This window comes from Actinomycetospora aeridis, assembly GCF_037400275.1.
GTDB lineage: Bacteria > Actinomycetota > Actinomycetes > Mycobacteriales > Pseudonocardiaceae > Actinomycetospora > Actinomycetospora aeridis.
Genome location: NZ_JBBEGL010000002.1, coordinates 613,926 through 725,982, shown reverse-complemented (window position 1 = coordinate 725,982; position 112,057 = coordinate 613,926). Strand labels below are relative to the sequence as shown.

At 74.7% G+C, this 112,057-nt stretch carries 105 protein-coding genes, 5 tRNA genes, 1 other RNA gene, 1 pseudogene and 1 riboswitch (2 of these 113 only partly in view); of the genes and pseudogenes, 60 read left to right on the top strand and 52 right to left on the bottom strand.

Features of this window, described 5'->3' with window-relative positions; genetic code table 11:
- Nucleotides 1–855, bottom strand: the 5' portion of a protein-coding gene (locus WCD41_RS09070; RefSeq protein ID WP_337713072.1) for an MFS transporter. The gene continues 477 nt to the left of window position 1, outside the view; 855 of the gene's 1,332 nt are visible here — the first part of the coding sequence; it begins with the start codon at nucleotides 853–855; its stop codon lies beyond the left edge, outside the window.
- Between the two features lie 436 nt (nucleotides 856–1,291).
- Here WCD41_RS09070 and WCD41_RS09065 point away from each other — a divergent pair, with 436 nt between their 5' ends.
- The 3 genes from WCD41_RS09065 (at nucleotide 1,292) to mscL (ending at nucleotide 2,534) form a co-directional block, all read left to right on the top strand.
- Nucleotides 1,292–1,597 (top strand): hypothetical protein, encoded by a 306-nt coding sequence (locus tag WCD41_RS09065; RefSeq protein ID WP_337713071.1) that lies wholly within the window; start codon nucleotides 1,292–1,294, stop codon nucleotides 1,595–1,597.
- A gap of 48 nt (nucleotides 1,598–1,645) precedes the next feature.
- On the top strand, nucleotides 1,646–1,966 hold the full coding sequence (locus tag WCD41_RS09060) for a hypothetical protein (RefSeq protein WP_337713070.1): 321 nt from the start codon (nucleotides 1,646–1,648) through the stop codon (nucleotides 1,964–1,966).
- Between the two features lie 118 nt (nucleotides 1,967–2,084).
- Complete coding sequence (mscL, locus tag WCD41_RS09055) at nucleotides 2,085–2,534, top strand: large conductance mechanosensitive channel protein MscL (protein WP_337713069.1); 450 nt, start codon at nucleotides 2,085–2,087, stop codon at nucleotides 2,532–2,534.
- Between the two features lie 262 nt (nucleotides 2,535–2,796).
- Here mscL and WCD41_RS09050 read toward each other — a convergent pair whose 3' ends face one another.
- Both WCD41_RS09050 and WCD41_RS09045 read right to left on the bottom strand, forming a co-directional pair.
- Nucleotides 2,797–3,354 carry a GNAT family N-acetyltransferase gene (locus tag WCD41_RS09050; RefSeq protein ID WP_337713068.1) on the bottom strand — a complete coding sequence of 186 codons (558 nt, stop codon included), beginning with the start codon at nucleotides 3,352–3,354 and terminating at the stop codon, nucleotides 2,797–2,799.
- Nucleotides 3,355–3,439: 85 nt separating this feature from the next.
- Complete coding sequence (locus WCD41_RS09045) at nucleotides 3,440–5,647, bottom strand: DUF8728 domain-containing protein (RefSeq protein WP_337713067.1); 2,208 nt, start codon at nucleotides 5,645–5,647, stop codon at nucleotides 3,440–3,442.
- Between the two features lie 362 nt (nucleotides 5,648–6,009).
- Here WCD41_RS09045 and WCD41_RS09040 point away from each other — a divergent pair, with 362 nt between their 5' ends.
- Nucleotides 6,010–7,494 (top strand): acyltransferase family protein, encoded by a 1,485-nt coding sequence (locus WCD41_RS09040; protein ID WP_337713066.1) that lies wholly within the window; start codon nucleotides 6,010–6,012, stop codon nucleotides 7,492–7,494.
- Nucleotides 7,495–7,810: 316 nt separating this feature from the next.
- On the opposite strand, the gene dprE2 is transcribed toward WCD41_RS09040, so the two are convergent.
- Genes dprE2 through WCD41_RS09020 form a run of 4 tightly spaced genes read right to left on the bottom strand, consistent with a single transcriptional unit; the run spans nucleotide 7,811 to nucleotide 16,200 of the window.
- Nucleotides 7,811–8,566, bottom strand: a complete 756-nt coding sequence (gene dprE2, locus WCD41_RS09035) for a decaprenylphospho-beta-D-erythro-pentofuranosid-2-ulose 2-reductase (protein WP_337713065.1) — start codon at nucleotides 8,564–8,566, stop codon at nucleotides 7,811–7,813.
- Nucleotides 8,567–8,580: 14 nt separating this feature from the next.
- The gene (gene dprE1, locus WCD41_RS09030) at nucleotides 8,581–9,951 is read right to left on the bottom strand and encodes a decaprenylphosphoryl-beta-D-ribose oxidase (RefSeq protein WP_337713064.1); all 1,371 of its coding nucleotides are present in this window, start codon (nucleotides 9,949–9,951) and stop codon (nucleotides 8,581–8,583) included.
- Between the two features lie 11 nt (nucleotides 9,952–9,962).
- Nucleotides 9,963–13,043, bottom strand: coding sequence for an arabinosyltransferase domain-containing protein (locus tag WCD41_RS09025; RefSeq protein ID WP_337713063.1), 3,081 nt, complete (start codon nucleotides 13,041–13,043; stop codon nucleotides 9,963–9,965).
- Nucleotides 13,027–16,200 (bottom strand): arabinosyltransferase domain-containing protein, encoded by a 3,174-nt coding sequence (locus tag WCD41_RS09020; RefSeq protein ID WP_337713062.1) that lies wholly within the window; start codon nucleotides 16,198–16,200, stop codon nucleotides 13,027–13,029. The genes WCD41_RS09025 and WCD41_RS09020 overlap by 17 nt, the downstream gene beginning before the upstream one ends.
- 74 nt (nucleotides 16,201–16,274) lie before the next feature.
- On the opposite strand from WCD41_RS09020, the gene WCD41_RS09015 reads away from it, so the two are divergent.
- The gene (locus WCD41_RS09015; RefSeq protein ID WP_337713061.1) at nucleotides 16,275–16,715 is read left to right on the top strand and encodes a GtrA family protein; all 441 of its coding nucleotides are present in this window, start codon (nucleotides 16,275–16,277) and stop codon (nucleotides 16,713–16,715) included.
- A gap of 245 nt (nucleotides 16,716–16,960) precedes the next feature.
- Here the strand turns inward: WCD41_RS09015 and WCD41_RS09010 are convergent, their stop codons facing one another.
- The 5 genes from WCD41_RS09010 to WCD41_RS08990 all read right to left on the bottom strand — a co-directional run bounded on the left by WCD41_RS09010 (nucleotide 16,961) and on the right by WCD41_RS08990 (nucleotide 23,896).
- Nucleotides 16,961–20,518, bottom strand: a complete 3,558-nt coding sequence (locus WCD41_RS09010; protein ID WP_337713060.1) for an arabinosyltransferase domain-containing protein — start codon at nucleotides 20,516–20,518, stop codon at nucleotides 16,961–16,963.
- A 56-nt stretch (nucleotides 20,519–20,574) separates the two neighbouring features.
- Nucleotides 20,575–21,480 (bottom strand): galactofuranosyltransferase GlfT1, encoded by a 906-nt coding sequence (gene glfT1, locus WCD41_RS09005; RefSeq protein WP_337713347.1) that lies wholly within the window; start codon nucleotides 21,478–21,480, stop codon nucleotides 20,575–20,577.
- Between the two features lie 11 nt (nucleotides 21,481–21,491).
- On the bottom strand, nucleotides 21,492–22,289 hold the full coding sequence (gene wzt / locus WCD41_RS09000; RefSeq protein ID WP_337713059.1) for a galactan export ABC transporter ATP-binding subunit Wzt/RfbE: 798 nt from the start codon (nucleotides 22,287–22,289) through the stop codon (nucleotides 21,492–21,494).
- 22 nt (nucleotides 22,290–22,311) lie between these two features.
- Nucleotides 22,312–23,250, bottom strand: a complete 939-nt coding sequence (wzm, locus tag WCD41_RS08995; RefSeq protein WP_337713058.1) for a galactan export ABC transporter permease subunit Wzm/RfbD — start codon at nucleotides 23,248–23,250, stop codon at nucleotides 22,312–22,314.
- Nucleotides 23,251–23,341: 91 nt separating this feature from the next.
- Nucleotides 23,342–23,896 carry a bacterial proteasome activator family protein gene (locus WCD41_RS08990; protein ID WP_373695089.1) on the bottom strand — a complete coding sequence of 185 codons (555 nt, stop codon included), beginning with the start codon at nucleotides 23,894–23,896 and terminating at the stop codon, nucleotides 23,342–23,344.
- A gap of 131 nt (nucleotides 23,897–24,027) precedes the next feature.
- On the opposite strand from WCD41_RS08990, the gene WCD41_RS08985 reads away from it, so the two are divergent.
- Entirely contained in the window at nucleotides 24,028–25,245 is a 1,218-nt protein-coding gene (locus WCD41_RS08985) for a cysteine desulfurase-like protein (protein WP_337713056.1), read from the top strand.
- A gap of 39 nt (nucleotides 25,246–25,284) precedes the next feature.
- Complete coding sequence (locus WCD41_RS08980; RefSeq protein WP_337713055.1) at nucleotides 25,285–25,584, top strand: hypothetical protein; 300 nt, start codon at nucleotides 25,285–25,287, stop codon at nucleotides 25,582–25,584.
- Here WCD41_RS08980 and WCD41_RS08975 read toward each other — a convergent pair.
- Nucleotides 25,581–26,591 (bottom strand): NAD(P)H-quinone oxidoreductase, encoded by a 1,011-nt coding sequence (locus tag WCD41_RS08975; RefSeq protein WP_337713054.1) that lies wholly within the window; start codon nucleotides 26,589–26,591, stop codon nucleotides 25,581–25,583. The two genes, WCD41_RS08980 and WCD41_RS08975, sit on opposite strands and share 4 nt — an antisense overlap.
- A gap of 79 nt (nucleotides 26,592–26,670) precedes the next feature.
- Between WCD41_RS08975 and WCD41_RS08970 the strand changes: the two genes are divergently transcribed.
- The 3 genes from WCD41_RS08970 (at nucleotide 26,671) to WCD41_RS08960 (ending at nucleotide 27,599) form a co-directional block, all read left to right on the top strand.
- Complete coding sequence (locus WCD41_RS08970; RefSeq protein ID WP_337713053.1) at nucleotides 26,671–27,138, top strand: MarR family winged helix-turn-helix transcriptional regulator; 468 nt, start codon at nucleotides 26,671–26,673, stop codon at nucleotides 27,136–27,138.
- A 19-nt stretch (nucleotides 27,139–27,157) separates the two neighbouring features.
- Nucleotides 27,158–27,242, top strand: a tRNA-Ser gene (locus WCD41_RS08965).
- A 192-nt stretch (nucleotides 27,243–27,434) separates the two neighbouring features.
- The gene (locus tag WCD41_RS08960; protein WP_337713052.1) at nucleotides 27,435–27,599 is read left to right on the top strand and encodes a hypothetical protein; all 165 of its coding nucleotides are present in this window, start codon (nucleotides 27,435–27,437) and stop codon (nucleotides 27,597–27,599) included.
- Nucleotides 27,600–28,141: 542 nt separating this feature from the next.
- Here the strand turns inward: WCD41_RS08960 and WCD41_RS08955 are convergent.
- Both WCD41_RS08955 and WCD41_RS08950 read right to left on the bottom strand, forming a co-directional pair.
- Nucleotides 28,142–28,363: a hypothetical protein gene (locus WCD41_RS08955; protein WP_337713051.1), complete on the bottom strand. Its 222-nt coding sequence runs from the start codon at nucleotides 28,361–28,363 to the stop codon at nucleotides 28,142–28,144.
- A 48-nt stretch (nucleotides 28,364–28,411) separates the two neighbouring features.
- Nucleotides 28,412–29,146, bottom strand: coding sequence for a DUF1990 family protein (locus WCD41_RS08950; protein WP_337713050.1), 735 nt, complete (start codon nucleotides 29,144–29,146; stop codon nucleotides 28,412–28,414).
- Nucleotides 29,147–29,238: 92 nt separating this feature from the next.
- On the opposite strand from WCD41_RS08950, the gene WCD41_RS08945 reads away from it, so the two are divergent.
- Complete coding sequence (locus tag WCD41_RS08945) at nucleotides 29,239–29,961, top strand: DUF1990 family protein (protein ID WP_337713049.1); 723 nt, start codon at nucleotides 29,239–29,241, stop codon at nucleotides 29,959–29,961.
- 64 nt (nucleotides 29,962–30,025) lie between these two features.
- Nucleotides 30,026–30,988 (top strand): annotated as a pseudogene (locus tag WCD41_RS08940) (acyltransferase family protein); the annotation flags it as partial.
- 65 nt (nucleotides 30,989–31,053) lie between these two features.
- Here the strand turns inward: WCD41_RS08940 and hisC are convergent.
- The gene (gene hisC / locus WCD41_RS08935; RefSeq protein WP_337713048.1) at nucleotides 31,054–32,106 is read right to left on the bottom strand and encodes a histidinol-phosphate transaminase; all 1,053 of its coding nucleotides are present in this window, start codon (nucleotides 32,104–32,106) and stop codon (nucleotides 31,054–31,056) included.
- Nucleotides 32,107–32,216: 110 nt separating this feature from the next.
- Here hisC and WCD41_RS08930 point away from each other — a divergent pair, with 110 nt between their 5' ends.
- A complete protein-coding gene (locus WCD41_RS08930) occupies nucleotides 32,217–32,969 on the top strand; it encodes a dienelactone hydrolase family protein (protein WP_337713047.1) in 753 nt (250 codons plus the stop codon).
- A 24-nt stretch (nucleotides 32,970–32,993) separates the two neighbouring features.
- Nucleotides 32,994–34,745 (top strand): phosphatidylglycerol lysyltransferase domain-containing protein, encoded by a 1,752-nt coding sequence (locus WCD41_RS08925; protein ID WP_337713045.1) that lies wholly within the window; start codon nucleotides 32,994–32,996, stop codon nucleotides 34,743–34,745.
- Between the two features lie 174 nt (nucleotides 34,746–34,919).
- Here the strand turns inward: WCD41_RS08925 and WCD41_RS08920 are convergent, their stop codons facing one another.
- Nucleotides 34,920–35,951, bottom strand: a complete 1,032-nt coding sequence (locus WCD41_RS08920; RefSeq protein ID WP_337713044.1) for a zinc-dependent alcohol dehydrogenase family protein — start codon at nucleotides 35,949–35,951, stop codon at nucleotides 34,920–34,922.
- Between the two features lie 157 nt (nucleotides 35,952–36,108).
- On the opposite strand from WCD41_RS08920, the gene WCD41_RS08915 reads away from it, so the two are divergent.
- The 3 genes from WCD41_RS08915 to WCD41_RS08905 all read left to right on the top strand — a co-directional run bounded on the left by WCD41_RS08915 (nucleotide 36,109) and on the right by WCD41_RS08905 (nucleotide 36,825).
- Nucleotides 36,109–36,198, top strand: a tRNA-Ser gene (locus WCD41_RS08915).
- A 42-nt stretch (nucleotides 36,199–36,240) separates the two neighbouring features.
- Nucleotides 36,241–36,313, top strand: a tRNA-Arg gene (locus WCD41_RS08910).
- 152 nt (nucleotides 36,314–36,465) lie between these two features.
- Nucleotides 36,466–36,825 carry a VOC family protein gene (locus WCD41_RS08905; protein ID WP_337713043.1) on the top strand — a complete coding sequence of 120 codons (360 nt, stop codon included), beginning with the start codon at nucleotides 36,466–36,468 and terminating at the stop codon, nucleotides 36,823–36,825.
- Nucleotides 36,826–36,893: 68 nt separating this feature from the next.
- Here the strand turns inward: WCD41_RS08905 and WCD41_RS08900 are convergent, their stop codons facing one another.
- Entirely contained in the window at nucleotides 36,894–37,241 is a 348-nt protein-coding gene (locus WCD41_RS08900) for a hypothetical protein (protein WP_337713042.1), read from the bottom strand.
- A 286-nt stretch (nucleotides 37,242–37,527) separates the two neighbouring features.
- On the opposite strand from WCD41_RS08900, the gene WCD41_RS08895 reads away from it, so the two are divergent.
- Complete coding sequence (locus WCD41_RS08895; protein ID WP_337713041.1) at nucleotides 37,528–37,773, top strand: hypothetical protein; 246 nt, start codon at nucleotides 37,528–37,530, stop codon at nucleotides 37,771–37,773.
- 83 nt (nucleotides 37,774–37,856) lie between these two features.
- Here the strand turns inward: WCD41_RS08895 and WCD41_RS08890 are convergent, their stop codons facing one another.
- On the bottom strand, nucleotides 37,857–38,030 hold the full coding sequence (locus WCD41_RS08890; RefSeq protein ID WP_337713040.1) for a CsbD family protein: 174 nt from the start codon (nucleotides 38,028–38,030) through the stop codon (nucleotides 37,857–37,859).
- 30 nt (nucleotides 38,031–38,060) lie between these two features.
- A complete protein-coding gene (locus tag WCD41_RS08885) occupies nucleotides 38,061–38,999 on the bottom strand; it encodes a DUF3048 domain-containing protein (RefSeq protein ID WP_337713039.1) in 939 nt (312 codons plus the stop codon).
- A gap of 58 nt (nucleotides 39,000–39,057) precedes the next feature.
- Here WCD41_RS08885 and WCD41_RS08880 point away from each other — a divergent pair, with 58 nt between their 5' ends.
- The 5 genes from WCD41_RS08880 to WCD41_RS08860 all read left to right on the top strand — a co-directional run bounded on the left by WCD41_RS08880 (nucleotide 39,058) and on the right by WCD41_RS08860 (nucleotide 43,926).
- Entirely contained in the window at nucleotides 39,058–39,708 is a 651-nt protein-coding gene (locus WCD41_RS08880; RefSeq protein WP_337713038.1) for a DUF1707 SHOCT-like domain-containing protein, read from the top strand.
- 86 nt (nucleotides 39,709–39,794) lie between these two features.
- The gene (locus tag WCD41_RS08875) at nucleotides 39,795–41,612 is read left to right on the top strand and encodes a serine/threonine-protein kinase (protein ID WP_337713037.1); all 1,818 of its coding nucleotides are present in this window, start codon (nucleotides 39,795–39,797) and stop codon (nucleotides 41,610–41,612) included.
- 122 nt (nucleotides 41,613–41,734) lie between these two features.
- Nucleotides 41,735–42,124, top strand: coding sequence for a hypothetical protein (locus WCD41_RS08870; protein ID WP_337713036.1), 390 nt, complete (start codon nucleotides 41,735–41,737; stop codon nucleotides 42,122–42,124).
- A 22-nt stretch (nucleotides 42,125–42,146) separates the two neighbouring features.
- Nucleotides 42,147–43,151, top strand: coding sequence for an acetamidase/formamidase family protein (locus WCD41_RS08865; protein ID WP_337713035.1), 1,005 nt, complete (start codon nucleotides 42,147–42,149; stop codon nucleotides 43,149–43,151).
- Nucleotides 43,152–43,167: 16 nt separating this feature from the next.
- Nucleotides 43,168–43,926: an SDR family NAD(P)-dependent oxidoreductase gene (locus WCD41_RS08860; protein ID WP_337713034.1), complete on the top strand. Its 759-nt coding sequence runs from the start codon at nucleotides 43,168–43,170 to the stop codon at nucleotides 43,924–43,926.
- Here WCD41_RS08860 and WCD41_RS08855 read toward each other — a convergent pair.
- Both WCD41_RS08855 and WCD41_RS08850 read right to left on the bottom strand, forming a co-directional pair.
- On the bottom strand, nucleotides 43,923–44,258 hold the full coding sequence (locus WCD41_RS08855; RefSeq protein WP_337713033.1) for a hypothetical protein: 336 nt from the start codon (nucleotides 44,256–44,258) through the stop codon (nucleotides 43,923–43,925). The two genes, WCD41_RS08860 and WCD41_RS08855, sit on opposite strands and share 4 nt — an antisense overlap.
- 499 nt (nucleotides 44,259–44,757) lie before the next feature.
- Complete coding sequence (locus WCD41_RS08850; protein WP_337713032.1) at nucleotides 44,758–44,928, bottom strand: hypothetical protein; 171 nt, start codon at nucleotides 44,926–44,928, stop codon at nucleotides 44,758–44,760.
- Nucleotides 44,929–45,775: 847 nt separating this feature from the next.
- Here WCD41_RS08850 and WCD41_RS08845 point away from each other — a divergent pair.
- Entirely contained in the window at nucleotides 45,776–48,403 is a 2,628-nt protein-coding gene (locus WCD41_RS08845; protein ID WP_337713031.1) for a transglycosylase domain-containing protein, read from the top strand.
- Nucleotides 48,404–48,414: 11 nt separating this feature from the next.
- On the opposite strand, the gene WCD41_RS08840 is transcribed toward WCD41_RS08845, so the two are convergent.
- From WCD41_RS08840 to mobA, 3 genes are read right to left on the bottom strand one after another with little or no spacing between them, the layout of a single operon-like run.
- Nucleotides 48,415–48,855: a cupin domain-containing protein gene (locus WCD41_RS08840; protein ID WP_337713030.1), complete on the bottom strand. Its 441-nt coding sequence runs from the start codon at nucleotides 48,853–48,855 to the stop codon at nucleotides 48,415–48,417.
- Nucleotides 48,852–49,277, bottom strand: coding sequence for a PPOX class F420-dependent oxidoreductase (locus tag WCD41_RS08835; protein WP_337713029.1), 426 nt, complete (start codon nucleotides 49,275–49,277; stop codon nucleotides 48,852–48,854). Before WCD41_RS08835 ends, WCD41_RS08840 begins: the two co-directional genes overlap by 4 nt.
- A 9-nt stretch (nucleotides 49,278–49,286) precedes the next feature.
- On the bottom strand, nucleotides 49,287–49,940 hold the full coding sequence (gene mobA, locus WCD41_RS08830) for a molybdenum cofactor guanylyltransferase (RefSeq protein ID WP_337713028.1): 654 nt from the start codon (nucleotides 49,938–49,940) through the stop codon (nucleotides 49,287–49,289).
- A gap of 86 nt (nucleotides 49,941–50,026) precedes the next feature.
- Between mobA and WCD41_RS08825 the strand changes: the two genes are divergently transcribed.
- Entirely contained in the window at nucleotides 50,027–50,260 is a 234-nt protein-coding gene (locus tag WCD41_RS08825) for a hypothetical protein (RefSeq protein ID WP_337713027.1), read from the top strand.
- 11 nt (nucleotides 50,261–50,271) lie between these two features.
- Here WCD41_RS08825 and WCD41_RS08820 read toward each other — a convergent pair whose 3' ends face one another.
- Nucleotides 50,272–51,228, bottom strand: coding sequence for an AEC family transporter (locus WCD41_RS08820; protein WP_337713026.1), 957 nt, complete (start codon nucleotides 51,226–51,228; stop codon nucleotides 50,272–50,274).
- Between the two features lie 31 nt (nucleotides 51,229–51,259).
- Nucleotides 51,260–52,048 carry a cutinase family protein gene (locus tag WCD41_RS08815; RefSeq protein WP_337713025.1) on the bottom strand — a complete coding sequence of 263 codons (789 nt, stop codon included), beginning with the start codon at nucleotides 52,046–52,048 and terminating at the stop codon, nucleotides 51,260–51,262.
- Nucleotides 52,049–52,225: 177 nt separating this feature from the next.
- On the opposite strand from WCD41_RS08815, the gene WCD41_RS08810 reads away from it, so the two are divergent.
- The 8 genes from WCD41_RS08810 (at nucleotide 52,226) to cobA (ending at nucleotide 60,858) form a co-directional block, all read left to right on the top strand.
- A complete protein-coding gene (locus WCD41_RS08810) occupies nucleotides 52,226–53,923 on the top strand; it encodes a formate--tetrahydrofolate ligase (RefSeq protein ID WP_337713024.1) in 1,698 nt (565 codons plus the stop codon).
- A 67-nt stretch (nucleotides 53,924–53,990) separates the two neighbouring features.
- The gene (locus WCD41_RS08805; protein ID WP_337713023.1) at nucleotides 53,991–54,542 is read left to right on the top strand and encodes a cyclodeaminase/cyclohydrolase family protein; all 552 of its coding nucleotides are present in this window, start codon (nucleotides 53,991–53,993) and stop codon (nucleotides 54,540–54,542) included.
- The gene (locus WCD41_RS08800; RefSeq protein WP_337713022.1) at nucleotides 54,539–55,492 is read left to right on the top strand and encodes an asparaginase; all 954 of its coding nucleotides are present in this window, start codon (nucleotides 54,539–54,541) and stop codon (nucleotides 55,490–55,492) included. The genes WCD41_RS08805 and WCD41_RS08800 overlap by 4 nt, the downstream gene beginning before the upstream one ends.
- A gap of 11 nt (nucleotides 55,493–55,503) precedes the next feature.
- Nucleotides 55,504–56,130, top strand: a complete 627-nt coding sequence (locus tag WCD41_RS08795; RefSeq protein WP_337713021.1) for a helix-turn-helix transcriptional regulator — start codon at nucleotides 55,504–55,506, stop codon at nucleotides 56,128–56,130.
- A gap of 187 nt (nucleotides 56,131–56,317) precedes the next feature.
- Nucleotides 56,318–56,441: riboswitch (cobalamin riboswitch) on the top strand.
- A gap of 65 nt (nucleotides 56,442–56,506) precedes the next feature.
- Nucleotides 56,507–56,872, top strand: coding sequence for a hypothetical protein (locus WCD41_RS08790; RefSeq protein ID WP_337713020.1), 366 nt, complete (start codon nucleotides 56,507–56,509; stop codon nucleotides 56,870–56,872).
- 13 nt (nucleotides 56,873–56,885) lie between these two features.
- A complete protein-coding gene (cobC, locus tag WCD41_RS08785; RefSeq protein WP_337713019.1) occupies nucleotides 56,886–57,914 on the top strand; it encodes an Rv2231c family histidinol phosphate aminotransferase CobC in 1,029 nt (342 codons plus the stop codon).
- Complete coding sequence (gene cobT, locus WCD41_RS08780; protein ID WP_337713018.1) at nucleotides 57,911–59,650, top strand: nicotinate-nucleotide--dimethylbenzimidazole phosphoribosyltransferase; 1,740 nt, start codon at nucleotides 57,911–57,913, stop codon at nucleotides 59,648–59,650. The genes cobC and cobT overlap by 4 nt, the downstream gene beginning before the upstream one ends.
- A complete protein-coding gene (gene cobA, locus WCD41_RS08775; RefSeq protein ID WP_337713017.1) occupies nucleotides 59,647–60,858 on the top strand; it encodes a uroporphyrinogen-III C-methyltransferase in 1,212 nt (403 codons plus the stop codon). Before cobT ends, cobA begins: the two co-directional genes overlap by 4 nt.
- A 12-nt stretch (nucleotides 60,859–60,870) precedes the next feature.
- On the opposite strand, the gene WCD41_RS08770 is transcribed toward cobA, so the two are convergent.
- From WCD41_RS08770 to WCD41_RS08745, 6 genes are all read right to left on the bottom strand, one after another.
- Entirely contained in the window at nucleotides 60,871–61,656 is a 786-nt protein-coding gene (locus tag WCD41_RS08770; protein ID WP_337713016.1) for an endonuclease/exonuclease/phosphatase family protein, read from the bottom strand.
- A complete protein-coding gene (locus WCD41_RS08765) occupies nucleotides 61,653–62,483 on the bottom strand; it encodes a DNA-formamidopyrimidine glycosylase family protein (protein WP_337713015.1) in 831 nt (276 codons plus the stop codon). The genes WCD41_RS08770 and WCD41_RS08765 overlap by 4 nt, the downstream gene beginning before the upstream one ends.
- 21 nt (nucleotides 62,484–62,504) lie before the next feature.
- Entirely contained in the window at nucleotides 62,505–63,650 is a 1,146-nt protein-coding gene (locus WCD41_RS08760) for an Hsp70 family protein (RefSeq protein ID WP_337713014.1), read from the bottom strand.
- A gap of 30 nt (nucleotides 63,651–63,680) precedes the next feature.
- A complete protein-coding gene (locus WCD41_RS08755) occupies nucleotides 63,681–64,910 on the bottom strand; it encodes a cytochrome P450 family protein (RefSeq protein WP_337713013.1) in 1,230 nt (409 codons plus the stop codon).
- Between the two features lie 79 nt (nucleotides 64,911–64,989).
- A complete protein-coding gene (locus tag WCD41_RS08750) occupies nucleotides 64,990–65,874 on the bottom strand; it encodes an SDR family oxidoreductase (protein WP_337713012.1) in 885 nt (294 codons plus the stop codon).
- A gap of 25 nt (nucleotides 65,875–65,899) precedes the next feature.
- Nucleotides 65,900–67,441, bottom strand: a complete 1,542-nt coding sequence (locus tag WCD41_RS08745) for a flavin-containing monooxygenase (RefSeq protein WP_337713011.1) — start codon at nucleotides 67,439–67,441, stop codon at nucleotides 65,900–65,902.
- A 116-nt stretch (nucleotides 67,442–67,557) separates the two neighbouring features.
- On the opposite strand from WCD41_RS08745, the gene WCD41_RS08740 reads away from it, so the two are divergent.
- Complete coding sequence (locus WCD41_RS08740; RefSeq protein ID WP_337713010.1) at nucleotides 67,558–68,250, top strand: TetR/AcrR family transcriptional regulator; 693 nt, start codon at nucleotides 67,558–67,560, stop codon at nucleotides 68,248–68,250.
- A 406-nt stretch (nucleotides 68,251–68,656) separates the two neighbouring features.
- Nucleotides 68,657–69,892 (top strand): LCP family protein, encoded by a 1,236-nt coding sequence (locus tag WCD41_RS08735; RefSeq protein ID WP_337713009.1) that lies wholly within the window; start codon nucleotides 68,657–68,659, stop codon nucleotides 69,890–69,892.
- A 25-nt stretch (nucleotides 69,893–69,917) separates the two neighbouring features.
- Here the strand turns inward: WCD41_RS08735 and WCD41_RS08730 are convergent, their stop codons facing one another.
- A complete protein-coding gene (locus WCD41_RS08730) occupies nucleotides 69,918–71,030 on the bottom strand; it encodes a YncE family protein (protein ID WP_337713008.1) in 1,113 nt (370 codons plus the stop codon).
- Nucleotides 71,031–71,136: 106 nt separating this feature from the next.
- Complete coding sequence (locus WCD41_RS08725; protein ID WP_337713007.1) at nucleotides 71,137–71,724, bottom strand: type 1 glutamine amidotransferase domain-containing protein; 588 nt, start codon at nucleotides 71,722–71,724, stop codon at nucleotides 71,137–71,139.
- 126 nt (nucleotides 71,725–71,850) lie between these two features.
- Here WCD41_RS08725 and WCD41_RS08720 point away from each other — a divergent pair, with 126 nt between their 5' ends.
- Nucleotides 71,851–72,072 carry a copper ion binding protein gene (locus tag WCD41_RS08720; RefSeq protein WP_337713006.1) on the top strand — a complete coding sequence of 74 codons (222 nt, stop codon included), beginning with the start codon at nucleotides 71,851–71,853 and terminating at the stop codon, nucleotides 72,070–72,072.
- 15 nt (nucleotides 72,073–72,087) lie between these two features.
- Here the strand turns inward: WCD41_RS08720 and ku are convergent, their stop codons facing one another.
- Nucleotides 72,088–73,131, bottom strand: coding sequence for a non-homologous end joining protein Ku (gene ku / locus WCD41_RS08715; protein WP_337713005.1), 1,044 nt, complete (start codon nucleotides 73,129–73,131; stop codon nucleotides 72,088–72,090).
- 152 nt (nucleotides 73,132–73,283) lie between these two features.
- On the opposite strand from ku, the gene WCD41_RS08710 reads away from it, so the two are divergent.
- A complete protein-coding gene (locus WCD41_RS08710) occupies nucleotides 73,284–73,994 on the top strand; it encodes an ATP-dependent DNA ligase (protein ID WP_337713004.1) in 711 nt (236 codons plus the stop codon).
- Nucleotides 73,995–74,046: 52 nt separating this feature from the next.
- Here WCD41_RS08710 and WCD41_RS08705 read toward each other — a convergent pair whose 3' ends face one another.
- From WCD41_RS08705 to WCD41_RS08695, 3 genes are all read right to left on the bottom strand, one after another.
- Entirely contained in the window at nucleotides 74,047–75,879 is a 1,833-nt protein-coding gene (locus WCD41_RS08705; protein WP_337713003.1) for an HNH endonuclease signature motif containing protein, read from the bottom strand.
- A 178-nt stretch (nucleotides 75,880–76,057) separates the two neighbouring features.
- Entirely contained in the window at nucleotides 76,058–77,086 is a 1,029-nt protein-coding gene (locus tag WCD41_RS08700; RefSeq protein ID WP_337713002.1) for a prephenate dehydrogenase, read from the bottom strand.
- Nucleotides 77,087–77,152: 66 nt separating this feature from the next.
- Complete coding sequence (locus tag WCD41_RS08695; protein WP_373695088.1) at nucleotides 77,153–78,406, bottom strand: M20 metallopeptidase family protein; 1,254 nt, start codon at nucleotides 78,404–78,406, stop codon at nucleotides 77,153–77,155.
- Between the two features lie 165 nt (nucleotides 78,407–78,571).
- On the opposite strand from WCD41_RS08695, the gene WCD41_RS08690 reads away from it, so the two are divergent.
- From WCD41_RS08690 to WCD41_RS08680, 3 genes are all read left to right on the top strand, one after another.
- Entirely contained in the window at nucleotides 78,572–79,111 is a 540-nt protein-coding gene (locus WCD41_RS08690; RefSeq protein ID WP_337713001.1) for a tRNA adenosine deaminase-associated protein, read from the top strand.
- Complete coding sequence (locus tag WCD41_RS08685) at nucleotides 79,101–79,571, top strand: nucleoside deaminase (protein ID WP_337713345.1); 471 nt, start codon at nucleotides 79,101–79,103, stop codon at nucleotides 79,569–79,571. The genes WCD41_RS08690 and WCD41_RS08685 overlap by 11 nt, the downstream gene beginning before the upstream one ends.
- Nucleotides 79,572–79,581: 10 nt before the next feature.
- A tRNA-Ser gene (locus tag WCD41_RS08680) sits at nucleotides 79,582–79,667 on the top strand.
- Nucleotides 79,668–79,752: 85 nt separating this feature from the next.
- Here WCD41_RS08680 and mftD read toward each other — a convergent pair.
- Both mftD and WCD41_RS08670 read right to left on the bottom strand, forming a co-directional pair.
- A complete protein-coding gene (gene mftD, locus WCD41_RS08675) occupies nucleotides 79,753–80,931 on the bottom strand; it encodes a pre-mycofactocin synthase MftD (protein ID WP_337713000.1) in 1,179 nt (392 codons plus the stop codon).
- Nucleotides 80,932–81,035: 104 nt separating this feature from the next.
- On the bottom strand, nucleotides 81,036–82,106 hold the full coding sequence (locus WCD41_RS08670; RefSeq protein ID WP_337712999.1) for a LacI family DNA-binding transcriptional regulator: 1,071 nt from the start codon (nucleotides 82,104–82,106) through the stop codon (nucleotides 81,036–81,038).
- A 149-nt stretch (nucleotides 82,107–82,255) separates the two neighbouring features.
- On the opposite strand from WCD41_RS08670, the gene WCD41_RS08665 reads away from it, so the two are divergent.
- The 4 genes from WCD41_RS08665 (at nucleotide 82,256) to WCD41_RS08650 (ending at nucleotide 86,094) form a co-directional block, all read left to right on the top strand.
- Nucleotides 82,256–82,519, top strand: coding sequence for a hypothetical protein (locus WCD41_RS08665; RefSeq protein WP_337712998.1), 264 nt, complete (start codon nucleotides 82,256–82,258; stop codon nucleotides 82,517–82,519).
- A 72-nt stretch (nucleotides 82,520–82,591) separates the two neighbouring features.
- Nucleotides 82,592–83,287, top strand: coding sequence for an RNA polymerase sigma factor (locus WCD41_RS08660; RefSeq protein WP_337712997.1), 696 nt, complete (start codon nucleotides 82,592–82,594; stop codon nucleotides 83,285–83,287).
- Nucleotides 83,284–84,129 carry an anti-sigma factor gene (locus WCD41_RS08655; protein ID WP_337712996.1) on the top strand — a complete coding sequence of 282 codons (846 nt, stop codon included), beginning with the start codon at nucleotides 83,284–83,286 and terminating at the stop codon, nucleotides 84,127–84,129. Before WCD41_RS08660 ends, WCD41_RS08655 begins: the two co-directional genes overlap by 4 nt.
- A gap of 183 nt (nucleotides 84,130–84,312) precedes the next feature.
- On the top strand, nucleotides 84,313–86,094 hold the full coding sequence (locus WCD41_RS08650; protein ID WP_337712995.1) for an ATP-dependent DNA ligase: 1,782 nt from the start codon (nucleotides 84,313–84,315) through the stop codon (nucleotides 86,092–86,094).
- 85 nt (nucleotides 86,095–86,179) lie between these two features.
- On the opposite strand, the gene WCD41_RS08645 is transcribed toward WCD41_RS08650, so the two are convergent.
- Nucleotides 86,180–86,461, bottom strand: a complete 282-nt coding sequence (locus WCD41_RS08645) for a hypothetical protein (RefSeq protein WP_337712994.1) — start codon at nucleotides 86,459–86,461, stop codon at nucleotides 86,180–86,182.
- Between the two features lie 232 nt (nucleotides 86,462–86,693).
- On the opposite strand from WCD41_RS08645, the gene WCD41_RS08640 reads away from it, so the two are divergent.
- The 3 genes from WCD41_RS08640 (at nucleotide 86,694) to WCD41_RS08630 (ending at nucleotide 89,801) form a co-directional block, all read left to right on the top strand.
- Entirely contained in the window at nucleotides 86,694–87,473 is a 780-nt protein-coding gene (locus WCD41_RS08640; RefSeq protein WP_337712993.1) for a hypothetical protein, read from the top strand.
- A 142-nt stretch (nucleotides 87,474–87,615) separates the two neighbouring features.
- The gene (locus tag WCD41_RS08635) at nucleotides 87,616–88,902 is read left to right on the top strand and encodes a Gfo/Idh/MocA family protein (RefSeq protein ID WP_337712992.1); all 1,287 of its coding nucleotides are present in this window, start codon (nucleotides 87,616–87,618) and stop codon (nucleotides 88,900–88,902) included.
- The gene (locus WCD41_RS08630; protein WP_337712991.1) at nucleotides 88,899–89,801 is read left to right on the top strand and encodes a TIGR03619 family F420-dependent LLM class oxidoreductase; all 903 of its coding nucleotides are present in this window, start codon (nucleotides 88,899–88,901) and stop codon (nucleotides 89,799–89,801) included. Before WCD41_RS08635 ends, WCD41_RS08630 begins: the two co-directional genes overlap by 4 nt.
- On the opposite strand, the gene WCD41_RS08625 is transcribed toward WCD41_RS08630, so the two are convergent.
- The 4 genes from WCD41_RS08625 to WCD41_RS08610 form a co-directional block, all read right to left on the bottom strand.
- Nucleotides 89,787–90,905, bottom strand: coding sequence for an ROK family transcriptional regulator (locus WCD41_RS08625; protein ID WP_337712990.1), 1,119 nt, complete (start codon nucleotides 90,903–90,905; stop codon nucleotides 89,787–89,789). The two genes, WCD41_RS08630 and WCD41_RS08625, sit on opposite strands and share 15 nt — an antisense overlap.
- Nucleotides 90,906–90,944: 39 nt before the next feature.
- Entirely contained in the window at nucleotides 90,945–91,949 is a 1,005-nt protein-coding gene (locus WCD41_RS08620) for a Gfo/Idh/MocA family protein (RefSeq protein WP_337712989.1), read from the bottom strand.
- Nucleotides 91,950–91,975: 26 nt separating this feature from the next.
- A complete protein-coding gene (locus WCD41_RS08615) occupies nucleotides 91,976–92,788 on the bottom strand; it encodes an LmeA family phospholipid-binding protein (RefSeq protein ID WP_337712988.1) in 813 nt (270 codons plus the stop codon).
- 72 nt (nucleotides 92,789–92,860) lie between these two features.
- Nucleotides 92,861–92,945 (bottom strand) — tRNA-Ser (locus WCD41_RS08610).
- 73 nt (nucleotides 92,946–93,018) lie between these two features.
- Between WCD41_RS08610 and ffs the strand changes: the two genes are divergently transcribed.
- Together ffs and WCD41_RS08600 are read left to right on the top strand one after the other, a co-directional pair.
- Nucleotides 93,019–93,115: signal recognition particle sRNA small type (gene ffs / locus WCD41_RS08605), an RNA gene on the top strand.
- 52 nt (nucleotides 93,116–93,167) lie between these two features.
- Nucleotides 93,168–95,288, top strand: a complete 2,121-nt coding sequence (locus tag WCD41_RS08600; RefSeq protein ID WP_337712987.1) for a DNA polymerase III subunit gamma and tau — start codon at nucleotides 93,168–93,170, stop codon at nucleotides 95,286–95,288.
- A gap of 79 nt (nucleotides 95,289–95,367) precedes the next feature.
- Here the strand turns inward: WCD41_RS08600 and WCD41_RS08595 are convergent, their stop codons facing one another.
- The 3 genes from WCD41_RS08595 to WCD41_RS08585 all read right to left on the bottom strand — a co-directional run bounded on the left by WCD41_RS08595 (nucleotide 95,368) and on the right by WCD41_RS08585 (nucleotide 99,295).
- Nucleotides 95,368–96,219 (bottom strand): DMT family protein, encoded by an 852-nt coding sequence (locus tag WCD41_RS08595; RefSeq protein WP_337712986.1) that lies wholly within the window; start codon nucleotides 96,217–96,219, stop codon nucleotides 95,368–95,370.
- Between the two features lie 2 nt (nucleotides 96,220–96,221).
- Nucleotides 96,222–97,316 (bottom strand): MGDG synthase family glycosyltransferase, encoded by a 1,095-nt coding sequence (locus WCD41_RS08590; protein ID WP_337712985.1) that lies wholly within the window; start codon nucleotides 97,314–97,316, stop codon nucleotides 96,222–96,224.
- 143 nt (nucleotides 97,317–97,459) lie between these two features.
- Nucleotides 97,460–99,295, bottom strand: coding sequence for a prolyl oligopeptidase family serine peptidase (locus tag WCD41_RS08585; RefSeq protein ID WP_337712984.1), 1,836 nt, complete (start codon nucleotides 99,293–99,295; stop codon nucleotides 97,460–97,462).
- A gap of 98 nt (nucleotides 99,296–99,393) precedes the next feature.
- Here WCD41_RS08585 and WCD41_RS08580 point away from each other — a divergent pair, with 98 nt between their 5' ends.
- Together WCD41_RS08580 and recR are read left to right on the top strand one after the other, a co-directional pair.
- Nucleotides 99,394–99,714: a YbaB/EbfC family nucleoid-associated protein gene (locus tag WCD41_RS08580; RefSeq protein WP_274283592.1), complete on the top strand. Its 321-nt coding sequence runs from the start codon at nucleotides 99,394–99,396 to the stop codon at nucleotides 99,712–99,714.
- A gap of 6 nt (nucleotides 99,715–99,720) precedes the next feature.
- Nucleotides 99,721–100,341 carry a recombination mediator RecR gene (recR, locus tag WCD41_RS08575; RefSeq protein ID WP_337712983.1) on the top strand — a complete coding sequence of 207 codons (621 nt, stop codon included), beginning with the start codon at nucleotides 99,721–99,723 and terminating at the stop codon, nucleotides 100,339–100,341.
- Nucleotides 100,342–100,347: 6 nt separating this feature from the next.
- Here the strand turns inward: recR and WCD41_RS08570 are convergent, their stop codons facing one another.
- Complete coding sequence (locus WCD41_RS08570; RefSeq protein WP_337712982.1) at nucleotides 100,348–100,533, bottom strand: hypothetical protein; 186 nt, start codon at nucleotides 100,531–100,533, stop codon at nucleotides 100,348–100,350.
- A 256-nt stretch (nucleotides 100,534–100,789) separates the two neighbouring features.
- Between WCD41_RS08570 and WCD41_RS08565 the strand changes: the two genes are divergently transcribed.
- Nucleotides 100,790–101,659: a helix-turn-helix domain-containing protein gene (locus WCD41_RS08565; protein WP_337712981.1), complete on the top strand. Its 870-nt coding sequence runs from the start codon at nucleotides 100,790–100,792 to the stop codon at nucleotides 101,657–101,659.
- Between the two features lie 82 nt (nucleotides 101,660–101,741).
- The gene (locus WCD41_RS08560; RefSeq protein WP_337712980.1) at nucleotides 101,742–101,918 is read left to right on the top strand and encodes a DUF397 domain-containing protein; all 177 of its coding nucleotides are present in this window, start codon (nucleotides 101,742–101,744) and stop codon (nucleotides 101,916–101,918) included.
- Nucleotides 101,919–102,199: 281 nt separating this feature from the next.
- Here the strand turns inward: WCD41_RS08560 and leuA are convergent, their stop codons facing one another.
- Nucleotides 102,200–104,008 (bottom strand): 2-isopropylmalate synthase, encoded by a 1,809-nt coding sequence (gene leuA / locus WCD41_RS08555; RefSeq protein WP_337712979.1) that lies wholly within the window; start codon nucleotides 104,006–104,008, stop codon nucleotides 102,200–102,202.
- Between the two features lie 303 nt (nucleotides 104,009–104,311).
- On the opposite strand from leuA, the gene WCD41_RS08550 reads away from it, so the two are divergent.
- From WCD41_RS08550 to WCD41_RS08525, 6 genes are all read left to right on the top strand, one after another.
- Nucleotides 104,312–104,671: a hypothetical protein gene (locus WCD41_RS08550; protein ID WP_337712978.1), complete on the top strand. Its 360-nt coding sequence runs from the start codon at nucleotides 104,312–104,314 to the stop codon at nucleotides 104,669–104,671.
- 81 nt (nucleotides 104,672–104,752) lie between these two features.
- Nucleotides 104,753–106,018 (top strand): aspartate kinase, encoded by a 1,266-nt coding sequence (locus WCD41_RS08545; RefSeq protein ID WP_337712977.1) that lies wholly within the window; start codon nucleotides 104,753–104,755, stop codon nucleotides 106,016–106,018.
- Nucleotides 106,019–106,021: 3 nt separating this feature from the next.
- Nucleotides 106,022–107,074, top strand: coding sequence for an aspartate-semialdehyde dehydrogenase (locus WCD41_RS08540; protein WP_337712976.1), 1,053 nt, complete (start codon nucleotides 106,022–106,024; stop codon nucleotides 107,072–107,074).
- Nucleotides 107,075–107,274: 200 nt separating this feature from the next.
- The gene (locus tag WCD41_RS08535; RefSeq protein WP_337713344.1) at nucleotides 107,275–107,742 is read left to right on the top strand and encodes a Fur family transcriptional regulator; all 468 of its coding nucleotides are present in this window, start codon (nucleotides 107,275–107,277) and stop codon (nucleotides 107,740–107,742) included.
- A 10-nt stretch (nucleotides 107,743–107,752) separates the two neighbouring features.
- The gene (locus WCD41_RS08530) at nucleotides 107,753–109,237 is read left to right on the top strand and encodes a catalase (protein WP_337712975.1); all 1,485 of its coding nucleotides are present in this window, start codon (nucleotides 107,753–107,755) and stop codon (nucleotides 109,235–109,237) included.
- A gap of 160 nt (nucleotides 109,238–109,397) precedes the next feature.
- Nucleotides 109,398–109,874, top strand: a complete 477-nt coding sequence (locus WCD41_RS08525) for a Dps family protein (RefSeq protein ID WP_337712974.1) — start codon at nucleotides 109,398–109,400, stop codon at nucleotides 109,872–109,874.
- Between the two features lie 86 nt (nucleotides 109,875–109,960).
- Here WCD41_RS08525 and WCD41_RS08520 read toward each other — a convergent pair whose 3' ends face one another.
- The gene (locus WCD41_RS08520) at nucleotides 109,961–111,814 is read right to left on the bottom strand and encodes a S9 family peptidase (protein ID WP_337712973.1); all 1,854 of its coding nucleotides are present in this window, start codon (nucleotides 111,812–111,814) and stop codon (nucleotides 109,961–109,963) included.
- 78 nt (nucleotides 111,815–111,892) lie between these two features.
- Between WCD41_RS08520 and WCD41_RS08515 the strand changes: the two genes are divergently transcribed.
- Nucleotides 111,893–112,057, top strand: partial view of an SAM-dependent methyltransferase gene (locus WCD41_RS08515; RefSeq protein ID WP_337712972.1) — the start only. Its footprint extends 669 nt past the window's final position; 165 of the gene's 834 nt are visible here — the first part of the coding sequence; its start codon is at nucleotides 111,893–111,895; its stop codon lies beyond the right edge, outside the window.

Below are 112,057 nucleotides of genomic sequence, written 5' to 3'. Positions count from 1 at the left end.
CGAGAGACCGAACGTCCCCGCCGCGAGCACGCCGCCGAACGTGAACACCGCGGTGAGCCCGTCGCGGTAGATCGCGCTCGAGACGAGGAAACCGAGCAGGTGCCGGTCGTCGCGGTAGAGCCGTGCGAGCCGGCGGAACAGCAGCTTGTACGACGCGGCCCAGCCGACGGCCGCCTCGGTGTCGCCGGGCGGGGGCGGGAACGGGAAGCGCATCCGCAGGACGGGGATCGTCGACACCGCGAACCAGACGGCGGCGACGATCACCACCACCCGCACGGCCATGCCCTCGCCCTCGAACGCGACGACCGGTGAGTCGGCGAGGAAGAGGACGAAGCAGATCAGCAGCAGGACGATGCCGCCGACGTACCCGGCCGCCCAGCCGATGCCCGACACGCGCCCGGTCCGTCCGGGCGGCGCGAGCCGGTAGATCATCGCGTTGTACTCGACCTGCGCGAGCTCGTAGGCGAAGGTGCCGACGCCGAGCAGCAGCAGGCCCCACCAGAGGTAGGACGGCGCCGGCGCGATGAGGGCCATGAGCGCCGTGCACGCGATGATCACGGCGGTCAGCCAGCCCAGCCGTCGCTGGCGGCCCGACTCGGCACCCGCGGCGTCGCTGCGCTGCCCGTAGACGGGCGCGACCAGCGCGACCAGGATCCCGGAGACGCTGATCGCGGTCGCGAGTGCCGACGAGCCGGTCGCCTCGTCCGCGGCGACCGAGCCGGTGAGGTACACGGTGAAGACGAACGTCGTGACGATGTGGTTGAACGCGGCGGAGCCCCAGTCCCACGCGGCCCAGGCCGCGAGCGGGCGCCCGATGCGGGCCGTCGACGCGGACGGCGCAGTCGAGGACGACACGGGCGAACGGTAGCGACACCGCGGCGCTCGTGCGCGCCCCCGGACGGGCGGGTGGGCGGTCCGTGCGTGTGAACCTCGGCGCGGCACGTGCCACCGAGCGCGGCCGACGCACCGTTCGGCGTTCGCCCGGATGGACGCAGGTTGGGTCGACCGGTGACGCCGAGTTCGGTCGAGCACCACTCAGTGGTGGGCGACCGATCGGTCTGTTTCACCCGCTGTCCGCTCACCGAAGCCGACTCTGGCTAATGATCACCTTCTCAGGGTCGGTACGGCCGTCCCGATCGGGTGACGACGACGGGGACGAGACGGATTTCCGCCCCCGGATCGACGCCCGAGTGATCGCTACTGTCCGCCGCGCGGCATTCCGGTGCCGCCGGTGAAGGCTTCCCGTCGTCCGTTCCGGCACGGGGAGGACCATGCGAAAGGACACATCACTGTGGGAATTCTCCGTAAGTCGGTGCTGGCCGCCACGCTGATCGGCGCGGGCCTCGCGAGCACGACCGGTTCGGCGCTCGCGCACGAGAACGCCGACCAGGACGGATTCGCGAACGTCGATTCCGTCCAGACCATCACGCCGGCCAACGCCTGCAGCAACGACGTGCCGGTGAACGCGCTGGGCGTCCAGGTCCCGGTCGAGGACGTCTCCGGTGCCGTCCCCGCTCTCTCGGGCGACTCGGACGGTGCGGCCGCCCAGCCCGAGTCCCAGTCGTGCGGCTCGTCGGTCGACGGCGACGCCAACTGAGTCCCAACCGGGCGGACCGCTCCCCGATCCGCCCGAGGAGGAGATGACATGAGCTTCCTGCGGCGCGCCGCGCTCGCCGGCGCCCTCGCCGGCACCGCGCTGGCGTCCACCGCCGGCTCGGCCCTCGCGGCCGAGGCCGGCACCGACGGTGACCAGCACGGACTGGTCAACGTCGGCGACGTGCAGACGATCACTCCGGTGAACGCCTGCAACAACGACGTCCCGGTCAACGCCGCCGGGGTCCAGGTCCCGGTCGAGGACGTGTCGGGCGTCCTCGACCTCGGCCTGCTCGGCGACGACCACGACACCGCTCCGGCCGCGCAGCCGGAGTCGCAGTCGTGCGGCACCGGGACCGACGCCGCCGCCTGAGCGACGACGTCGGCGGGCGGGTCCCGGCCCTCCCCGAGGGGACCGGGGCCCGTCCGCACCGGGCGGGTGGTCCTATCCTCGGCGGCGAAGATCGGTTCGCGAGCCGGAGGAAATGGACGTGCTCAAGGGTTTCAAGGACTTCCTGCTGCGCGGGAACGTCGTCGACCTCGCCGTTGCCGTCGTCGTCGGCGCGGCGTTCACGGCCGTTGTCACGGCGTTCACCAACGCCTTCCTCAAGCCGCTGATCCAGGTGTTCTCGGGCGGCGGCGAGTTCGCCGGCTCGTTCGTCGTGAGCGGCGTCGTGTTCGACTACGCGAGTTTCATCAACGCCGTGATCACGTTCATCATCACGGCCGCGGTCATCTATTTCCTCGTCGTCATGCCGCTGAAGTACGTCGAGGAGCGTCGCCGCCGGGGCGAGGAGGAGGGCCCGGCCGACCCGACCGACGTCGAGCTCCTCACCGAGATCCGCGACCTGCTGCGCGAGCAGGCGGCCCGCACCGACAACGGCCGCGGCCCCGGCGGCCCGAACGGCCCGACCGGGCGCATCCCGCAGCAGGACCGCTGACCGGTCCCTCGATCACGGGCCGTGCGAGGAATGCGGCTTTCCTGGCGTCCCACGCCGGGATCGCCACAGCCTCGATGCGCGACACGCCGATGGTGGGTCAGCCTGGCGGCCACGCTGACGTTCAACGTCAGTTTTTCCACCAGCTCGACCCCACCATGATCGTGGGTTGATTCCTGACGTCTGACGTCAGCGTGGCCGCCACGCTGACACGCCGGCCCCCCCCCGCCCGCGAGGGGGCAGGACGGCAGGGCGGCAGGAGACCTCAGGCGGCGGCCAGGACGTGCGGGTCGATCTCGAAGTGCACCGTCGACCACGGGTCGGGTCGCGCGTCGTGGACCAACACCGCGCCCGGGAAGCTCGTCCAGAACGAGAGCGCCCCGGGCACCGAGGCGTTGGTGTGCAGGCACACCGTGTCGTAGTCGTCCGCCAGCGCCCAGCGTGCCGCCTCGACCGCGAGCATCCGGCCGACGCCGAGGCGCCGGTGCTCCGGGTCCACCCAGACCCGGCAGATCTGGCCGACGCGTCGGCCCTCGTAGCGGCGCGCGAGCCACGACGGCACGAACTCGGGCTTCGGCCCGCCCGCCCGCACCGACGCGGTGCCCGCGAGGACCGGGCCGTCGGGGCCCTCGAGGTGGCACACGAACAGCCGCGTCCCCGCAGCGCCGAGGTAGGTCCCGGCGAGGTCGTCGACGTCGCCGTGCAGCCGCGCGTCGTAGCCCCCGAGCTCGCGCTCGAGCATCCCGCGCATGTGCAGCGACACCGCCGGGAGGTCCTCGCGTCGCGCGGTGCGGACGAGGGGAGGCGCGACGGCGAGGGTCATGACCGCACTGTTGCACAGGGCTGGCAACGAGGAAACATCGCCAACGGCCCAACCCTCCGAACGGGCAGGTGCTGGCAGTCGACTCCTACTGGCTCGCCCAGTACGAGAACGACCGGTAGTCGGGGTAGGGCTGCAGGTACGGCTGGCGCGGGCCGAGGGTCACCGTGACCTCGGAGCCGGTGATCATGTCGCCGGGCAGCACGAAGGAGTCCTCGGTGAACGCGCTGTCGTCGGTCGAGAACTCCCAGTCCCCGGCCGCGCGGCCGTCCACCCCGACCGCGACCACGCCGGCCTGGGTGTTGCGGTCCCCCTGCTTCTCCCGGGCCTCGATGCGCGCGGTCACCGTCACCGGGACCCCCGGCGTCAGCCCCCGCAGCGTGAAGTGCTCGCCACCGACGACCTCGCGTCCCGAGTCGACGACCCGCCGCCCGTCGGCGCGGTCCTCGCCGCGCAGGATCGTCGTGGGCACCAGACCGACGAGGGCGCGGTCCACGGCGTAGCCGTGCGCCCCTTCGTCGGCCAGGTCGCCCACGTTGACCCGGTCGACGATGCGGCCCGGGACCGGACGCTCGGGGAGGTCGCCGCTGCCGACGACCGACCAGTCCGCCGACCACACGTCGATCTCCGGACACCCGCCCGTGACCTGGCAGACCGTCCCGAAGTCCTCCGGACGCAGCGGCGAGCGGGAGCGGAAGCTCGTCAGTGGCTCCTCGGAGAGCAGGCCCGCCTCGGACATCGAGGTGTAGTCGATGCCCATGAACGCGGGGAACACCGAGAAGTAGGCCGGGCGCTGCGCCGCGGGCAGGCGGGCGAGCGTCTCGTAGAGCGCGCCGGTGCCCTCGGTCGCGGGCGCCGCGATCCCGTTCGTCGTGAGCCCGACGAGGTCGACCACGGGGCGGTCGGCGAAGTAGGCCGTGGCGCCCACGTCGTTGACGGCGACCACGGAACCGGGCGGGGTGTTGCCGCGCAGCCACTGGGCCACCGACACCGACGACTCGCGGATCCCGGCGCCCTGCTGGGCCGAGCGCAGCGCCCACGTCGGCACCGTCACCACCGACACCAGCACGATCACGCCCGTCACGGCGGCCGCCACCACGCGGCCGTGGCGGGGCACGGCGCGGGCGAGCGTCCGGATGCCGACCGCGACGAGCAGCAGGACCAGCGGCAGGAAGGGGGTCACGTACCGCCCGTTGTGCGTCAGCGTGCTCGTGAGGGTGGAGACGGCCACGACGAGGCCGCCGAGCCCGAGCGCGAGCACGCCGGCGAGGACCCGCCGGCGGGGCTCGCCGAGGGCGAGCGAGGCCAGGCCGACGGCGGCCAGCAGCAACGTGCCGGGCGCGACGAGGGGGACGCCGGTGAGCCCGCCGTAGGTCTCGACGACCTCGCGGGCGTGGGTGACGACGCGGTCGAGGACCTCGAGCGGCGCGTCCAGCGGCTGGTAGAGCCACGACTTCGCGACGACCCCGCTGTTCTCCGCCGACCCGGTCAGCGCCCGGTAGGCCAGCCGCTGACCGAGCGCGGCCAGCAGCGGCAGGCACAGCGGCACGGCGGCGACGACGAGGTCCCGGCGGCTCGCGAGCCCCCGGCGGCGTTGCTGCACGAGCGTCACGGCGGCGCCGAGGAGGACCGCGACGGTGAGCACGAGGCCCTCGGGGCGGGTCAGCGAGAGCAGCACGCCGAGCGCGGCCGTCCACGGGAACCGGCCCGCCGCCTGCTCGTGCACGAAGGCGAGCACCGTGCCCACCGCCAGCGCGGAGACGAGGCCCGCCTCCATCCCGCTCGTCGCCGCCCACAGCAGCGGGCCGCACAGCGCCGTGAGCAGCCCGGTGACGATCCCGGTCGCGCGCGACGCCACCGATCGTCCGAGGTGGTAGGCGAGCACGGTGGTCGCCACCGTGCACACCACCCCGAACCCGATCGCGGCGTAGAGCAGCAGGCCGCCCTGCGCGCCGAGCGCGAACGCGGCGCCGAGGACCAGGACGTAGAGCAGGCTGCTCGCGCCGGTGCTCGGCGGCATGCCGTCCTGGTACTGCAGGAACTGCCCGAGGCCGATCCCGCGGGCGTACTGCAGGTGGATGTAGACGTCGTCCAGGGGCGGCGCGAACCGCCCCTGGTTGTACGCGGCGTTGACCAGCAGGAACCCCAGCGCGACGACGAGGGCGAGCGCCCCGAGGCCCCACGCGGCGGGGTCGAGCCCCGACCACCACGGTCGTCGCGCGGCCGGTCGCGTCGCCGGCGCCCCGGTCGCTGCGTCCGGTTCGTCCCGGACCCGGTCGTCCTCCACCGTCGTCATGCGTCCCCCCTCGGCCGTGACGACGGGTGCGGCGTGCCGAGCACCCGACGCCAGACGTTCCGGTCGCAAGGTAGCCAGCGTCCTGACCAGGACCGACACCGGCTGCCCGGACCCGGTCCCCGGCCGCTCCCGAGGGCCCTCCTGCCGCCGACCCTCGACCCGGTGTAGCCGCCACTCGCCGGTGACTGCTCCGATCGTGGAACGGTGACGCAGTGCGACCGCGGCGGTCGTCACCGCCCCCGGATCGAACGGCACCCCACCCCAATCCACCGATCGGAGTATCAACGTGCGGCCACTCGGCGCCGTTGACCGGATCGAGGGTTGGCAGCGGCCGGCTCTGTCGGGGACGTCGGGGAGGCGCGGTGCGGACGGTGGTGGGGCAGAGCCACGGTGGGCCGGACGACCGTGTCGGGACGAGCATGCCGGGGATCCGTCCGATCCCCGTCCCGCGCGGCGTCGTCGCCCCTCACCCGGCGGCCCCGACCGTCGAGACGGACGTCCGGGCGTTCACGCCGACGGCCCTCCCGACGGCGACCCCGGCGACGGGTACCGCTCGGTCCGGCGGACGGTCCGCGACCGTCGAGATCCCGGCCCTGACCGGGCTGCGGGCGGTGGCGGCGTTCTGGGTGCTCCTGCACCACGTCAGCTACCTGCCCGTCACGGGCTACGCCGAGTGGTTCGCCCCGGTCGCGCCGTTGCTGGCCGCGGGCCCGCTCGGTGTCGACCTGTTCTTCGCACTCTCCGGTTTCCTGCTCGCCCGGTCCTACCTGGACCGCTGGCGAGGAGCTCCGGGTCCGCGCCAGGCGGTGGGGTTCGTCTGGGCGCGACTGGCCCGGGTCTGGCCGCTCTACGCGGTCCTGGTGGTCCTGGCCGGGCTGTGGTGTGCCGCGCGCGCCGTCCTGGGGAGCGACGGTGTGATCACGTGGCAGGGCACGCAGCCCGGCCTGGACCCCCTGAGCTGGGTGCGCCAGCTGACGATGACGCAGATGTGGGACACCGGCGGCATCGACGGGGTGTCCTTCGTCCTGCCCGCCTGGTCGATCAGTGCCGAGTGGGCGGCGTACCTGGCCTTCCCGCTGCTGGCCGGCGCCGCCTGGCTCATCCGCGGGCGGCCGCGGGCGGTGCTCGCCGCCCTCGCCGTGCTCGCCGCGACCCCCACCGCCGCGTTCGCGGTGCACGCCTCCCTGAACGACGCGTGGGGCGGCTTCTGGGCCGTGCGCCTGGCCGCCGCGTTCACCGCCGGGGTGCTGACGTGGCTGGTGGTGCGCCGGGTGCCGCGCACCCGCACGGTCTCGCGCTGGGCGCACCGGGTGCTCCTGCTCGCGCTCGCCGAGATCGCCGTCGTCGTCTACTGGGCCGCGACCGCGCCACCCACCGCCGCGCTCAGCGCCGACGCCCGCGTCTACCTGGCCGTGCCGTTCCTGCCGGTGGTGATCGGCGCCCTGGCGCTCACCGACGGCCCGGTCGCCCGAGTGCTCGGGACGCCGCGCCTGTGCCACGGCGGGCGCATCTCCTACGCGCTCTACCTCGTGCACTTCCTGCTGATCGAGATGGCGCTCGTCGCCATGACCCGGATTCCCTCCCTCGCGCCGGACACGGCCGCGGCCGCGTTGCTGGTGCCGCACGTCGTCGTGGCGTCGGTGGTGCTCGCGCACCTCGCGTACCGCTACGTGGAGGAGCCGGCGCAGGGCTGGATGCGGGACCGGGACCCGTCGCGGCGCCGGGGTAGCGCGCGCCGCGACACCGCTGAGACCCGCCGTCCGGAGGTCACCCCGCCCTCCGGTCGCCGGGCGGTCGGGCGGCGTGGGGGTAGCCACGCCGCCCGGCCGGCAGCGGTCGCCGCCTGACGCCCCGTGTCAGCGGAGTGGCTCCGCAGACACTCATCGTCAGGATCGCCACGCACTCGCCGGCGCGACACGCCGAGCCCAGGACACGAACGGCGCCCTCGCTGCTCCGCAGGCAGCGAGGGCGCCGCTCGTTCTCACGCGGGCGACGAGAGCGAGGCGGGCACGGGGCGAGGGGCACGGTGCGCATGATCGAAAGGCTCGGCGACCTGCTGAACGTGCCGCTCGCCCGGGCGAGGCGAGCGTCGGCGTTCCGGCCGAGGGCGCCCCTCGCCGGTCTATCCGACCGAAGGTGCCCTTCGCTCGGAACGGGCGGGGCCTACAGCGGCAGGCGGCGGAAGATCGGGCGCGGGACGTGGCGCAGCGCCGACATGACGAAGCGCAGCGGCGCCGGCGCCCAGGCCTGCTCCTTGCCGGAGCTCACCGACGAGACGATCACATCGGCCACCGCCTCCGGCGTCGTCGACAGCGGGGCGGCGTCCAGGCCCTCGGTCATCTTCGTGTGCACGAAGCCGGGCCGGACGACCGTGACGCCGATGCCCTCGCCGCGCAGCGCCTCGGTGAGGCCCGTGTAGAAGGCGTCGAGGCCGGCCTTGGTCGAGCCGTAGACGAAGTTCGACCGGCGTGCGCGCTCCGCGGCCACCGACGACAGCGCGACGAGGTGCCCGTGGCCCTGGCGGCGGAACTCCGCGGCCAGCGCCACACCGACCGACACCGCGGCGACGTAGTTGACCTCGGCGAGCTCGACGGCCGCGTCGATGTCCTGCCAGGCCTTCTCCTGGTCGCCGAGCACACCGAACGCCACGACGGCGATGTCGATGTCGCCGCCGGCGAAGGCCTTGCGGACGGCCTCGGTGTGCACCGCGGCGTCGCGGGCGTCGAACTCGACGGTCTCGACGGTCGCACCGGCCCGGGTGAGGCGGGCGGCGGCGTCGGCGAGCCGCGGCGACTGGCGCCCGGCGAGCACGACCCGCACCGGCCCGCCGGCGAGGTAGCGCTCGGCCGTCGCGAGGCCGATCTCGGAGGTGCCGCCCAGCAGGAGCAGCGACGAGGGGTGGCCGACGGCGTCGATCATGGTTCTCCCGGGGATCAGGGGGTGAGCCGGAGGCGGCGCGACATGTCGGACGCGAACACCCCGTCGGGGTCGACGGCGTCGCGGACCTTGCGCCACTCGTCCAGCCGCGGGTACATGGCGGCGAACGTGTCGTGGTCGGTGCGCGAGTCCTTGGCCGTGTAGAGGCGACCGCCCATGGCCAGGACCCGCTCGTCCAGGGACCGGCAGAACTCCCCGAGCCCGTCGACGATCGGGAAGTCGACGCAGATGTTCCAGCCCGGCATCGGGAAGGACAGCGGCGCGCGGTTGCCCTCGCCGAACTTCTTGAACACGTTGAGGAACGAGACGTGGCCGGACTCGGCGATGTCGCGCACGATCGCCCGGAACTCGGCCTCGGCGTCGAGCGGGACGATGAACTGGTACTGCAGGAAACCCTTCGAGCCGTAGGCCCGGTTCCAGTCACCGAACAGGTCGAGCGGGTGGTAGAAGGCGGTCAGGTTCTGGATCTGGCCGCGCTTGTTCTTCGTCTTGCGGTAGTACAGCTCGCCGATCGCCGAGAACGTCAGCTTGTTGGCCAGACCGTTCGGGAAGACGTCGGGCAGGTCGAGCAGCGTGGGCGCGTCGAACTTCAGCGGGTCCGCCCGCAGCTTCGCGGGCAGCTCGTCGAGGCGGGCCAGCGAGCCGCGGCCGAGGGCCGCGCGGCCCAGCTTCGCCCCGGTGGAGATCGAGTCGAACCACGCCGACGAGTAGTCGTAGGCCTCGTCGGAGCCGTCGGAGAAGCGCTCGATGGTCTCGTCGAGGTCCGCCGTGCGCTCCGTGTCGGCGACGAAGTACGCGGTCTCCGTGGGCGTCATCCGCACGGTCGCGCGCAGGATGACGCCGGTCAGTCCGATGCCGCCGACGGTGGCCCAGAACAGCTCGGACTCCGGCCCGTCGGGCTCGAGGCGGCGCACTTCACCGGAGGCGAGCAGCAGGTCCATCGACACGACGTGGTCGCCGAAGCTGCCCGCCGAGTGGTGGTTCTTGCCGTGGATGTCGTTGGCGATGGCGCCGCCGATGGTGACCTGCCGCGTGCCGGGGAGCACCGGCACCCACAGGCCGAACGGCAGCGCGACACGCATGAGGCGGTCCAGCGACACACCGGCGTCGAGGTCGACGAGCCCGGTGGTCGCGTCGACCGCGTGGATGCGGTCCCGCGCGGTCATGTCGACGACGAGCCCGCCCGCGTTCTGGGCGGTGTCGCCGTACGAGCGTCCGAGACCCCGGGCGATGACGCCGCGGTCGCCGGCGCCGGCGATGGCCTCGGCGAGCCGATCGGTGGCGACGACCTCGTCGCCGGAGAGCACGGTGGCCCGCGACGGGGCGGTGCGTGCCCACCCGGCGAGGGTCTTCTGGGTGCGCGACATCCCGGGCGAGTCTAGGGGGTGTCCAGGACGGGGACGCTCGCACGTCCCGTCCTGCTCCAGCCGGCCACGGTCTCCTCGCTGACCTGGGGAGACAGGGTCGACAGCGGCAGCCGCGGCACCCACCGCGCGAGCCCGACGGCGTCGCGCGTCGGGTCGCCGTCGAGGTAGACCGGCAGGCGGACCTCCTCGACGAGCAGCCGCGGGGTGAGGAACGGGCCGCCGGTGGTCGGGGCGACCGCGATCTCGCCGCTGTCCGCCAGCCCCGGCGGCGTCACCCGCCACGGCGGGACGCCCGCGGTGCCACCCGTGAGCGGCGGCGGGCGCAGGCAGCCGAACGCGAACGCCACCGGCCAGTCGACCAGCGCCGTGCTGCCGGGCGGGACGACGTCGTCGAACGGGACCGTCCGTGGGACGCGTGGGACGCTGACGGCGACCGGCAGGTCCGGCGACTGCCCGCTCGGCGACGCGACCCGGGACTCGTCGCCGTCGCGCGCCGAGCTCGTCGCGTGCACCCGCACCAGCGTCGCGCCCTCCGGCGCGAGGGCCCGCAGGTCGCGCGGGGCGGTGCCGTCGCGCGACCCGGCGGGGGACTCGGTGACCGGCGCGTCCGCCGGGGACGCCGCGAACTCGAGCGCGACGCTCCCGCGGGCGAGGCTGCCGCTCGCGACGACGACCACCGGGGCCTCTCGGCGCTGCGCCTCCGGCGGCAGCGGGAACCAGGCCGAGCGCAGCTCCGCCGGGCCGTCCGCGACCCCGGCCGGTGCGGCCCAGCCCGGCAGCTCGACCCCGCCGGCCACCAGCGGCACCGCCGCCGGCGTGCCGGGACCCGTCGGCGTGAAGCGGGGTCCCGATGTCTGCGGAGCCACTCCGCTGCCACTCATCGTCTGCGGAGCCACTCCGCTGACTTCCCCCGGCAGCACGCCGGCCCGCGGGTCGGTCTCGACGGCCAGGTCCGAGGCCAGCCCGCAGGGGTCGCCGCGCAGGGCGGCCAGGGAGTCCGAGCCGTTGCTGTAGGTCCCGAGACGGTCGGCGGTGACCTTGAGGAACGACCCGCCCTGCAGCGCCACCATCGCCACGACGAGCACGAGCGCCAGGGCCCCCGGCGCCAGCACGCGGGCGGCGCGCCGTGGCACGCGTCCCCGCACCGCGACCACCACGCCCAGCACGACCGCACCGGAGATCGTGACCGGCCAGGTGATGTCGCCCAGCGGGACGCGCCCCACCTGCGGCGGGATGTCGTTCCAGAACACGCCCCACGCCGAGGCGTACGCCCACTGGTTGTAGCCGATCAGCACGAGCGTCGTGACCAGCCCGAACGCCCCGAGCACGACGACGAGCGCCGGCCCCCGCAGCCGGGCCACCCCGGCCACCACCCGCGGCGACCACAGCACCACGAACACGGTCAGCAGGACCGTGCCGACGCCCGCGAGCTCCCCGAAGTGCAGCGTCCACTTCGTCGGGCTAACGATCAGCAGCACCGGGGCGAGGGCGACGACGGCGAGCAGCCGCCGCGCCGGGCCGACGGCGACACCCGCCCGCACCCGCGCCACGAGCAGCGCCCAGGCCACCGCGGCGAGCGCGAGCAGCGTCAGCAGCACCGCGAGCCGTGCGCCGATCCCGCCCTGCACGTCACCGGGCGACACGAGGTGGGAGTACCGGTCGAGCTCCTCCCACCACGGCTGACCGCCCCCGATGAGCTGGCGCACCCGCGTGGCCTCGAGCAGCCCCGCGAGCGACTGGTCGGCGGCCATCGGCAGCACGGCGACCGCCAGACCGGCCACGACGACGAGCGCCCGCGTCCAGCCCTCGCGCACGCCCAGCCCCGCGCGGGCCAGCGCGGGCAGCGCCACCAGCAGCGGCGCGAGCCCGAGCAGCGCGCCCGGGGTCAGCGCCACGGTGAACCCGGCGAGCACCGCGCCCGCGAGCAGCGGCAGCAGCGCACGGGTGGCCACCGCCCGCTCCGCGCACACCCACACCGCGAGCACCCCGAGTGCGAGCCAGGGCTCGGGGCGCAGCGAGAGCCCGAACGGCGCCCACCACGCGAGGAACGCGGCGGCGGCGACCCACGTCGCGCCCGGGCGGCGCAGCGCCGGCCCGAGACGGGGCAGGGCGTGGCGGCGCAGCAGCGCCCACAGCAGCAGCCCGAGGACGGTCGCGGGCACGCGCAGCCAGAGCACCGACGCCGCCTCGCCCGGCGCGAGCGACGCCCACGCGCGGGTGAGCTCGTAGAACCAGCTGAACGGCGCCTCGGGCGCGTTGAGCCACCGGTAGACGTTGCCCGTGAACCCGCTCTCGCCGCGGGAGCGCAGGATGCCGGCGATGTAGCCGTCGTCGACCGTCGCCGGCCCGACCGCCGCCCAGCCGGCGAGGGCGAGCGCGACGACCCCGTCGACGGGCCGGAGTCGGAGCCGACGTCCTGTCCGGACCCGCCGACCGTCCCGCCGCCACGCCGCGACGACCATGCCCGCGAGCCCCAGCAGCACCCCGAGGCCGAGCACGTCCTTGAGCACGCCCGGCGTCGTCTGGAACCGCGTGTCGGTCTGCAGCGACAGCGACAGCCCGTCGGCGGTCGGCGTCCCGGCGACGACGGCCGCGACGACCGGACGCACGTCGCCCTCGCGGACGCCGACGACCCGCCCGTCGACGAGGACCGACGTGCGCTCCGGCGTCGACGCCACCGTCAGCGTGCACGGCCCCCTCGGCAGCGCGACCGCGGCGAGCGTCTCCCCGTTGCTGGTGACGACGGCCCCGCCCGCCGCCGGCCGCACCGACAGACCGCCGACGGGCGCGGGCGGGGTGCCGGGCGGGGTGGTCGCGAGCGTCGCGGCACCGGGCGGGGTCGCGGCCAGCGCGTCACAGCTCACCGACGCGTCCAGACGCACCGGTGAGTAGGGCATGAGCGGCAGCGCCGCCGACGGCGCGCCCTGGGGCCACGTGAACGTCACGACGGGCTGGACGGCCGGGGCCAGCGGGAACGCGATCGCGCACAGCAGCGTCAGGGCCGCCGACGCGAGCAGGAGGGTGGGGCGCGGGGCACGGACCGGCGGGTCCGCGCTCGTCTCCGGCGCCCGCAGCTCAGCCGAGGTACTCACGACCGGAGTACGCCTCCGACGCCAGCGTCGCGAACCGCTCGAGGCCGCCGCGCGGGACCTGGTCGACCCGCAGGTCGTAGCCGTCGGTGGGGTGGTCGTAGACGATCCGGTCGACGTTGCCCCACGGCAGGGCGGGCACGCCGCCGTCGGGCACGGACGAGAACGGGCGGACGGTGGCCCACGTCCGTTCCGACTGGACCATCGTGCCGCCCCAGGACTCGTAGGTCGGGTTCGTCAGGATGAACTCCGGGGTGTTCTCGGCGGCGCTCAGGCGCAGGGTCGGGGTGGGCGCGATGCCGTGCTTGACCGCCACCTGGTCCATGCACGGCCAGAGCACGGCCGAGAGCTGGTCGGCGAACGCGCCGCCGGCGACGGTCGCGGGCGGGCGGTCCTCGCTGGTCGCGAGGGTCATCACCGGCTGCATCCGGGCCAGGTGCGGCGCCGCGACGGCCAGCGAGCTGTCGGGGCCCGCGACCCGGTCCTCGACCTGCACCCGCACCGCGGTTGGCCGGCTGCCCGGCAGCTGCACGGGCACCTCCTGCCACTGCCGCGCCGTGAAGCCCGGGGCCGGGGTGACGGCCACAGACTCGGCCTCGACCGGCGCGGTCGGGTCGCCCGAACCGAACTGCACGACGATCCGCTGACGGTCGGGATCGTTGCCGGCGACCGGGACGATCACGTGGGTCGGGGCCCCGGGCGTGTCCGGGTCGATCGTGGGCAGCGGGTACCAGCCGGTGGTCAGCGCCCCCAGGCCCGTGATGCCGCCGGGCGAGCTCGTCGGGTCGGCGCCGGGCGGGAGCTCGACCTCGTCGTGCCACACCTCGCCCGGCCCGGGTGCGGGGACCGGGGACGGGTCGTCGGCCGCGAGCGCGAAGTCGCCGGTGCGCGCGTCCGCCGTCGTCGGGGCGCCGACGTCCGGGGAGGTCCGCGCCATCACCGTCGCGGCCTCGCCCAGCCCGCACCCGCGCCCCGTGAGGGCCTGCACCTGGCTGCCCGCGATCGTCCAGCCGGCCCCCTGGGTCAGCGGGGCGACGACCATGACGGCGACCATCAGCCCGACGAGCGCGGCGGTGGCGGTGACGAGGACGGCGCGGTCGGGCGTGACCCCGAACGTCCGCCGTCCCGCGCGCCGTCGCCACCACACGAAGGCGCCGGCGAGCACGGCGACGATCAGCCACCACCACACGTCGCGCAGGTAGAAGTCGTGCCAGTGCGGCGCGAAGCTCTCGAGGTCGAGCATCGAGATCTCGGTGTCGAGGTGGTCCCCGAACGGCTGGCCGCGGTCGCTGTAGGGCTTCCAGGTGTTCGGTCCCGCGAACCCCAGCACGGTCGCGCCGCTGATCAGGACGACCGACGCCCCGACGACGAGCGCGCCCGCGCGGCGCGGCAGCGGGGAGCGCAACAGGGTCAGCGCCAGCAGGACGGTGGCGGGCGCCTCGATCGCGCCGAAGTGGTTGACCCACTTCGTCGGCCCCAGCGCGAGCAGCCCGAGGCCGACGGCGACGGTGACGGCGGCGCCCAGCGTCGCGTCACGCAGCGGCCCGCCGCGCCCGCCGCGCCCGCTGCCGATCGACACGACGACCAGCAGCACCACCGTGAGCAGCACGGGCAGGCGGCGTCCCCAGGTCCCGGTCTCGATGAGGGTCCGGTAGTGGGCCCACTCCTCGTACCAGGGGAAGGTCAGGTAGTACCAGCTGTGGAGGTCGGTGGCCTCGATGACGTCGCCGAGGGTCGCGTCGCCGAAGCCGACGGGGATGGCGATCGTGCCCGCGGCGATCACGGCGCCGGCGGCGCCGAGTCGTGAGCGCCACCCGCGGGCGGCGAGCCAGCGCCACAGCCACGGCAGCGCCACCACCACGGGTGCGGCCGCGACGAGCCCGGACGGCGACACGGTGACGGCGAGCGCGGCGAGGGCGGTCGCGGGGATCAGCGGGCCGACCGCCTCGCGCCGTCGGGCGACCTCGGCGAGCACGAGCACGGCGGCGGAGAGCGGCACGATGACGATCTCGGGACGCAGCGCCATCCCGTAGGGCAGCCACCACGCCAGATGGGCGAGCAGCAGCGCCCAAGCGACCCCCGGCAGGCGTCCGCCGCGGCCGAGGATCGTCGTCAGCAGGAGCCGCAGCAGCGCCCACGTCAGCAGCCCGAGCAGCAGCGGCAGCAGGCGCATCCACAGCAGCCCCCAGCCGGGCAGCCCGATCGCCGTGCCGAGCTGCCCCCACAGCGCCATGACGTACTGCGACAACACGAACGGGTTCTCCGTCGCGTTGAACATGTAGATCTGGTTGCCGATGAAGCCCGTCGGCGTCGCGTTGCGGGCCATCAGCAGGTACCAGGAGTCGTCGTTCTGCAGCGGCCCGAGCACCACCCAGGCCGCCGAGACGAGCGCGACGACGCCGTCCGCGGGGTGGAGCCGGGGCCGCTCGAGACCCGCGCCGCGGCCGCGCCACCGCCGCGTCGCCATCCAGATCGTGGCGATCAGCGCGAGGGCGTGGAGCACGAGCAGCGTCAGCTTCAGCCCGCTCGGCACCGAGGAGTAGCGGTCGTCGGTGTGCACGGTCGCGGCCAGCCCCGGGGTCCCGGGCGCGTCCGTGGCCAGCTCGGCCACCTGCGGGACGAGCGCGCCGGGCCGGTCGACGAGCACGGCGGTGCCGTCGGTGCCGTCGGGGCCGTCGCGTTCGACCCGTGTGCCCTGCTGGTCGGCGACGACCCGGTAGGTGCAGTCGTCGAGGGGGAGGATCTCCGTGAGGAGCGTGTCGCCCGAGCTCGTGACGAGGACCTGACCGCCGCTCATCGACACGGTCAGGCCCCGGCCGGGCGTGCCCGCCGAGGGCGGCTGGGTGCGCAGGGCGTCGCCACCCGGGCGCAGGGCCGCGCAGGGGACCTCGGCGGTCAGCGACAGCGGCCGGTACGGGGTCAGCGGCAGGCTCGTCGACGTCGCCGGCTGCCCGGCCTTCGGCCAGGTGACGACGGGATCGTCGGCGACGACCGGGGCCAGCGGGATCGCGAGCCCGAGCAGCACCGTGACCGCACCCAGCGCCGCGAGCCACCAGCCCGCCGCGCGCGAGCCACCCCGACGGGGCGGACCGGCCTCGTCGTGGGGCTCCACGCCGGGAGCCGGGTCGGCCCGGCTCTCCTGCGCTGCCACGACGGCCATGGGTGTCGACGATATCGACGGCCCGCCGGCGGACCCCGACGAGGTCACCCGGTGGGTGCTCGTACGCTCAGGGGATGACCGTGACCGGGTCCGACACGGACGGGCGACCCGCGCCGCTGGGGCTCAAGGCCCAGATCGTGCGCTTCGTCGCGATCGGCGCCGTCGCCGCGGGCGTCGACCTCGGCGTCTACGCCGGGCTGCTCGCGCTGGGCGTCTGGGCGCCGCTGGCCAAGGCGGTGTCCTTCATCCTCGGCACCACGACGGCCTACCTGCTCAACCGGCGCTTCACCTTCGCCTCCTCCTCGGGCGGGGCCGGCAGGTTCCTGGGCTTCGTGCTGCTCTACGGCTCGACGTTCGCGGTGAACGTCGGCGTCGCGGCCCTCGTGCTGCACGTCATGGGCGCGCCGTCGGTGAACCCCGGCCTCCTCGCCGGCTTCCTGTCGTGGTTCATCGCCCAGGCCTGCGCGACGACGATCAATTTCATCGTCATGCGCACGGTGATCTTCCGCGACTGACCGCGTGTGTTGCAGCGAACGTGCTGTTCGCTGCTTCTATGCGTCGGAAGTCCCCGTTCGCGGCGGGGACCGCGGCATCACTGCCTCGCGACCGGCACGTTGCGCATGATCGACGGAGCGTTCGGGGTGCCGGACGTGCCTCTCGGGGTCAGCGCCGCCCAGCCCTGACGGCCCGCGGTGCGAACGGGGACTTTGCGCGCATAGAAGCAGCGAACAGCGCGTTCGCTGCAACCAGCAGCAGCCGATCAGCGCGAGGGCGACGGCGTCCCGGGCGGGGGGTCGCCGATCGGCCCCGGGGTGAACGTGCCCCACACCGTGCGCTGTCCGCGCGTCACCTCGGGCTTGGCGGCGTCCGGGACGTAGGGGTCGAGGCGCTCGACGATGCCCCAGTCGCGCCAGGGCTGGCCCTCGAGGTAGGTCGGCAGCTCGGTGCGGCGCTCGAGGATCTCGATCCACCCCAGCGGCCCGCCGGCGTTGGCCGACGACCAGTTCACGCCGCCGGGGCGCAGCTGGCTCGCGTCGCCGATGAGGCGGTAGCGCGCCACTTCGGCGATGCCGTCGCGCACGTCGAACGGCCGCAGGCACGGGCTGGCGAACTGGACGGGCCACTCGAGGTAGCCGGGGTTCTCGGGGCCGAGGATCTCGGTCAGCGGCACGAGCTGCGGGCCGCGCATGGGCGCGATCGCGAGCCATCCGTCGGGGCCGAGGGCGCGGTCCTGGGCGATCAGGCGCACCTCGTCGGCCTGGGCGATCGGGCCGCCGGCGAGGTTGAGCCGGATCTCGCGCCATCCCGGCTCGCCGAAGCGTCCGTCGTCGACCGGCTGCTGCCCGAGGACCTGCAGCCGGCCGTCGGGCAGGCGGTCGGCGTACTGCAGCGTGAGGAAGTTGCCGCCGTTGAGGCGCCCGGCGGCGGTGATGACCAGCGGTGTCGTGCCGTCGCGGAGGTCGTCGTTGAGCGAGTACCAGTCGGTGCGGAGGACCGCGGTGCCCGTGCCGTTCGCGTCGTAGGACCCGAGAGCCTGGTCGGCGAGGCCGTTGCGCAGCGAGTACTCGAAGCCCGAGACCCCGGTGCCGCCGCCGACCGGCGGGCTGGCGCCGGCGCGGGAGAAGCCGCTGTTGAACGGCTGCGGTTCGACGAGCTGCGCGTCGGGGGCCGACGCCGGGATGGTGTTGGCCGGCAGCGGGGCAGGGGTCTGGCCGCCCGCGGACGGGGCGCCGGGCGTGGTGGAGGTGGTCGGCGGCGTCGTGGTCGTCGTCCCGCCGCCGTCGGTCGCGTCGCCGTCGCCGCCGGTGGAGGCACCCGTCCCGCCGTCCGTCGTGCCGGCCGACGCGCTCGGGGTCGCGGACGCGACGGTCGGCAGCACCCCGGGTGCCGACGGCGCGAACCCGGTCGGCGCCGGCGCCACGGGCAGGACGCCGGCCCGGGTCGAGCCCTCGACGCGCACCGCGTCGGCGAGGCCGCAGGAGCCGCCGAAGGGGTGCTCGAGGACGTCGCCGCCGAGGGAGAAGCTGCCTTCCTGGGCCTCGATCCCGTCGGTCATCGAGACCATCTCGAACACGAGCAGCCCCGCGCAGACCAGCGCGATCGGCGCCGAGCCGACCCGCAGCGCGCGGGCCCGCCGCTCGACCGTCGACCCCCCGCGGGTGCGCCGGAGCTTGCCGAGCGCCTGGCGCGGCGGGGCGAGCACGGCCCCGACGGCGGCGGACGCGGCGGAGGGCTCCGGCGGGTCGGCGGGCGGCTCGGGACGCGGGACACCGCGGATGTGCTCGACGCCCGCGATGATCAGCAGGATCACCGAGACGCCCAGGCACAGCGAGTAGACCGGCCACGGCTCGCTGACGAGCGGCTCGAACGGCCAGCCGACCCAGAACGGCGCCCCGGAGTTGAACGGCACGCCCCAGTTGTTGGTGTACCACCAGGTGTTGGGGCCGGTGAACGCCAGCGCGAGCACGCCGAACAGGGCCGCGAGGAACAGCAGGCGGTTGCGTCTCGAGCGCAGGACGTCCGCCGAGGTCGCCAACGCCGTCAGCGCCGCCATGCCGGCGCCGAGCGCGGCGAAGGCGCCGAAGTGGTGCGTCCACTTGGTCGGCGTCAGCGCCAGCACCGCGAACGCGATCACCGACGAGCCGATCAGGCGCTGCGACGGCCCGAGCGCAGCGCCGGCGATCTTGTCGCGGCGCAGGAGCACGACGATGCAGACCCCGATGCCGAGCATCAGCAGCAGCACCGGGAAGCGGCGCGCGAGCGAGCCATCGGCCGCCGTGCCGAACAGCGACTGGTAGCGCACGACCTCCTGGAACCAGCTCCAGTTCGGCCCGAGCAGCGTGCGCAGGCGGGTCGCCTCCCACACGGCGGCCCACGTCTGGTCGGCGTAGATCGCGACGAGCACCAGCAGGCCGGCGGCCGTCACCGGCGCGAGGACGGGCAGCCAGCCGCCGAAACGGACCCGCTCCATGACGAGCTTCCACAGCGGGCGCGCCGCGGCGAGGAACGGGGCGACGGCGATGAAGCCGGTGGGCGTCGCGGCGACCGCGAACGCGGCGGCGAGCAGCCCGAGCGCGACGGGCGCGAGCCGTCGCGTCGCCACCCCGCGCTCGACCGCGCAGAACGCGAGCAGCGCCGAGATGACGACGACCGGCTCGGGGCGCAGGCCGTTGTTGTAGGGCAGCCAGAACGCGAGGAACACCATCGCCGCGGCCCACGCGGCCGCCTTCGACCGGCGGACCTGCTGGCCCAGGCGCGGGAGCATCTCGCGGCTGATGAGGATCCAGGACACGATCCCCATGGCCAGCGAGGGCACGCGCAGCCACAGCACCGAGTCGTCGATGCGGATCCACTGCGCGTAGAGCTCGTAGAACCAGCCGAACGGCGCCTCGGGGACGTTGAACCACCGGTAGTAGTTGCCGATGTAGCCCGCCGACTCCCGGGCGCGGGCGATGCCGAGGATGTAGCCGTCGTCGGAGGTCTGGCTGCCGATCACCGCCCAGACCGCGAGCACGGCGGTGACCACGAGGTCGCGCCCGGTGGGCCACCACCAGCGCTTCGGCGCCAGCCGCGGGGCGCGGCGTCCGGCGCGCACGTCGAGGGCGTGCAGCGCCCACACGCCCCCGGCGACGGCGAGCACGGCGAGGACGCCGGCGAGCACCTTCAACGTCGTCGGCGACGTCTCGAACCGCGTGTCCGACGTGATCGACACCGACACGCCCGCGACGTCGTCCTGCCCGTCGTCGAGGTCGGAGTAGATGCCGACGACCTGCGGGCGGGCGTCGAACGGCAGCCGGATCTCCTGCCCGATGCCGAGGTCGACGAGCGTGGAGCCGGCGTCGGAGACGATCCGCACGGTGCAGTCGCCCGGCGGCACCGCGGCGTTCGCCATCTGCTGGCCGCGGTCGTTGAGGACGAGCTGGCCGTTCTCCACGGTCAGGCGCATGCCGACCTGGGCGCCCGGGTCGGACAGCGGCGGATAGGTGGACAGCACGGTCGCGGTGCCGGGGGTGCGCGCGTCGAGGTCCTGGACGGCCCGGCACGGCACGGTGACGCTCATGGTCTCGGGCCGGTAGGCCACCAACGGGGCGTCCACCGGCCGGGTGCCGGTGGACGCGCTGGGCCACGTGATCGTGGCGGTGTCCTGCACGACGGGCAGGAACGGGAACAGCAGCGCGAGCCCCGTCCCGAGCAGGCCGAGCCCGACCGCGAGCAGCCGCAGCCACCGCGGACCGCGGGTCGGGCGTGCCCCGTCCGGGGTCTCGGAGACGTCCGCGCCCGGGTGGCCCGGGCTGACGGCCTGTTCCGAGGTCAGCACGCTGCGAGGCTAGTCGGCACGTCGGAGGGCCTCGTGAGGTGGACCCGGATCGGGTGTCACCGTCGCAGGAAGCGCTCGCGCCGTCCGAGGCGCACGAGCGCCAGCCACTCGCGCAGTGCGGCGGGGTCGCGCCGCGACACGAGGAAGTACCACGCGAACCGCAGGTGCTCGATCGCCCCGAACCGCCGCAGACCCGGCTGGGCGAGCAGGTAACCACGGTTGCGGTAGGTGTAGTAGCGCTTGGTGTCGTCGCCCGGGTCCTGGGCGTGCAGGCGCCCGCCCATCATCGGCTTGAACTCCGCGGACCCGTCGGGGTGCAGGTAGGCGGTGGTGAGGCAGATGCCGTAGGGCAGGCCGGACCGCGAGAGACGCCGGTGCACCTCGACCTCGTCGCCGCGCACGAACAGCCGCAGGTCCGGGACGCCGATGACGTCGAGGGTGCCCGCCCGGAACAGGGCCCCGTTGAACAGGTGCGCGATCCCGGGCAGGAGCTCGTCGTCCCCGTAGGCCGCGAGCTCGCTGCGGCGGTGCATCCAGTGCAGGTTCTGGCGCAGCGGGAACGCGAGGCGGTCCGGGTCGTCGATGTCCGCGATCACCGGCGACACCTCGGCGAGGCCGCGGCGTCGCGCGACGTCGAGCAGCGTCTCCAGGACGTGCTCGTCGACGGGCCGCCCGTCGTCGTCGGCGAGCCAGAGCCAGTCGGTGCCGCGGGCGAGCGCGGTGAGCATGCCGAGGGCGTAGCCCCCGGCGCCGCCGAGGTTGTGGTGCGACGGCAGGTAGGTGACGGGCAGCCCGCAGCCCTCGACGACCGCGCGGGTGTCGTCGTCGGGGCCGTTGTCGACGACGATCAGGTGGTCCGGCCTGCGGGTCTGCTTGGCGATCACGGCCAGGCCGTCGACGAGCAGCTCGGCGCGGCGACGGGTCACGACGATCGCGGTGACGGTCTCGGCGTCGGTGCTCATGTCCTGCTGGCTCACCCCGTCGACGCCTGCCGCTCGAGGCGCTCGAGGGTCTCGGTGCTGAGGTTCTCGAACACGTCGCGGCCCTTGTAGTGGCTGACGACGTCGCGCAGCGGGCCCTGCTCGCGGATGACGCCGCCGTCCATCCAGATCGCCGTGTCGCAGAGCTCGACGAGGAACTCGTCGGAGTGCGAGGCGAACACGAGCATCCCGGAGCGCCCGACGAGGTCGCGCAGGCGATCGCGCGCCTTCTCGAGGAACGCGGCGTCGACGGCGCCGATGCCCTCGTCGAGGATGAGGATCTCGGGGTCGATGGAGGTGACGACGCCGAGCGCGAGCCGCACCCGCATGCCCGTCGAGTACGTGCGCAGCGGCATGTTCAGGTAGTCGCCGAGCTCGGTGAACTCCGCGATCTCGTCGACCCGGCGCTCCATCTCGCGGCGGTTCATGCCGAGGAACAGGCCGCGGATGAGGATGTTCTCGTAACCCGAGATCTCCGGGTCCATGCCGACGGCGAGGTCGAACACCGGGGCCACGCGCCCCTTGATGCTCGCGCGCCCCCGCGTGGGCTCGTAAATGCCGGCGAGCAGGCGCAGCAGCGTCGACTTCCCCGCGCCGTTGTGCCCGACGAGCCCGACCCGGTCGCCCTGGCCGAGCGAGAGGTCGACGTCGCGCAGGGCCTCCACGACGGGGACCTTCTGCTCGCTGATCCGGCCCCCGGCGCGGCCCAGGACCGACTTCTTGAGCGACCTGTTCTTCGCGTCGAAGATCGGGAACTCGACGCTGGCCCCGCGGACCTCGATACTCACCATCAGATGCTCTTGGCCATTGTGCTCACACCCAGTACGCGACGCGCGAGCGGTAGTTGCGCAGGGCGATCAGGGCGAGTGTCCACCCGATGATCGTGATCCCGCCCGCGACCGCCCAGTGCGTCCAGCTCTGCACCTGGCCCACGAGCGGGGCCCGGAAGATCTCGATGAAGTGGTAGAAGGGGTTCAGCTTCGCGAGCACCGCGATGATCGCGCGCGGGCTGCCGTCGTCCGGGCCGGCCAGCAGGTCGGTGGTCCAGATGATCGGCGTCATCGTGAAGAACAGCTGCATGAAGCTGCCGACCACCGGCGGGATGTCGCGGAAGCGCGCCGAGATGATGCCGAACAGCAGCGTCACCCACAGGCCGTTGACGACGATCAGCACGAACGCCGGGATCGCCATCAGCGCCCACCAGCTCAGGCCGGGGTGGGTGATCGCGTGCGGGTTGTTCCGGACCATCGTGTACGGCTCGTCCAGCTGCTGGAAGAAGATCGCCAGCACGATGACGTAGACGACGACGTTGTGGGCGAAGAAGAGGATCTGGCGCCACACCGTGCGGAAGACGTAGATCATCAGCGGCGCCGGAAGGAAGCGGATGAGCCCCTCGTTGGCGATGAAGGTCTCGGTCCCCTCCAGCACGCAGGCGCTGATGAAGTACCAGATCATGAAGCCGACGGTCACGTACGGCATGAACGTGCCGATGGGCTGGCCGAACAGCTGCGAGTACAGGCCGCCGAGCGCCGCGGCCGTCACGGCCATGCTGATGGTGATCCACAGTGGGCCGATCACCGAGCGGCGGTAGCGCTGCTTGATGTCCTGCCAGCCGAGGTGGCCCCAGAGCTCGCGCTGCGCGATCCCGGCCCGGATGTCGGCGAACGCGCGCCCCCAGCTGCGCGGTGAGGGCGCGTTCTCGACGGGCGCCGGGTCGTCGGCGTCCTGGCGCGCGAGTGCTGGGACGGCCACGAGCGGTGAGCCTACCTGCGCGGGGGGTCGGTTCCCGCGGACCGGCTCGCGGGCCCACCGACCGGTCCGGCGCGGGGTCGGGGTTCCCGGCTCAGAGGTACTGGCCGGTGGTCTGGCCCGTGCCCGCGGCGCCCTGGGAGCCCGCCGGCAGGCCGCGGCGCATCTGCTCGAGCTGGACCTTCGCGGCCATCTGCTGGGCGACGAGCGCGGTCTGGATGCCGTGGAAGAGTCCCTCGAGCCAGCCGACGAGCTGGGCCTGGGCGATCCGCAGCTCCCCCGCCGACGGGGGCTCCTCGGCGGCGAACGGCTCGACGAGCCGGGCGAGCTCCTCGCGCAGCTCGGGCGAGAGCGCCGACTCGAGCTCGCGCAGGGACGAGGCGTGGATCTCCCGCAGCCGGCCGCGGCTGGCGTCGTCGAGGTCGGTGCCGCGGACCTCCTCGAGCAGCTGCTTGATCATCATGCCGATGCGCATGACCTTCGCCGGCTCCTCGACGCCCGTGGAGAGGTCGTCGCCGCGCTCGTCGTCGCCGGTTCCATCGGCCGGGGCGGCCCCGTTCGTCTCGCCGGGGACCCGGACGGTGCCGACCGGCGCCCCGTCGGGTCCGACGATCATGACCTGGTCACCGGGGCTGGGCGTCTCGCTCATACCGCCCATCCTCCACCCGGCGGCGCTCGTCGCCCGCCGGGCGCCCGCCCGGCGCCCGTCCACCGCCCGCAGCCGTCATCTGGGCTGACCGCCCGTCGCTGCCCGGCGTGTCGCTCCGTACCCTCGCGAGCATGGCGTTCGACGTCGCTCGGGTCAGGGGCCTGGTGCCCGCCCTGGGTGACGGATGGGCGCATCTCGACGGCCCGACGGGCATGCAGGTGCCCGAGCAGGTGGCCACCGCGGTGTCCTCGGCGCTGCGCGCGCCCGTGTCCCGGCCGGGCGGGGTGTTCCCGGCCTCGCAGCGTGGCGGCGCGATCGTCGAGGCCGCCCGCCGCGCCGTCGCCGACCTCGTCGGCGCCGACCCCAAGGGCGTCGTCCTGGGCCCCGGCCCCGCCCAGCTGATCGAACGGCTCGCCGACGCCCTGAGCGCCGACTGGGCGCTCGGCGACGAGGTCGTCGTCTCCCGGCTCGACGACAACTCCAACGTGGCGCCGTGGGAGCGGGCGGCCCAGCGGGCGGGCGCGCAGGTGCGCACCGCCGAGATCGACGTCGAGACCTGCGAGCTGCCGAGCTGGCAGTTCGACGAGATCCTCGGCGAGCGCACGCGGGCCGTCACCGTCACCGCGGCGTGCCCGGCGATCGGCACCCGCACCGAGGTCGCGGCCATCGCGCGCAAGGTCCACGGGCTGCCCCACCACGGCCCCGGCGTCGAGCCGCTCATCGTCGTCGACGCCAGCGCCGCGGCCCCGTTCCTGCCGCTCGACCTCGACACCATGGGCGCCGACGTGATGGTGCTCTCGGCGTCGGCGTGGGGCGGCCCGCCGGTCGGCGCGCTGGTGTTCCGCAGCCCGGAGCTGCTCGACCGCCTGCCCGCGGCCTCGCTCGACGCCTCCGCGAAGGGACCCGAGCGCCTCGAGGTCGGCGACGCCCCCTACGCGCTGCTCGCAGGCCTCGTCGCGTCGATCGACTACCTGGCCGACCTCGACGACAACGCCGACGGCCCCCGGCGCGAGCGGGTGCTGACCTCGATGAGCTCGGTGCGTGCCCACCAGGACGAGCTCACGGCCTACCTCGTCTCGGAGCTGCGCTTCCTGCCCGGCGTCATGATCATCGGCGAGCCGCCCCGACGCATCCCGGTCGTGGCGTTCACGGTCGCCGGCCGCACCGCCCGCGAGGTCGCCGAGCGCGTCGCCGAGCACGGGGTGTGCGTGGTCACCGACACCGGCGACGCCGGGGCGCTCGAGGTCCTCGGCGGCGCCGAGGTCGGCGGCGTCGTCCGCGTGGGCCTGGCGCACTACACCACCCGCAACGAGATCGACACGCTCGTCACCGCCCTCTCTCGCCTCTAGCGGGGTTCGTGGGCTGAACGGCGCACGGGGTGTGCCAGCGTGGCGGCCACGCTGACGTTGGACGTCAGGATCGCCACCCGCTCGATCGCGCGACACGCCGAGGAGCCGCACGCGCGGCAACGCTCTCCGCCGTCTTCGGCGCGCGATGAGGACCGGGGTGACGTCGGAGATCACGGGCGCGTGGTGCACCTCGGCGGACGGTCCGGGGTGCACCACGCTCTCCTGATCTCCCGAGTCGGCCGCCCGCACGCCTCGCCGGAGATCACCAGGCGGAAAGCCACCTCGAACATGCCCGTACGGGTGCCTTTCCGCCTGCTGATCACCTCGTATGACGCCTAGCCGCCCAGCACCCCGTCCTCGTCGCGCACCACCAGCACGAGCTTCCCGACGACCCCGCCCTCGTCGAGCGCCGCGTGCGCCCGGGACGCCTCGGCGGCGGGGAGGTACTCGTGGATCACCGGGCGGACGTCGCCCCGGGCGACGAGGGGCCACAGGTCGTCACGCACCGCGGCGACGATCGGCCCCTTGCCGTCGGGGCCGTCGACGGGACGGCCGCGGAGGTTGGTGGCGCCGACGCTGAGGCGCCGGGTCAGCAGCGTGGCGAGGTTGATCTCGGTCTTCGGCCCGCCCATCAGCCCGATGATCACCAGCCGACCTCCGGTGGCCAGCGACGCGAGGTTCGCCTTGAGCGTCGAGCCGCCCATGTTGTCGAGGATGACGTCGACGCCGCGGTCGTCGGTGGCGCTGGCGACCTCGGTGGGGAGGTCGTCGTGGTAGTCGATGGCCGCGTCGGCGCCGAGGTCGAGGCAGGTCTGCAGGCGCTCGGGTGAGCCCGCCGTCGCGAGCACGCGGGCACCCATGGCCTTGCCGACCTGGATCGCATGGGTCCCGATGCCCCCGGACCCGCCGTGCACGAGCAGCGTCTCGCCCTCGCGCAGGTGTCCGGTCATCGCGAGGTTCGACCACACCGTGCACGCGACCTCGGGCAGCCCGCCCGCGTCGACCAGCGAGACCCCGCCGGGCACCGGCAGGAGCTGGGGCGCGGGCACGACGACCTTCTCGGCGTAGCCACCGCCGGCGAGCAGCGCGCAGACCTCGTCGCCGACGGACCAGCCGGAGACGTCGGGCCCCAGCGCCGCGATCCGCCCCGAGCACTCGAGGCCCGGGACCTCCGACGCCCCGGGCGGCGGCGGGTACATGCCCTGGCGCTGCATGACGTCGGCGCGGTTGACCGCGGTGGCGACCACGTCGACGACGACCTCGCCCGGCCCCGGCTCCGGGTCGGGGTGCTCGACCCACTCGAGGACCTCGGGACCACCGGACTCGCGGATGCTGATCGCGTACACGCCGCCGCACGGTAGCGGCGCTCGCCGCGACCTGCGCGTTTGGCGCCACGAGGACGTCCTGCGGCACTATCGTGGAGTGATGGCCGAGCAGGAGCCGCGCTGGCTCGACCCCGTCGAGTGGCACGCGTGGCGCAACTACATCGCTGGTCAGGCGCTGCTCGCGGGGCGACTCAACCGCGAGCTGTCCGACAGGCACGGCCTCTCCCTGGCCGACTACGAGATCCTCGTGCGCCTCTCGGAGCAGGAGGACCACCGGATGCGCATGAGCCTGCTCGCCGAGGAGGTCGTGGCGTCGAAGTCACGGCTCTCCCACCAGGTCTCCCGGCTCGAGGCCTCCGACCTGGTGCGGCGCGAGCTCTGTCCGTCCGACGGACGCGGTGTCTTCGCGGTCCTCACCGAGCGCGGGTACGCCCTGCTCCAGCGCGCGGCGCCCGACCACCTCGAGGGCGTCCGCGCCCACTTCATCGACCTCCTGGACGACCACGAGCGCAAGGTCATCGGCGACGTCTTCGAGCGCGTCGCGACCAAGCTGCGCGCCGACTCCTGAGGCCCTTACCCTGACGCGCGGAAGCGTGGCAGAGCGGCCGATTGCATCCGCCTTGAAAGCGGACGTCACGAGAGTGACCGGGGGTTCGAATCCCCCCGCTTCCGCAGGCGGGACCCGTTCCCCGGCGGCCGGGTGCGTCGCACCACCGGCAGCGGGCGGGCGGCGACGGCACCCCTGAGCACCTTCCGACCCCGGACGTTTCGCGATCGGGACAGGCCGGGGAGCCCGGCAGGGCCGGTCCAACCGAGGCGCCGACGTCCAACCGACTCGCACCCCCTGGACCCTGAGGGAGCCCGTTGCCGCCTCCGCCCGAGGAACCCGACGCCGAGACGGAGAGCGACGAGGTCGCCGCGGAGCGCGCCCGGGAGATCGCGGTCGACGTGGAGCTCAAGGACGTGGATCGCGCCCCACCCGCCCTCGACCCCGAGACCGAGCAGGCGCTCCGGGACCGCCTGACCTGACGGGACGCTCGCCCGTCGAACACTGTTGTCGCTGCTCGTCCAGAATGGCCGAGAGCGCTGACGGATACCCGTCGGTCCCGTTGACCGGCCGAATCGCCGGGTGCACGATCGAGCCGGTCTCTGTTCGGTCTGATTGACAGAACAGTCGGCCGTCGGGGCCGCCGAGGGCGTGTGTCGGACGACGCGCGCCCTCTTCCTGTACCTGGTGCACCTGGTCGTACATGGAGAGTCGCGTGGGGGACAGCGGGGGGCCGCGGGTGATCGCGGACGGTCGACGGACCGGTCCGCTGCCGGGCTCGCAGGCCGCTGTCCAGCAGGGATGCGTCTGCTCGGTGCTCGCCAACGCCGCCTATCGGACCGGCGCCTCGGAGGTCGCTCTCATCGACCCCGAATGTCCCGTCCACACGGACGAGAATGTCGAGGAGTGCGGTATCCGACGCCGATGGTTCGCCGACGACGAATCGTCGAACCGGTAGACGACCCGAGGCGCTCATCACTATGTCGGCGCCCGATAGAGCAAGAATCGCGAGCGGAGGACCGGCCTAGTCCGGGTGGTCGTCCTCGTCCGGGGTCTGCTCGCGGATGCTGTCGAGGATGTCGTCGATGTCGGTGCGGTCCCGCGGGGGCTGGAGGCGCCGGCTCTCGAACGTGAGGTGCTGGAACTGAGGCGCCAGGGCGCGCCACACCTCCTTCTTCATGGCGTCGTCGACCGCATCACCCAATGCCCCGTCGTCGACCGGCTCGTCGCCCTCGTCCGTCGCCATCCGCGCCTCCCGTGCCGGGACAAGGGGAGTGCCCGCTGCCGACCGGGGTCAAGCGGCCGGGCCGTCACGACGCTCCCGCGACCGCACCGGCGCCCCCGACGACGCTCGGGGTGTGGGCGCGACGACGATGTCGCCGGGCCCGCGCCACTGCGGCTCCGGGCGCTGGCCGCCCGCGCTCACCTCGGCCACGAGGCGCGCCAGCCGGCGCCCGGCGGCGCGGTAGAAGCGGGTCTGGGTCCAGCGTCCGAACAGCCCGAACCCGAGCGCGACGACGGGGTTGGGGATCTTCGCGCGGCTGGAGACGCCGGTGATGACGAACTCGACGCGGCCGGTGTCGAGGTTCTTGACCACCTCGTAGAGCAGCCGTCCCCGCTCGAGGTGGTGCTCGAGGGTGCGGTAGCTCCAGCCCCACGAGCGCTCGCGGGTGCCGTCGGCGCGCTCGCGGACCTCGTCCACCGCCGCGTCGACCCGCACGCCCATCGGGAAGCGGAGCACGACGAAGCGGCCCTCGAGCAGCATGTCCCGCCCGACGAGCGGGGCGTCGGCGTGGAAGTACGCGCGCATGATCGACGGCTCGGCGAACTCGTAGTCGTGCACCATCCGGCAGGCGAGCTCGAACGGGCCGTCGGGCACGGGTTCGCCCGGCTCCTCGTCGCCGAGGAGGTGGCGGACGCGGTCGTGGTGCCAGCCCTTCCCGTCAGTCTCGGACGGGTCGTAGTTCAGCCCGTAGCCGGAGATCTCGCGCAGGAAGCCCTCCGGATCGGGGTGGGCCGTGAACCTCACACGGTGCCTCTCGGTCGACGGGACTCGACGGGACAGGGGGAGCCGGACGGCCCGGCGCATGCTGTCATCGCCGGACGGCTACCCGCACACTCATGTCGCCACGTCCCCTGTTCACCCGTCGCCCGCCGCTCGGACGCCTCCGGCGCGGCTGGGGTGCCCTGATCATGGGCGCGCGGCACCTGCGGAGCCTGCCGATCCTGGAACGCCACCAGGAGCTGGGCGACGGCACCGACCTCCCCGCGCCCTGGCCGATGGCGCTGGTCGACGAGCGCACGAAGACGATCGCCCAGGGCCACGGGCCGCTGTTCCACCGCACGTTCACCGTCCGGGCCGTCGACGTGCGGCACAGCGCGGCCGACGTCGTCGACACCCTCTCCCGCGACCTGGACCGCGGGGCCCCGCCGCACGTCGTGACGTTCGCGCGGGAACGCGGCGAGCCCGGCCGCATGCTGGTCGGCGACGAGTACCGCGTCTACATGCCGGCGCCGTGGGACGGACCGGTGCGGGTGCTCGCCCGCACCGAGCGGTCGTTCCGGTTCGGCACGCTCGACGGTCACCTCGAGGCCGGCGAGATCGAGTTCCGGGCCGCCGACGTCTCCGACGGGGTCGTCGACTTCACGATCGAGGTGTGGTCCCGGGCGGGGGACCGCGCGGCGGAGCTCCTCTACGGCCGCCTCGGCGTCGGCCGCGAGGTGCAGGCGGGTCTCTGGGTGCAGTTCTGCCTCGGCGCGGTGCGCCTGCTCGAGGGCCGCCGCGAGGGCCACGTGCGGGAGATCACCCGGCGGGTACCCGCGCGTGAGCTGGACGGCCGATGACCTCAGGCCCCCCGTGGCCTCGTCTCAGCGTCCTCTCAGGAACCGTTCGTAGCTTCCGCGGCCGGTGAACAGAACACGGCAGCTGAGCTGGGACGTCGTCCGCGTGGTCGCGGTCGGCAGCGTGGTCCTCCAGCACGCCACCTACTCGGTCATCGGCGTCATGCCGTGGATGCCGCGGATGCCGTTCGTCTGGCCCGTCCAGGCGGGGGCGAACACGCTGATGGTCATCTCGGCGTTCTTCGTCTGCCGGACGCTCGCGACGCGGCCGCCCGGGCGGTGGTGGGTCGACCGCCTCGCCCGCCTGCTGCCCGCCTACGTCGTCGCCGTGCTCGCCACCTACCTGGTGACGCTCTACGCCTCGCAGTACGGCTACTGGCGACCCAGCGGACTCGACCTCATCGGCAACCTGCTCCTGGTCCAGGGCTGGGACTCCCGCGTCACCTACATCGACCACTCCTACTGGACGCTGCCCGCCCAGCTCGCGATGTTCACCCTCGCCGCCGTGGCCGCCGCGTACCTGGGCCGCGGGTTCTGGAGCAGGCGCTGGACGCTCCCCGCGCTGGCCTGGGGCATCATCGTCGTCCCGGCGCTGATGATGGAGGTCGGCTACGCGGACGGCGTGCTGAGCCAGGTCTTCCACGGACTCGTCATGTTCCGCTGGCAGATGTTCGGCATCGGGCTCGCGGTGTGGCTGTGGTCCCGCGGTCGCCTCGGCGCCTTCCACCTCGTCGCGCTGGTGCTCGCCGGTCTCGTCGCCGAGAACCTGCACACCCCGGACCTGCCGTCCGTGCTCGTCCTGGCGCTCGCGGTGCTGGGGATCGCCGCCGCCGCGGCGGGCCGCGACTGGAGCGTGCTGCGGGTCGGGCGGCTGCCGCGCGTCGTCACCTGGCTCGCCGGGATCTCCTACGGCATCTACCTGGTGAACCAGCAGATCGGCTACTTCGTGGCCTGGGGTCTGCTGCACCGCTTCGGCGTCGACGGCTGGACGCGGCTGGTCGCCGTCGTCGCGGTGGCGGTGCTGCTCGGGTGGCTGCTCACGGTGCTGGTCGAGCGGCCGGCCCACCGGTGGCTGGTGCGACGGCCCTCGCAGGGTCAGCGGCCGAACGAGCCCGCCGCCGCGAGGAACAGGTCGACCTCCTCGGGCGTGCCGGCGCTGACCCGCACGCCGTCGCCCGCGAACGCGCGCACGACGACCTTGTTCTCCAGCGCGTGCTCGGAGAACTCCGCCGCCCGCTCGCCGAGGGGGAGCCAGACGAAGTTGGTCTGCGACGACGGCACCTCGTACCCCAGCGAGCGCAGCTCGGTGGTCATCCGCGCGACCTCCGCGACCGCGTCCGCGCAGTCGGCGAGCAGCTCGTCGAGGTGGTCGAGCGCCGCGAGCGCGCCCGCCTGCGCCGGCGAGGAGACGCCGAACGGCACCGCGACCCCGCGCAGCGCCGCCGCGAGCTCCGCGGGCCCGACGGCGTAGCCGACGCGCAGCCCGGCGAGGCGGTGGGCCTTGGAGAAGGTCCGCAGCACGCAGACGTTGTCGTACTCCTCGGCGAGCGCGAGCCCGTCGGGCACGGCGGGGTCGCTGACGAACTCGCGATAGGCCTCGTCGAGCACCACCAGCACGTCGTCCGGGACGCGGTCGAGGAACGCCCGCAGCGCGGTCTCGTCGACGGCCGTGCCGGTCGGGTTGTTGGGGTTGCAGACGAACACCATCCGCGTGCGCGGGGTGATCGCGGCGGCCATGGCGTCGAGGTCGTGGACGTGGTCGTCGGTCAGCGGCACGCGGACGCCCTGGGCGTGGCCCGCGAGCGCGACGATCGGGTAGGCCTCGAACGAGCGCCACGCGAACACGACCTCGTCGCCCGGCGCGCACACCGCCTGCACGAGCTGGCCGCACAGCGCCACCGATCCGGTGCCGACGGCGATCCGCGCGGTGTCGACGCCGTGGTGCTCGGCGAGGCGCGCCGTCAGCGTCGTGACGGCGATGTCGGGGTAGCGGTTGCCGGCCTCGACCGCCCGGTGGATCGCGGCGAGCACCGCCGGCAGGGGCGGCAGCGGCATCTCGTTGCTCGCCAGCTTGACCGCCCCGGGCACGGTGCGGCCGGCGACGTAGGTGGGGAGGGCGGCGAGGTCGTCACGCAGGCGCACGGGCACGGTCACCACGGTAAACGCCTCGCGTCGCCCGTTCGCCCGACGGCCGGGCTCGCCCGGGCGGTCCACCATGCGCCCGGCACGCCCGGCCCGCGGCGTGGAAGGCTGAACGCATGACGGGGACCCACACCGAGACCATCCCTCTGGTCGACGAGACCCAACTGCGGGTGACGATCGCCGAGCCGGACGGTGCGGTGCGGGGCGGTGTGGTCGTGCTGCACGAGTCGCGGGGCGTCACCTCGCGCACGCAGGCGATCGTCCGGGCCCTCGCGGGGGAGGGCTGGCTCGCGGTCGCGCCGCACCTCTACCACCGCGACGACCCCGGCATCGACGAGCAGACCGGCGACGACGAGGCCGTCGACCGCGCCGTCGCCAAGATCTCCGGCGAGTCGGTGCTCGCCGACTCCGACGCCGCCTTCGGGATGCTCGCCGACCGCGGGATCACCTCCGACCGCATGGGCGTCGTCGGCTTCGACCTCGGCGCCACCGCCGCGCTCGTCGTCGCCGCGCAGCGTTCCCTCGGCGCCGTCGTGACCGTCTCGGCCGCCGGCGTCAAGAAGTCGCTCTCGACGGGCCTGCCGGCGCTGGTCGACGTCGTCGGCGAGCTGACCTGCCCCTGGCTCGGGCTCTACGGCGAGCAGGGCGACCCGGTCGACCCCGCCGACGTCGATCGTCTCCGCGAGGCCGCGCACGCCTCGGGACGCGTCGTCGACGTCGTCGTCTACCCCTCCCGCGAGCACCGCTTCGACGCCGACGAGCGGGCCGCCGACCAGCCGGATCCCCTGGACGAGGGGAACTCGGAGGAGGCGACCAGGATGGAAGCGCGCAGCAGGGTACTCAACTGGTTGGATACTCATCTGCGCTGACGCGCGCACGCTGCCGGAGGCCACATGACGTCGGGGGTGCGGGCCGATCGCCCCACGACGGCCGCCGTCGAGGGGCGCTTCGCCCGGTTCCGCGGGCGCCGTGTCGCGCGGGTGGTGACGTGGGCGGCGCGCGTCGCGGGCCTCCTCACGGTCCTCTCGCTGCTCACGCCCCTGCTGCGCCGGCGGCTGCAGCCCGCGACGTGGTTCGGGCTCCCGCCCGAGGCGACGCTGGTGGGCGCCGTGGTCGTCGCGACCCTCGGTGTCGGGCTGATGATGCTGGCCACGGGCCTGCGGCGGCGCAAGCGTCGGGCGTGGCAGCTCGCGGTGGTGGCGTGCGCGCTGCTGGTGGTCTCGCACATCGTCGGGCGCCACGCGATCGTCCCGACGATCGTGGTCGCCGTCCTGCTCGTCGGGCTCCTGCTGACGCGCCGCGAGTTCACCGCGCTGCCCGACCCCGTCGGGCGGCTCGCCGCCCTGCGGGTCGTCGTGCAGATGCTGCTCGGCGGCTTCGTCACCGTCTTCCTGCTGCTGCTCGTGCGCCCGTCGCTGCTCGCCGGGCAGCCCGACCTGGAGGACAAGCTGGCCCAGGCGGGGCTCTCGCTCGTCGGCGTCAGCGGGCCCGTCGCGTTCCGGGCCGGGTGGTTCGACGACCTCACCGCCGTGCTCGGCCTGAGCTTCGGCGTCGCCGCGCTCGTGCTCGGCGGCTACTTCCTGCTGCGCTCCTCCGAGCCGCGCCCGGCCCGCAGCGAGTCCGAGGGCGAGCAGATCCGCGCGCTGCTCGCCCGTCACGGCAACGCCGACTCGCTCGGCTACTTCGCGCTGCGCCGGGACAAGTCGGTGGTGTTCTCGTCGTCGGGCAAGGCGGCGGTGGCCTACCGGGTGGTGGCCGGGGTCGCGCTGGCCTCGGGCGACCCGCTCGGCGACCTCGAGGCCTGGCCCGGTGCGATCACCGAGTTCCTCGCCGTCTGCCGCCGCTACGGCTGGGTGCCCGCGGTGCTCGGCTGCTCGGAGGCCGGCGCGCGGGTGTGGCTGCGCGAGGGCGGCCTGGACGCGCTGGAGCTGGGCGACGAGGCGGTCGTCGACGTCGCCACGTTCTCGCTGCAGGGCCGCTCGATGCGCACCGTGCGCCAGGCCGTCTCACGCATCAAGCGGGCGGGCTACGAGACCACGGTCCGGCGGGTGCGCGACGTGCCCGACGACGAGCTCGCGGCGCTGCGCGACCTCGTCTCCCGCTGGCGCGGCGGACCGGCCGAGCGCGGGTTCTCGATGGCGCTCTCCCGCGTCGCGGACGGCGACGCCGACCCGGACGGGGTGCTCGTCATCGCCACCGCCGAGGACGAGGTGCGCGGCCTGCTCCAGTTCGTGCCGTGGGGCACCGACGGGCTCTCCCTCGACCTCATGATCCGCGACCCCGCAGTGCCCGACAACGGGCTCAACGAGCTGCTCATCGCCGACCTGCTCGGCGCCTGCCGCGGCCTCGGCGTCGACCGGGTGTCGCTGAACTTCGCGGTGTTCCGCTCGGCGCTCGAGCGCGGCGAGAAGATCGGCGCCGGGCCGGTGGCCCGCCTGTGGGCGCGGTTGTTGCGCACGGCGTCGCGGTGGTGGCAGATCGACTCGCTCTACCGCTTCAACACCCGCTTCGGGCCGGCCTGGGTGCCGCGGTTCCTCGTCTTCGACGCCGTGCGCGACCTGCCCCGCATCGCCGTCGCGGCGTTCGAGGCGGAGGGCTACGGCGGCCGCCCGCCGGCGCTGTTGCGCTTCTTGCGCCGGACCTGAGCGCGCGCCGGGTTGGGCAGCGAACGCGCTGTTCGCTGCTTCTATGCGTCCGAAGTCCCCGTTCGCGCCGTCGCCCGACCAGTGTGCTCGCCCGGGTGCGCGCACCGCGGACGAACGAACGGCGCTCTCGCTGCTTCCGAAGCAACGAGAGCGCCGTTCGTGTCGCGGGGCGCGTCAGGGCCGCACGAGCACCTTGAGGGCCTCGCGGTCGTTCATCGCCTGGTAGCCGCTGGGCGTCTCGGCGAGCGGGATCTCGCGGTCGAACACCTTGCCCGGCTCGATCTGCCCGTCGAGCACGTCGGGCAGCAGCTCGTACATGTTCGCCTGGGTCGGGGCGATGCCGCCGGCGACGGTCACGTTCTTGAAGAACTTCTGCGCCAGGTTCGGCAGCTCGCCGCTCTGCGGCACGCCGACGATGCCGACGTGCCCGCCCGGCTTGGTGAGGTTGATCGCCGACGTCAGCGACTGCTCGTACCCCACGGCCTCGATCGCCGAGTGCACGCCGTCGGTGCCGAGCAGGTCGCGGACCTTCTGCTCGCCCTCCTCGCCACGCTCGGAGACGACGTCGGTCGCTCCGAACTCGCGCCCGAGGTCGGTGCGGTCCTTGTGCCGGCCCATGAGCACGATGCGCTCGGCGCCGAGGCGCTTGGCCGCGAGCACGGCGAGCAGCCCGACGGCGCCGTCACCGATCACCGCCACGTCCTTGCCGGGCTCGACCTTCGCCGACACCGCGGCGTGGTGGCCGGTCCCGAAGACGTCGGAGAGGGTCAGCAGGCTCGGCATGAGCGCCGAGTCGTGCGGCACCGTCAGCTTCATCAGGGTGGCGTCCGCGAACGGTACGCGGGCCGCCTCGCCCTGGCCGCCGTCGGTCTCGGCGCCCCAGGCGCTGCCGTTCGGGCACGCACTGGTCAGGCCTGCGCGGCAGTACTCGCAGGTGCCGTCGGCGTAGAAGAACGGCGCGACGACGAGGTCGCCCCTCTGGACGCGGCTCACGTCCGAGCCGGTCTCCTCGACCACGCCGATGAACTCGTGGCCGATGCGGTCGCCCTGCTCGGTCTGCTCGCGGCTCTTGTAGGGCCAGAGGTCGCTGCCGCAGATGCAGGAGTGCGTGATCCGCACGATGGCATCGGTGGAGTTCTGCAGGGCCGGGTCCGGGACGTCCTCGACGCGGATGTCGCCGGCTCCGTAGATCAGGGTCGCCTTCACGGCGGGTGTCCTCCTCGTGGCGGGTTCGGTGGTGGGCTACCCGCCGCCGGGGGTCGCATGCGGGACCGTGCACACGTCACGCGGGCCGGGGGGTGGCGACGAACCGCCTGGACGGCGGTGTGTACTGTTTCCCGACGGAGGCCCCAGGGGGACCTCGGGAGGCTTCGCCTAGTCTGGTCTATGGCGCCGCACTGCTAATGCGGTTGGGAGTTCGGCTCCCTCCCGGGTTCAAATCCCGGAGCCTCCGCAGCCGCGGTCCGGACTGGGTCGAGGTTGACAACGAGATACTGCGCCCGTAGCTCAACGGATAGAGCATCTGACTACGGATCAGAAGGTTAGGGGTTCGAATCCCTTCGGGCGCGCGCCGGTCGAGGCAGCACAGAGGGGTCGCAGCAACGCTGCGGCCCCTTTGTCTTGCGCCCGACCGGGACCGGCCCCACGTCGTTGTGGCGCGACGCACGACGTCCAAAAGTCCTCTTGCGGAATCAGGAAGTCCTGAAAGAGGATCGTCAGCATGACTCGTCCAGCCGCCTGGATCGACATCACCGCCACCGACGCCGCCCGCTCGCGGGCGTTCTACGGCGAGCTGTTCGGCTGGCCCGTCCACGTCGTCGAGAAGATCGACTACGGCCTCGTCGAGCCCGGCCCGGAGCGCCTGCCCGCCGGGATCGGCCAGGCCGGTGAGGGCAACCGGCACCCCGTCGGGATGGTCACCTACTTCACCGTCGACGACGTCCCCGCCGCGCTGTCGAGGGCGCTCGACCTCGGTGCCACGACGGCGGTGGAGCCGTGGGAGGTGCCGGGGATGGGGACGATGGCCGTGGTGCTCGACCCCGACGGCACGCGCGTCGGCCTGTGGACACCGCCGGCGTAGGTCGTCGAGTGCGTGGCGTTACGGACACTCAACGTCTGCAGCGCCACGCCGCTGACACCGGGACGGCGTCACCCCGCCCGGCGGATGGGGATGACCTGGGCGCGGTGGAGGCGCGCGGCGGCGTTCTCGGCGAGCAGGGTGTTGCGGCGCCGGACGATCGCGGTGGCGAGCTCGCGGGTGGCGTCGACGATGGCCTCGGGGTCGTCGTCGACCGGGAGGCGGGAGGTGCAGCGGTCGACGATCTCGCCGATGGTGACGACCGCGCGGGCGAGCTCGTCGAGGGCGTCGCTGGACCAGTCGAAGCGGTCCGGACCGGCGGGCTGGGCCTGGCTGTGGGCCAGCATCTCCGCGAGCGTCTCCGACGCCTGTCGCGCCAGTCTCGCCGCCGCCTCGTCCTTGTACACGTCCGCTCTCACCGCCTGTCGGAGACCCCGAGGGGAGTGTCCGCCGGGAGGCCGCTCCAATCCAAGCCGTCCCGGCGATCCGCGTGACTTCCGGCTCGCCCGGCAGGAGGTTAGGGAGGACCCGGCCGGCGGGGGGACACCGACCGGGTCCGGTGCCGGTCACGGGGGGCATGACCGGCGACGATCATCCTTGCATGTGCACATGAGGCTGCAAAGAGCCGGGCCCGGACGATCCGGCGGGCGCGTCGGGGCGTGGGACCATGGCACGATCCGTCGACGCGACGAGGGGGAGTGCCACGTGCGGATCCGGCTCCACGACGGCCCGTGCCGGGGCGATCACGACCTGACCCTGGCGGAGGGCGCCAGCCTGCCCGAGGAGTACCTGGTGCTGGTGGAGTCCGGGCCGCGCCAGAAGGTCAGCGACATGACCGGCGGGTCGATCCCGGGCATCAACGTCTTCGCGGTGCACCGGCTCGACCGCCGGGACGCCGACGGCACGCCCGTCTACGCCTTCGCCGGGCGCCGGGAGTCCCGCGGCTACTGAGATGCATACACGCGGGGGAGCAGACGCACAGCGACCCCGAGGACGTCGGGGTCCCCGGGGTCGCTTCGGTGCGGTGACGCGCGTCAGGACTTGAAAGCGTCCTTGATCTTCTCGCCGGCCTGCTTGATGTCGCCCTTGGTCTGGTCCGCCTTGCCCTCGTGGCGGAGCTCCTCGTCGCCCTGGACGGTGCCGGCGGTCTCCTTGACCTTGCCCTTGAGCTTGTCGGCCTTGTTGTCGATCTTGTCGTCAGCAGCCATGCCGAGGGCCTACCCGATCGGAGGGGCTCCTCAACCCTCCGGGACGAGCAGCACCCACACCGGCCCGGGAGCGAACGCGACCGGGAGGCGGTCGGGGCCGAGCACGACGGTCGGGTCGGTCGGCGCCGGGCGCGACCAGCGGGCGGGGTAGGCGCGCCCGTCGCGCAGGACCTCGGCCGCGCCCTCGCCGGTGGTCACCGCGTAGGGCGAGACGGCGCCGGCCGCGTCGCGGATCGCCGACGGTCGCGTCGTCACGCGCTGGACGAGCACGGTGGACGCGCCGATCGGCTCACCGCCGGTCGCGGGCACCGCGGGATCGCCCCCACCGGGCTCGACGAGCCAGCGTCCGCGCACGGCGTCCCAGCTCAGCCCGAGCTCGGCCGAGCCGAACACGACGTCGCGGTGTCGCACGACCTCGCCGCCCGACGGGGTCGCGCCGAACCGGAACCCGATGTCGCGCGGCGGGGAGGCGCCGCCGGCCGCGGCGAGCAGGGCGGAGGGGTCCGCGTAGAGGTTGACCGGCGCACGCCGGCCGGCCTCGCGGCGGAAGGCGCCCTCGGCGGTCCCGGGGGTCACCGGCACGAGGGAGGCGCCGGCGAGGGTGCCGGCGAGCTCCGGGGCCGAGCCGGAGAACGCGAGGGCCGGGCGTCCGTAGGCGGCGAGCACGGTCACGTCGGACTCGCGCGCACTGCGCACGGGCCCGACCGCGGGCGGCAGGCGCGAGGAGAACACGGCGAGCAGCTGCGTCGTGCCGCCCTCGACGGGTTCGACGTAGACGACGTCGGCGTCCTCGACACCGGTCCACGGCCGGCCCGCTGGAGAGTTGTCGACCTTGACCGCCAGCACCGGGGCGCCGGCGGGCGCCGGGAGCCCCGTCAGCGGCGAGGTGCGGCCGCCGGAGCCGGCGCAGCTGCTGACGACGCCCGCGGCGACGACCAGGGTGAGCACGACGCGCAGCCCTCGCCGCACCCGCCACCACCTCGCTTCCCGACCGACGCCCTGCAGAGCGCGCCCTATCATCACGGAGGTGACGTCCGCGAGCCCGGAGCCGGGGGATCCGGCGGCCCTGCGTGTCTCCGACGTGGAGCGCGAGCAGGTGCAGCAGTTCCTATCGCGCGCCATGGTGGCCGGGCAGATCACCCCCGCGGAGTACAGCGACCGCGCCGCGGCCGCGCTCGCGGCGCGCGTGCGCCGCGACCTCGAGGGCCTGCTCGACGACCTGCCGGGTGCGGAGCTGCACGCCTCCCGCTCGGTCGACGTCCTCGACCTGCAGGCCGGCGTGGGCGGTGCGATCACCCGGCGGGGCTACTGGCGCGTGCCGCCGCTCGTCCGCGTCCACAGCTGGGTCGGCGGGGTGACGCTCGACTTCAGCGGCGCGGAGTTCACGACGCCCGTCGTCGCCGTGGAGCTCGCGACGGGGATGTGCTCGCCCCTGCTCGTGCTCCCCGAGCACGCGACCGCGGACGTCGACGACCTGCGGATCTCCGCGGGGAAGGTGCGTGACGACATCCGGGCCCGGCGAGAGCGCGGCGTCCCGCACCTGGTGGTGCGGGGGCGGCACAGCCTCGGGGACGTGGTGCTGCGTCACCCCCGCAAGCCACGGTGGCGCCCGGGGCGCAGGAGAACCACCGTGACGCGTGAGGGTGACGGCGCGCCGGGACGAGGCAACCGGGACTGATCGCCGACCCCGGTACGGTCGCGCTAGGCGCCGGTGTCGGGATCCGGTCGGTCGTACCAACGACGACAGCGGGAGGTGGCGGACAGGTGGGGCTGGCGGAGCTGGGCCCGGGGCTGCCCGTCCTCGTGGTGGTGGTCGCGGGCGTGCTGACGGCCCTCGCGATGGCGCCCCTGCACCGGCGTGCCGCGGGCCGGCGGCGCACCGCGATGCTCGTCGACCGCGTCGTCACCGACCGCGTGGCGCGCCTGACCGGCGCCGAGCGCCGTCGCGCGCGCCGCCACCTGCACCGCGCCGCCGACCTGCCCGGGCCCCGCGCGCTCGGTCTCACCCTGCTGACGGCGGCCGTCACGACCGCGGTGGGCGCGCTCGCCGTCGCGCTCGTCGCGGACCAGCTCGCCCAGGGCCGCCGCGCCGCGATCCGCGGCCTGATCGCGCGGCTCGACGACGTCGGCCTGGCCGCGCCGACGGCCTCCGGCCCGACGATCACCATCGGCGGCATCGTCGTGCTCGCCGCGCTGTCGCTCCTGGTGGCCGGGCTCTACGTCGGCGGCCTCGACCTCGAGCGGCGCCGCGCGATGCCCGTGACGCGCCCCTGGCCGACGAGCCGGGGCAAGGCGACGCTGGCGCTCGGCGTGCTGCTGGCGCTCGCGCTCGTCCTCGCCGGCGGGTCGCTGGCCGTCCCGGGCGTCGGGCTCGGCGCGGCACTGTTCCTGCTCGCCCACCAGGTGGTCACCCGCGTGCAGCGGCCGCGCGCGTGCCGCGAGGCGCCGGTGGTGCCCGAGGCGCTGCGGGCGGCCCGCCTGCCCGCGGTCAAGGAGCGCCGCCTGCTGCGCGCCCGCCGCAAGGGGACCGACACGCCCGACCAGCCGGCGCTCCCGGCCGCGGCCCCCGCACCGCCGGCCGCCCCGGTCGCCGCGGCGCCGCCGCCCCGACGGGGGCTCTCGATGCCGTCGCGCTCCGCCCCGCCCGCGCCCCCGTCCGTCGGCTCCTCGACCCGCCTGACCGACATGGCGGCCCCCGAGCAGCCCCTGACGCCCCACGACCCGCGCTCGGTCGGCGACTACACGCTCACCGGCCGGCTCGGCTCGGGCGGCATGGGCACCGTCTACCTGGGGCACCGGGCCGGCACCCACGGCGTGGTCGCCATCAAGGTGCTCGCCCCGCACCTGCTCGACGACGTCGACGCCCGCACCCGCTTCCTGCGCGAGGGCCAGACGCTGCAGAAGGTCACCGGCGACTACACGGCGCGCGTCTACAGCGTCGGGTTCGACGGCTCGATGCCCTACATCGTCATGGAGCGCCTCGACGGGCCGTCGCTGCACGCCTTCGTCGCCGCCTCGGGCGCGGTGACCGACGGCGAGATGCTCACGCGCACCGCGATCGCGCTGGCCCGGGCCCTCGCCGCCCTGCACGCCGACGGCATCACGCACCGCGATCTCAAGCCCGGCAACGTGCTGCTGACCTCGGCCGGGCCGAAGGTCGTCGACTTCGGCATCGCCCGCGTCGTCGGCCAGACCCACCACACGCCGGCCGGCAACATGGTGGGCACGCCCGGTTACATGGCACCCGAGCAGGTCACCGGCAACGGGGCCGGCCCGGCCACCGACGTCTGGGCGTGGGCGTGCTGCGTGGTCTTCGCCGCCCGCGGCGACCACCTCTTCGACGGGGACAACATCCTCGACATCGCCCGCCGGATCCTCGACGGGCCGGGTCCGGAGGCGTTCGCCGCGGTGCACCGCCTCTCGCCCCGCCTCGTGCCGGTGCTGCGGCGGGCGACGGCCCAGGAGGTCGGCGACCGTCCGCGCGACGGCGCCGCCCTGCTGCGCCTCCTCGACCGCAGCGGCGCCACCTCCGCGGTCGGTTCCGCCGGGTGGGACCGCCTCGTCGGCGGGGGTGTCCGATGATCGAGCGCGGCGCCCGTGGAGGGCCCGCGCGCGCTGCTACGGTGCGATCGCTCCGCCCGCCGCGTCGTGCGGGCCGACCCGGGAACGGGACGTCGAGCCAGGGTGAGGGCGGTGAGTGGTCGGTGGCGTCGTGGGACGACCTCGTGCTGTGGATCCGGGTGCGCTACGAGGTGATGGCGCAGGACCAGCAGAGCCTCACGTTCCGGCTCCCCACGTCGGAGGACCGCACGCAGCTGGTCTACGTGCACCACCGGGGCGAGGTCGACGGCCACGACTGGCTGCAGATCGAGTCCCCGATCGGCCGCCTCGACGAGATCGACACCCGCCGCCTGCTCGAGCTCGCCGAGGACGCCGTGGTCGGTGGCGCGGTGGCCGTGGGCGGCGTCGCGGTGTTCCGGCACGCCACGCCGATCGAGGACCTCTCGTTCGCCGAGTTCGACGCGCCGTTCCGGCTGGTCACCCGCATCGCCGACCAGCTCGAGCACGCCCTCACGGGCACCGACCGCTACTAGGGTCGCCGACCGGGAGGGCCAGATGGACGTCGTCGAGTTCCGTCCCGAACCGTCGCAGTACGCCTACACGTTCGGCGGCGTCGCCCCGATCCGCGAGGTCGCGCCCGGCACCGTGCTGCGCCTGTGGTGCGACGACGCCTTCGGGGGCACGATCCGCTCGACGTCCGACCTCGCGAGCGCGAACCTGCGGATGGGGTTCCTCAACCCGCAGACCGGCCCGTTCGCGGTCACGGGCGCCGAGCCCGGCGACACGCTCGTGCTGCACCTCGTCGACCTCACCCCGGCCCGCGACTGGGGCGCCTCCACGCTCGTCCCGTTCTTCGGCGGGCTCACCGGCACCGACCGCACGGCGCTGCTCCAGGAGCCGCTCGAGGAGCGCACCTGGATCTACGAGCTCGACCGCGCCCGGCGCACCGTCACGTTCACCGCGGGCCGGTCCGACTTCTCGGTCGACCTGCCGCTCGCGCCGATGCTCGGCACGGTCGGGGTCGCGCCCGCGCTGGGGGAGGTCCGCTCCTCACTGACGCCGGACGCCTTCGGCGGCAACATGGACACGCCCGAGATGCGCGCCGGCGCCACCTGCTACCTCCCGGTCAACACCCCCGGCGCGATCTTCTCGGTGGGCGACGGGCACTACCGCCAGGGCGAGGGCGAGTCGTGCGGCACCGCCGTCGAGGGCGCCATGGACGTCACGCTGATCGTCGACCTGGTCAAGGCGTCGGCGGCGCCGGCGCCGCTGTGGCCGCGGCTGGAGAACGACGACGAGATCGTCGTGGTCGGCTCCTCGCGGCCCCTCGAGGACGCGTGGCGGATCAGCCAGGTCGAGATGATCACGTGGCTGTCGGGGCTGCTCGGCCTGGACCGCCTCGACGCCTACCAGCTGCTCACCCAGGTGTCGCTGACGCCGCTGGCCAACGTCGTCGACACCAACTACAGCGCGGTGACGAAGGTGTCCAAGGCGCTCGTGCCCGGCCTGCGGCCCCTCGACGGGCTGCACGCGGACCTGCGCGAGCGCGCACGTCCCTGATCTGAGGGAGCTCGCCATGGACCTCCAGCTCGCCGGGCGCACCGCGCTCGTCACCGGCGGCAGCCGCGGCATCGGGCGCGCGATCGTCGAGGGCCTCGCGGCCGAGGGCGCGACGGTCGCCTTCTGCGCGCGCTCGGCCGACGGCGTCCGCACCGCCGAGGAGGAGCTGCGCGCCGCCGGTCACGACGTCCACGGCACGCCCGTCGACATCGCCGACGGCGACGCCCTCGCGACCTGGGTGCGGGCGAGCGCGTCGGCGCACGGCGGCGTCGACGCGGTGGTCGCCAACGTCTCGGCGCTGGCGATCCCGTCGAACGAGGAGAGCTGGGCGGCCAGCTTCACCACCGACATGCTCGGCACCGTGCGCCTCGTCGAGGCGGCGCTGCCGTCGCTCGAGGCCAGTGACGCCGGGTCGATCGTGACTATCTCGAGCGTGTCCGGCCGCGAGATCGACTTCGCGGCGGGGCCGTACGGGACGTTCAAGGGCGCGATCGTCCATTACACGCAGGGCCTGGCGCACCAGCTCGCCGGCCGGGTGCGCGCCAACACCGTCTCGCCCGGCAACGTCTACTTCGCGGGCGGGGTGTGGGAGTCGATCGAGGAGAACAACCCCGACCTCTACGCCCAGGCCCTCGGTCTCAACCCCACCGGGCGCATGGCCCGGCCGGAGGAGGTCGCCCGCGCCGTGGTCTTCCTGGCGAGCCCGGCCGCGACGTTCATCAGCGGGACGAACCTGCTGGTCGACGGGGCGCTGACGCGCGGGGTGCAGCTCTAGCGGGACGCCGGGGCCGCCGCGAGGAGGGCGACGAACGACCGCACCCCGTCGACGGTGACGTGCACGAGCCGCGCGAACGCGCGGGCGCAGGATCGCAGCAGGCCGGGCGTCTCCGTCTCCCGCACGACCAGCGCGGCGGAGCGCCGCGGCACCGGGACGAGCGCGGTCGACGGCACCGGGGTCACGACGTGGTCGGGCAGACGCTCGACGGCGGGCGCGACCCGCGGGAACGGGACGGTGGGGCTCCACGGGTCCCCGCCCCCGGCCGCGCGGATGTCCGTCCGGTCGCCGTGGCGGGGCGCGGGAACCCACGGGTCCTGATGGGGGTCCATGCCTCGTGTGTCCTCTCGCCGGGGGCCTGCGTTCGGGCAGGTCGCTCCGGTCATCGGTCGGGGCGGCGCGTTCGTTAGCGCTCGGTGATGGTTCTGGCCACTGAGCGCATCGGCGCGGGTTCAGCGGACGGTCGTCACGACGGAGTGACAGCGAACCACCACTCACCGCAGTGTGCGGCCCGGTCGTGGACAGTGCCCCCTCCGGAGCGCGACCCGGGCGTCTTTGGCGCGTTGCCTTCGTGCGGGTCCGGAACAGCGAGGTCGGACCTGGCGATCACGTCGACGGACCGGCGCGGTCGTGGACACGGACGGTGACTGCGAGCGACACGGGAGGTGGTTGCCCGGTGGCGGGCACGCATGCTCGCTCGTCGGGTCGGCGCCGCGCCGCCGACGTCGACCCCGACGACGAACGCGACCTGGGCACGGCCGCCCCGGCCGGACGAGGCGCACACGCCGGCGACGACCGCGGGCGCTCCGACCGGCAGCACCTCGACAGCGACTACGGCGACGTCAGCGCGCGCATCGCCGCGACGCCGGCGCCGGTCTCGCCGCCGATCGGCTTCCCGTCCGCGTTCTCCACCGGGTCCTTCCGGCCCGCGACCGGCACGAACGGCGGAGGCTCGGCGAGCTCGGCGGGTGCCGCGACGGGCACCGCTTCGGGTGCTGCCACGGGTGCCGCCACGAGTACTGCCACGGGCACCGCCACCGCCGCCCGGCCGCAGACCCGCCGCAACGACCGCCCGGACCTGGCGCGCGAGGATCGCGGCCTGTCCGCCGGTTCCGCGCCGGCGGCCCCGGGTCGCCCCACGCCGCCGCCGGCTCGGCCGTCCGGCGCACCGGCCGGTGCGGCTCCCCCGGGCGCCCCGCGCGGCTCGGCGCCCGCCGCGCCGCCGGCCGGTCCCGCCGCACCGCCGGCCGGTCCGGCCGGACCCGCCGCGCCGCCGCGTCCGCCGGCTCCCGGCGCCCAGCCTCCCGCCGGCGCCCAGCCTCCCGTCGGCCCCGGCCGTCCGGCCGGACCGCGCGCGCTGTCCGGCCCCGCCGTGCGCCCCACGCCGCCGCCGGCCGGCCCCGCCGGCCCTGCCGGCCGTCCGACCCCGCCGCCCGGCGCCGCCGGTCGCCCCGCCCCGCCGCCGGTGGGTCCGGGCGGTCCCGGTGGACCCGGTGGCCCTGCCGGCCCCGGCCCGCGCGGGGGAGCGCCGGCCGGCCCCGCGCCGGTCCCGCCGCGAGGAGCGCCTGCCGGTCCGCCGCGCGGAGGAGCGCCCGCGGCCCCCGGCGCCCCGGCCCGTCCGCCGGCAGGCCCCGGCGGCCGCCCCGCGGCGACGCCGGCCCCGGCACCGACCGCTGCACCGACCGCTGCACCGACCGCTGCACCGACCGCCACGTCGACCACCTCCGCCACCGCTCTGGCCGCCGCACCCCCGGCCACGCGCCGCACACCGGGGGCCGACGAGGCGGACGGACCCGACGGCGCGGCGGAGAGCCCCGCCGTCCGTCGGCGGCCCACCGGCACCGCCGCGATGCCCGTCATCGACGCGCCGTCACCGCGGGGGCACACCTCCGGGCCGCTGCCGAAGCGACGCGACGACGCCGGGGACGACGCCGACGACCTCGACGACCTCGACGACGACCGCCCGCGGGAGACCGACGAGGACGCGGACGACGACGCGCCCGTCGCCACGCGCGCCACCCGGACCGGTGCGGCCCACACGACCCGTCGCGGCACCGCCAGATCCACCGCCAGGTCCACCGCCACCTCCACCGCCGGCCGCACCACGACCCGGTCCCGCAGCGCCGACGCCCGTCGGCGGACCACGTCGACCCGCACGACCGCCCACCGCTCGCCGGGGCGCACCCGGGAGACCGCCGACACCTCCCGCGTGTCGCGCGGGCGCATCGCCACCGCGATCGCGGCCGTCCTGAGCGTGGTGGCCGCGAAGATCGTCGGGCTGCCGTACGGCGAGCAGGTCGTGGCGTTCGGCCGCCGGGTCCGCTCGCGCGTCGTGCTCTACCTCGACGGGCCCCACCCCGAGGAGCTCGCGCCCGCCACGTTGCGCTGGCGCCGTCTGCGCCGCACCGCCTACGCCGGGGTGGCCGCGATGGTCGCCGCGCCGGTGCTGGCGATGGTGGTCGGTTTCCTCTTCATCCCCGTGCCGAACGCCGACGACGCCGTGGAGAGCCAGCTCAACACGGTGTCGTTCTCCGACGGCACGGTGCTCGCGCGCATCGCGCCGGGCGAGCAGGGCAACCGGCAGAAGGTCGGCCTCGAGCAGGTGCCGCCGCCGGTGCGCTTCGCGGTGCTCTCGGCGGAGGACCGCTCCTTCTACTCCAACAGCGGCTTCGACGTCGTCGGCTTCGGCCGCGCCGTGTGGAAGAACCTGACCGGCGGCAGCGGCGGCGGTTCGACGATCACGCAGCAGTACGTCAAGAACGCGATGGTGGGCGACGAGTACTCGCTGATGCGCAAGTACAAGGAGCTCATCATCTCCTTGAAGATCTCGCAGGAGCGCTCGAAGGACGAGATCCTCGCCGACTACCTGAACAGCATCTACTTCGGCCGCGGCGCCTACGGCATCCAGGCCGCGTCGCAGGCGTACTTCAACCGTCCCGTCGAGACGCTGACCCCCGCCGAGGGCGCGCTGCTCGCCGGCGTCATCCAGGCCCCGTCGAAGTGGGACCCGGCGCAGAACCCGGACGACGCGGCGCGCCGCTGGAACTACGTCATGGACGGGATGGTCGCCCAGGGCTGGCTGCCGGCCCCGGAGCGCGCGTCGGCCCAGTTCCCGGCGACGGTGCCGCCGCGCCGGGTGACCGGCGGCGTGCCCGACGACGACCGCGGCCACATCTACAGCGCCGTGCGCGACGAGCTGCGCACCCTCGGGATCGACCAGGACGCGCTGGTCACCCAGGGCCTGCAGATCCAGACGACGATCCAGCCGCAGGCGCAGCGCGAGGCCGTCGACGCGATCAACCGCCAGATGCGGGGCCAGCCGGAGAACCTGCGCACGTCGGCCGTGTCGGTCGACCCGCGGACCGGCGGCATCCTCGCCTACTACGGCGGCGCCAACGGGTCGGGCCTCGACTACGCCCGCGTCGAGAAGCAGGCCGGCTCGACGTTCAAGCCGTTCGTCCTGCTGGCGGCCCTGCAGCAGGACCCGCCGATCGGGATCTCGACCGAGTTCGACGGACGCGCGGTCCCCGGTCAGACCGTCCGCAACGTGGACGGCGCGGACTGCAGCAACTGCAGCCTCAAGCGGGCCATGACGCTGTCGAACAACGTCGTGTTCACCGCGCTCGGCAACCGGGTCGGCCCGCAGGCCGTCGCCGCCGCGGCACGGCAGGCCGGCATCTCGCAGCCGATGAACGACCCGAACAGCGGCATCGCGCTCGGCAACCAGGAGACCACCGCGGTGGACCTGGCCTCGGCGTACGCCACGTTCTCCAACGAGGGCATGTACCACCGCCCGCACCTGGTGCAGCGCGTGACCACCGCGAGCGGCGAGGTCCTCTTCGACGAGGCGACCGCGCAGGGCGAGCAGCGCATCGACCCGCGCGTGGCCCGCAACGTCACCGAGGCCATGCGCGACGTGCCGGAGTACGACGGGGTCTCGCTGCAGGGCGGACGGCAGTCGGCCGCGAAGACCGGCACCGTCCAGTCGCACGTCGAGAGCCAGAACAACGACGCCTGGTTCGCCGGCTACACGCCGGGGGCCTCGACGGTCGTGTGGGTCGGCACCGACGACAACTCGCCGATCAGGACCGCCGACGGGCGCCCGGTCTACGGGCACGGGCTGCCCAGCCAGATCTGGAAGTCGTTCATGGACGACGCCCTGGAGGACACCCCGAAGCAGACGTTCGGGGCGTTCACGCCGGTCGCGGGCACCGATCCCGGCGACACCGCCAACCAGGCGGACTCGTCGTCCTCGGCGCCCTCCAGCACGTCCGCGCCGCGCTCCTCGGCGGCCCCGACGACGACGGCTCCGCCAGCGGACGCCCCCGCCCCGGAGGGCGAGGAGGCTCCGCCGGGCGGCGCCGCCGAGCAGCCCGCCGATCCCGGCGCCGCGGCCGGGGCCCCGGACGGCGCCGAGGGCGGCGCCGCGGGTGCCGGCGGCGACGGCGCGGCCGAGGGCGAGCCCCCGGAGAACTAGCGCGGCACCAGCTACCCGGCGGCGAGGGTGAAATCGGCGTCGTCGAAGCCCGGGCTGACGACGCAGGTCACCAGCACCTCGTCGGCGGCGCCGGGCGCGGGGGCGGCGCGCTGCCACACGCCGCCGGGCACGAGGGCCTGGGCGGCGTGGCCGTCCTCGATCCGGTCGCCCAGGACGATCTCCCGCGCGTCGGCACCCGGGTGCTCGCCGGAGCCGCCGAGCCACAACGACAGCGCCGGGCCCCGGTGCCAGCACCACAGCTCGTCGGAGCGGACGCGGTGCCAGCGCGACTCCTCGCCGGGGGCCAGCACGTAGTGGATCGCGGTCGCGCTCGCCCGCGGCCCGGGGTAGCCGTCGGGTGTCACGGTGGGTCCCGCGGTCCACGTGCGGCGGAACCAGCCGCCCTCGGGGTGGGGCGCGAGGTCGAGCGCCCGGGCCAGCGGCGGTGTCACGCGGTCATGTCCAGCGTGGCGACGACCTTCGCGGGGTGCAGGCGCACGACGAGCTCGCCCGGCACGCCGTTGCGGGCGCCGAACTCCTCGGCACGGTCGGCCCCCATGTACCGGGCGCCGAGCGCGGTGGCGGTGCGCCGCAGCTCGTCGGGGTCCTCGGAGAGGGTCACCGACCCCTGGACCTGGACGAACGCGAACGGCGGCTCCTCGAGGTCGACGCACAGCACGATCCGCGGGTCGCGGGCGAAGGCGCGTCCCTTCGCGGTGTCCGCGCCGGTGTTGAAGACGATCGTGCCGTCCTCGACGAGGAACCAGATCGGCGCCACCAGCGGACGCCCGTCCTTGGCCGTCCACCCGACCTTGCCGGTGCGGGTGCCGTGGGAGAGGAAGGCGAGGACGTCGGGATCGCTGAGATCGGCCATGGCGCGAGCCTAGGTCCGCCCGCCGGGCTGCTCCCGGCGAGCGCGCTCCCACTCCTCGGGCGTGTTGACGCCGCACGCGCCGAGCAGTCCCGGGTCGCGGGCGGCGAGGCCGGGGTCGGCGAGCAGCGTCGCGGCGTCGAGCTCGCGGACGCGGCTCGCGGCGATCAGGGCGCCCACGCTGCGTTCGCCGCGGGCGAGGAGGTCCTCCGCGCGACCGGCGAGCTCGGTGGCGTAGGCGGCGAGCAGGTGCTGGCGGTGCCCGTCGAGGATGGGGAGGGCGACCTCGACGGGTGGCACCCGGTGCGCGAGCACGGCGCGCACGAGGTCGGTGTGCAGGTGGGGCAGGTCGACGGCCGCCACGAACGCCGTCGTAGCGCCGCGGACCGCCGACAGGCCCGTCGCGAGGCCCAGGAGGGGTCCGCGGTCGGCGACGGGGTCGGCCACGACCGCGCAGCGCGCCCGCCACGGCCGCCCGGCGGTCTCGGGAGGCAGCTCGCGGGGGGTGTCGGCGGCGCCCACCACCACGAGCGGGCCGTCCACGGCCGCCGCGAGGACGTCGAGGACGTGCGCGAGCAGCGTCGTCCCGTCCCGGCGCAGGACGGCCTTGTCGCGGCCCATCCGCCGTGACCGTCCCCCGGCCAGCACGACACCCGCGGTGGTCATCCGGGTGACCCACCTGACCGGTTGGGTCCACGGCTCCGCGGAGACCCAGAGCGTGACCTGATGACGTGCGACCGGAGGTCAGCACCATGATCCGCAGCGACGAGCAGCGTGGCGTCGTCGAGCCCGAGGACGCCCACCGTGGCTGGGTCGCCCCCACACCCGCCGACGCCGACGAGGCCGCGGCCGACCGCGCGATGGCGGCCGCCGAGCGCGCGGTCGCGTCGGGGACCGCCACCGACGAGCAGCGCGCCGGCGTCGACCGCATGGGCGGCGCCCGCACCCACGAGCAGCGACGCGACGCCTTCCGCGGCGAGGACTGAAGTCACGGCGCTCACGGCAGCACCAGCACGACCAGCGGCAGCGTGACCAGCGAGAGCACCGTGGTGATGACGACCACCGCGGTGCTCTCGCGATACCAGGCCCGGTACTGCGCGGTGAGCACGAAGACCGTCGCGGCGTCCGGCAGCGCCGCCATCATCACGAGCACCGCACCCCACGGCGCCGGGATGCCGAACAGGACGACCGCCCCCAGCGCGAGCGCGGGCATCACCACCAGCTTGATCGCCACCGCGGCGCCGATCGGCACCCACTGCGCCCGCGACTCCCGCAGCGCGCCCACCGCGCCGCGCAGCAGGATGCCGAGTGCGAAGAGCCCACCCGGGGCGGCGAGGTCGCCGAGCATCCCGACGGTCGTCGCCACCGGCCCCGGCAGGCGCACGCCGAGCAGGGCGACGGCGACACCGGCGGCGATGCCGATCACCACGGGGTTGCCCAGCACGCGACGGGCGAGCAGCGCGGGCAGGGCGATGGCGCCCTCGGTGGCGTCGAGGCCGCGCCCGCGGCCGTCGAGCGTGACCGCGACCAGGAACACCGAGATCGCGAGCGCGGTGTGCAGCGTCGAGGTGAGCGACGCGGCGAACGCCGTCGCGGGACCGAGCACGGCCACCGTCAGCGGGATCCCGAGGTAGCCGACGTTGCCCCAGCCCGCGACGAGACCGACGGCGTGGGCCTCGCGGGACGGGCGCCGGACCACCCGCGCCGCGCCCCAGCCCAGCGCGTACGCGACGACGACCACCGCGGCCGAGGCCAGCAGGGCGGACCCTGGCACGCCCGCGGACAGGTCGGCCCCGGCGACCGAGACGAAGATCAGGGCGGGCAGCGCGATCCAGTAGACGAGGTCGTTGAGGACCGCCGCGGTGCGCTCGCCGAAGCGCTCGAACCGCCCCGCCGCCGCCCCCACCGCGATCACGGCGAAGACGGGCAGGATGCGGCTCAGCAGCTCACCCACGACGTCCCATCGGGCGAGGGTACGAGGGCGCTCAGCCGCTCGCGGCCGTCATCGACGAGATCGTGTCGCGGGCCACCACGGCGTCGACGGCCCGCTCGAGCACCGTGAACAGGGGCAGTCCCCCCGGCTCGGCACGGACGTCCGGGTAGCTGCGGTGGGCCCCGGACGCCCAGCCCTCGCGGAACACGCGGACGTCGAGGTTCTCGGTGGCGCAGATCGGGTCGCCCGGCGCGCACACCTCGTAGACCCGGCCGTCGTAGACCGCGAGCTCCCGCGTCGGGCGGGGGCCGAGCACGCCGCGGCCGGGGGTGGCGACGAGGTTGGGCGCCTGCGGGTCGCGCCGCGGGCTGCCGAGCATGATCGCGCCCGCGATCCGGCCGGCGGGGAGCGCGACCGTCCCGTTCGCCGCGCGGTGGACGACGTCGGACACGACGTCGCCGCCCTGGCTGAACCCGACGAGCAGGATGCTGGTGTCCGGGCAGCGTGCGGCGACCTCACCCGCGTCGCGGGCCAGGCGTTCGGCGCCGCGCCGCTCGCTGGTGAAGTAGAAGGGCCGGTCGACCGTCGCGGGGTACGGGACGTAGCGGACCTCGAGGGCGTCACCCCAGCGGCGGGCGAGGGGGTCGGTGAGCCCCGCGAGGAGCCCGATGGACCGGGCGGGGTCGGCGGCCTCGGAGGTCTCGCCCGTGCCGGGGACGGCGAAGAGGGAGGCCTGCGGGCAGGCACGGGTCGACGCCACGGCCCCCGGCGCGACGGCCAGCCCGGCGCCCAGCAGGAGCACGACGGCGAGCAGCGCGCGCCGCACCGCCCGGACCGTCACCGCCCCATCGTGGCGGATCCAGGGCCCGTGGGGGAGATCCCGGACGGGCGCGAAACGTGACGTCCCGGGCTGACAGATCGGCGCGGCTCTGCCAACGTGCCCCGTCAGGAGTCCCCCGGCGGCGGTGCCGGCACCGGGGTGGTGGCCGAGATCAGCCCGGAGATCAGGAGGACTCGCGTGAGCATCCCGTCGGACCTCGACATCGCGCAGGCGGCGACGCTGAAGCCCATGGACGACGTCGCGCGGCAGATGGACCTGCCGACCGAGTTCCTGGAACGCCACGGCACCGACGTCGCCAAGATCGAGCTCGAGGCCATCGAGGCGATGAAGGACCGCCCGCGGGCCAAGTACGTCGTCGTCACGGCGATCACCCCGACCCCGCTCGGCGAGGGCAAGACGACCACGACGGTGGGGCTGGGCCAGGCGTTCTCGCACATCGGCAAGCGCGGGGTCGTCGCGATCCGCCAGCCGAGCATGGGGCCGACGTTCGGCATCAAGGGCGGCGCGGCCGGCGGCGGCTACTCGCAGGTCGTGCCGATGGAGAAGTTCAACCTCCACCTGACCGGCGACTTCCACGCCGTCACCAGCGCCCACAACATGCTCTCGGCGGTGCTGGACAACCACCTCTACCAGGGCAACGCCGCGGGTCTGGACCCGTACCGCGTCACCTGGCGGCGCGTGCTCGACGTCAACGACCGCGCCCTGCGCAACGTCGTCACCGGGCTCGGCGGGCGCATGGACGGGGTGCCGCGCGAGTCGGGCTTCGACATCACCTCGGCGTCGGAGGTCATGGCCGTCCTCGCGCTGTCCAACGACCTCGGCGAGCTGCGCCAGCGCCTCGGGCGCATCGTCGTCGGCTACACCCCCGACGGCGACGCGGTGACCGCCGAGGACATCCACGCCGCCGGGTCGATGGCCGCGCTCATGCGCGACGCGCTCAAGCCCAACCTCATGCAGACGCTGGAGAACACGCCGGTCCTCGTGCACGCGGGGCCGTTCGGCAACATCGCGACCGGCAACTCGTCGATCGTCGCCGACCGCATCGGCATCCACGGCGGCGACTTCCTCGTCACCGAGGCGGGCTTCGGCGCCGACATGGGCGCCGAGCGCTTCTTCAACATCAAGTGCCGCACCTCGGGGATGACCCCGGACGCGGCGGTCGTCGTCGCCACCGTGCGTGCCCTCAAGGTGCACTCCGGCAACCACAAGATCGTCGCGGGCAAGGACCTGCCGCCGGCGCTGCTCGAGGAGAACCCCGAGGAGGTGCACGCCGGCGCGGCGAACCTCCGCAAGCAGATCGAGAACATGCGCCTGCACGGGGTCTCGCCCGTCGTCTGCATCAACGCGTTCCCGACCGACCACCCCAGCGAGCACCAGGCGATCCGCGAGATCGCCGAGTCGATGGGCGCCCGGGCCGCGGTGTCGACGCACTTCGCCGACGGCGGGCGCGGCGCCGCGGAGCTCGCCGAGGCCGTCGCCGAGGCGGCGGACGAGGAGAGCCACTTCCAGCTCCTCTACCCCGACGACGCGCCGCTGCGCGAGAAGATCGAGACCATCGCGACCAAGGTGTACGGCGCGGACGGCGTCGACTACGCCCCGGCGGCGAACACGTCGATCGACCTCTACGAGCGCAACGGTTTCGGGAACCTGCCGGTGTGCGTGGCCAAGACACACCTGTCGATCTCGTCCGACCCGAAGCTGCTCGGGGCCCCGACCGGCTGGCGGATGCCGGTGCGCGAGGTCCGCGCGTCCGTCGGCGCCGGGTTCATCTACCCGATCTGCGGCGACATGCGGACGATGCCCGGCCTGGGCAAGAACCCGGCCGCCCACCACATCGACGTCAAGCCCGACGGCACGATCGTGGGGCTCTTCTGAGCCGGTCGGAGTATGTGAGCGAAATTCACGGCTATAGCCGTGAATTTCGCTCACGTGGAGGGGCGCGGTGAGCCGGCCGCTGGGGGAGCTGTCGCTCCAGCGCTTCGGGGAGGTGCTCGCGGGCAGGGGCGTGGGCCCGGCGGCGGGGTCGACGGCCGCCGTCACGGTGTCGCTCGCCGCGGGCCTCGCCACCAAGGTCGCGAAGGCCGCGGCGGACCGCGAGGCGGTGGACGAGCTCGACCGCCTGCGAGCGAAGGCCCTGCGCCTCGCCGACGACGACGTCGAGGCCTACGCCGGGTTCCTGGAGGCGCGGAGGAAGCCCGGCGGCGGGCCCGCCGCGGCGGAGGCGATCGTCCAGGTGCCCGCCGACGTCGTCACCGTCGCCGTGCGGGTCGCGGAGCTCGCCGCCCTGCTCGCCGGGACCGGCCCCGACGCGCTCGCCGGCGACGCGGTGACCGCGGCGTTCCTGGCCGCGGCGGCCGCGGAGTCCGCCGCCATGCTGGTCGGCGCGAACATCGCGGACAGTGCCGATGCGGGGGGTGAGCTCGCCGACCCCCGCGTCGAGCACGTCGAGGAGCGCGCCGGTCACGCCCGCACGCTGGCCGAGCGGCTGGTGTGAGCGGGTACGCGACCGTCGAGGTCACCCGCGGCGGGTTCGTCGAGTCGGAGCACCGGGTGTCGCTGGTCGTGCTCGAGCCGGACGGTGAGGTGGGCCTGCGGGCGGGGGAGACGGGCGTGCCGATGCTCGCCCGCTCGGCGCTGAAGCCGGCCCAGGCGGTGGCGTGCCTCGAGCTCGGCGCCGACCTCGACGACCGGGAGCTCGCCCTCGCCACGGGGTCGCACTCCGGGGAGCCGCAGCACCTGGCCGTCGCCGCGGGATTGCTCGCCCGGCTCGGTCTCGACGCCGGCGCGCTGGGCTGCCCGCCCGGCCGCCCGCTCGGCCTCGCCGCCGACCGCGCCTGGGGCACCCGCGAGCCCGACCGCCTCGCCATGAACTGCTCGGGCAAGCACGCCGCGATGCTCGCGGCCTGCCGGGCGCAGGGGTGGCCCGAGGACAGCTACCTCGAGCCCGCCCACCCGCTCCAGCGCCACCTCCGCGCGACCCTCGAGCGGCTCGCCGGCCCGGTCCGGGGCGTCACCGTCGACGGCTGCGGGGCGCCCGCGTTCGCCACCGACCTCGTCGCGCTCGCCCGCCTGGGGCAGCGCCTCGTCGCCGGGGTCGAGGGCACTGCGGAGCACCGCGTCGCCGCCGCGATGCGCGCCCACCCCGAGCTGGTGGCGGGCACCGACCGCCTCGACACGGCAGTCATGGCGCACCTGCCGGGCGCGGTGTCGAAGATCGGCGCCGAGGGCGTCCTGCTGGCCGTGCTGCCCGACGGTGCCGCCCTCGCCCTCACGATCGTCGACGGCGGCGCCCGGGCGGTCGGCCCGGTGCTCCTGGAGATCCTGGACCGTCGCGGGGTCGCTCACCCCGCCGAGCTGCGGGACCTCGTTGCGCCACACGTCCGAGGAGGGGGTCACCCGATCGGCGTTCACCGTGTGCGATTGTGTGTGCACTCATCGGGGTGAGGAGGGCGTGAATGGGAACGTGCCTGGTGTTCGCCGGTGCCACGCCCGCCAGGGAGCGCCTGGTCGGCCATCTCTCGTCGGTGTTCGACGACCTCCCGTGCGTCGACAACGTCCCCGACCTCCTCGTCCGCCTCACCCAGCCGGTCGACGGGACCCGTGACGGGCACCCGCACGACGTCGTCCTCGTGGGCGCCGACGAGGGCAGCGCGTGGATGGAGGCGGTCCGCCAGGTGCGCCGCCACTGCCCCGAGACGCCCGTGCTCGTGGTGGGGGAGGCCCCCGCGGACGCGCTCGAGCCCCTCGGCGACCGCCCGCCGCCCGACCCGGCCGGGATCGCCGAGGACGAGCGCGCCACCTACGCCCTGCGTCTCGGCGCCCGCGGGTTCCTGCGCGCGGGCGAGCTCGCCGACCCGAGCGTGCTGCCCGGCGCCCGCCCCACCACCACCGAGCTCTCCGACCGCGAGATGGACGTGCTCCTCGGCATGACCGAGGGCCTGTCCAACGCCGAGATCGCCGCCGAGCTCGTGCTCGCCGAGGACACGGTGAAGACTCACGCCCGCCGCCTGTTCCGCAAGCTCGGTGCGGGCGACCGCGCCGACGCCGTCGCCCGCGGCTTCCGCCAGGGCCTCCTGCGCTGAACGGCCGAGCCCCTTCCTCCGCGCCGGGTCAGCGGTGGGCCACCCGGCGGCACGGAGCCTGCGGAGCTGCTGCGCCGGGGGCCGGACACCGACACTCAACGTCCGTAACGCCACACGCTCGAACGTCGCGGGCGCGTTGACGGGCGCCCATCGAGCAGGTGGACTGACCGGCGGTCGACGGACGCGGAGGAAGCCGGTGTGATTCCGGCGCGGTCCCGCCACTGTCACCGGGGAGCAGACCCCACGCACGCCACTGCCGGACACACCGGCGGGAAGGCCGGGGCGAGCAGCGATCCGGGAGCCAGGAGACTCCGGCCGTCGCGCAGGCAGGACAGGCAGACATCGGGCGAGGAACCCGAGGAAGGCCGGCGACGACATGCACGCTCCCGCGACCCCGCACGCGCGTCCCCACCCGGTGGTGACCCGCACCCGCGAGTCCCGATGCCCTGACTCCGCAGCGCTCGGTGTCCGCCGGGACGACCGGGTCCTGGTCGACCTCCGCCGGGTGCTCGCCGGCACCGGGCACCTCCCGCTCGACCTGCTGGGCGACGGCCCGGTCCGCGACCACGACGACGCCGCCCGCCGGGTCGACGCCCTCGCGCGCGAGCTCGTCGAGCGCATGCGTGGCGCCGGGTGGGACGAGGGCGCGGCCCCGTCGGCGGTGACGTCGGTGCTCGCCGCGTCCGTCCCCGAGGCCGAGACGGTGCTGCTCCGGGCCGCCCGCGCCCACGCTCGACGGTGACGCGCCCGGCCTCGTGACCCTCTCCACCGAGTACGACCTCCACCACCACGGCGACGCCGAGGTCGGCCCCGGTCTCGTCGACCTCGCGGTCAACGTGCGCACGGGGACGCCGCCGTCCTGGCTGCGCGACCGCCTCGTCGCGAGCCTCGACGACGTCGCCGCCTACCCGGACCCGACGCGGGCGACCGCCGCCGTGGCGGCGCGCCACGACCGGCCGGTCGAGGAGGTCGTGCCGACCGCCGGCGGCGCGGAGGCGTTCGTGCTGCTCGCGCGGGCCCTGCGCCCCCGCCACGCCGTGGTCGTGCACCCGCAGTTCACCGAGCCGGAGGCCGCGCTGCGGGCCGCGGGGCACGCGGTCGACCGGGTGCTCCTCGACGGCGACCTGACCCTCGACCCCGGGGCCGTCCCGGAGAGCGCCGACCTCGTGGTCGTCGGCAACCCCACCAACCCCACGTCGGTGCGCCATCCCGCCGGCGTGCTCGCGCGGCTCGCCCGCCCGGGCCGCACGCTCGTCGTGGACGAGGCGTTCATCGACACGGCGCCCGGTGAGCCGGACTCGCTGGCCGACCGGGGCGACCTGCCCGGGCTCGTGGTGCTCCGCAGCCTGACCAAGACCTGGGGTCTCGCGGGCCTGCGCGTCGGCTACGCCCTCGCTCCGGCCGGGCTCGCCGAGGGGCTGCGCGCCGCCGCCCCGCCGTGGTCGGTCTCGACGCCCGCACTCGTGGCCCTCGAGGCCTGCAGCGGTCCCGCCGCCCGCGCCGAGGCCGACGCCGCCGCCCGGGCGATGGCCGCCGACCGCGACCACCTCCTCGCCGCGCTGCGACGGATCGGCGGCGCCGAGGTCCGCGCCACCCCCGCCGCGAGCTTCGTCCTCGTCCGCACCCCGGGGCGCTCCGACGTCCGCGAGCGGCTGCGCGACCGCGGGCTCGCGGTCCGCCGCGGCGACACCTTCCCCGGTCTCGACGCCGAGCACGTCCGGATCGCGGTGCGCGCCCCGGAGGTCACCGACCGGCTCGTCGGCGAGCTCGCGGAGATCCTGTGACCCTGCATGACGGCGACCGCGACGCCCTGCACCGCGTCCTGCACGCCCGCCGCGACGTGCGCACCGGCTTCGTCGACACGCCCGTCGACGACGAGCGCCTGCACCGCGTCCTCGAGGCCGCCCACGCCGCGCCGAGCGTCGGGTTCTCCCAGCCGTGGGACTTCCTGGTCCTGCGCTCGCCGGAGCTGCGCGCCGAGCTCGCCGAGCTCGCCGAGCAGCAGCGCCGGGACTTCGCCGCGTCCCTGCCGGCGGCGCGGGCGCGGAGGTTCGCCGGCCTGCGGGTCGAGGCGATCCGCGAGGCACCGCTGGGCATCGTCGTGACCTGCGACCCCACCCGCGGCGGCCGGCACGTCCTCGGGCGCCACACCCAGCCGCGCATGGCCGCCCACTCCGTCGCGGGCGCCGTCCAGAACCTGTGGCTCGCCGCCCGCGCCGAGGACCTCGGCGTCGGCTGGGTCAGCTTCTTCCGCGAGCGGGAGCTCGCCGCGCTCCTCGGCGAGCGTGTCGGGTTGCCGCAGCACCTCGAGGTCGTCGCCTACCTGTGCGTCGGGCACGTCGCGGCGTTCGCCGACGAGCCCGAGCTCGCCACCGCCGGATGGGCCCACCGCCGACCGCTGGCGTGGGCCGTGCACGAGGAGAACTGGGGACACCACCACGTGGATCCACTGGACGAGACGATCGCGGCCCTCGCGGACCTCGACACCACCGGGGGTGAGGCCGCCGCGCGCGAGCACCTGACGCGCATGACGGTGCCGCCCGGTGCGCTGGGCGGGGTCGCCGAGCTGGGCGTCCGCCTGGCCGGGCTGGCGAACTCGTGCCCGCCGCCCCTGCCCGAGCCCGCCGTGGTCGCGGTGTTCGCCGGCGACCACGGCGTGCACGCCCGCGGTGTCACGCCGTGGCCGCAGGAGGTGACGACGCAGATGGTCGCCACCTTCCTCGCCGGCGGTGCCGCGGTGAACGCCTTCGCCGCCACCGTGGGCGCCGAGGTCCAGGTCGTCGACGTGGGCGTGGCCGCCGAGCTCGAGGCGGCGCCCGGCCTGCTGCCGCGCAAGATCCGCGCCGGCACCCGCGACATGACCGTCGAGCCCGCCATGACCCGCGACGAGGCCCGCGCCGCGCTGCGCGCCGGGATCGAGGCCGCCCGCGACCTCGTCACCGCCGGCAACCGCCTGCTCGTCACCGGCGACATGGGCATCGCCAACACGACGGCCTCCGCCGCCCTCGTCGCCGCCTTCACCGGGGCGGACGCCGCCACGGTGACCGGCCGCGGCACCGGCATCGACGACGCCACCCACGCCCGCAAGGTCGCGGTGGTCGCCGAGGCGCTCGCCCTCCACCGCCCCGGCCCGGCCGACCCGCTCGGGGCGCTCGCAGCCGTCGGTGGGCTCGAGCACGCGGGGCTCGCGGGCTTCCTGCTGGGGGCCGCGGCGCTGCGCACCCCGGTCGTGCTCGACGGCGTCGTGTCCGGCGCGGCGGCGCTCGTGGCGGCCGCGATGGCCCCGACCGCGTCACACGCCTGGATCGCGGGGCACCGCTCGGTCGAACCGGCCCATACCCTGGCCCTCGAGCACCTCGGCCTGGCGCCGACGCTGGACCTGGGGCTGCGGGTCGGCGAGGGCACCGGAGCCCTGCTGGCGGTGCCCGTCGTGACCGCGGCGGCCCGGGCGCTCGCCGACGTCGCCACGTTCGACGCGGCGGGCGTCACCGAGAAGGAGCTGGAGGGAGAGACACCGTGAGCGACGTGACCGGTCGCGTGTACCCGGTCGGCCTGCACCTGCGGGACCGGCGGGTGGTCGTCGTCGGCGGCGGCTCCGTCGCCCAGCGCCGCGTGGCCGGGCTGCACGAGGTCGGCGCGGACACGGTCGTCGTCAGCCCGACGCTGACCACGGCCCTCTCGGCCCTCGCGGACTCGGGCGAGATCACCTGGCACGCCCGCGGCTACGCCGACGGTGACCTCGCCGAGTCCTGGTACGCGGTCGCGGCCACCGACGACGCCGCGGTCAACGCCGCCGTCGCCGCGGAGGCCGAGCGTCTGCGGGTGTTCTGCGTGCGCGCCGACGACGCCGACGCCGGCACGGCCGTGACGCCCGCGGTGGGGCGCTACGACGACATCACCGTCGCCGTGCACGGCGGCGGCGACCCGCGCCGGGCCTCGGGCGTGCGCGACGGCGCCGTCGAGGCGCTGCGCAGCGGCACCCTGCTGGACCGCAGGCACCGCGCCGTGCGCCCCGGCGTCGTGCTCGTCGGCGGCGGCCCCGGCGACCCCGGTCTGATCACCGTGCGGGGACGGCAGGCGCTGGCCCAGGCCGACGTCGTCGTCACCGACCGGCTCGCCCCCCAGCCGCTGCTCGACGAGCTGCCGCCGGACGTCACGATCATCGACGCCTCGAAGCTGCCCCGGGGCCGCTACATGAGCCAGGACACGATCAACGAGGTCCTCGTCTCCGAGGCGCTCGCCGGCCGGCGGGTGGTGCGCCTCAAGGGCGGCGACCCGTTCGTCTTCGGCCGCGGTCTCGAGGAGATCCAGGCGTGTGCGGCGGCCGGTGTCGAGGTCGAGGTCGTGCCCGGCATCACCAGCGCGATCGCCGTGCCCGCCCTGGCCGGCGTGCCCGTCACCCACCGCGGCGTGACCCACGAGTTCACGGTGGTGTCCGGTCACCTGCCGCCCGGGCACGCGCAGTCGCTCGTCGACTGGGACGCGCTGGGGCGCCTGCGCGGCACGGTCGTGCTGCTGATGGCCGTCGAGAACATCGGCGCGATCACCGAGGCGCTCGTCGCCGCCGGCCGCGACCCGCAGACCCCGGCGCTGGCCGTCCAGGAGGGCGGCCTGCCCGGCGAGGTCACCACGCGGGCGACGCTCGCGAAGCTGCCGCACGCGATCGCCGAGGCGGGGCTGCGCCCGCCGGCGGTCATCGTGATCGGCGCCGTGGCGGACCTGGGCTGAGCCGGCCCGGCGTCAGGCCGCCAGGTCCACCACCAGCGCCCGGTGGTCCGACACCGCCGTCGCGACCGCCCGCGCGTCGCGGACCGGCGGCGTCCCGGCCCCGGCGAGCACGTGGTCGAACTGCACGCGCGGCCGCTCGGTCGGGAAGGTCGGGGTCCGCACGAGGGTCTGCCACCGCCGCAGCAGGGCGCCCGGTACCGCCCCGGGCATGTTGAGGTCGCCGAGGATCACCACCGGGCCGGGCAGGTGCTCGACGGCCCTCGCCAGCCGCGCGAGCTGCAGGACGTTGACGCCGGGCGTGAACGCCAGGTGGGTCGCGACGACCGTCCCCACCGGCGCCGGCGGCTCCAGCACCGCCGCCAGCGCCACCCGCGGCTCGTCGCGGACCAGCGCCGGGCGCCGCGCGTCGACCAGCAGCGGCAGGGTGGCCCGGGAGGTCCCGAGGGCGATCCGCACCCACCGGGCGACCGGGTGCCTGCTCACGAGACCGATGCCGTAGGTGGGCTCGTCCCGCGGCTCCTCGTCCGCGCCCGCCGCCCGCCACCGCTGGCCCGGGGTGCCGACGAGCGCGGGCACGAACAGGGCGTCGCGCGCGCCCAGGGCGTCGGCCACCAGCGCCGTCTGGTCGACGAGCCCGGAGCGGGGCTGGGAGTGGTCGACCTCCTGCAGCGCGAGGACGTCCGCGTCGAGCTCGGCGACGGCCGCGCGGAGACGGTCGGGGCACACCACGCCGTCGGCCGGGGAGCGGCCGTGCAGGAGGTTGAACGTCGCCAGCCGCACGCCCCCATGATCACTCATCGCCCGGGCTCCGGCTGGCACGAGGGGCACCACCACACCTCGCGGGTGTACGGGGCGCCCGAGCCGGCGGCGGGCCGGAAGCGCACGAGCGTCCCGCAGCGGCGGCACGGGCGGTTCGAGCGGCCGGTGACCCAGTGGTTCTCGCCGCGGCGCCGCACGCCCGTCGTCGTCATGCCGGTGCCGTGCTCGAGGCTGTGGCGGATCATGCGCCGCGCGAGGGCGAGCAGGGGCTCCAGCTCGACGTCGCCGACCGGCGTCCAGGGCCAGAGCCCGCGCAGGAAGCACACCTCGACCGCCCAGAGGTTGCCGAGCCCGGACACGCCGCGCTGGTCGAGCAGGGTCTCGACGACCGGGCGCGCCGGGTCGCGGCGCAGGCGGGCCAGGGCACCGTCGGCACCGTCGAGGTCGAAGTGCTCCTGGGTCGCGGTCGGGGCGCCGGCGAGGACGTCCGGGCCGAGGTGGCCCACCACCCGGTGCTCGTCGCGGGTGCGCAGGAGCTCGAGCACCGGCACGTCGACGCCGACGAGCGCGACGCCGGTGTCGAGGGTGAGCGCCGCCCGCGTGCCCCGCGGCAGCGCCGGGCGCCCGTCGGCGCGGCGCCGGCGCACGACGCTCCACGACCCGCTCATCCGCAGGTGGCTGTGCAGGGTCGCGCCGTCCGAGAAGCGCGTCAGGAGGTGCTTGCCGTGGGCGCGGGTGCCCTCGAGCTTCCGTCCGGTGAGGTCGGCCGTGGCGAGCGAGGGCGTCCGGAAGTCGCTGCGGACGACGGTGGTGCCGGTCAGGGCGTCGAGGCGGGCGGCGCAGCGGTGGACGGCGTCACCCTCCACGCGATCCTCCCGTCCCGGACGTCAGCGTCGACCCAGCCCCAGCCGTTCCGCCGCCCAGGCGGCCGCGCCGGACGCGGGCCCGAACGCCGACACCGCGCCGGGGTCCCCGCCGTGCGCGAGCCCGAACCCGGTGCGCTCGGCGATCCACTCCCGCACGCGCGGCATGTCCGCGAGGCCCCCGCGCACCAGCATCGCCGGGCGCGGGCCCGAGAGCGTGTCCACGAGCGCGCCGATGCCCTGCGCGATCTCCTCCAGCCCCGGCGCGAGCATGGCGCCGAGGTCGGCGTGGGTGAGCCCCACGATCCCGGGCCCGGGGCTCTCCGGGGGCAGCACCGGCAGCGCCACCGACACCTGACCGCTCGCCGCCAGCGCCTCCTTGCCGTCCCGGACGCTCGTCCGCAGGCGGAACCAGGCGCGGTGGGCCTCGAGGTCGGCGCCGAAGCGCAGACGCGCGGCGAAGGGCGGCGGCGCGCGGTCGAGCACGAGCTGGACGAGCGCGTCGTCGAGCACCTCCGCGCCGACGTTGACCGTGCGCACCGCCGCGACCGACCCGGTGCCGTCGCCGCCCCGGTCGACGACCGCGAGCTCGGTGGCCGCGCCGCCGAGGTCGACGACGAGCAGGCGTCCCTGCCCGCCGAGGCGGTGGGCGGCCGCGCGCGGGGAGTCGAGCAGGTGGAGCTGGTCGGGCGAGGTGTACGGGATGGCCCCGAGCGCCGCGAGCCCCGCCGCGCGCAGCGCCTCGGACGCGGGCGCCGACCACGACGCCGGGTGCAGCAGCACCACCGACGACGGCAGCGTCCCGCGCCGCGCGGCCTCGGCGCGCACCACCTTCGCGATCAGCGCCGTCGCCACGTCGACCGCGGTGGTCGGGCGGGGCCACTGGGTCAGCAGCTCCGGCGGGCCGCCCGTGCTCGCCGCCAGGTGCGGCCGCGTGCGTGTCAGCGCCGCCGCCGGGTCGAGCGCGCCCGCCTCCAGCGCGGGCCGTCCCGCCAGGACCACGCCGTCGGGACGCGAGAGCACCGCCGACGGCATCGACGGGGAGCCGTCGACCCCGACGGGGCCGACGCGCACCCAGCCGTCCCGGGGGTCGACGTCGGCCCAGGCGCCCACCGTCGTCGTGGTCCCGTGGTCGATCGCCAGGGTCCACCGGGCGTCGGGAGCGGTCATGCCGGACACCCGGCGCAGGGTGTCACAGCGTCACGACGACGGCGCGGTCCCCTGCTCCCGTTCCGCCCCCAACAGCACCGGCAGCCGCGCCCAGGCGTTGACGAGCACGCTGCGACGGCGGGGCACCGGTAGCTCGGCGCCCGCGGCGAAGGACGGGAAGCGGTCGAGCAGGGCGCGCAGCGCCACCTCGGCCTCGAGCCGGGCCAGGGAGGCCCCGAGGCAGAAGTGCAGACCGTGCCCGAAGGCGAGGTGGCCCGTGGTGTCGCGGAGCTCGTCGTACGCGTCGGGGTCGTCGAAGCGCGCCGGGTCGTGGTTGGCGGCGGCCAGCGACACCATGACCATCGCGCCGCGCGGCACGACCACCCCGTCGAAGTCGACGTCCTCGGCGGCGAACCGCAGCGGCGCCTGGGCGATCGGCGAGCCCCAGCGCAGGAACTCCTCGATCGCGGCGCGCAGCTCGTCCGACTCCGCGGCGGCGAGCCGGTCGCGCAGCGCGGGGTCGCGCAGCATCCGCTCGACCGCCGTCCCGATCAGCGTCGCCGTGGTCTCGTGGCCGGCGATGAGCAGCAGCATCGCCATGGCGATGATCTCGTTCGTCGAGAGCTGCTCGCCCTCCTCGGAGACCTCGATCAGTGCCGAGATCAACGCCTCGTCGGGCTCGGCGCGCTTGCGCTCGACGAGCTCCGAGAGGTACGCGGCCATGCTCGCGTTGGCCTGCATCGAGGCGGCCTCGCCGGTGTCGTCGATCATGATGCGGGACCACTCGCCGAAGGCGTCCTGGTCCTCCACCGGCACGCCGAGCAGCTCGCAGATCACGGCCGTCGGCAGCGGCACTGCGTACGCCTCGACGAGGTCGACCGGCGCGTCGCCGGGCAGCCCGGCCAGCAGCGACGAGGCGATCGTCTCGACGCCCGGCCGCAGCGCGGCGACGCGGCGCACGGTGAACGCCTTGACGACGAGCTTGCGCAGCCGGGTGTGCACCGGCGGGTCGTTGAGCAGCATCATCTCGCCGCCGGGCGAGGGGATGCCGGGGACCGAGGCCCGCTGGCCCTCGGGCAGCGTGTTGCGGAAGTCCTTGACGAAGCGCGGGTCCGACATCACCGACCGGGCGTCCGCATAACGCGTCACCAGCCACGTCCGCCCGCCCTCGGGCAGGTCGACCTCGTGCACCGGACCCTGCTCGCGCAGCTGGCCGAGGGCGGCGAACGGCTCGTGCCAGTAGTCGTCGGAGAAGAGCGGCGCGGGGGCGACGTCGGTCACGGAAGCAGGACCCCTTCCGGGTTCACTGAGTGGTGGTTCAGTGACGACCGTACGCGGCGGGCGCGGAACCCGCCGAGGCTCAGGAACGCACCTTCCCCATGCCCGCGCTCGTCGCACCGAACGTGCGCCCGGTCTTCCGGAACTGCTCCTCCAGACGGGGCACCATCTGCTTGGCCTGCGCGAGGACGGGCAGGTCGCCGAGCCACGAGAAGGTGATCGGTCGGGCCGCCGCGACCAGCGCCACCGCCTTCGGCACGAAGATCCGACGCTTGCGCCTGGCGATCCCCTCGAGGAACGCGTTCGCGCAGTCCTCGACCGAGGTCAGGGCGCCGAGGGGGTAGGGGAGCCGCTTGAGGGTCTCCTCGAACGTCGACGAGTCGGCCTTGACGTCGCGGACGAGGTCGGTGTCGATCCAGCCCATGTGCGCGGTGCCGACGCCGATGCCGCGGTGGGCGAGCTCGAAGCGCAGGGCGTTGCCGTAGTTCTCCACGCCCGCCTTGGCGCCGCAGTAGGCCGCCATGCCGGGCAGCGCCGTGAACGCGGCCAGCGACGACACGAGCAGCAGGTAGCCCCGCCGCTTCTCGACCTCGGCGACGGTGGCGGACACCGTGCGGGAGACGCCGATGAGGTTGACCTCCAGCACGCGCGCGACCACGTCGGCGGGGCTCTCGGCCACCGTGCCGTGGTTGGCGATGCCGGCGTTGGCGATCACGACGTCGATGCCGCCGAGCTCGCGCACCGTCGTCGCGACCGCGGCGTCGAGCGACTCCTGGTCGGTGACGTCGCACTCGGCCCAGCAGTGGCCGGGTCCGAGCTCGGTGACGAGCTTCTCGAGACGCTCGAGCTCCATGCCGACCGCGGCGACGTGGGCCCCGCGGGCGGCGGCGCGCCGCGCGGTCTCCTCGCCGATCCCGCGGGCGGCGCCGGTGATGAACAGGACCTTGCCGGTCAGGTCGGTGGCCATGGGTGTCTCTCCTCGGGGTGTCGTGTCAGCGTCGGGCGGCGGCCAGCGGGGTGAGCGTGTACTCCTCCGGCCGGAAGCGCCGCAGCCGGCGGCGGAAGGGCATCGTGAACGTGGGCCACAGGGCGGAGTTCTTGCCGTGCTGGTCGAGGTACCAGCTCGAGCACCCGCCATCGACCCAGACGGTGCCCTCGGTCTTCTGCTGCATCTCGGCGACGAACGCGTCCTGCGCCGCGCGGGTGGGCTCGACCGCCCCGACGCCGTGGGTGCGCTGGTGGCGCAGGGTGTCGAGGACGAGGGCGATCTGCGACTCGATCATGAACACGACCGAGTTGTGGCCCAGCCCGGTGTTCGGTCCGAGCAGCGTGAACGCGTTGGGGAAGCCCGCGATCATCGTGCCGTTGTGGGCGTACGGCGAGCCGGCCCAGTGGTCGGCGAGCGTGCGGCCGTCGCGGCCGTGGATGCGGTGGCTGATCGGCAGGTCGCCGATGGCGAAGCCGGTGCCCGCGATGATCGTGTCGACCTCGTGCTCGACGCCGTCGGCGGTGACCACGCCGTGGGGCCTGATCTCGACGATCTTCTCGGTGACCACCTCGACGTTGTCCCGGTCGAGCGCGGGCAGGTAGTCGTTGGAGAGCAGGATGCGCTTGCAGCCCATGGCGTAGCTCGGCGTGATCTTCTCGCGCAGCTCCGGGTCGGACACCTGCCGGCGCATGTGCGCCTCGGCGATCTTCGCGGCCTTCCCCATGCGCCGCGGGTCGCGGAAGCCGAACACGAAGGTCTCGCGCGCCCAGTAGATCGCCTCGCGCACGACGCGCTGGGCCGGCGGGAACCAGCGGAAGAGCAGCTTCTCCGCCCGCGTGATGGCCCGGTCGCCGCGCGGCATGATCCACGGCGGGGTCCGCTGGAAGACCTCGAGGCTCCCGACGACGGGCGCGATCTCCGGCACGAACTGGATCGCCGAGGCGCCGGTGCCGATGACGGCGACGCGCCGCCCGGTCAGGTCGAGGTCGTGGCGCCAGGTCGCCGAGTGGAAGACGGGACCCTCGAAGTCCTCGAGCCCGGGGACGTCGGGGAACGACGGGTCGGACAGCGCGCCGGAGCCGAGCACCAGCGCGTCGGCGGTCCAGACGCCCTGGCTCGTCGTGACCGTCCACTGCTGGGCGGTGTCGTCCCACGAGGCGTCGAGCACCTCGTGCTGATTGCGGGTGAAGCGGTCGATGTCGTAGTCGGCCGACACCCGCTGCAGGTACGCGTGGATCTCCGGCTGGGGCGAGAAGGACCGGCTCCAGTCGGGGTTCGGCGCGAACGAGAACGAGTAGAGGTGGCTGGGCACGTCGCAGGCGCAGCCCGGGTAGGAGTTGTCGCGCCAGGTGCCGCCGACGTCGTCGTAGCGCTCGAAGATCAGGAAGTTGTCCTCGCCCGCCTGTCGCAGGCGGATCGCCGTGCCGAGCCCCGAGAAGCCGTTGCCGACGATCGCGACGGCGAGGTGCGGGACGTGCCCGTCGGCGGGTCCCGGTGGGGTGTCCTGCTCGGTGTCGGTGTCTCGCGCCCGGGTCGGCGTGCTCATGGGGTCCCTCCTCGTGGACGTCGCCGGTCCGGGCTCCGGCTCCCCGGACCGCGGCGCTGGTACGTTAGCGTACCGAAGTCGGCGGCCAGTGTGGTACGCGGTGGTACCGTTGTCCAGTGTCCGTTCCCGCCGCCACCGGTTCGAGCGCGCCCGCGAGCTCCGGGCACCGCGACCGACTCGTCCAGGCGATGATCGAGCTGGTCGCCGAGCGCGGGTACGCGGCCGTGACCGTCGCCGACGTCGTCGCGGCCGCCCGGGTCTCGAAGCGGACGTTCTACCAGCACTTCTCCGATCGCGAGGACTGCTTCCTCGCCGCCTACGCCACCGCCGCCGAGCAGCCGCTGACCCGCATCGCCGAGGCCGTCGCCCCGGCCGTGGAGGCCGCCCCGGACGCGACCCCGCCGTCGCTGGCCGACGAGGTGACGGCCGGCACGCGGGCCTACCTCGACGCCCTCGCCGAGCAGCCCGCCCTGACCCGCACCCTGCTGACCGAGATCAGCGGGCTGGGTCCCCGGGGCTGGGAGGTGCGGCGCGCGGTGCTGAACCGGTTCGCCGAGCAGCTCTCCGCCCTCGTCGCCCTCGGGGCGGCCCGCTGGGCATCGGGCGACGACGGCGAGGCCGGGGTCCCCGAGCTCGCCGGGGTGCGCGGGCTGCCGCGGCCCACCGCCGTCGCGCTCGTCGGCGGCATCAACGAGCTCGTCCTCGACGCCGTGGAGGACGGCCGGGGGGACCGGCTCGGCGAGCTCACGCCGACCGTCACCGAGCTGATCCTCGCGGTCATCGACCGCACCGCCCGCGGCGACGAGTGAGCCCCGCGGCGTCGTGATCGACCCCGCCCCTGAGGTGGCGTTCGGCTGAACGTGTGACCCGCGCCCGGGTCCGGCTCGGCTCCGCGGAGTCGGTCGCGAAGTCGTCCCGGCGCCATCTCGGACAGCGGGGGGCGCTGGACGGGCCCGTGGCCTGCGTATCCTCTTCGATCACGACGGCCCCGCGGCCGCTACCGAGAGCCGCCCGGGCGCCACCGGCGCCCCGTCGACGCGAGGCGCGAGGTGAACGGCGATGAACCGACCCGGCGGACCCCCCGGCCGGGGGCGACCCCCATCGGGTCCGGGCGGACCCCCTCCCGGGCCCCCTCCCGGACGCCCCGCGGGGCGACCGCCCGGTCCCCCGCCGGCAGGCCCACCCCAGGGCCCGCCCCGTCCCGGCGGCTTCCAGATGCCGGGCCGCGGCTCCCGGACCGGTGGCCGCGGTCGTGGGGGCAACGGTGCCGGCGCCGGGGGCGCCGCGGCCGCCCCTCCCGGTGGCCCGCGTCAGCAGCCCACCCGCGTCGGCGGGCCCGACTGGAACCGCGACCCGCAGGTCGGCTACGACCCCGAGGTCGCCCGCGCGGCCCGCGACCAGGACCGACCGTCGTGGCGCGAGCGCCTGCCCGAACGCCCGGCATGGTCGCGGAGCGGCAGTGGTGGTGGCGGCGGACGCGGCGGCAGCCGACGCGGGGGCCGTTTCGCCCACTGGAGCTGGCCGAAGCGCATCGGCGCGATCCTGGCGGTCATCGTCCTGCTGTTCGTCGGGTTCGGGATCTACCTCGACACGCAGATGACCAGGATCGACGCCCTGCCCGAGTACGAGGGCTCGGCGAGCTCCGGCACCAATTGGCTGATCATCGGCTCGGACAGCCGCGCCGGTCTCGACGACACCGCCGCCCAGCAGCTCTCCACCGGCGAGGTCGACGGCAGCCGCACCGACACGATGATGCTCGTGCACGTCGGCGGCTTCGGCGGCCAGACGTCGCTGACCAGCCTGCCGCGCGACTCGATCCTGTCGATCCCGGGCCACGGCCGCGGGCGGCTGAACTCGGCGTACGGGATCGGCGGGCCGAAGCTGCTGGTCCAGACCGTCGAGCAGAACGCCGACATCGAGATCGACCACTACGCGGAGATCGGCTTCGAGGGCTTCGCGGGCATGGTCGACGCGATCGGCGGCGTCAACATGTGCCTCGACGAGGCGATCGACGACCCCAAGGCGGGCATCGACCTGCCGGCCGGCTGCCAGGACCTCGACGGCCCGAACGCCCTGGGCTTCGTCCGGACCCGCGCGTTCCCCAACGCCGACCTGCAGCGCATCCAGAACCAGCGCAAGTTCCTCTCCGCGCTGATCTCGGAGGCGTCGAGCCCGACGGTGCTGCTCAACCCGTTCCGCATCGTGCCGTTCGCGAACTCCGCGATCGCCACGCTGACGGTCGACGACAGCACCCACGTCTGGAACCTCGCGAGCCTCGGGTTCGCGATGCGCTCGCTCTCCGGCGGCAGCGGGGTCACCTCGACGGTGCCGATCGACCTGTCGACCAGCGTCTCCGGCGGCGTCGTGTGGAACCGCCAGAAGTCCGGTCAGTACTTCGACGCGATCCGCGAGGACGAGGAGATCCCCCAGGACCTGATCACCGGCGGGTGATCGGGTCCCGGGGACTCCCCGGACCTCAGGCCGGCGGGTCGACGATCTGGACGACGCCGGTGGAGACGCCGGCGACGTAGAGCCGGCCGGTCTGCGGGTCGACACCGACGGTGTAGGGGTTCTGCACGGTGGCGACCCGGGCCACCTCGCGCGGCTGCGGGGCGGTCATGTCGTAGCCGATCACCTCGTTGGTGCCCGAGGACGCGACCCAGAGCCGGTCGCGGACCGGGTCGTAGGTGATGCCGTACGGCCCGCCGGGCTGGGCGACGCGGGCCACCTCGCGTGGGCCGCCGTTCGGGCCGGAGGTCGGCTCGAAGACGATCACCGCGTCGCCCCGCGTGTCGGTCGCGATCATGCGGCCGTGGCGGTCGGCGACGAGGTGGGTCGGGCCTGCGCCCGACGGGACCTCGCCGACGATGCGCAGCCCGGCGACGTCGTAGGTGGTCAGCGTGTTCTTGCGGACGTCGACCATGCCCACGGTGTCGCCGACGGGCGCCACCCCCGCGGGCTGCACGGCGTCGGTGAAGACCTTGACGACCTGGTCGCCGCGCACGGCGGAGACCGTGCCGCCGAGCTCGTCGGCCGCGATCACGGTGCCGTTCGGGGCCTGGGTGACGTCGTGGGGCACGGTCCCGACGACCAGCGGCGGGTCGGCCTGCCCGCCCGGGAGCGCGACCCGGACCACCGCGTTGGCGCTCTCGACCGGCACCAGCACCGGGCCGCCCGGAGCGGCGAGCTGGAGGTGGCGCACGAAGCCGGGCAGCGGGGTGCGGGTGCGGACGGCGCCGGTGTCGGCGTCGAGCAGGACCAGCTCGTTCGGGTTGCGCTTGGCCACCGCCACCGTGCGCGTCACCGGGTCGACGACCACGCCCTCGGGCGCGGAGCCGACCTGGACCTGCCGGCCGGGCGGGGTGGCCGTGGGCTCCGGCGCGCCCTGCGGCTCGGCGGCCAGGGGCAGCTGGTCCGTCGGCGGGCGCGTGCCCTCGGTGGGGACGCCGGGCGGGAGGAAGCCGGTCGTGGTGGTGGGGGGTGTCGCGGGGGCCGGCGGCGGGGTCTGCGGTGCGGTGCCGCATCCGGCGAGCGCGAGGCCCGCGATCAGGCCGAGGGCGGCCGCGGTGCGGGCGGTGCGTCTGCGCATGGGCCGGGAGTATGTCCGTGCCCCCGTGATGCCCGCGCGATGACGCCGACCGGCCGAGCGTGATTCGCCCGGTTGCCGGCCGGCGTCGCGGGCCCTCCCGCGGGCGTCAGGCCTGGTCGGCCGAGAGCGCGTGGGCCGGGGTCGGCGCGTTCGCGAACTCCTCGACCAGCGTCCGACAGAACGCCGGCAGGTCGTCGGGGTTGCGGCTGGTGATCAGCCCCTGGTCCACGACGACCTCCTCGTCGACCCACTCCGCGCCGGCGTTGCGCAGGTCGGTCGCGAGGCTCGGGAACGAGGTCAGGCGGCGGCCCCGCACGACGTCGGCCTCGATCAGCGTCCACGGTGCGTGGCAGATCGCGGCGACCGGCTTGCGGTTGGCGACGAACTGCCCGACCACCTGGACGACGTCCGGGATCGTGCGCAGCAGGTCGGGGTTCGCGACGCCGCCCGGCAGGACCAGGGCGTCGTAGTTCTCGATCTTGACCTGGGTGATGACCGCGTCGACGTCGAAGCGGTCGCCCTTGTCGAGGTGGTTGAAGGCCTGGATCGAGCCCGGCGTCTCCGACACCAGCACCGGGGTGCCGCCGGCCTGCTCGACCGCCTTCCACGGCTCGGTGAGCTCGACCTGCTCGGTGCCTTCCTTGGCGCAGAGGAACATGACGGTCTTGCCCTGCAGCTGGTTGTTCTCGGCCATGATCGTGCGGCGCTCCCTCGCGTCATCGGTACCCTCGGGGGGTATGCACGCGTCCTCGCAGGAGGACGGTGTCGCTTGACGCCGGGGGCTCCCCCGACCCCGCCGCGACGAAACGGAGGCCGCGCCATGGCCAGCACCACCCTGTCGGTCCCGGAGATCCACTGCGGGCACTGCAAGTCGGCGATCGAGGGCGCGGTCGGGCCGCTCGACGGTGTGCAGGCCGTCGAGGTCGACGTCGACGCCCGCAGCGTGCACGTCGAGCACGACGACGCCGTCACCGTGCGCGCGCTGGTCGACGTGATCGAGGACCAGGGCTACGACGTCCCCGACCAGGCTGCCGCCGGCTGAGCCTCCCGCCCGCGGTCAGGCCGACTTGCTGCGGCGGCTCTTCGAGGTCGAGGCCGTCTCGGTCTCGTCGTCGTCGGACTTCTTCTTGGTCGAGCTCTTGGACCGTGTCGACTTCTTCGGGGCCTCCTCGGCGGCCTCCTCGGTCGTCCCCGTGGTCTCCTCGGTCTTCTTCGTGCGCGAGCGGGAGCGCTTGGGCTTCTCCTCGGCGGCGGCCTGTTCCCCGGACTCCGACCCGGATTCCGGGCTCGAGGCCTTCGCGGGCTCCTCGGCCGGAGCCTTGCCGCCGGCCGCCTCGACGCTGCGCCGCAGGGCGGTGAGCAGGTCGGTCATGTCGTCGCCCTCGTCGGCGGGGGCGGCCTCGGGGGTCGGGCGCCCGCCGCCGTGCTCGCGCTTGTAGTCGATGAGGTCGGAGACGGCCTGGCGGTAGTCGTCCTCGAACTGGCTCGAGTCGAACTCGCCCGAGAGGCTCTCGACCAGCGACGAGGCCATCTGCATCTCCTGCGGCCGCAGGTCGACCTCGGTGCGCAGGGTCTCGAACTCCGGCTCGCGGACCTCGTCGGGCCACAGCATCGTCTGCAGCACGATCGCCTCGTCGCGGACCCGCAGCAGCGCCAGGGTCTCCCGCTGGCGCAGCGCCACCTTGACCACGGCCATGCGGTCGGTCTCGCGCAGCGCCTCGCGCAGCAGCGCGTAGGGCTTGACCGCCTTGCTCTCCGGCTCGAGGTAGTAGCTCTTGTCGAGCAGCAGGGCGTCGATCTGCTCGGACGGCACGAACTGCACCACATCGATCTCGTGCCCGGACGCGACCGGCAGCGTCGCGAGGTCGTCGTCGTCCAGCATGATCAGCTGGCCGTCGTCGGTCTCGTAGCCCTTGGCGATCTCGGAGTACTGCACCTCCTCGCCGCAGACCGAGCAGGTGCGCTTCTGGCGAATGCGGCCACCGTCGCGCTCGTGGACCTGGTGGAAGCGGATGTCGTGGTTCGTGGTGGCGGCGTACAGCCGCACCGGCACGTTCACGAGTCCGAACGACACCGCGCCGTTCCAGATCGCGCGCATCATCGGCCCCTCTCGTCGGTCGGCGCGGTGGGCGGACGGTCACCGCGCGTCGGCACCAGCATGCCCCACCGGCACCATTCGTCCCAGTCAATGACGCGCCGACCCCGGTCCCCGGGATTGTCGGTGTGCGGAGGCACGATGGCCGGGTGCGTCCGATGCTCCCCGTTCCCGGCGACCTGCCGGTCGACGACGGCTGGAGCTACGAGGTCGACTGGGCGGGCGTCCGCCTGCTCGCCGATGTCGACCAGGGCGAGCTGACCCTGCGCACCGCCGAGGGCGAGGACGTCACCGCGCGGTTCCCCGAGTTCGCCGGCCTCGTCGACGCCGTCGCCGACGGCCTGCTCGACGGCGAGGCCGTGATGATCGACGGTGGCAGCCCCTCCGGCGACGCCCTGGGCGAGCGCCTGCACACCGAGGACGCCGGCCGGGCCCGCGCGCTGGCCCGGGAACGCCCCGCGGTGTTCATGGTCTACGACGTCGTGCGTCTCTACGGCGTGCCGCTCGACCCCCGGCCCCTCGAGGAGCGGCGGGCCGTGCTCTCGCGGCTCGACCTCTCGCGTGCCACCCGCATCCAGATCTCCCCTGCCTACGACGACGGTCCCGCGCTCCTCTCCGGGGTGGTCGCCCAGCGCCTGTCCGGGGTGATCGCGAAGCGCCGCGGCACGCCGTACCGCTCGGGCGACTCCGGCGGCGACTGGGTGCGCGTCGACCCGACCCTCGCCGCGGGCCCGCCCCGGCCCACCCTGACCCGCACGCCGGTCCAGTCGCCGGTCCCGGCCCAGGCCGCGCCCCAGACCCCGGCGCCCTCCCGTCGGCCGCGGCACGCCCGCCGCGAGCGGGCGCCCCAGCACGACACCCTCTTCTGAGGCGCGCACCGCGCCGGCGTGCGCGAGCCGGCGCCGGGCGGAGCCGCCGGGGTCAGAACGCCGGCTCATCGTCGTGTCCACGCGTCGGGGGGCTCGGAGCCGGTCGGCGGAGCTGCTCCTCCAGCAGCCACCGGACCTCGTCGTCGATCGGAGCCGGCGTGGGGCAGCACGCACCGGAGCGCTCGGCGCCGGGTCGTTCGCCGGTCTCGGACCGGGGCTCGGACTCGGGAGCCGCGCCCGACGGTGGCGACCCCGACCGTGCCGACTCCGGTGGCGAGTCCGGTGGCGGCCCGGTCTCCGGGGTCGCGGGCAGGAGGACCGGTCGCACCGTGCGGTACCGGCGCCCGGAGGGCGTCGTCCAGAGCACCGACCCCTCCGGGCCGCGCGCCACGAACCAGCCCGGGAGGTGCTTGATCCGGTGGTGGTGGCGGCAGTCGGGATCGAGGTTGTCGGCGGCGGTGCGTCCCGCGGGATCGTGGGGGTCGAAGGGCACGAGGTGGTCGAGGTCGCACGCCTGCGCCGGCACGCGGCAGCCCGGGAACGTGCAGGTGAGGTCGCGGTTGCGGACGTGCTCCGCCATCGCCTCCGGTGGTCGGTACCGCCGGTGGCCGACGTCGAGCACCGTGCCCGACAGCGGGTCGGTGAGGATGCGGCGCCACGTCGCGTCGGCGTCGGCCGCGAGGGTGCGGGCCGCGTCCGCGGTGATGGGGCCGTAGCCGACCAGCTCCGCCGGCTGCTCGTCGAGACCGAGGAGCGTGTCGGCCCGGACCACGACCCGGACCTGGACGTTGCGCGGCAGGCGCGCCGGGGCCCGCCGATCCGTCGTCCGGGAGCGGCGCCCGCGGGCCGTCCCGTCGGGGCCCGCCTCGTCGGCAGGCTCCCGCGGCTCGGGAACCGCGCCGTCGCCTCGCGCGGGCGTGGGGTCCGGCCCGGGCACCGCGTCGTCGCCTCGCGAGGACGTGGGGTCCGGCTCGGGGTGTGCGCCGGCGGCGGCGAGCGCGCCGAGGGCCACGAGGTCGACCACAGCATCGGCGCGTCGGGCGCCGGGGGAGCGCTCACCGTCGTCACCGTCCGACGGATCGCCGGGATCGGCCGGGCACAGACGCCGGGCGTGGGCGTCGATCGTCCGGTAGAGCAGCAGTGCCTCGGCGGCGGGGAGGTAGGCCGTCACGGTGGCCATGCCGTGGTCCTCGGCCCCGAGGTGCACACCGCGCTCGCGGGCCGCGGCGCGCTCGCGCCGCCGGGCACTCCCGGGGTCGTGACGCACCGCGGCCCGTCGGGCCGTGCCGGCGAGCTGGGCCGGGGTGCGGGCGATCGGCCGGCCGGCGGCGGTGCCCTCCAGGAGCTCGCGTGAGAGGCGCTCGCGCAGCGCGGGGTCGAGGTCGAGCAGGACCCCGCCGACCGAGCGGACGTGGGCCAGCGACAGCCGTCCGTCGAGCATCGCCTCGACGAGCAGCGGCAGGCCGCCCACCAGGCTCACGGCCTCGTCCACCCGGCGGGCCGCGGTGCGCTGGGCCACCTGCCAGGCGAGCGCGAGCTCGGCGACCAGCGAGTCGACCTCGGCCGCGACGCTCCCGACATGGTCGTCGAGCGGCGTGCCCGACGGTCGCTGTTCGGCGCGCCGGACGGCCCGGGACACCATCGCCTCGACGGCGAGCATCTCCTGCGCCTGGGACCACGCCGTCATCCGCGCCCAGCCCGCGACCCGGTCGAGCCCCTCGCCCGTGGCCCTCTGCCAGGCGTCCTCACCGTCCGGGGAGTGGTCGGCCGGGTCGGGAGCCGGGGCGAGGAGCTCGGCGGCGAGCAGGTGATCGGCCAGCTCAGGACCCGGGACGACCCCGACCGCACCGGCCGGGGCGCTCTCGTCGACGAATCCTTCGAACATGTGTTCGAATGTACCGGAGTCGGTCGACGCCGTGGGGCGACTTCGCTGAGACCGTCTCAGCTCGCCCGTGCGGCAGGCGGCTCCCCGGCGACCCGGCACGCCCAGCACGGCGTGTCGCGCCGGCGAGCGTGCGGCGATTCTGACGCCCAGTGTCTGCGGTGGCCCACCGCTGACACCGCTAGCCCTCCAGGACGCCCAGGGCCTCGTCGGCGGCGTCGAGGGCCTCGGCGGTCCAGCCGATGATCCGCCCGCCGGTGCGGCCGAGCTCGCGCATCGACTCCAGGAACTCCGCCGGCGTGCCCTCGAGGTCGATCCGCTCCTCGCGGCGGGCGGTCCGCGCCCCGTCGAGCGCGGTGCGCCCGTCGTGGCCCGCGCGCAGGGTCGCGAGGAGCCCGCCCGTGGAGGCCAGCGACCCGCGCGCCGCGCCCAGGCGGCCGAGGGCGTCGTCGAGCGAGGCCAGCAGGGCCGAGCGGTTGCCCTCGGTCATCGCCGCGGTCAGCTCGGGGCGGGTGCCCGCGACCCGGGTGCCGTCGGTGAACGACCCGGCGGCCAGGGCCAGGGCCAGCTCGCCCCCGTCGGCGCCGACGGCGGCGAGCACGGCGGCGAACAGGTGCGGCAGGTGGGAGATGCGGGCGACGGCGAGGTCGTGCTCGTCGACCGCGGCCGGGACGACCACCGAGCCGCAGGCCAGGGCGAGCGCGGCCACGTCGACCCAGACCTCGAGGTCGGCGTCGTCCTCGGTGGCGACGACCCACACCTTCTCGTGGAACAGCTGCAGCGAGCCCGCGTCCCAGCCGGAGAACTCGGTGCCGGTCATCGGGTGCCCGCCGACGAACCGCGTCGCCGGGGCGCGGCGGGCCACGGCCTCGGCGACGGGGCCCTTGACGCTGGTGACGTCGGTGAGCCGGCACCCGGGCGCCTCGCGGGCCACGACCGCGAGCACGTCGTCGAGGGCCGTCAGCGGCACGGCAAGCACCACGAGGGCGTCCTCCGTGGCGGCGCGGGCGAGCGCCTCGTCGACCGAGCCGGCGACGTCGTAGCCGTCGGCCGCGGCCTTCTCGGCGGTCGTCGTCGACGCGGACGCGCCCCAGGCGTCACGGCCGGCGTCGGTGGCGGCCCGGAGCAGCGAGCCCCCGATGAGGCCGAGCCCGATGACGCACACCGGACGGCCCTGGGCGGCGGCGAGGGTGGCACCTGCGGATTCCACGCGGCCGACGATAGGACGACCCGCGAGAGTGAGGGCCATACGCCCGAACGGGGTCCCGGACGCAGGTCAGCGTGGCCGCAGCGTGTCCAGGACGTACCCCGAGTACAGGGCGACCCCGGCGACCATCGCGTCCTCGTCGAACACGACGCGGTTGGAGTGGTTGGGCGGCGCCTCGGCCGGGTCGACGTCGGTGGGGCAGGCGCCGAGGAAGGCGAGCGCCCCCGGCACGCGCCCGAGGACGTAGGAGAAGTCCTCCGAACCCATGATCGGGTCGGGCATCGGCTCGACGAAGCGCGAGCCCAGCACCGAACGCCCGACGTCGGCGACCCGGTCGGCCACGTCGGGGTCGTTGACGGTGACCGGGTAGCCGGCCTCGATGTCGACCTCGCAGGTGCAGCCGTAGGCGGTGGCGACGCCCGTGCACACCTGCCCGATCTCCTCCAGCACGCGGCCGCGGGTCTCCTCGGACAGCGTGCGCACGGTGCCCTCGAGCAGGGCGGTCTCGGGGATGACGTTGGTGGTGGTGCCGGCGCTGATGTGGGAGACGGTGAGCACGGCCGGGTCGAACGCGCTGATCCGCCGCGTGATCATCGTGTGCAGCGCGCCGACCATCGCGGCCGCCGCGGGCACGGGGTCGAGCGCGTCGTGCGGCGCGGACGCGTGCCCGCCCCGGCCGGTGACGCGGACGTGCAGGTCGTCCGACGACGCCATGATCGAGTCGGGGCGGGTCTGCAGTGTGCCGGCGGCGAGGCGGGACGTGACGTGCAGGGCCATCGCCGACTCCGGGACGCCGCCCGGGCCCTCGGCCGACAGGAGCCCCTCGTCGAGCATCGTGCGCGCTCCGTGGGCGCTCTCCTCGCCGGGCTGGAACATGAAGACCACGGTGCCGGCCAGCCGCTCGCGCCGGTCGCAGAGCAGCCGGGCGGCCGAGGCGAGCATCGCGGTGTGGAGGTCGTGCCCGCAGGCGTGCATGGCGCCCTCGACCTCGGAGGCGAACGGCACCCCCGAGTCCTCGTCCATCGGCAGCGCGTCCATGTCGGCGCGGACGAGCACGGTCGGTCCCGCGTGCGCGCCGCGCAGGACCGCGGTCACCGAGCTGAGCCCGTGACCGGTCGTGATCTCGAGCGGCAGCTCCCGCAGCGCGGAGAGCACGGCCGCCTGGGTCACCGGCAGCGTCAGTCCGACCTCGGGGTTGCGGTGCAGCACGCGGCGCAGGGCGAGCGTGCGCGGCTGCAGGGCGCGGGCCTCGGCCAGCAGCGCCCGTTCGGGGGCACGGTGTGCCGCGCGGCGACCACCCGCTCGCCGCTCCGGAGCACTCACCCGTCCGATCCTGGCACCCCTGTCGTGTGGTCGCGGCGTGCGCCGACCCCTGCGTTCACCCCTCGGTGACCGTCCGGACGCCCGGACGCAGTGTGACGACGACCGTCCGGCGTCCGTGACCTCGTCGGACTTCCACGCAGACACACCCGCCCCTACCGTAGAGGTATGGCAGGCCAGGGCCCTGGAGGCTCCACCGCGACACGCGGCGGCGCGGGAACCGTCGCACCCCTCGACGGGTGGGCGGTGGCCGTGACGCGCGAGGAAGGACGCTGGCGCGCGGTCGCGATGGACCGGGGGAGCCTGGCCGACCTCGACGCGGCCATCAGCGCCCTGCGGGCCCTGCGCTCGACCGGTGCGGTGCTGGGCCTGCTCGACGTCGACGACGAGTTCTTCGTGCTCGTGCGCCCGACGCCCGGCGGCGTGGCCCTGCTGCTCTCCGACGCCGTCGCCGCCCTCGACTACGACGTCGCCGCCGACGTGCTCGACCTGCTGCGCCTCGAGGTCCCCGACGAGGACGAGGCCGACGACGACCCGTGGCCCGAGGGCGACCTCGGCATGCTCGCCGACCTCGGCGTGCCCTCCGACGAGCTGGCGGTCCTGGTCGAGGAGATCGATCTCTACCCGGACGAGCAGCTGACGGCGATCGCTCGCCGCTGCGGGTTCGCCGACGAGCTGGCGAAGGTCGTGGAGACCGCTGCTCCGTAGTCACGACCGGTGGATGGGCCGGGCGCTCGAGGTCGCCCGGACCTCGGGTGACGACGTCCCCGTCGGCGCGGTGGTGATCGACGCCGACGGGCGCGAGCTCGCCGCGGCCGCCAACGCCCGCGAGGCCACCGGCGACCCCACCGCGCACGCCGAGATCCTGGCGATCCGGCAGGCGGCCCGGGAGCACGGCGACGGCTGGCGACTGGCCGGCTGCACCCTCGTCGTGACCCTCGAGCCCTGCACGATGTGCGCCGGCGCGGCCGTCCTCGCGCGGGTCGACCGGATCGTCTTCGGCGCCTGGGAGCCGCGCACCGGGGCCGTGGGCTCCCTCTGGGACGTCGTGCGCGACCGGCGGCTCAACCACCGCCCGGAGGTCGTCGGCGGGGTCCGGGAGGCGGAGTGCGCGGCGCTGCTGCTCGACTTCTGGCCCGGTAGAGATCGTCGGGAGAGCGTCCCGTAGCCTTGTCGGCGGTAGCGTGTCCGAGCGGCCAAAGGAGCGCGCCTCGAAAGCGCGTGTGGGTTCTGCCCACCGTGGGTTCGAATCCCACCGCTACCGCACCCTGGGGGCTCCGCCCCCAGACCCCGAAAGACGAAAGACCCCCTACCGGGCTTCCCGGCAGGGGGTCTTTGTCGTGACGGGGTCAGTTCACGGCCTGCCGGGTGAAGTTCGGCGGGATGATCAGGTCCTCGGGGACCAGCTCGTGCACCGAGGACTTGCCCAGGCCCATGAGGCCCGAGCCGATCCCGCCGCGCAGGATCTCGAAGACGTTCTCGACGCCCGGCTGGCCCGCGGCGGCGAGGCCCCACAGGTACGCGCGGCCGATCGCGACCGCCTTCGCGCCCAGCGCGAGCGCCTTGACGACGTCGCTGCCGCGGCGGATGCCGCCGTCGAGGATGACCTCGACGTCGCGCCCGACCGCCTCGACGATCCCGGGCAGCACCCGGATCGGCGCCGGCGTGGAGTCGAGGTTGTTGCCGCCGTGGTTGGACACCTGGATCGCCGTGGCGCCGGCGTCGACGGCGCGCTTGGCGTCGTCGATGCGGGTGATGCCCTTGACCGAGAACGGGAGGTCCGAGCCCCACTGCTCGCGCAGCCACGCGACGTCGGCCCAGGTGGGCGGCGGGGTGAACATCCACTGCCCGTAGGCGCCGAAGAACGTCGGCGGCTGCTCGCCCTGGGTCGGGATGTTCGGGACCGTGAGGTCGGGGATCTTCCCGGAGCGCAGGAACGCGAGGCCCCACTTCGGGCGGGTGGCGCCCTCGGGGATGTACTTGAGGATCGTCTTCCAGTCCATCTTCTCGGGGATGGACGGGCTGCCCCAGTCGCGGCCGTGGGAGAACGACCAGTCGAGGGTGACGATGAGGCCCTTGGCGCCGGCCTTCTTCGCGCGCTCGGCGCGGGCGGCCAGGGTCTCGCGGTCGCCCACCCAGTACATCTGGAAGAACGTCTTGTCGTTGGCCTCGACGACGTCCTCGACCGAGCGGCTGGCGAACGACGACAGGCCCATCGCCGTGCCGGCGTTCTTCGCCGCGCGGGCGACCGCGACCTCGCCCTCCGGGTTGACCGCCTGCACCCCGGTGGGGGAGACGATCACCGGCATCGAGATCTCCTGGCCCATGACCGTGGTGGTCAGGTCCTTCTCGAACGGCAGGTCGCACACGTGCGGCAGGAACTGCAGCTCGCGGAAGGCGTTGATGTTGTCCTCGAGCGTCGCGCCCGCCTCGCTGCCGGCGACCAAGGCGCCGTAGACCGACTTCGGCAGGCTCTTCTTGGCGCGCCGCTGCGCCTCGGCGACGGACTCGAACCACTGACCAGCCATGGAAACCCTTCCGCGAGACGTGCTTCGCCGCAGCCTATCCGCGCGCGGGGCCCCACACGGTGTCTGCGCGGACGGTCCCGGGGCCCTCCGTTCGGAGGGGGCCGTCACCGCCAGGGCGGGGGTCCGCTCGACGCGCGGACCACCAGTTCGACCGGCAGGCGGTGCTCGTCGGCGGTGGTGGACGGGCGCAGCAGCAGCTCGGCGGCGAGGCGTCCCTTCTCGCGGTGGGGCTGGCGCACGGTCGTCAGCGCCGGGTGCGCGTCGGCGGCCGCCGGGATGTCGTCGAACCCCACGATCGACACGTCGCCGGGCACCGCGAGCCCGGCGTCGGCGGCCGCGGCCATCGCGCCCAGGGCGAGCTCGTCGCTCATCGCGAGCAGGGCGGTCGGGCGGGGACGGCGGGCGAGCAGGGCGGCCGCCGCGCGCCGGCCCGCGTCACGGCCGTAGGGGACGCGTTCCTCCACCGGCACCGCCGACCAGCGGTGCCCCGCGGCCTCGACCGCCTCGCGGTAGCCGATCAGCCGCTCGCGCGAGGCGCGGTAGCGGGCGCGGTCCTGGCGGTCCTCGTCGACCGTGCCCTCCCACCCGTCGTCCACCAGCGGCATGGCGAGGACCCCGAGGCGGGTGTGGCCGAGGTCGAGCAGGTGGCGCGCCGCCGTGGCGGCGCCGCGGCGGTCGTCGATGCCGACGTGGCCGGCGCTCGGGAGGCGGGGCCCGTCGACGACGACGAACGGCAGGCCGCGGTCGACGATCGCGGCGAGCTTGCCCTCAATTGGCACGTCGCAGTAGCAGATCACGGCGTCGACGAGCGCGACACGCGCGACCGCGCCCTCGGGGCCCCCGCTGATCAGCACGAGCGCGAGGTCCTCGTGCTCGCACACCTCGCTGACACCCTGCAGGAACAGCACGGCGGCCGGGTCGCGGAAGGCGAACGACATCGGGTCGTCGTAGACGAGGCCGAGGGCGTTGACCCGTCCCCGCGAGAGCGTCGCCGCGAGGGGGTGGGGGCCCGCGTAGCCCAGCTCACGGGCGGTCGTCAGCACCCGGTCCCGGAGGGCCGCGCTGAGACGTTCCGGGTGGTTGTAGGCGTTGGAGACCGTCGCCCGGGAGACGCCGAGCGCGTCGGCGACGGTCGCGAGCGTGACCCGCCCGCCCCGGCGCCCGTCGGTCTGCACGGCTCGATTCTCCCGGACCCGGGAGGAGACCAGCAGACGACGGCGGGATGAACCGGTTCAACGGCACGTCGATCGACATCGCGCAAGGTCTTGCGGGATCGTGCTTTGAACCGGTTTAGTCGTGGCCACCACGAGATGAGGAGGAGCCCATGGGACTCCGACGGTGGCTCGAGCAGGGGCAGCAGGCGCTGGGGATCGGCGCGGCGGCACGAGAGGTCGCGCGGGAGGCGGAGCGGGTGGTGGCCCGGGCGGCGGCGCGCGAGCGGCTCGCCGCGGTGGAGGGCGAGATCGCGTTCCTGCTCGCCGACGACCGCGTCCCGGCGCGCGGGCGCCGGCTGTGGGCCCTGGAGCAGGCGCGGGACGATCTCCTGGCCGAGCTGGCGACGAGCCCGTCCGGCCACGGGCCCGGATGATTCACTCCGAACGGCCGAACCGTCGGCGACCCCTGGGCGAACGGTGCCCAGGAACCCGACGAGGAGGTGGCCGTGGTGGTCGAGGTGGCTCTGCCCCTGACACCCGTCCGTGCGGACGCGCAGGCCGGCACGGAGGTCGTCTCCGAGGTCGTTCCCGAGGTCGTCCCCGAGGGCGGGGTGGCGGCGGCCGACGCCGCGCTGGTCCGGCGGCTCGACGGGCGGGAGAAGGCGGCCCTCGACGCGCTCTACCAGCGCTACGGACGGCCCGCCTACTCGCTCGCGCGGCGGATCTGCGGCGACGAGGGCCTCGCCGAGGACGTCGTGCAGGAGGTCTTCCTCGCGCTCTGGCGCGATCCCGGCCGCTTCGACCCGGGCCGCGGCACGGTCGCGAGCTGGCTCATGACGCTCGTGCACCACAAGTCGGTCGACGCGGTGCGCCGCGAGGCCACCCGGCGCCGGCACCACCCCACCACCGGCGAGCCGGACGAGGGCGTGCCGGCGGGGGGACCGTCGGCGGCGCGCCAGGCGGTCGGGTCGGTGATCGGCGAGCAGGTGCGGGCGGCCCTGAAGCGCCTGCCGACCGAGCAGCGCACCGCGCTCGGTCTCGCCTACTACGGCGGCTACTCGCAGCGCGAGGTCGCGAGCCTGACCGGGGTGCCCATCGGCACCGTCAAGTCGCGGATGTTCGCGGGCGTGGCGCGCCTGCGCGTCCTGCTCGGACCCGTGCTGGGCGCCTCCGCGGCCGACGCGCTCGGTGACTTCGCGTGAGCGGCTGTGCGCTGCGTGACGACGCCGTCGGTCACGCCTTCTCCGCCCTCGAGCCCGACGAGGACCGCGCGCTGACGGCCCACCTGCCGACCTGCGCGGTCTGCCGCCGCGCCCACGACGAGGCCCTCGACGTCGTGGCCGCTCTCGGCGGCGCGGTGCCGCCGCTCGACCCGCCGGCCGACCTGCGGCAGCGGATCGTCGACGCCGCCCGCGCCGAGCCCGGGCCCGCGCCGCGGCGGTCGGTCCCTGCGCCTCCGCCGACCGGCGCGCCCGCGCCCGCGCCGCCGGAGAAGGCCCCGCGCCCCCGCCGGCGCCTTTTGACGGCCGTCGGCGGGCTCGTCGCCGCGGTCGTCCTCGGCGTCGGGCTGATCGTCGCCCAGGGCGTCCTGCCGACGCAGTCGCCGCCGTCGGACGACCCGTCCACGGTGCTCGCGGACCAGGCCGACCGTGTCGTGGACGACGCCCGCTCCCGCGACCCCGGGGCCAGCACGACCGTGCTGCGCTCCGAGGCGGGGACCCCGGCCGCGGTCGTCGTCGACCCCGGCGACGCGTCGGCGCCGATCCGGCTGGTCGCCGTGGACCTCCCGCCCACGGGCACCGCGCGCGACTACGTCGTGTGGGCGACCGGGCTGCCCGGCAACGCGCCGGAGGCGGTGGCCGTCATGGACCCCGACGATGGCATGACACGCCCCGTCGCCGCGGCGAGCGGTGTGCCGGGTCCGGGCAGCCCGGGCACGCCGGGCGACCCCGGACCCCGCGGGTGGGCCGTGTCGATCGAGCCCACGGGGCCCGTGCCGGCACGGCCGTCGACGGTCGTCGCGGTCGGTCTGGTGGCGACCTAGCGGGTCCTCCCCCGGTCGCCACCGGTCGTTCCACCGTTCGTCGCGTCTCGGTGGTCCCCGGTCGCAGTCCGCGCGCGCCGCGTCCGCGACGACGGTGTCACCGTCGCACCACCCGACTACCGTGGACCGAGCCGGCGATCACGGGTCGGCGCGGTGCTCGGACGTGTCGGGGAGGTGGCGCCGATGACCGATGTGGCGACCCTCGCCACGGGGCTCGCCGACGCCGCGGGCGCGAGCACCGACACCCCGCCGGGACGGCCCATGGTCGCGAGCGCGGGCGACATCCCGCGCGGCGCGGGCTGGGCGTTCGAGTTCGTCTGGGACGGGCTGCGCTGCCTCGCCTCGACCGGCACGGCCGGGCTGCGGCTCGTCACCGACGCCGGCCGCGACGTCACGTCGCACTTCCCCGAGCTCGGGGTCCAGGCCCCGTGGACCAGCACCGCGGGCCTCGTCCTCGACGGCGTCGTGGTCGCGCTCGACGGGGTCGGGCGCCCGAGCGCGGGCAAGCTGCGCCGCCGCCACCGCGTGGCCCACCCGTCGGAGATCCTGCAGGCGCAGGTCCCGGTGTCCTTCTACGTGTTCGACGTGCTCGAGGTGGCCGGCACCTCGACGCGCCGGTTGCCCTACCGCCAGCGTCGCGAGCTGCTCGCGGAGCTCGATCTCTCCGGGAGCAGGGTCGTGATCCCGCCGTCCTTCACCGGTGTCGCCGCCGACGCGGTCGTCAGCACCGCCCGGCGCTACGGGCTCGACGGCGTGGTGGCGAAACGCCTCGAGTCGACCTACCAGGTCGGGCGACGGTCGCGGAGCTGGATCGAGACGCCCGTGCGGCGCTCGCAGGACGTCATCGTCGGCGGCTGGATCCCCGCCCGCGGGCGACCGGGCACCGTCGGCGCCCTGCTCGTGGGTGTGCCCGGCGAGGCGGGGCTGAGCTACTCGGGCCGAGTGGTCACGGGCGTGACCGCGGCCGCGCGCCGCGAGCTCGACGCCGTGCTGGCGCCGCTCGAGCGCCCCGCCAGCCCCTTCGCGACGACCCTGCCCGAGGACGACGGCGGCGAGGTGCACTGGCTGGCGCCGCGCCTCGTCGGCGAGGTCGAGCACCGGCGCTGGACGGCGACCGGGCTGCTCGAGCGGCCCACCTGGCAGGGCCTGCGCTCCGCGCACCCCGCCACGGTCGCGGCGCCCGTCCTGTCCGCGCCCGTGGTCGACACCGACCTGGAGCTGGACGCCCTCGAGATCGCCGACGGGCCGGGCGGGACCACCGCGCCGCCCCCGCGCCGCGTCGCCTCCACGCCCGCCGCCACGCCCGCCGACGTGGTCGCCGTGCCCTCCGCCGAGGACGTCGAGTCGGCGCTGCGCTCGCGGTTCTCGGCCCACTTCGTGCACAACACGCTCACGGCCATCGCGTCCTACGTGCGCACCGACCCGGGACGGGCGCGCGAGCTGCTCACCGAGTTCGCCGACTTCACGCGGTACTCGTTCCGCTCCGGCGGCGAGCTCACCACCGTGGGCGACGAGCTCCACAACGCCGAGCGCTACCTCACCCTCGAGCAGGCCCGCTTCGGTCAGCGCCTGCGGGCGGAGGTCGCCGTCGCCCCGGAGGTCCGCGGCGTGCTCGTGCCGCCGTTCGTCGTGGCGCCCCTGGTCGAGAACGCGGTGCGCCACGGCATCGAGCCGGTGCCCGGCGGCGGGTCGGTCAGCGTCTTCGCGTCCGGCTCGGGGTCCGACTGCGTCATCACGGTCTCCGACGACGGCGCCGGCATGGGCCCGGACGCCACGCGCACCGCGTCGCAGGTCGACCGGCGCCACGGCGGCATCGCCGAGGTCTCGCGCCGGCTGCACGCGACGTTCGGCTCGCAGTGCGACGTCCACGTCGACACCCGGCCCGGCGTCGGTACGGCCGTGCGGCTGCGGATCCCGGCGGTCACCGCGACGGAGTCGCCGGCCGCCCGGGTCATGGTCGGCTGACGCCGCCCCGACGGGCGCGACCGCGGGCAGGCCGGACGGCTCGGGGCCGTCCGGACCGCACGCGCAGCCGCCGGTCGTCGGGTCGTCAGTCGTCCTCGGCGTCCTCCACCACGCTGCACGTGGCGTCCGGCGCCTCGTCGTCCGGCCCGAGGACGTCCGAGAGGATCGGGATGCCGGCCTCGACCCCGCAGGCCTGGACGGGCACGGTCAGGCCGTTGAGCAGGTTCAGCCCCGAGTCGCCCTGGTTGACGACGACGGTGCCCGGGTCGTCGTCGTCCACGACGACGGGGTCGGCCTGCGCCAGGCCGGAGGCGGCGAGCAACCCCGCGCCCGAGAGCGAGACGATCGCGGCAGTACGACGGAACATGAGTGGTCTCCTCGCGAAGCGATGAACGAAGGAGACCGTTCGGCGCATCTGCAGCTGCGGTGAACGGCCCGCGTGGACTCAACCCCGCCGTCGTGGGCCCGGCAATCGGTGCGACGAAGGGCCACCGGAAAGCGTGGTGGTCGGTTGAGCGGGACCAGCGGTGGGCACGACGCGTCGAACGGTCGCCGCGGCACGCTGAACGGCTGTGCGGGATTTCGGGCGGGAGGGCTGGATGGACGTCATCGCGGTGGACTGGTCGGGCGACGCGCGGGCGGCCCACCGGCGTATCCGCGTGGCGTCGGCCGTCCCCGGCCGGCTCGTCGAGGTCCGGGCCGGACTGGACCGCGACGACGTCGCCGACCTCCTGCGCGAGCGCGCCGCGGCGGGCCCCGTGGTCGCCGGGCTCGACTTCTCGTTCGCGCTGCCCGCGTGGTTCGCCCGCGAGCACGGGTGTGCGGACGTGGCGGCGCTGTGGGAGCTGGTCGGGCGCGAGGGTGAGCGCTGGCTGCGGGAGTGCCGGCCGCCGTTCTGGGGACGCGGCGCGACCCCGCGGCCGCCGGACGACCCGGCGCGCCCGCGGTTCCGCCGCACCGAGGAGGACCTGCGCGCCGACGGGTACACACCGTCGTCGACGTTCCAGATCGGCGGCGCGGGCGCGGTGGGCACCGGCTCGCTGCGCGGCATGCCCCACCTCGCCCGCCTGCGCGCGGCGGGATTCGCGGTCTGGCCGTTCGACGCCGCCGGGCCCGCCACCCTGCTCGAGGTCTACCCCCGCGTGCACACGGGCCCGGTGGTGAAGCGCTCGCTGCCGGCGCGGCGCGCGGTCGCCGGCGACGACCCGCGCATCCCGCCGGACCTGCTCGACGACGTCGTCGCGAGCGAGGACGCGTTCGACGCCGCGTCCGCGGCGCTCGCGATGGCCGAGCACACCGACGAGCTCCGCGCCCTGCGCGCGGCCCCGCCGGGGAGTCCGGAGGCCCTCGAGGGTGCGCTGTGGCGCCCGCGGCCCTGAACGATCGTTCGTTGGACGTGTCGTTCGTGAAGTGGCCGCCCTCACCCGGCAGCGTCGTGTCCCCCGATGGGGGCAGGATGGGAGGTCCGGAGAGAGTAGCGGCGCGGCCGCCGACGAGGGTCGGTGAGAGGGGGGAGCGCGGGTGGGCCTCGGGTCAGGACCGGTGCGGGTCGGGATCGTCGGCGCCGGGAGTCGGGGGCGGTTGCACGCGCGCAACGTCGCCCGTGCCGGGGGCCGGGTCGTCGCGATCGCCGAGCCGGTCCGCGAGCGGCGTGAGCGGCTCGCCGACACCCACGACGTGCCCGCGGCGGCGCGCTTCGCGCACTGGACCGACCTCGCCGCGTGCGCCGAGCGGCTCGTCGACGTCGTCGTCATCGCGACCCAGGACCACGACCACGCCGGCCCGGCGATCGCCTTCGCCGAGCGCGGGATCCACATCCTCGGCGAGAAGCCGATCGCGCCCGACGAGCCCGCGGCCCTGCGGGTGGCCGAGGCGGTGCGCCGCGCCGGGGTGCACTTCACGATCTCCCACCCGTTGCCGTACGCGCCCTCGACCCGTGCCCTGGTCTCGGCCCTGCGGGCGGGTCGCATCGGCGACCTCGTGTCGGTGCAGCACCTCGAGCCGGTCGGCGCCTGGCACTTCGCCCACTCCTACGTGCGCGGGTCCTGGCGCCGCGAGGACCTCGCGTCGTCGCTGCTGCTCGCGAAGTGCTCCCACGACATCGACCTGCTCACCCACCTCGTCGGCGATCGCCCCTCCCGCCTCGCGTCCTTCGGCCGGCTGAGCCACTTCCGGTCCGACCGCCAGCCCGAGGGGGCCGCGGCCCGCTGCCTGGACTGCGCGATCGAGCCGACCTGCCCGTACTCCGCGCCGCGGCTGTACCGTTCCTGCCTCGGCGACCCCGACTGGGAGCACCAGCTGCTCGGCGCGGTCACCGACGTGCCGACCCCCGAGGCCCTCGACGAGGCGCTGCGCGACGGCCCCTACGGGCGCTGCGTGTACCGCTGCGACAACGACGTGGTCGACCACCAGGTCGTCGCCTTCGAGTTCGACAGTGGCATCACCGCGACCCACACCGTGACGGCGTTCTCCGACCAGGCCCCCCGCCAGACGCGCGTGTTCGGCACCCACGGGGCGGTGGAGGCGAACGGCGGGGTCCTGCGCTTCCACGACTTCCGGGCCCACCCCGACCAGGCCGTCGAGACGCTGTCCGTGGGCGACGGCCGCGCCCCGCACCACGAGGGCGACGAGGAGCTCGTGCGCACGTTCCTGCAGGGCGTCGCCGACGGCGACGAGTCGGGCAACCTCACCGGGATCGAGGAGGCCCTGACCAGCCACCGGATCGTCTGGGCGGCCGAGGCCGCCCGGCGCTCGGGGGAGACGGTGCGGATGGCGTGGGACGAGGTCCCGGTGCAGGCCTGCCGGTGAGGATCGGCGTCACCGTCCCCAACTTCGGCCCCGCCGCCACCGCCGACTCGTTGCGCGCGTGGGCCGCGGTGGTCGAGGACGCCGGGTTCGACTTCCTCATGGTCGGCGACCACGTCGCCGCCACCCCGGACGTCACCGCGGCGTACCCCGGGCCGTTCTGGGAACCGCTGACGCTCCTCGGCTACCTCGCGGGCGTCACCCGCCGCGTGGAGCTCGGCACGACCGTGCTCGTCGTGCCCTACCGCGAGCCGCTGCTGACCGCGCGCAGCCTGGCGGGCCTCGACCAGCTCAGCGACGGCCGGCTGATCGTCGGCGTGGGGGTCGGCTGGGCGGGCGCCGAGTTCGCCGCGCTCGGGCTCGACCCGCGCCGGCGCGGCGAGGTCACCGACGAGTACCTGCGCGCCCTGCTCGCGCTCTGGTCGGACGACGTCGTGAGCTTCGCCGGGCGCCACGTCGCCTTCACCGACGTCGACGCCCGGCCCCGTCCGCACCGCACGCCGCACCCGCCGCTGTGGATCGGGGGCAACGGCGCCGCCGCCCGCCGGCGCGCCGCGCGGTTCGGGCAGGCCTGGCACCCGCTGCGCGTCCCCGCCGGCTGGCTGCGCGCGACCGGGCTGCCCGCGCTGCGCGCGGCCGCCGACGCGGAGGGCCGCCCCGCGCCCGCGCTCGCGCCGCGGGTCGTCCTGCACCCGACCACGGAGCACCGGGCCGACGGCGACCGACTCGTCGGGGAGGGCCGCCCGGACCAGATCCGTGCCGACCTCGACGAGCTGCGGGAGCTCGGGGCCACCCACGTGCTGCTCGACACCCACCGCGACGCGGACGCGGCGGCCCGGGCCGACCACGCCGCCCAGCGGGCGCTCGTCGAGGACGCCGCCCGCTGGCTACCCCCGTCCTGAGACCAGGCTCTCCCAGGCGAGCCGGCGGGCCTCGGCCAGCGCGCCCCACAGCGGTGCGCTCTCCCCGAGGGCCCCGGCGACGACGGGCACCTCCCGCGGCGCGAGCTCGGCCACCGTCGCCTCGACGTGCGGCCGGAGCCCGGGGATGAGGCCGACCGGGCCGCCCAGGACGAGCAGCGCGGGGTCGATCGTCGCGCACACGGCGACGGCCGCCTCGCCCAGCGTGCGGCCGGCCCGCTCCAGCGTCGCCTCGTCGACGGGGCCCGGAGCGGCCAGCCCGTGGGCGGCGACGGCCTCCCCGAACCGGAACCGCCCGGTGCCCTCCCCGACCGGGAGGTAGCCGATCTCGCCGGCGAGCCCCCGCGCGCCGCGGACCAGCACGCCGTCGACGACCAGCCCGAGCCCGACGCTGTGCCGCTCGCCGACGTAGAGGTAGGCGAAGGTGGCCGTGTCGGCCGCGGCGCCGTGGTCGCGCTCCGCCAGGGCCGCGAAGTTGACGTCGTTGTCGAGCACGACCATCGCCGGGTCGACGCCGCGCACGTCCTCGACGCCGACGACCCCGGCCGGGAACGCCGACTCCCGCAGCTGGACCACGCGGCCGCTCGCCGGGTCGACGGGGTTGGCGATCGACACCGCGACCGCGCGGATCGGCCGTCCGTCGGCGCGCCAGCGCTCGCCGAGCGCGGAGAGGACCTCGTCGAGACGCGGGGCGACGTGGCCGTCGTCGGGCGGGTCGTGGTCGGCGCGCTCGAGGCTGCGTCCCGCGAGGTCGCCGACGGCGGTCCGCACGAGCGAGCGGTTGATCTCGACCGCCACGACGACGCCGGCCCCCGGCGCGAGGTCGTAGAGGGTCGCGACCGCACCCGGCACCCCGGAGCGCGGGCCGACGGCGACGAGCACCTCGTCGCTCTCCAGGCGGCGGACGGCCTCGCTGATGGCGGGCGGCGAGATGGCGGTGCGCCGCGACAGCTCGGCGCGGGTCAGCGGCCCGTCCTCGGCCGCCAGACAGTCGAGGATCGCCCTCTCGGTGGTCGCGCGGCGCAGACCGCTGTGCGGCGACGTGCCGCGCGCGCCCGCCACCGCCTCCTGCTCACGATCGGCCATGAGTCCTCCTGCCGTCCGCGTGCAGGGTAGGGGGCCGCGTCACACGGCGGTGTCGTCCTCCCGGAAGACGAGGCCCAGCTGGTCGGCGGCCTCGGCGAGCACGCCCTGGACGGCGAGCGTGTCGTCGAGGGGCATCACCGTGCTCTCGGTCCTCCCGGCGCGCAGGCACTCGGTGACCTCGATCAGCTCGTGGAAGTACCCCGCGCCGGTGGCGGGCAGCTCGATGCGCTCGCCGGGGTCGTCGGTGTCGTGGTGCAGCACGATCGTGCTCGGGTGGTGGAAGCGCGGGAGCACGTCGATCCAGCCCGTCGTCCCGAAGACCCGTGCCTGGCCCGGCGAGGGGCTGTGGAACGAGGTCTGCAGCGTCGCGAAACGGCCGTCCTGGAACGCCAGCAGCATCGCCCCGTCCGCGTCGACCCCCGTGGTCTCGCGGGACGCGACGGCCGTGACGCGGTCCGGCGTGCCGAGCACCATCTGCGCGAACGACACGGGATAGACGCCGAGGTCGAGCAGCGCGCCCCCGCCGAGCTCCGGGGCGAACAGCCGGTCGGTGGGGTCGACGTCGCGGACCGTCCCGAGGTCGGCCTGCACCGAGCGGGGCTCGCCGATGGCGCCCTGCGCGATGAGCTCGCGCATCCGGACGACCGCGGGCTGGAAGCGCGTCCACATCGCCTCCATCGCGAACGCCCCGCGGGTGCGGGCGGTGTCGACCACCCGCCACGCCCCGGCCAGGGTCGCGGTGAACGCCTTCTCCACGAGCACGCCCTTGCCGGCCTCGAGGCAGGCGACGGCGAGCTCCGCGTGCTGCGGGTGCGGCGTCGCGATGTAGACGACGTCGACCTCGGGGTCGTCGACGAGCGCGCGGTAGCTGCCGTGGGCACGGGTGCCGGCGCCGCCGCCGTGGGCGTCGGCGAAGGCCCGGGCCCGCTCCTCCGACCGCGACCCGACCGCCGCGAGGGAGGCGCCCTCGACCAGCGCGAGGTCGTCGGCGACCTTCTCGGCGATGCGACCGGGCCCGGCGATGCCCCAGCGGATGTCCTGCATACGGCTCACCTTCCCAGCGCGGCCGTCTACGACCCCGGGCGGGCCAGCAGGTCGACGTCGCGCGCCGTCCCGGACACCACCAGCTCGCCGTCCTCCGCGCGCAGCTCGGTCGCGGTGATCGAGAAGGGAAGCTGCCCGGGGTCGACGCTGGTCGAGAAGCCGGAGAGCTGCCGGCGCAGCGCGGCGGCGGCCGCCTGCCCGGTCTGCCCCTCCCCGCCCTCGGCGCGGATGTCGCGGGCCTGCAGCGTGATCCGGCCGCCGGAGAGACGGAAGGTCGCGATCACCGAGACCTGGACCTGCTGCCCGCCGACCGTCCGGGTCGAGTCCAGGCGCACGGCGTTGGCGGGGTCGACGCCGGCCAGCGCGCTGCTGCTGCCCGACGCCCCGGAGTCGTCGGCGTCGGCGGCGGCGCGCAGCTGCTCGAGGTCGGCCTCGGTGAGGGGCTCGATCGTCAGCTCACCGACGTCGAGCAGGCGGGCGAGGTCGGTGGGGTTCACGCGCGCCGACGCGACGACCTGGTCGGCCGGGATCTCGCGGACCTGCCCGTTCACGAGGTTCTGCAGCGGGAGCGACACCCCGGAGAGGTCGGCGGTCAGCGTGATGTCGCGCAGCTCGCCGTAGCGGATGTGCGGCGCCGAGAGCCCGACGTCGTCGAAGCGGCCGGACAGGGCCTGGGTGACGAACGGGAAGCCGCGGACGCTGACGTCCGGCTCGGCGGGCAGCGAGAGGGCGTCCTGCAGGGCCACCGCGACCCGGTCCTCCGCGATCCAGCGCGCGCCGAAGTCGACGCCGACGAGCACGGCGACGAGGACGAGCAGGCTGATGAGGCATCCGCGCACGCCACCACCGTGACAGCGCGACGCCGACCGGCCCGCAGGGGGTCCGGTCGGCGTCGGTGTCGATCGCGAGAGCGGAGGATACGGGATTCGAACCCGTGAGGAGTCTCCCCCAACACGATTTCCAATCGTGCGCCTTAGGCCGCTCGGCCAATCCTCCGCGGGGAACGATACAGCCCTCGCCCGTGCCGACCCGGGGGCCGGGTGCCGCTCGCCGACTCCGTTACAGTGGGCACCGGACCCCGCGCGGCGTCCATCCTGTGAACTCCCCCAGGGCCGGAAGGCAGCAAGGGTCAGCGGGCTCTGGCGGGTGCGCGGGGTCCCCTTCATCTCTCCTCCGGTCCGGTCCCTCGCCGTCGGACCCTCCGCGTAGCCTCGCCTCGTGGCTCTGGCGCTGTACCGCAGGTATCGGCCGTCGACGTTCGCCGAGGTCGTCGGCCAGGAGCACGTCACCGATCCGCTGCGCACCGCCCTGTCGGCGGGCCGGGTCAACCACGCCTACCTCTTCTCCGGCCCGCGCGGCTGCGGCAAGACCTCCAGCGCGCGCATCCTCGCCCGGTCGCTCAACTGCGCGCAGGGCCCGACGCCCGATCCCTGCGGGGTCTGCGAGTCGTGTGTCGCGCTCGCCCCGAACGGCCCCGGCTCGCTCGACGTCACCGAGATGGACGCGGCCAGCCACAACGGCGTCGACGATGCCCGCGAGCTGCGCGACCGCGCCCACTTCGCGCCGGTCAGCTCCCGGTACCGGGTCTTCATCATCGACGAGGCCCACATGGTCACCACGGCGGCGTTCAACGCGCTGCTCAAGGTCGTCGAGGAGCCGCCGGACCACCTGATCTTCGTCTTCGCGACGACCGAGCCGGAGAAGGTGCTGCCGACCATCCGGTCGCGCACCCACCACTACCCGTTCCGCCTCCTGCCGCCGAGCACGCTGCGCGGCCTGCTCGAGCGCATCTGCGCCGACGAGGGCGTCACCGTCGAGCCCGCCGTCTACCCGCTGGTGGTCCGCGCCGGCGGGGGCTCGGCGCGTGACTCGCTGTCGGTGCTCGACCAGCTCCTGGCGGGTGCCGACGACGCCGGGGTCACCTACGCCCACGCCGTCGGCCTGCTCGGGGTCACCGACGTCGCGATCCTCGACGACGTCGTCGACGCGCTCGGGGCGCAGGACGGCCCCGCGGTCTTCGGGGCGGTCGACCGTCTCGTCGAGGCCGGGCACGACCCGCGGCGCTTCGCGGCCGACCTCCTCCAGCGCCTGCGCGACCTCATCCTCGTCCAGGCCGTGCCGGACGCGGGGGAGCGCGGGCTGGTCGACGTGCCCGCCGACGAGATGGAGCGGATGGTCGACCAGGCCCAGCGCCTCGGTCCGGCCGCACTCGCCCGCCACGCCGAGCTCGTGCACACCGCGCTCACCGAGATGCGGGGCGCCACCGCGCCGCGCCTGCTGCTCGAGCTGGTGTGCGCCCGGATGCTGCTGCCCGCGGCGTCGTCCACCGACGCGGCGATGGTGCAGCGCCTCGAGGGCGTCGAGCGGCGCCTCGCGCTGGGGGCCTCGGGCGGCGGGGCCCCGGCCGGGGCGGGTGCCGAGGGCGCGGACGAGCCGGCCCGCTTCACGCGCCCGTCGCAGGCCCCGTCCGCGCCGCCGCAGACATCGTCGCCGCAGGCCCCGCCGCAGACCCCGCCGCCGACCACGCAGCAGGCGCCGCCCCGGGCCGACGAGCAGGACGCCACCGTCGAGCCGCCGACCGACCGGCAGACCTCCACCGTCACGAGCCGCGACGACCCGCCCCGCGACGTGCCGCGGGAGGACCGGCGTCCGCCGGCGCGTCCCGAGCCCGCCGCCCGTGAGGAGCCGCCGGCCGCGGCGCCGGCGCCCGGTGCCATGGATGCGGCCGGCCTCCGGCGCGTGTGGCCCGAGGTCATGAACCAGGTCCGCGAGCGCAACAAGCCCACCCACGCGCTGCTGCAGAACGCGACGGTCACGGCGGTCGAGGGCACCACCGTCACCCTCGGCATGCCGACGCCCCCGCTGGCGCGTCAGCTCTCCCAGCCGAACCGCGCCGACCACGTCGCCGCGGCGCTGGGCGCCGTGCTGTCGGGGCAGTGGCGGGTGGAGGCGGTCCACGGCGCCGGCGACGGCGGTGGGGCCCCGGCACGCCCCGCGCCCGCCCGCCAGCGGCCCGACCCGCCGCAGCGCCCGAGCCGCCCCGAGCGTCCCCGGCGCGAGGACGCCCCGCCGGACCGGTCCGGCCCCCCGGCGCAGGAGCAGCACCGCGAGGCCGCCGCCCCGCCGCAGCGCCCGAGCCGGCCGGCGCCCGGTCCGTCGGACGTCCCGCCGCCCCCGGAGCCCCCGCCCGAGGACGGCGAGGTCACCGAGGAGGACATGTACAACGAGGCCGCCGCCGACCCGGGCGGCGCCTCCGGCGGGGCGCGCGTCGACCCCGAGGAGGCGGCGATGGAGCTGCTGACCTCCCAGCTCGGCGCACGCCGGGTCGACGGGCGCTAGTCAGCGCGGCCGGCCGAGCGCTCCGGAGCCGGGTCGGTGCGCTGCCCGCCGTTCTGATCGAACGGCACCTTCGGTCGGATCACCGGGGCCTGGTCGGGGCAGGCGGGCGCTCCGGCGCCGGGTCGAGCAGCCGCACGCCGACGACGGCGAGGCCCGCCGCGAGCACGACGCCGAGCGTGGTCGGGGCGTCGAGGGCGAGGCGCTCGCCGAACCACGTCGCGCCGATCGCCGTGGCGACCAGCGGGTCGGCGAGCAGGATGACCGTCACCACCGGCCCGGCGCGGCGGGCCCGGGCGAGCGCCCGCTGGCTCAGGACGAACGCCCCGGGGCCGACGACCAGCAGCAGCACCGCGGCCAGGGCGTGCTGGGGGTCGGTCAGCACGGCACCGGGATCGCGGGCGAGGACCGCGAGCAGGGAGGCGGCGAGCCCGTAGCCGGCCCCGCACGCCAGGGCGAGGCCCAGTGCCCCCGCCGCGCCGGGCCGCCGCCGCGCCCACGCGAGCCCGGCGGCCACGACGACCGCGACACCGAGCAGGCTCAGCACGACCGGGGTGCTCGCGAGGTCGACGACGCCCGAGCCCGTGACCGACCCGATCAGCACGACGACCAGCAGCGGGCCGAGCATCGCCAGCCCGACGCCGAGCAGCGGGCCGCGCCCGGGCATCCGGCGGGCGAGCAGCGACTCGCCGACCGTCGTCCAGGCGACCGCGGTCGCGAGCAGCGCCTGGACGACCACCACGGCCCCCTGCGCCAGCGCCACGGCCTGCAGCGCGCTCGCCACCACCGACGCACCGGTCCCCGCCAGCCACCAGGGGCGGCGCAGGAGCCGGTGATCCGCCGCGCCGCCGAGCTCGTGCGTCGCCCGTTGCTGCGCGACCACCGCCGCACCGGCCGCGGCGGCGGAGGCGAGGGCGAGCAGCACGGCGAGCACGGCTACCCCACCGCGGAGAGCGCCGGTTCCCCGAGCACGCCGGCGTGACGGGCGACGGCGGCGGACGCGTCGCGCTCCTCGGTCCACCACGGCCGCGGCGGGCGGCGGCGCAGGGGCCGGACGCCGAAGCGGTCGATCGCGGCGACGAGCTCGTCGGGGCCCCGCAGCCACGGCGCGATCCCGGCCTCGTCGAGGACGGCCGCGTTGGCGCGGCCGTGCCCGGGGATGGGGCGGTAGGTCACCGCCGGGAGCCCGGCCACCAGCGCCTCGGTGAACGACAGCCCGCCGGCGTTGTGGACGAGGACGTCCGCGGCCGCCATGAGCTCGGGCACGTCGTCGCGCCAGCCCAGTGTCACCACCCGCTCCCGGTCGGCAAGCCTGGCGCGGAGCTTGATGTTGCGCCCGCAGGCGACCACGGACCACGCCCGCGGGTGCCGGCCGAGCGCGTCGACGGCCTTCTCGACCTCGCCCATCCCCAGGGAGCCCGAGACGAGCAGGGCCACCGGGGCGTCGTCGGGGACGCCGAGCTCCGCGCGCACCCGTCCGCGGGTCGCGACGGGCATGGGGCGTGAGAAGCGCGGCGCGCAGAGCGGCCCGACGCTGCGCAGCCGGACGCCGTAGCGCGCGCCGTCGGCGGCGGTGGCGTCGGTGACCGTGAGGTGCTCGTCGAGCCCGGGATGGCACCAGAGGCGGTGCGCGGCGGGGTCGGTGAGGTACGTCAGCGCCGGCACGTCCAGGCGCCCGATCGCCCGCAGCGCACCGAGGGTCTGCCCGGCGAGCGGGTAGGTCGTGACCACGGCGTCGACGTCGCGCGCGGCGTCGAGGACGGGCTCCTCGGCGGCCCGGATCAGCCGCTGCGTGACGACGCTCGCCGGCCGTCGCGGGTGCTCGAGGTCGGTGAAGATCCGGTCGAAGAGGGCGGGCGTGTGGTGCACCGACGGCGCGTAGAGGTCCCGCAGCGCTCGCCGGCCCCAGGTGGGGAGCAGGTCGGTCCAGTCGAGCACGTGGGCGGCCACGCCACGGCGGTCGAGTCGCCGCACGAGCTCCCGCGCCGCGCCGTCGTGGCCCTGGCCGATCGCGGCGCTGAGGACCAGCACCCGGGGTCGAGGGAAGGGCATCGCAGGGGCGCTCCGGCATCGCTCGGCATCGCGGACACCGTCACCCCACCGGACCTGTCGGGGCGGGGGATGAACGTGCGGTGAGCAGCGCCGGGAGATCGGATGGCGGTCGGCCCGTGCCGTCAGCCCGCGAGCACGCGGGACAGGAACGCGACCGCGCGCGGGTAGGCGTCGAGCCGGTTGACCCGCTTCGCGAGCCCGTGGCCCTCGTCGTCGTAGACGGCCATCTCGACCTCGACGCCGTTGGCGCGCACGGCCGTCGCGACCTGCTCGGCCTCGGAGAGCGGGACGCGAGGGTCGTTGGCGCCGTGGATGACGAACAGCGGCGCACGGACGTCGCCGATCCGGTTCAGCGGCGAGGCGCGCTCGAGGAAGTCGCGGTCGCGCTCGAGCGAGCCGTACTCCCGCTCACGGTGGGCGCGCCGGTACGGCGAGGTGTTCTCCAGGAACGTCACGAGCGAGGAGATGCCGACGATGTCGACGCCCGCGGCCCAGAGGTCGGGCTGGAAGGCGACGCCCGCCAGCACCATGTAGCCGCCGTAGGACCCGCCCCACAGCGCCGCGCGGGCGGGGTCGAGGCCGAGCGTCGGCAGGTAGGCGTGCAGGGCCCCGAGGTCGGCCACCGAGTCGAGCCTGCGCTCGACGTCGTCCAGGGAGTACCAGCGCTTTCCGTAGCCGACCGAGCCGCGCACGTTGGGCACGAGGACCGTGTGCCCGTCGCCCACGAGCGCCTGCACGATCGCCGAGAACGCGCGCACCGACTGACCCTCCGGCCCGCCGTGCACGATCGTCACGCTCGACCCGGACGGCTGCGCGGGCCGGTAGACGAAGCACGGCACGGTCTCGCCGTCGGGCGTCGGCACGCCGTGGCTGGTGGGGTCGACGAGGTCCACGCCGGGAGGGAGCGACGCGGCCAGGGGCTCGCGGGACGACGCGACGACGGCGGCACGGCCGCGCGCGGCGTCGACGAGCAGGACGTCGGCGGGCGTCGCCGGGTCGGTCCACGTGATCGCGAGCCCGGTGGAGTCCGGCGACCAGCGCGGGGTGGCGAGGAAGTCGGCGACGCCGCCGCGCAGCTCGGGCGGCAGCGCGATCGTGCGCAGGAACGTCCCGTCGGCGTCGTGCACGGCGAGGCGGCTCGCGCCGTCGTCGTCGGTGACGGCGAGCAGCAGCCGGCCGTCGGGGGACAGGCGCGCGGCGACGTCGTGGGCCTCGTCGGTGACGAGCCATGTCAGGGCCCCGGTGGCGACGTCGAGGCGGGCGACGCCGAGGTGGTCGCGCCCGGCGTCGGTGGTGACGACGGCGGCGGTGCCGTCGGGCAGCCACTCCGGCGAGAGGTGGCGGGCGTGCTCGTCGGCGCCGGTGAGCTCGGTGACGCTGTCGCCGGCGAGCAGCAGCACCTGCGAGCTGAGCGCGGGCACGCCGGGCCGGGTCATGAGGGCGCGCGTCCCGTCGGGGGAGACCGCGGCGTTGCCGACCATCCCGCCGCCGTCGTAGAGGACGGTCTCGGTGCCGGCGTCCACGTCGCGCACGACGAGGTCGAAGTCGACGCCGTTGCGGCGGTTGGTGGCGTAGACGACCCGCCCGCCCTCGAGGACCTCGACGAGGCCGTGGATGTGGTCGGGGTCGTGCACGAGCGGCGTCAGCCCGTCCTCGCCGACGGGGTCCGCTCCCTCGGAGACGGCGTCGGGGTCGAGCAGCGAGAGCTGCGCGCGCTCGTTGCCGCCCGCGTCGTGGGACACGACGATCCGTCGCCGGCCGGGGAGGTAGCGCCCCGAGACCGCGCCGGGCAGTGCCGTCAGCGGAACCCGGGTCCCCTCGGGACGCAGCTCGACGAGCTGGACGGACCCGGAGGCGTCGTGCCCGGCGAGGATGCGCCCCTCGGCGTCCACGTCGAAGGCGCGCCACGTGGTCGCGTCGAGGAGGCGGTGCAGCAGGGTGTCGCTCGCGGTGGTCATCGCCGCTGAGCCTGCCTGGTCGCGGGGTGCGACGGCGAGGGTGCGGGCGTGGTTACGCTGGTGACGTGCAACCCGGTCAGAACCCTGAAGGCATGGACATGGGCGCGCTGCTGCAGCAGGCGCAGGCGATGCAGGAGCAGCTGATGTCCGCCCAGGCGGAGCTCGCCGAGGCCGAGGTCACCGGCCAGGCGGGCAACGGGCTGGTCACCGTCACCCAGACCGCGGCCGGCGAGATCCGCGCCGTGACGATCGACCCGAAGGTCGTCGACCCGGACGACGTCGAGACGCTGCAGGACCTCGTGGTCGGGGCGCTCGCCGACGCCGCGCAGGCGGCGGCCGACCTCCAGGCGGAGAAGATGGGCCCGCTCGCGGGCGGGCTCGGGGACATGGGCGGCGGGCTGGGCCTGCCCGGGCAGTAGTCCCGGGTGTTCGAGGGGCCGGTCCAGGACCTCATCGACGAGCTGGGCCGGCTGCCCGGGATCGGGCCGAAGAGCGCCCAGCGCATCGCGTTCCACCTCCTCGCCACCGAGGAGGCCGACGTGACCCGCCTGCAGGAGGCCCTGCAGAAGGTCAAGGTCGGCGTGGTCTTCTGCGAGGTCTGCGGCAACGTCTCGGAGCGACCCCGCTGCCGTATCTGTGCCGACGCCCGGCGCGACGCGGCGCTCGTGTGCGTCGTCGAGGAGCCCAAGGACGTCATGGCGGTGGAGCGCACCCGCGAGTTCCGCGGGCGCTACCACGTGCTGGGCGGGGCGCTCGATCCGCTCTCGGGCGTCGGCCCCGACCAGCTGCGGGTCCGCGAGCTGCTCACCCGCATCGGCGGTGCCGGCAGTGATCAAGGGGGGGAGCCGGAGATCACCGAGGTCATCCTCGCCATGGACCCCAACACCGAGGGCGAGGCCACGGCCACCTATCTCGTGCGCCTGCTGCGCGACTTCCCGGGGCTGACCGTCACCAAGCTGGCGTCCGGCCTGCCGATGGGCGGCGACCTCGAGTTCGCCGACGAGCTCACGCTCGGCCGCGCCCTCGCAGGTCGCCGCGCTCTCTAGCTGCTCCTAGCAGAGATCCCGGCCCCGCGCCGGCGTGCGCCCGGCTGTCACCTCGACCCGGCCGAGGTCCATCGCGGCCCGGTGCAGGCGGCCGCTGCGCCGCCGGGTGGCCTCGCGGTGCATCGAGATGCCCACCAGCACACCCACCACGAACAGGGCCCAGAAGACGATCACCAGAACGATGATCGTCATGGCGGTCATCGTCGCCCGCGGGTGATCCCGCGGCGACGCCATCGGCGCTCGCTCCTCGTCACGGTCATGATCTCTGCCTCCCGTCGAGTCGTGCTGACACGGCTCCGGCGATCCGGCGGCCCGTGCTCTGAGAGTGCCCAGTGTGATGCCGCAGCACAAGTGAATCCTGCAATTGCACGCAACGATTGCGTGACGACATGGCTGTGCGCGGTCTACCGTGTGCGCACCGAGGTCGGCGGAGCGGGAGGAGGCGCGGATGACCTGGTCACCGGGCCCCGTGGTGACCCGTCGCCGCCTCGGCGGGGAGCTCAAGCGGCTGCGCGAGGGCGTCGGGCTGAAGCTCGAGGACGTGGCCCGGCGGCTGGAGTGCTCGCCGTCGAAGATCAGCCGGCTCGAGAATGGGAAGGGAATCCCGCGTACGCGAGACGTCCGTGACATGCTCGACATCTACGGGGTCCCTGATGAAGCCACCCGGACCCTGCTGCTGAGCTGGTCGAAGACCGGCCAGGCGAGGATGTGGTGGCAGGACTACAGCGACGTCCTACCTCCGGTGATGGCTACCTACGTCGAGCTGGAATGGGACGCCTTCCGGATCACAGCCTTCGAACCGCACCTCGTGCACGGCCTTCTCCAGACGCGGGACTACGCACTCGCGGTCCTGCGCAACGGATACGCCTCGGGCGCATCACCAGATGCGCTCGAACGTCTCGCCGAGGTGCGGATGAGGCGACAGGACGCCCTCACCGCCGATCACGGCTTGACCTTCGACTGCGTGCTCGACGAGTCCGTCCTGCATCGCGTGGTGGGATCACCACGAACACAGCGGGCTCAGGTCGAGCACCTCATCGCGATCGCTGAGGCCGAGCACGTCGACGTCCGCGTTCTCCCGTTCTCTGCGGGTCTCCTGCCCTCGAGCAGGGACTCCTTCGCGCGGCTCGAGTACGACGGCTTTAGCGGGGACATGATCTACGTCGAGCAGCCGGAGACGGCGGGCGAGCTTCTCGACGAACCGGTGAGGGTGGCAGAGCGGAGCGCCCGGCTCGGTGCGCTGAAGGCCGCCGCGCTCTCGGAGAAGGAGTCCATTCCCCTGATGAAGGACGCCATCCGGCGCATCGAGCAGCCGTGATCCGGACCTGCGTGCGGTCGGTGTCCACCCGTGCGCCAGACTTCGTCGCCGCGGAGATCACCTACAGGGGAGAGTGCGCACCGTGGACGTGCGAACCAGCAGCTTCTGCACCGACGGTGCCTGCGTCGGCGTGGCGGTCGAGGGCGACGAGGTCCGGGTCGTCGACACCAAGTCCGCGGCGGCGCTGCGGTTCACGTCCGCGGAGTGGGCGGCGTTCGTCGCCGGCGTCAAGGCCGGCGAGTTCGACCTGCCCCGCTGAGACCGGTCACGACGCTCGTCGTGGCCCCGGTGGCGGGTCCCCCGCCCGATAGGGGATCCGCCACCGATCCGGCACGCGGAGCCGGCGCGGGGCTCAACGGGCACCCCGCGAACCCGTGTCCCGAGGACACGGGTGCCCTGAGCTCAGGGATACGGAGTACGTGAACCCGCGACTGTGCTCGCCCGGACACCAAGATCCGGAATCGTGGAGCGATCGTTCCGCTCAGCGAGGCAATCGCTCCACAGATTCAGATCTTGTGTCCGACTGTGGCCAGCCCAGGCTCAGCGCATCGCGCGGTTGATCGCCGACACCACGGCCTTGAGCGAGGCGGTGAGGATCGAGCCGTCGATGCCGATGCCCCAGACCTCGACGTCGCCCACCGCGGCCTCGACGTAGGCGGCCGCGCGGGCGTCGTCGCCGGCCGACATGGCGTGCTCGGCGTAGTCGAGGACCCGCACGTCGTAGCCCACCGAGGCGAGCGCGTCGACGAAGGCGGCGATCGGGCCGTTGCCGACGCCGGTGACGTCGTGCAGGTCGCCCTCGACCTTCAGCGTCGCCTCGAGCTCGGCCTTGCCGTCGTCGTGGGTCGAGACCCGCGAGCTGACGAGCTCCAGGGGCACCCGGCGCTGCAGGTACTCCTCGGTGAAGATGTCGTACATCTCCTTGGCGGAGACCTCGCCCCCCTCGGTGTCGGTGACCTCCTGGACGCGCCGCGAGAACTCGATCTGCAGGCGCCGCGGGAGGTCCATCTGGTGCTCGGTCTTCATCAGGTAGGCGACACCGCCCTTGCCCGACTGCGAGTTGACGCGGATGACGGCCTCGTAGGTGCGGCCGACGTCCTTCGGGTCGATGGGCAGGTACGGGACCTCCCAGGGGTGCTCGTCGCGCGTGTGCCCGGCGGCGGCCGCCTCGGCGTCCATCGCGGCGAGGCCCTTGTTGATCGCGTCCTGGTGCGAGCCGGAGAAGGCGGTGAACACGAGGTCGCCGCCCCAGGGATGGCGCTCGGCGACGGGCAGCTGGTTGCAGAACTCGACGGTGCGGCGGACCTCGTCGATGTCGGAGAAGTCGATCTGCGGGTCGATGCCCTGGCTGAACAGGTTCATGCCCAGGGTCACGAGGCAGACGTTGCCGGTGCGCTCGCCGTTGCCGAACAGGCAGCCCTCGACACGGTCCGCCCCCGCCTGGACGCCGAGCTCGGCGGCGGCGACGCCCGTCCCCCGGTCGTTGTGGGGGTGCAGCGACAGGATGATCGAGTCACGCCGGGCGAGGTTGCGGTGCATCCACTCGATGGAGTCGGCGTAGACGTTCGGCGTCGCCATCTCCACCGTGGCCGGCAGGTTGACGATCATCGGGCGCTCCGGCGTGGGCTCCCAGACGTCGCCGACCGCGTCGACGATCTCCTTGGCGTAGGACAGCTCGGTGCCGGTGTAGGACTCCGGCGAGTACTGGAAGCGCCAGTCGGTGCCCGGGCGCTTCTCGGCCTCGGCGCGGACCATCGCCGCCCCGTCCGTCGCGATCTTCGTGATGCCGTCGCGGTCGGAGCGGAACACGACCCGACGCTGCAGGATCGAGGTGGAGTTGTAGAGGTGCACGACCGCGGAGTGCGCGCCCTCGAGCGACTCGAACGTGCGCGTGATCAGCTCGGGACGCGCCTGCGTCAGCACCTGGATGCGGACGTCGGCGGGGACGGCGTCCTGGGTGATGATCTCGCGGACGAAGTCGAAGTCGGTCTGCGAGGCGGCCGGGAAGCCGACCTCGATCTCCTTGTAGCCCATGCGCACGAGCAGGTCGAACATGCGCCGCTTACGGGCGGGCGACATCGGGTCGATCAGCGCCTGGTTGCCGTCACGCAGGTCGACCGCGCCCCACAGCGGCGCCGTGTCGATGACCTTGTCCGGCCACGTGCGGTCCGGCAGCGAGACCTTCTCGACGAGGTCGGCGAACGGCTTGTAGCGGTCGACGGGCATGCGGCTCGGCCGCTGGGTGTTCCACGCCGCCTGGTCGCCCGGGATCTCGCCGTCGGGATGGACGACGGTCGAGCGGATGTCGGCGATGGGCTCGTCGCTCGGCGAGCCGGGGATGATGCTCATGGTGGGTCGCGCTCCTGCCTGCAGCACTGCGAGGGATGCGACCGGCAGCACGCATCACCCGCGGCGAGGGGCCGGTCCGTTCAGACCCCGCCGCGGCGGCGAAGGAGCAGTCCGAGGACTGCGAGCGCGCGAGACATCGCCGTCCACGGTAGACCCGTGCGACGCCGGCCGGGTACCCCGGGCGCCCGACGGTGACCTTCCCGACCTGCTCACCACACCGTTGAACTGCGGCGACGAACCGCTCGTGACACAGGTCGCAACCCTGGCTACCGGCGGGTCACTTGTCGTGCCATCATGACCCGCATGGCGCAGGATGCGAGCACCGAGACGTCCGAACAGCGGCGTTCACACACCGGAGAGGACCTCCGCGCGCTCACCCGGAAGGTCCTGACCGTTGCCGCCTCGGTCGTCCGCATCCTGACCGTGCTGTTCGCCGCGATCCTCGTCATCCACGTGGTCCTCGCGGTGGCGGGCGCCAACCCGGCGAACGGCATCACGATCTTCTTCCGTGACCTCGCCTCGAACCTCACGCTCGGCATCGGCGATCTCTTCATCCCGGCCAGCGAGTCGCTGCGGATCATCCTGAACTTCGGTCTCGCGGCCGTCGTGTGGATCGTGATCGGGATCGTCGTCTCGAAGCTGCTCAACGCCCTCGCGCCGTAGGCCACCGGACGCCCGCTGACGGGCCCCGCCTCGGATAGGGTCGGTGAGATTTCGCCGACCAGGTCGTGGAGGTCCGTCGCGGTGGCACTCGTCGTCCAGAAGTACGGCGGCTCGTCCGTCCAGGACGCGGAGCGGATCCGCCGGGTGGCCGAGCGGATCGTGCGCACCGGCAAGGACGGCAACGACGTCGTCGTCGTCGCCTCCGCCATGGGCGACACCACCGACGAGCTGACCGACCTCGCGCTGGCCGTGCACCCGAGCCCGCCGCCCCGGGAGCTGGACATGCTCCTGACGTCGGGCGAGCGGATCTCGAACGCGCTGCTCGCCATGGCGATCAACGCCCAGGGCGGCCGGGCGCGCTCGTTCACCGGCTCCCAGGCCGGCATGATCACCACGGGCAAGCACGGCGACGCGCGGATCGTCGACGTCACGCCCGGGCGCATCCACGCTGCCCTCGCCGAGGACCACATCGCGCTCGTCGCGGGGTTCCAGGGCGTCAGCGTGGACTCGAAGGAGATCACCACCCTCGGCCGGGGCGGCTCGGACACCACCGCGGTGGCGATGGCGGCCGCGATGCACGCCGACGTCTGCGAGATCTACACCGACGTCGACGGCGTCTACTCGGCCGACCCGCGGATCGTCCCCGACGCGAAGCTGCTCGAGACCATCACCTACGAGGAGATGCTCGAGATGGCCGCGTGCGGGGCGAAGGTGCTGCACCTGCGCGCCGTCGAGTACGCGCGCCGCGAGAACGTGCCCCTGCGGGTGCGCTCGTCGTACAACGACAAGCCCGGCACGACGATCGTCGGGTCCATCGAGGAGCTCAGCGTGGAACAGGCGGTCCTCACCGGCGTGGCGCACGACCGGTCCGAGGCGAAGGTGACCGTGGTCGGCGTGCCCGACCAGCCCGGCTTCGCGGCGCGCATCTTCCGCTGCGTCGCGGACGTCGACGTCAACATCGACATGGTGCTGCAGAACATCTCGCACCTGAAGACGGGCAAGACCGACGTGACGTTCACGCTGCCGGTCAAGGACGGTCCCCGCGCGGTCGAGGCGCTCACCGCGGTGAAGGGCGAGGTCGGGTTCGAGGACATCCTCTACGACGAGCACGTCGGCAAGGTGACGCTGGTCGGCGCGGGCATGCGCAGCCACCCGGGCGTCACCGCCACGTTCTGCGAGTCCCTCGCCGTCGCGGGCGTGAACATCGAGATGATGAACACCTCGGAGATCCGCATCTCCGCCCTGCTGCGCGACACCCAGCTCGACGACGCCGTCCGCGCCCTGCACGCCGCCTTCGACCTCGGGGGCGACGAGGAGGCCGTGGTGCACGCCGGAACCGGGAGGTAGACCGTGACGACCCTCGCCATCGTCGGAGCCACCGGCGCCGTCGGTTCCGTCATGATCGACATCATCGACGCCCGTGAGACGGTGCCGTGGACCGAGATCCGGCTCATCGCGTCGCCGCGCTCGGCCGGTCGCCGGCTGCGGGTGCGCGGCGAGGAGATCGAGGTCGTCGCACTCTCGCCGGAGGCGTTCGACGGTGTCGACATCGCGATGTTCGACGTCCCCGACGCCGTGAGCGCGGAGTGGGCGCCGGTCGCGGTGTCCCGCGGCGCGATCGCCGTCGACAACTCTGGGGCGTTCCGGATGGACCCCGAGGTGCCGCTGGTGGTGCCCGAGGTCAACGCCGACCAGGCCCACGAGCGCCCCAAGGGCATCGTGTCCAACCCGAACTGCACGACGCTGTCGATGATGGCCGCCCTCGGCGCGCTGCACCGTGCCTACGGGCTGCGCGAGCTGGTCGTCGCGAGCTACCAGGCGGCGTCCGGTGCCGGCCAGGAGGGCATCGACCGCCTGCAGCAGGAGATCGCGGCGGTCGCGGGCAAGGGCGTGGGCAACCGCCGGGGCGACGTCGCCGAGGCGATCGCGTCGGCCGGCCTGTCGGAGGACTCGCCCTTCAACGCCCCGCTCGCGCTCAACGTCGTCCCGTTCGCCGGCTCGCTGCGTGACGGCGGGTGGACCTCCGAGGAGCTCAAGGTCCGCAACGAGTCGCGCAAGATCCTCGGACTGCCGGACCTCAAGGTGTCGGCGACGTGCGTGCGCGTGCCGGTGGTGACCACGCACTCGATCGCGGTGCACGCCACCTTCGACGGCGAGGTCGACGTCGCCACCGCGCAGCAGCTCTTCGCGGCCCAGCCGTCGATCGTGCTGCTCGACGAGCCGGAGGCCAAGCGCTTCCCGACGCCGGCCGACGTCGTCGGCGAGGACCCGACGTACGTGGGGCGCATCCGCCAGGCACTGGACTTCCCGAACACCCTCGACTTCTTCGTGTGCGGCGACAACCTGCGCAAGGGCGCGGCGCTGAACACCTACGAGATCGCCGAGGAGCTCGTCCGGAACTGACCGGCGTGCCGCTGACGCTCGTGACCTGGCGCGGCTTTTCTTGACCCGTTCCAGTCTCGGTGGCAGCGTGGGTCGATATGACCACCCCGACCGGTTCTCACGGCGACGCGGACACCCCTGCGGTCGCTGCTGAGGCCGGACCGGCCCCGGACCCGTACCGTCACGACCCCCGTCACCACGTCGCCGACCCCCGGGCGCGGTTGCGGGCCGCCGGCCTGCGCGTCACGGCGCCCCGGCAGGCGGTCCTCGGGGTCCTCGGCGAGCACCCGCACTCCACGGCCGAGGCCGTGGCGATGTCGGTGCGCTCGCGGCTGGGGTCCGTGAGCACCCAGGCCGTGTACGACGTCCTCGCCGCGTGCGTGGACGCGGGCCTGGTGCGCCGGATCGAGCCGGCGGGCTCGGCGGCGCTGTACGAGACGCGCACCGGCGACAACCACCACCACGTGGTCTGCCGGTCGTGCGGGGCCACGGCCGACGTCGACTGCGTCGTCGACGAACGACCCTGCCTGACCCCCTCCGACACCGGGGGCTTCGTCGTCGACGAGGCCGAGGTCGTCTTCTGGGGGACGTGCCCGACGTGTGTCGCCGCCGGAGTGGGTAACCGGGAATCCCGGCGAGCCGTGCGCGGCGCCGTCGCGGTCCTGCACGACAGCACACCACCACGCTGAGAGGCGAAACGTGACCAGTACGCATCGCTCCTACGCCACCGACGACGCCGGGATCCCGGCGCCCAGCCACGAGTTCTCCGCCACGGTCGGGGCCAACGGGCCCCTGGTGCTCCAGGACCACTACCTGATCGAGCAGATGGCGAACTTCAACCGGGAGCGCATCCCGGAGCGCCAGCCGCACGCCAAGGGCGCCGGCGCGTTCGCGACGTTCGAGGTCACGCAGGACGTCACCGCGTACACCAAGGCCGCCGTGTTCCAGCCCGGCGAGACGACCGAGGGACTCATCCGCTTCTCGACCGTCGCCGGTGAGCGGGGCAGCCCCGACACCTGGCGCGACCCGCGCGGCTTCTCGCTCAAGCTGTACACGCGCGAGGGCAACTGGGACATGGTCGGCAACAACACGCCGGTCTTCTTCATCCGCGACCCCATGAAGTTCCAGAACTTCATCCGCTCGCAGAAGCGCCTGGCCCGCAACGGGCTGCGCGACCACGACATGCAGTGGGACTTCTGGACGCTGTCGCCGGAGTCGAAGCACCAGGTCACCTGGCTGATGGGTGACCGCGGCCTGCCCGAGACCTGGCGCCACATGAACGGCTACGGCAGCCATACCTACATGTGGATCAACGCCGCCGGCGAGGAGTTCTGGGTGAAGTACCACTTCATCTCGGACCAGGGCATCAAGTGTCTGACGCAGGAGGAGGGTGACCGGCTCGCCGGGGCGGACGCCGACTACCACCGCCGCGACCTCTACGAGGCGATCGAGCGCGGGGAGTTCCCGACCTGGACGCTGAAGGTGCAGATCATGCCCTTCGAGGACGCCAAGACCTACCGGTTCAACCCGTTCGACCTGACCAAGGTGTGGCCGCACAGCGACTACCCCCTGCTGGAGGTCGGGAAGCTGACGCTGAACCGGAACCCGGTCGACTTCCACACCGAGATCGAGCAGGCCGCGTTCGAGCCGAACAACCAGCCCCCGGGGCTCGGCCTCTCGCCGGACAAGATGCTGCTCGCGCGTGGGTTCTCCTACGCGGACGCGCACCGCGCCCGCCTGGGCGTCAACTACAAGCAGATCCCGGTGAACTCGCCGCAGGGCACCGACGCGCACCCCTACACGGTGGCCGGCGCCATGCGCGTGGTGAACGCGCCGGACCCGGTCTACGCGCCCAACACCAAGGGCGGCCCGCAGACGACGGAGACGATCCAGCCGCCGTCGTGGTACTCCGACGGCGAGATCCAGCGCGTCGCCTACGTGGCGCACCCGGAGGACTCCGACGAGGGCCAGGCCCGCACGATGATGCTCGAGGTCTGGGACGACGCCCAGCGCGACCGCTTCGTCGAGAACGTCTCCGGCCACCTCGCCGACGGCGTCGGTGACGACGTCCTGGCCCGCGCGTTCGACTACTGGAAGTCGATCGACGAGGGCATGGGGCAGCGCGTCGAGGACCGCGTCCGCGAGCTCACCGGCAAGCAGGACAAGGTGCTCAGCCAGAGCTGACCGCCCAGAGCTGACCACCCGGGGCTGACACAGCCCAGCCTCACCTCACGCGGCCCGTCTCACACCACGAGACGGGCCGCGTGGTGGTTGTCGGGGGGTCGGCGAGGGCATCCTGTTTCTGGAACCGTTCCAATCTACGGTTGCGGAGGAGATCACCAGCATGGCCACCACACCCATCACCAGCCCGCTGCCCGACGACGCCAAGCTCACGGTCGGCACGGTCCTGCAGGACTCGCTGGCTGACTTCGTCGACCTGTCCCTGACGGCGAAGCAGTGGCACTGGAACGTCGTCGGCACCAACTTCCGCGAGGCGCACCTGCACCTCGACGAGCTGGTCGACCTCGCGCGCACCTACTCCGACGAGGTCGCCGAGCGCGCCGCCACGCTGGGCGTCTCGCCCGACGGGCGCGCCGAGACCGTCGCGAAGAGCAGCGGCCTGCCCACCACCGACGAGGGGTGGCAGAAGGTCGAGGACGTGAACCGCGCGGTCACCGACACGCTCGCCACGCTCATCGGGCGCATGCGCGAGCGGATCGCGGTCACCGACGAGCCGGACCCGGTCACCCAGGACCTGCTCATCGCCCAGACGGCGAAGCTCGAGGAGGCGCACTGGATGTGGCAGGCGAAGACCGCCTGATCCACGCCGGTCACCGGAACTGAGCGAAGGGCCCCTTCGGTCGAACTAGTCGATCGGAGGGGCCCTTCGCTCGGAACAGGCCCGGCTCAGGCCGGCACGGGCAGGCCGAGGGCCCGGCGCGCGAAGGCGATCTCGGCGACGGTGTGCTTCAGCGTCTCGGCGACGACCAGCGAGCCGTGCCCCGCGTCGTAGCGCACCATCGCGTACTCCCGCCCGCGCTCGGCGAGCGCGTCGAGGTAGTTGTCGATCTGGCGGATGGGGCAGCGCGGGTCGTTCTCGCCCGCGAGCACGAGCACCGGCGCGCGGACGGCGTCCACCCACGTCAGCGGCGAGGCGTCGCGGTAGCGCTCCGGCACCTCGGAGGGCGAGCCCCCGAACAGCGACCGGTCGAACGCGCGCAGCGGCTCCATCTCGTCGGAGTAGGCGGCGAGGTAGTCGGCAACCGGGACGCCGGCGCAGCCGACCGCCCAGCGCTCGGGCTGGAGCCCCAGGCCCAGCAGCGTCAGGTAGCCGCCCCACGACCAGCCCTCGAGCACGCACGCCGCCGGGTCGGCGAGGCCCGTCGTCACGGCCCACTCGTGCACGGCCGCGACGTCCTCGAGCTCGGTGGTCCCCGGACGGCCCTCGATGGCGTCGCGCCACGCCGAGCCGTAGCCCGACGAGCCGCGGTAGTTCACGTGCACCACGGCGAACCCGGCGTCGACCCACACCGCCCGCACCGGTGACCAGCGGTCCTCGTCCGCCGCCTGCGGCCCGCCGTGGATCATGAACACGGTCGGCACGGGGCCGGTGGTGCCTGCGGGACGGGTCCACAGGGCGTGCACCGGCCCGCCGGGACCCTCGACCCACGCGTCGTCGAGCGCCACCGACGGCTGCGGACGCTCCCCGGGCGGCGCGAGCAGCTCGCTGTCGGTCCCGTCGGGACGCAGCACGCGCACCGACGACGGGTACGCCGCCGACGACCAGCCGTACTCCACGCTCCCGTCGGGTCGCACCTCCGCCCCGCCCACCGAGCCCGACGCGGTCGGCAGGTCCCCGAGCTCGCCGGTCGCGAGGTCGTAGCGGTGCAGCGTCGTGCGGCCCGCACGGGTGTGCGCGACGAGCAGCGCGGACGCGTCCGGGTAGAAGCCGGCGGTGAGGTCGCCGGGCAGGTCGATCGGGAGCTCGGTCTCGGTGTCGGTCGCGAGGTCCCAGATCAGCAGCTCGTCACGGCCGCGACGCTCGTGGCCGACGAGCAGGCGCTGGTCCCCCTCGACCGGCGCGAACTCGAGCGGGTCGAGGCCCTTCCCGTGGCCGTCGTGGCGCTCGCCGACCGTCGCGCCGTCGGCCAGCCGCATCACCCGCACCGCCGGGTGGCGCGAGTCGCCGTGCTCGGCGTGCGAGATCGCGAGCAGCGTCTCGTCGCGGGAGAGCGCCCCGATCCCCGCGTCCTCGGTGTGGGTGTAGACGACCCGGGCCTCGCCGCCGTCCTCGCTGACCGCCAACGTCGACCCGTCGTCGGTCGACCAGCCCACGGCCACCGTGCGGCGGCCCAGGTCGAGCCCGGCGGGGTAGCCCGGGGCGGCGCCGTCGACGGCGGGCGATGCCTCACCCCCGGAGAACGGCTCGGCGACCCACACCCCGAACTCGTCGCCGTCGGTGTCGTCGAACCACCAGATGGTGCTGCCGTCGGTGCTCGCCAGGCCGCCGCGCGTGCCCTGCGGGCGGTCGGTGACCCGCCGGTGGGTGTCGCTCGCGCGGTCCCAGGCGTAGATCTCCCAGGTCCCGGTGGCGTTCGACGAGTAGACGCTGCGGTCCGGGGCGTCGCGCGCCCAGTCGGGCACGGAGACGCGCGCCGCGGTGAACCGTCCCCGCCACCTCGCCTCGAGGGCGGGGTCGGCGAAGAGGGCCTCGGGGATCTCCGGGGTCGGGTCCGAGCGGGTCGGCGGCGTCGGGCTCATGCCCGGATCCTGCCTCCCGGGGCGTCCGGGCGGCCGGGTGGAGGGTCGTGAGCGAGGATGGTCACGGGGGGAGGGACCGTGACCGATCTGGATCCCGTGGGCAGCGACGACGAGGACAGGGACGACGACAGGGCCGACGACGAGGAGACGCCGCCGAACATGGCGCGCGTGTTCGACTTCGCTCTCGGGGGCAGCGAGAACCTCGAGGTCGACCGCGAGTTCTCCGCCGAGGTCGACGCGATG

What these genes read in the sequence shown, in the direction of transcription:
- WCD41_RS09060 (WP_337713070.1), top strand. Translation starts at nt 1,646, where the DNA reads ATGAGCTTCCTGCGGCGCGCCGCGCTCGCCGGCGCCCTCGCCGGCACC.
- WCD41_RS09050 (WP_337713068.1), bottom strand. Translation starts at nt 3,354, where the DNA reads ATGACCCTCGCCGTCGCGCCTCCCCTCGTCCGCACCGCGCGACGCGAG.
- WCD41_RS09045 (WP_337713067.1), bottom strand. Translation starts at nt 5,647, where the DNA reads ATGACGACGGTGGAGGACGACCGGGTCCGGGACGAACCGGACGCAGCG.
- dprE2 (WP_337713065.1), bottom strand. Translation starts at nt 8,566, where the DNA reads ATGATCGACGCCGTCGGCCACCCCTCGTCGCTGCTCCTGCTGGGCGGC.
- dprE1 (WP_337713064.1), bottom strand. Translation starts at nt 9,951, where the DNA reads ATGTCGCGCACCCAGAAGACCCTCGCCGGGTGGGCACGCACCGCCCCG.
- WCD41_RS09020 (WP_337713062.1), bottom strand. Translation starts at nt 16,200, where the DNA reads ATGGCCGTCGTGGCAGCGCAGGAGAGCCGGGCCGACCCGGCTCCCGGC.
- WCD41_RS09015 (WP_337713061.1), top strand. Translation starts at nt 16,275, where the DNA reads ATGACCGTGACCGGGTCCGACACGGACGGGCGACCCGCGCCGCTGGGG.
- glfT1 (WP_337713347.1), bottom strand. Translation starts at nt 21,480, where the DNA reads ATGAGCACCGACGCCGAGACCGTCACCGCGATCGTCGTGACCCGTCGC.
- wzt (WP_337713059.1), bottom strand. Translation starts at nt 22,289, where the DNA reads ATGGTGAGTATCGAGGTCCGCGGGGCCAGCGTCGAGTTCCCGATCTTC.
- WCD41_RS08990 (WP_373695089.1), bottom strand. Translation starts at nt 23,896, where the DNA reads ATGAGCGAGACGCCCAGCCCCGGTGACCAGGTCATGATCGTCGGACCC.
- WCD41_RS08985 (WP_337713056.1), top strand. Translation starts at nt 24,028, where the DNA reads ATGGCGTTCGACGTCGCTCGGGTCAGGGGCCTGGTGCCCGCCCTGGGT.
- WCD41_RS08970 (WP_337713053.1), top strand. Translation starts at nt 26,671, where the DNA reads ATGGCCGAGCAGGAGCCGCGCTGGCTCGACCCCGTCGAGTGGCACGCG.
- WCD41_RS08955 (WP_337713051.1), bottom strand. Translation starts at nt 28,363, where the DNA reads ATGGCGACGGACGAGGGCGACGAGCCGGTCGACGACGGGGCATTGGGT.
- WCD41_RS08945 (WP_337713049.1), top strand. Translation starts at nt 29,239, where the DNA reads ATGTCGCCACGTCCCCTGTTCACCCGTCGCCCGCCGCTCGGACGCCTC.
- WCD41_RS08930 (WP_337713047.1), top strand. Translation starts at nt 32,217, where the DNA reads ATGACGGGGACCCACACCGAGACCATCCCTCTGGTCGACGAGACCCAA.
- WCD41_RS08925 (WP_337713045.1), top strand. Translation starts at nt 32,994, where the DNA reads ATGACGTCGGGGGTGCGGGCCGATCGCCCCACGACGGCCGCCGTCGAG.
- WCD41_RS08905 (WP_337713043.1), top strand. Translation starts at nt 36,466, where the DNA reads ATGACTCGTCCAGCCGCCTGGATCGACATCACCGCCACCGACGCCGCC.
- WCD41_RS08890 (WP_337713040.1), bottom strand. Translation starts at nt 38,030, where the DNA reads ATGGCTGCTGACGACAAGATCGACAACAAGGCCGACAAGCTCAAGGGC.
- WCD41_RS08865 (WP_337713035.1), top strand. Translation starts at nt 42,147, where the DNA reads ATGGACGTCGTCGAGTTCCGTCCCGAACCGTCGCAGTACGCCTACACG.
- WCD41_RS08860 (WP_337713034.1), top strand. Translation starts at nt 43,168, where the DNA reads ATGGACCTCCAGCTCGCCGGGCGCACCGCGCTCGTCACCGGCGGCAGC.
- WCD41_RS08855 (WP_337713033.1), bottom strand. Translation starts at nt 44,258, where the DNA reads ATGGACCCCCATCAGGACCCGTGGGTTCCCGCGCCCCGCCACGGCGAC.
- WCD41_RS08845 (WP_337713031.1), top strand. Translation starts at nt 45,776, where the DNA reads ATGCCCGTCATCGACGCGCCGTCACCGCGGGGGCACACCTCCGGGCCG.
- WCD41_RS08835 (WP_337713029.1), bottom strand. Translation starts at nt 49,277, where the DNA reads ATGGCCGATCTCAGCGATCCCGACGTCCTCGCCTTCCTCTCCCACGGC.
- mobA (WP_337713028.1), bottom strand. Translation starts at nt 49,940, where the DNA reads ATGACCACCGCGGGTGTCGTGCTGGCCGGGGGACGGTCACGGCGGATG.
- WCD41_RS08825 (WP_337713027.1), top strand. Translation starts at nt 50,027, where the DNA reads ATGATCCGCAGCGACGAGCAGCGTGGCGTCGTCGAGCCCGAGGACGCC.
- WCD41_RS08795 (WP_337713021.1), top strand. Translation starts at nt 55,504, where the DNA reads ATGGGAACGTGCCTGGTGTTCGCCGGTGCCACGCCCGCCAGGGAGCGC.
- WCD41_RS08790 (WP_337713020.1), top strand. Translation starts at nt 56,507, where the DNA reads ATGCACGCTCCCGCGACCCCGCACGCGCGTCCCCACCCGGTGGTGACC.
- WCD41_RS08770 (WP_337713016.1), bottom strand. Translation starts at nt 61,656, where the DNA reads ATGAGTGATCATGGGGGCGTGCGGCTGGCGACGTTCAACCTCCTGCAC.
- WCD41_RS08760 (WP_337713014.1), bottom strand. Translation starts at nt 63,650, where the DNA reads ATGACCGCTCCCGACGCCCGGTGGACCCTGGCGATCGACCACGGGACC.
- WCD41_RS08750 (WP_337713012.1), bottom strand. Translation starts at nt 65,874, where the DNA reads ATGGCCACCGACCTGACCGGCAAGGTCCTGTTCATCACCGGCGCCGCC.
- WCD41_RS08745 (WP_337713011.1), bottom strand. Translation starts at nt 67,441, where the DNA reads ATGAGCACGCCGACCCGGGCGCGAGACACCGACACCGAGCAGGACACC.
- WCD41_RS08735 (WP_337713009.1), top strand. Translation starts at nt 68,657, where the DNA reads ATGCCGGGCCGCGGCTCCCGGACCGGTGGCCGCGGTCGTGGGGGCAAC.
- WCD41_RS08730 (WP_337713008.1), bottom strand. Translation starts at nt 71,030, where the DNA reads ATGCGCAGACGCACCGCCCGCACCGCGGCCGCCCTCGGCCTGATCGCG.
- WCD41_RS08725 (WP_337713007.1), bottom strand. Translation starts at nt 71,724, where the DNA reads ATGGCCGAGAACAACCAGCTGCAGGGCAAGACCGTCATGTTCCTCTGC.
- WCD41_RS08720 (WP_337713006.1), top strand. Translation starts at nt 71,851, where the DNA reads ATGGCCAGCACCACCCTGTCGGTCCCGGAGATCCACTGCGGGCACTGC.
- ku (WP_337713005.1), bottom strand. Translation starts at nt 73,131, where the DNA reads ATGATGCGCGCGATCTGGAACGGCGCGGTGTCGTTCGGACTCGTGAAC.
- WCD41_RS08710 (WP_337713004.1), top strand. Translation starts at nt 73,284, where the DNA reads ATGCTCCCCGTTCCCGGCGACCTGCCGGTCGACGACGGCTGGAGCTAC.
- WCD41_RS08705 (WP_337713003.1), bottom strand. Translation starts at nt 75,879, where the DNA reads ATGTTCGAAGGATTCGTCGACGAGAGCGCCCCGGCCGGTGCGGTCGGG.
- WCD41_RS08690 (WP_337713001.1), top strand. Translation starts at nt 78,572, where the DNA reads ATGGCAGGCCAGGGCCCTGGAGGCTCCACCGCGACACGCGGCGGCGCG.
- mftD (WP_337713000.1), bottom strand. Translation starts at nt 80,931, where the DNA reads ATGGCTGGTCAGTGGTTCGAGTCCGTCGCCGAGGCGCAGCGGCGCGCC.
- WCD41_RS08665 (WP_337712998.1), top strand. Translation starts at nt 82,256, where the DNA reads ATGGGACTCCGACGGTGGCTCGAGCAGGGGCAGCAGGCGCTGGGGATC.
- WCD41_RS08650 (WP_337712995.1), top strand. Translation starts at nt 84,313, where the DNA reads ATGACCGATGTGGCGACCCTCGCCACGGGGCTCGCCGACGCCGCGGGC.
- WCD41_RS08645 (WP_337712994.1), bottom strand. Translation starts at nt 86,461, where the DNA reads ATGTTCCGTCGTACTGCCGCGATCGTCTCGCTCTCGGGCGCGGGGTTG.
- WCD41_RS08640 (WP_337712993.1), top strand. Translation starts at nt 86,694, where the DNA reads ATGGACGTCATCGCGGTGGACTGGTCGGGCGACGCGCGGGCGGCCCAC.
- WCD41_RS08625 (WP_337712990.1), bottom strand. Translation starts at nt 90,905, where the DNA reads ATGGCCGATCGTGAGCAGGAGGCGGTGGCGGGCGCGCGCGGCACGTCG.
- WCD41_RS08620 (WP_337712989.1), bottom strand. Translation starts at nt 91,949, where the DNA reads ATGCAGGACATCCGCTGGGGCATCGCCGGGCCCGGTCGCATCGCCGAG.
- WCD41_RS08585 (WP_337712984.1), bottom strand. Translation starts at nt 99,295, where the DNA reads ATGACCACCGCGAGCGACACCCTGCTGCACCGCCTCCTCGACGCGACC.
- WCD41_RS08580 (WP_274283592.1), top strand. Translation starts at nt 99,394, where the DNA reads ATGGGCGCGCTGCTGCAGCAGGCGCAGGCGATGCAGGAGCAGCTGATG.
- WCD41_RS08570 (WP_337712982.1), bottom strand. Translation starts at nt 100,533, where the DNA reads ATGACGATCATCGTTCTGGTGATCGTCTTCTGGGCCCTGTTCGTGGTG.
- WCD41_RS08565 (WP_337712981.1), top strand. Translation starts at nt 100,790, where the DNA reads ATGACCTGGTCACCGGGCCCCGTGGTGACCCGTCGCCGCCTCGGCGGG.
- leuA (WP_337712979.1), bottom strand. Translation starts at nt 104,008, where the DNA reads ATGAGCATCATCCCCGGCTCGCCGAGCGACGAGCCCATCGCCGACATC.
- WCD41_RS08550 (WP_337712978.1), top strand. Translation starts at nt 104,312, where the DNA reads ATGGCGCAGGATGCGAGCACCGAGACGTCCGAACAGCGGCGTTCACAC.
- WCD41_RS08525 (WP_337712974.1), top strand. Translation starts at nt 109,398, where the DNA reads ATGGCCACCACACCCATCACCAGCCCGCTGCCCGACGACGCCAAGCTC.
- WCD41_RS08520 (WP_337712973.1), bottom strand. Translation starts at nt 111,814, where the DNA reads ATGAGCCCGACGCCGCCGACCCGCTCGGACCCGACCCCGGAGATCCCC.